Consider the following 115,343-nt stretch of genomic DNA (forward strand, 5'->3'; position numbering starts at 1 on the left):
AGGGCCTCGACAACAGCCTTCGCGATGAACGGCAGGAACGTGAGGTTCACGCCCTCGCTCGACTTGAAGCCTTCCTTCGCCGCCTTGCGTAGCGTCACGATCTTGGTCATGTCGACCTCGAAGACCTGCGTGAGCTGAGCGCTCTCCTGCAGGGACTCGCGGGTCTTCTTGGCCGTGATCTGGCGAATCCTGTTGATCTTCTGAGTGGTACCGACCAGCTGGGCCAGCTCCGGACGCGGTGCGACCGCGGACGAAGACGCCTGCGCCGCAGGTGCGGGCTCGGTGGACTTCTCGGCTGCCGGCGGGGTCTTCGCGGCCTCGGCGGCGGCGAGCACATCCTGCTTGCGGATGCGGCCACCGACACCGGTGCCCTTGATCGAGTTCAGGTCGACGTCGTTCTCGGTCGCGAGTTTGCGGACCAGCGGCGTCACGTATGGACTCGAGCCGCTGTCGCCACCGCTGGACGCAGGGGCCGGCTTCTCGGCGGGCTCGGACTTCGGTGCGGGTTCGGGCTTCTTCGCCTCGGGCTCGGGCTCGGGCTCTGGCTCGGGTTCCGGCTCGGGCTCCGGCTCGGCTTTCGCCTCGGGTTCCGGCTCAGGCTCGGGTGCGGACGGTTTGGCGTCGGCTGAACCGATGACCGCCAGACGTCCGCCGACCTCGACCACGTCGTCTTCCTGGGCGACGATCTCGAGCAGGGTGCCGGCCGCCGGCGATGGGATCTCGGTGTCGACCTTGTCGGTGGACACCTCGACGAGGGCCTCGTCGGCCTCGACCGAGTCGCCGACCTCTTTCAGCCAGCGCGTCACGGTGCCCTCTGTCACGGACTCACCCAGTTCGGGCATCGTGACGTCGGTGCCTTCGCTCGAACCCGATCCCGAAGCGGCGGGCTTGGCCGGCTCGGGTTCGGATTCAGGCTCTGGTTCGGGTTCCGCCTGTTGCTCGGCGGGCGCCTCGTCGGAACCGGCATCGCCGGAGTCGGAGTCGGAGTCGTCGGAGCTTCCGGCAGATTCGCCCTCTTCGCCGATCTGGGCCAGCTCGCCGCCGACCTCGACCACGTCGTCCTCTTGGGCGACGATCTTTGTCAGGACACCTGAGGCGGGGGCCGGGATCTCGGTGTCGACCTTGTCGGTCGACACCTCGAGCAACGGTTCATCGGCCTCGACCGTGTCACCCTCCTCCTTGAGCCACCTGGTGACTGTGCCCTCGGTGACGCTTTCACCCAGGGCGGGCATTTGGACGGAGAAGGCCATCGTTGTCGACTCCTCGATTTCGAGATCCGGTGTACGGTCTGCGGTCTGAGTCCGGGCCACCGGTGTTGGTGACGCGGCGTTGTGGCGGTACTTCCTGGTGGGCCGAACCGCCGGTCTAAACCCTACCTTTTGCTCTACCCTTCGGCAGCGATCTCCTCGAGCATGGCGAAGATGGTGCGTACGGGGACGCCTGTACCGCCTTTACCGGTATAGCCCCACGGGCCTCCGGTGTTGAACGCAGGTCCGGCGATGTCGATGTGGGCCCACTCGACTCCGTCGGCGACGAACTCGCGCAGGAACACGCCGGCCGAGAGCATTCCGCCCCAGCGGTGATTGGTGATGTTGGCCAGGTCGGCGACCCGGGAGTCGAGATCTGAACGCAATTCCTCGGGAAACGGCATCGCCCAACCGGATTCGCCCACCGAGCGGGAGGTCGTCGCGACACGGTCACGGAACTCCTCGGTGCCCATCACGCCGGGTGTGCGTGTCCCCAGGGCCACCATCTGCGCCCCTGTGAGTGTTGCGGTGTCGATGAGGTAGTCGGGGTTGTCCTCGCACGCGCGCACGATCGCGTCGGCGAGGATGAGCCGGCCCTCGGCATCGGTGTTGAGCACCTCGACGGTCTTGCCGCCGTACTGGGTGAGGACGTCGCCGGGACGTTGGGCGGTGCCGGACGGCATGTTCTCGGCCATCGGGACGGTGGCGATGACGTTGACGCCGACGTCGAGTTTGGCCGCGAGGATGGTGGTGGCCACGATCGCCGCAGCTCCGCCCATGTCGGAGGTCATGTGGTCCATGCCGGCTGCCGGCTTGATCGAGATGCCACCGGTGTCGAAGGTGATGCCCTTGCCCACGAGCGCAACGGTTTTCGCCTTGCGGCCCGCAGTGTGGGTGAGCCGCACCAGGCGCGGGGGCCGGGAGCTGCCCTGGCCGACCCCGATGATGCCGCCGTAGCCGTCCTTGGCCAGCGCTGCCTCGTCGAGGATCTCGACCTTGAGGCCGGCGGCGGACCCCAGGGCCTTGGCGCGTTGTGCGAACTCCTCGGGATAGAGATGGCTCGGCGGGGTGTTGACGAAGTCGCGGGCGGTTGCGACGGCGGTGGCGATGGCCTCGGCGCGCTCGAGATCTTTTTTGGTCTGCTTGTCCGCGGCGGGCACCAGGAGCTTGACCGCGGCGACCCCGGACTTCTCCGGCTCCTTCGACCGGAACTCGTCGAAGCGGTAGGCGCCGAGGAAAAAGCCCTGGGCGGCGGCGGTCAGGTCGATCGTGGACAGCGTGGTGAGCGCACTGGCCACCCCATCGAGGCTGCGGGCGGCAACACCTGCTTGCCGTCGAACGTGTTCGCTGTCATCGAGTTTGGCCGGGGCACCCAGGCCCACCGCGAGGACAGAGGAGACGCCGAGCCCGGGAGGTGCCGGGATCCGGCTGAGCTGGCCGGCCGCGCCGGTGGCCCCGACCGCAGACAGCGCGGAGTCCACTGCGCCTGCTTGCGCATCGTCGAGCAGTCCGTCGCCGATCACCAACGTGGGAGTGCCGTCGTCCTCGGCGGTCGTCAATCCGATGACCAGAACGTCGTCGCCCTTGCCGATCTGGGTAACCAGAGACAGTTCCGGACCCAGCCGACGGTTCGCGCTTGACTTGCTCACGTTTCACTCCCACTCGTAGCCGACATGCTTCCCGATTGTCGATCCTAGTTCGCCTCGCTCCCGGGCCCGCCGTGGGCGCGATAGCGTAACGCCATGAGCGAAGGTGAATTGCTGGCCGGGCCGATCGAGGAATCGCACCGCACGCTGGGCGCGAGTTTTGCGGCATTCGGCGGCTGGAACATGCCGGTGTCCTATGCGGGCACTGTTGCCGAGCACACTGCCGTGCGTGAGGCGGTCGGGATATTCGACGTCAGTCACCTCGGCAAGGCGTCCGTCACCGGACCGGGAGCCGCGGAGTTCGTCAACCGCACCCTCACCAACGATCTGAACAAGATCGCGCCGGGCAAGGCCCAATACACGTTGTGTACCAACGAAACCGGCGGCGTCATCGACGACCTGATCGTCTACTGGGTGTCCGACGACGAGGTGTTCATGGTGCCGAACGCCGCGAACACGGCTGCAGTGGTCGCGGCGCTCGCGGCCGTTGCCCCCGACGGGATCGAGGTCCGGAACCGTCATCGCGACTTCGGTGTCATCGCGGTTCAGGGTCCACGCTCGGCGCAGGTGCTCGCGGATCTGGGCGTGCCCACGGAGATGGACTACATGTCGTTCGCCGACGCCGAGTTGACGGTGGGAGACGCGAGGTATCCGGTGCGGGTGTGCCGGACCGGATACACCGGTGAACGAGGCTACGAGTTGCTGCCGTCGTGGGACAACAGCGCAGCGGTCTTCGATGGCCTCCTGTCCGCTGTTGTCGCGGCCGGCGGACAGCCGGCCGGATTGGGAGCTCGCGACACCCTCCGCACGGAGATGGGTTACCCCTTGCACGGACACGAGCTGTCGGTCGACATCAGTCCACTGCAGGCCCGCTGCAGTTGGGCTGTCGGATGGAAGAAGCCGGAGTTCTTCGGCCGCGACGCCCTGTTGGCCGAGAAGGAGGCGGGCCCGGTGCGGCGGCTGTGGGGTCTGCGAGCGACTGGGCGCGGCGTGCCCCGTGCCGACCTGCCCGTGTTGTCGGTGGCAGGCGGTGACCGGATCGGCGTGTGCACGTCGGGCACCTTCTCTCCGACGCTCAAGACCGGAATTGCCCTGGCGCTCATCGACAGTGCCGCCGGTGTCGCCAAAGGCGACACCGTGGTGATCGATGTCCGGGGGCGGGCTCTCGAGTGTGAGGTGGTGCTGCCGCCGTTCGTGACCGCGAACGCCGGCTGACCCCACCCGTTTCGCCTACGGACAGGCGCTGGTCGGGCCACGCGGAATCGGGGGTCGGAATCGGCTCGCGGGTGAGCGTTACCATTGCCTGATGACCTTGGAGTTCGTCCGGACCGAGCATCCCCAGCCGGTGTCCCAGTCGCGCCGTGCCGACATCCTGGAGGCCCCGGGATTCGGCAGGCATTTCACCGACCACATGGTGATCATCGACTACAGCGCGGACAAGGGCTGGCACGACGCGAGCATCGTCCCGTACGGCCCGATCGCCCTGGATCCGTCGGCGATGGTGCTGCACTACGCCCAAGAGATCTTCGAAGGTCTCAAGGCCTACCGGCAATCGGACGGGACGATCGCGTCGTTCCGGCCCGACGCCAACGCAGCGCGGATGCAGCGTTCGGCGCGTCGGCTGGCGATGCCTGAACTGAGCACCGAGGACTTCATGGCCTCGCTGCAGGCCCTGCTGGCCGCGGATCACGAGTGGGTGCCTGCAGCCGGAGGCGAGTCATCGCTCTATCTGCGCCCGTTCATGATCGCCACCGAGCCCGGTCTCGGCGTGCGGCCCGCGACCGAGTACCGGTACATGCTGATCGCGTCGCCTGCCGGTGCGTACTTCCCCCGCGGCGTTCATCCGGTGAGTGTCTGGTTGTCCACCGAGTACGTGCGGGCGGCGCCCGGCGGTACCGGCGCGGCCAAGTTCGGTGGCAATTACGCGGCGTCACTGCTCGCACAGGCACAGGCCGCCGAGCACGGATGCGACCAGGTGGTCTGGCTCGACGCCATCGAGCGTCGTCACATCGAAGAGATGGGTGGGATGAACCTGTTCTTCGTGTTCGGATCCGGTGCCGACGCCAAGCTCGTGACCCCGGAGCTGTCAGGATCCTTGTTGCCGGGAATCACCCGGGAATCGTTGCTGCAGTTGGCGACCGACGCCGGGTTCGACGTCAGTGAACGCAAGATCAGCGTCGAGGAGCTACGCAAAGGCGTGGCATCGGGCGAGATCACGGAGGTCTTCGCCTGTGGCACCGCCGCGGTGATCACCCCGGTCGGACACGTCAAGGGTGACGTCGACGATTACACGATCGCCGACGGCCAGCCGGGCAAGGTGACGATGGCCCTGCGCGACACCCTCACCGGCATACAGCGCGGGACGTTCGCCGACACGCACGGCTGGATGACCAAGCTCTACGGCTGAGGTCGGCGTCCGGCCTGTCAGCCGATCAACATCCCGCACAAGGCGATCAATGCGCTCAGCTCGACGAGAGCGCCGAGAACGTCGCCGTTCACGCCGTCGAACCGTCGGGAACAGTGTGCGGTGAAAGCCCAGGCGAAGGCCGCGGCCACCACGGCGGTGAACGCGCCGGGGATCGGCGGTACCGGCTCGATGGCGAACCCGGCGACCACAGCCCCCATCACCCAGAACGGGATGGTCAGCCGCTGCGTGCCCGCGGTCAACGCACCGAACTTGGATTTCTCGGTGGCGTGCAACGTGATCCGGCATCCGATCACCGGGGCCACGCGACTGAGGAAGACCACGAAGACGATGGCGGCCCAGTTTCCCTGTTCGATGAGGGCGCCGTATCCGGTTGCCTGTGCAGCCAGCACCACCACCAGCGTCGCCGCGCCGAACGGGCCGGTGCTGCCACTGTGCATCACCTCGTGAACCCGCTCGGGCGGACCGAAACAGCCGAGTCCGTCGGCAGTGTCCGCCAGCCCATCGAGGTGCATGCCCCGGGTCAGGACCGCCAACAACCCGACGATCAACAAACCGAGCATCAACGCTGGTAGGGCGGTGAACGACAGCCCGAAAGCGGCTGTGGCGGCGATGCCGCCGAGGACCGCACCGACCAGGGGAGTGGACCCGATCACCGCGCCGCCCAAGGCGCGGTCGAACGGGCCCGGTGGTTCTGCCACGGGCAGGATGGTCAACCAGGACAGCGCGGTCTGGGGACCGCGCAGCGCGCGGCGAAGGCTCATCGACCGGCGCGCGTGGGTTCCGGTGCGCCGGTGACCTGGGCTTCGGCGAAAGTGGCCATGGAGGCGAGTGTGGCCACCGCAGACTGCACCACCGGGAGGGCGGTCAAAGCGCCACTGCCTTCACCGAGGCGCATCGAGAGGTCGAGGAGCGGCTCGAGATCGAGCTGCTTGAGCGCGATGCTGTGAGCGGGCTCGGCGGATCGATGCCCGGCCAACCACCACTCGCGAGCGCCGGGCGCCATGTCGTTGGCGATCAGCGCAGCGGCTGTTACCACAAGACCATCGAGGATGACAGGAGTGCGGCGTAACGCAGCCTGGGCCAGGAAGCCCGCCATCGCGGTGATCTCCGCGCCTGCCACGGTGCGCAACAACTCGAGGGGAACCCTGCCGTGGGGGCGCGCACGACGCATCCCGTCGCGCACCGCCGCAGTCTTGCGGATCCAGCCGTTGTCGTCGATGCCCGTTCCACGGCCGACCACCACGACGGGCTCGTTGTCGGTCAGGAGACCGACGAGAATCGTTGCTGGCGTGGTGTTACCGATACCCATCTCGCCGGCGATCAGGAGGTCGGCGCCACTGTCGATCTCTTGGTCGGCGATGGCCCGCCCGGCGGCGAGGGCAGCGCGGGTCTGCTCGGTGGTCAGAGCGTCTTCGACAGTGAGGTCTCCCGAGCTGCGCCGCACCTTGAACCGGCTGATGGCTTCGGGGGTCTCGGCGTCGACCGCGAGATCCTCGACCCTGACCTTCGCACCGTGCAGTCTGGCCAGCACGTTCACCGCGGCTCCACCGGCGGTGAAGTTGGCGACCATCTGTGCCGTCACCTCGGGTGGGTACGCCGACACCCCGGCGCGTGCGACACCGTGGTCGCTGGCGAACACAACCACCGTCGGTTGCCCGAAAGTCGATGGGGGACAGACTCCTTGGCATGAAGCGACCCACACTGCGATCTCTTCGAGCCGGCCGAGTGAGCCGATGGGCTTGGTCAGTTCGCCCTGTCGTGCCCTGGCCGCAATGGCTGCGTCACGGTCGGGTGCGGCGATGAAGTCGAATTGCTCGGGGAGTTCGAACTCCGTCGCAGCGCCGAGGCCGGCGTGCTGCCCGGGATCGTCGGACCCCTCGGTCTGTGGAGTTGCCGGTGCCGCCTCGGCGTCTTCGCCTGTTGATGCCTCGACCGGGACGGGTGCCGCGATGACAGCGCCGGTGGCAGCCGGCTGCGGGCCGCCGATCTCGAGCACCTTGCCCGCGACGACCAGGACCGTCCGGTCACACGTGGCTGCCACGGCGTTGTTGAGAAGCCCCAGCTGATCCTGAAACAGCCGTCCCGCCGGCGTGGGCGCCACCAGGGACAGGCCCACCTCGGGACTGATGATGACCAGGTCCCCGGTGAAATCCTCTATCGCAGAGACGAATTCGGCAATCTTGTCGGAGAGGTCGAAGTTGTCGTCGTCCCAGCCGCCCACATCGTCGATCTGTCTGCTGACCCACCCACCGAGATCGTCGACAAGAGTCGCCATGTCCGGGTCTGACCGGAGTCGACCGGCGACGTCGGCGGACTCCACTGTCTGCCAACCGGCCGGCCGTCGTGACCGGTGGGCGGCGATGCGCTGTGACCACTGCGGGTCGCCCGTTGCCGGATCGGCCGCGGTGGCGATGTATCGGACGCCGGTTGCCGGGAGCAGTCCTTCGCCGAAAGCTGATTTACCTGAACGAATTCCACCAAGGATCAGAGTGCGCATCGTCGCTCAGACCGCGTCACCCGGCTTGACCCTCGGTTTTGGTGCCCGCATGAACCGCAGCTGCATCGCGCGGCTGAATCCGTACCAGCCGAGCTTGAATCCGCCGTCTTCGGTACTCGGGAACCGCTCGCGGACGCGATTGTTCAAGATCCGTCCCAGCAACACTCCGTCGATCACCAGGAAGATCACGAAGACGAGCATGAGCAAGGTGGCGTACACCGCGATGGCCGGCACGAACATGACGATGATCAGCAGGATGGCGAAGGGCATGAACATTCCGGCGAAGTTCCGGCGGGAGTCGACGATGTCGCGGGCGTAACGACGCACCTCGCCTTTGTCGCGCGGCATCAGATACCGCTCGTCGCCTTCCATCATCTTCTGACGCTGGTCGGCGCGCTGCTGACGGCGGGCGTCGGCCTGGTCCTTCTTCTCGGCCTTGGTCAGGGTGACGTTCGACCCCTTGAGTTCTTTCTTCCGTGCCCGTGCCTCGGCGCGGGTCAGCGGGGCCGGGCTGACCGGTCCGCGTCGCTTGCCCTGCGCATCACGCCGCTTGGGAGTCGGGCGACCTTTGCCCTCGGTGTACCTGCGACTGCCCGCAGTTTCTTCCACCGTTGTCTCACCGGCGGTCGTGTCGACGGTGTCGCCTTCGACGTCGTCCTTCTTCCAGGGCAATTTCACCCCGTCAGATTATCTCCCCGGCGGCGGTTCTGATCCCCGGGTGGTGCAGGACTCCCCGCCGCCGATCAGAACCGCCACCGGGGCAGCCGGCGTCTTCGCTGCGCTGCCGGAGCTGCTTGTCGTTCCTATACTCCCTCCATGAAGGCTTTGATCGCCCCGGACTCCTTCGGTGACACCCTCACAGCGGTCGCGGCCGCCGAGGCCATCGCGGCCGGGTGGAAGCTCGGACGTCCCGGCGACGAGTTGATATCGGTGCCCCAGTCCGACGGTGGACCAGGATTCGTCGATGTCCTGGCCAGCCGGTTCGGTGACCGCCGCAGCGAGACAGTCGCAGGTCCACTCGGAGCGTCGGTTCGTGCTGACTGGCTGCTGGATCGTCGCGGAGACCGTGCGACCGCCTACGTCGAATGTGCGCAGGCCTGCGGGCTGCACCAATTGGGAGGCGGCCCCACTCCGCGGACCGCGCTGTCCGCGGACACGTTCGGGGTCGGTCAGCTGGTGGCCGCCGCGGTGGCCGCAGGCGCCACCGAGATCGTTGTGGGGCTGGGTGGCAGCGCGAGTACCGATGGCGGTCGTGGTCTGATCGACGCGCTGGGCGGTCTCGACGGCGCCGCACATTTGCTGAGGTCGATCACGTTGGTGGCTGCCTCGGACGTCGAGAACCCGCTGCTGGGCCCAGGTGGCGCGGCACATGTGTTCGGGCCACAGAAGGGCGCCGACCCACAGACCGTCTCCTTGCTGGAAGAAGGCATGGCCGAATGGGCCACATCACTCAATGGTCTCACCGGCCGCGACATCACCGAGGATGCAGGCGCAGGTGCGGCCGGGGGACTGGGCGCCGCGCTGATCGCGCTCGGGGCCACGAGGGTGTCCGGGGCGACCGTGATCGCCGAGGCGACCGGACAACAGCAACTGATCGACGACGTGGACCTGGTGATCACCGGCGAGGGGCGGTGTGACGAACAAACCCTCAAGGGCAAGGTCGTCGCGGCGCTCACCACCGCCGCGCGTCGGCGAGGTATCCCGACAGTTGTGCTGGCAGGCCAGGTGACGCTCACGCCCGCACAGATCGCCGAGGCGGGCATCGCGAGGGCTGACTCGATCGTCGACATCGCAGGATCGGTCCAGCTCGCGATGGATGACGCCGACAACCAGCTGCGCCGACTCGCGCGGCACGTCGCCGAGGAGTGGTGACCGGCGCTTTCGCCCGCCCGCGTGACGCGGGAATAGGTGGGACAGGAGTACGGTTATAGGCGTTGGAAGTTCGCATCCGATACCTGGCAACTGTGCCGATCGCACGCCTACGCCCCGCACACTGAGGAGAATCCATGACCGCATCGAATGAGACCGCTGTGCAGACCGAGACCGAAGCGCCTGCCCACGGTGTGATTCTGACCGATGCCGCTGCCGCGAAGGCCAAGGCCCTGCGCGAGCAGGAAGGTCGCGAAGAGCTCATGCTGCGCATCGCGGTTCAGCCCGGTGGCTGCGCAGGCCTGCGCTACCAGCTCTACTTCGACGACCGCAATCTCGACGGCGACCTGGTTGTCGAGTTCGACGGCGTCGGACTGGCCGTCGACCGGATGAGCGCGCCGTACGTCATGGGCGCGAGCATCGACTTCGTCGACACCATCGAGAAGCAGGGCTTCACCATCGACAACCCGAACGCGACCGGCAGCTGCGCCTGCGGCGACTCGTTCAACTGACGCCCAGCCCCGACGGGGCTCTGGCTCTCGGCAACGGCCGCATCCGATCACTCGGATGCGGCCGTTGTCCTGTCTCGGCAGTTGTCATTACCGGCCGGGCCGGAGGCGCCCTCCCATACTTTCGACGGATTCGGGGTATGCCCTGCTTCGTCTGTGGGCGTATGTAGCGTTAGCCCCATCACCGGGTGAACAGAAAGGCTCGTTTTCGTGGCCATTGCCATTTGTGGATCGATCGCAACAGATCATTTGATGCGTTTTCAGGGGAAGTTCTCCGAGCAGCTGCTTTCCGAACATCTTGACCACATCTCTCTCAGCTTCCTGGTCGAGGAACTCATCATCCGGCGCGGCGGTGTCGCCGGGAACATCTCGTATGCGATGGGTGTCCTGGGTGGTTCGCCGTTGCTCGTGGGGTCGGTGGGCAGCGACTTCGACGACTACCGCAAGTTCCTGGAGGACAACGGTGTGGACACGCGCGGTGTCCGCGTCTCGGAGACAGCCCACACGGCACGCTTCATGTGCACCACCGACGATGAGATGGCCCAGTTGGCCAGTTTCTACGCCGGAGCGATGAGTGAATCCCGCCAGATCTCGCTTGCCCGGCTCGCCGAGGAGTTCGGCAAGCCCGAGCTGGTCCTGATCGGTGCCGATGATCCCGAGGGGATGATCGTGCACAGTCAGGAATGCCGTGAGCTGGGCATACCGTTTGCCGCCGACCCCTCGCAGCAACTCGCGCGACTCGACGGCGAACAGGTACGCGAACTCATCGACGGGGCCACCTACCTGTTCACCAACGAGTACGAGTGGGGCCTGCTACGTCAGAAGGCCGGGCTCAGTGATGCCCAGGTCGCCGAGATGGTCGGCCTGCGTGTCACCACGCTGGGCAGCGGTGGTGCCGAGATCGTCGAGGCCGACGGAACACGCACCCACGTGCCGGTGGTGCCCGAGACCGAGAAGGTCGATCCGACCGGTGTCGGCGACGGCTTCCGGGCCGGGTTCCTCGTGGGCAACGCAGCGGGTCTGAGTCATGAGCGCAGCGCTCAGCTCGGTTCGATGGTGGCCGTTCTGGTGCTGGAAACCATTGCGCCGCAAGACTGGACGTGGAACCGCGAGTCAGCGTTGGCACGCATTGCGGGCGCGTACGGAGACGAGGCCGCTGCCGAGATCGGAGCGGTCATCCCGGCGTGAGATGACCGCCCCGGCCTACGCCGAGGGCTAGAGCTTGACGGGGTAGCGGTGGTCTTCGATCTGGGGCGTGATGGTGCCCTCGACGAAGATCCCGTGCCACACCATGAAGATCAGCACCGTCCAGAGTCGTCGACTGTTGTCGACCACTCCGGCGCGGTGCTCCGTCAGCATCTGCCGCACCGCGTCTTTGTTGAAGATGTGCTCGGTCTGCGACTTGTCGACGGTCTGCTGAGCCCAGTCGTAGAGTTCGGTTCCGGCCAGCCAATGACGCAGCGGAACGGGGAAGCCCAGCTTCTTGCGGTGCAGGACGTGCGCCGGGACTATCTGCTCAAGGGCCTTCCGCAACGCGTACTTGGTGGTGCCGTGGGAGATCTTCTCGTCGAACGGCAGGGCCTCGGCGACCCGCATCACCTCGGGGTCGAGGAAGGGAACCCGCAACTCCAGCGAGTTCGCCATGGTGATCTTGTCGGCCTTCACCAGAATGTCGCCGCGGAGCCAGGTGAACAGGTCGAGATGCTGCATCCGCGCCACCGGGTCCCATCCCTGCGAGGTTGCGTAGATCGGAGCCGTGACGTCGGTGTGGGTCCAGTCCGGTCGGAAATCCTTCAGGACAGCGCGTAGCCGGGCGTCGTCGAAGCTGCGTGCGTTCCCGTAGTAACGCTCTTCGAGCGACATCGAGCCGCGGTGCAGCAGGCTCTTGCCGCGCGTGCCCTCGGGTATGCGGTCCGACAACCGGCCCGCTGCCACCCGCAGTCCTCGGGGTAGCCGCTCGAAAGGCTTGAGCGACAAGGGCTCTTTGTAGATCGTGTACCCGCCGAAGAGTTCGTCGGCTCCTTCTCCGGACAGGACCACCTTGACGTGCTTACGTGCTTCCTTCGCCACGAAATACAGCGGCACCAGAGCCGGGTCGGCGACGGGGTCGTCGAGGTACCACACGATCTCCGGGATCGCGGCGGCGAACTCGGCAGGTCCGACGACTTTGACAACGTGCCGAGCGCCGATGGCCGCGGCCGATTCGGCGGCCACGTCGACCTCGGAGTAGCCCTCGCGTTCGAACCCGGTTGTGAACGTGATCAGGTTCGGATTGTGTCTGATCGCCAGCGCAGCGATGGCCGTCGAGTCGATGCCTCCGGAGAGGAACGAACCCACCGTGACGTCGGCACGCATGTGTTTGGCGACCGAATCCTCGAGCGCTGCGGCGATCTCGTCGTATCGCTTCTGTTGGGTGTCTGGCGTGAACGGGCGAACTTTGAACTGGGGTGTGAAATACCTGCGCACCTGCGGTCGTTGTCCGGGCTTGATGGTCGCGTAGCTGCCTGACTCGAGGCGACGGATGCCTGCGTGCAGGGTTTCTGGTTCCGGTACGTACTGCAGCACCGTGTAGTGCTGGACTGCGCGGGGGTCGAGACCGTCCGCGACACCGATCCGGTCGAGGAGTTCCAGGAGGCTCTTCTTCTCGCTGCCGAAGACCGTTCCGCCCGAGCCCGTCGCGATGAAGAGCGGTTTGATGCCAAAAGGGTCGCGGGCGATGAACATCGACCGCTGTTCGGTGTCCCAGATCGCGAAGGCGAACATGCCACGCAGCCGGGCGACCGCGTCAGGACCCCAGTGATGGAAGGCGGCGACGATGGCCTCACCGTCACCCTGGGTGCGGAACTCTGCGCCCTCTTCCCGGCTCAGCTGCTCACGAAGCTCCAGGTAGTTGTAGATCTCGCCGTTGAAGACCAACGCGTACCGCTCCGGATTGTCCGCGGGACCCCAGCGCAGCGGCTGATGCGAGTGCTCGATGTCGATGAATGCAAGACGGTTGAACCCGAAGGCGACATCGGCGTCGTGCCACGTTCCACCCGGCTCGTCAGGCCCACGGTGGCGCATGCAGTGCGACGCCGCGGCCACCAATTCGGCAGACTCTCCCGCAGACGCGTCGCTGGACAACAGACCTAGCAGACCACACACGAAAAAGCCTCAATTCGTCCTCAGGACAGCACTTCGAACATGCCCGAGTATGCCGCAACAACGGCCACCCCCGCCCGCCCGGCCCATGCGCATCCTCGGCATTCCGGGCGTCGGTGACACGAACCCAAACCCCGATACGAATGTTGCGGGCGGTTGGTCTACGCTGCGTAGTACACGAGCTACCAATCGTGGGTGGCGGTGTGGCTGTTTGCAGTCTGGGCAGGGTAGGAAGGCGTGAAATTGGCACACGGTGGGCGACCTCCGGCATCGACTAAGCGTCAGCACCGCGGACGTCGAATCAAGCAGATCAGCGCGACCCTGTTCTTGGGTGTCGGCGCGATGATGCTGTCGAGCTGCAGCGCTGAAGAAGTGATGCGGTTCGGCTGGCCCGAGGGCATCACGCCCGAGGCCGAAAGCATGCGTCACCTATGGACCTGGTCGGTGATCGCTGCCCTCGTCATGGGAATCATCGTGTGGGCGCTGACCTTCTGGACCGTCACCTTCCACCGCAAGAAGCCCGGTGGCGACGAGTTCCCGCGTCAGACCGCTTACAACGTGCCGCTCGAGTTGACCTATACGGCCATCCCGTTCGTGATCATCGCGGTGCTCTTCTACTTCACGATCATCGTGCAGAACGATGTCGAGGCGAAGAAGTCCGATCCAGACGTGGTCGTGAACGTCACTGCCTTCCAGTGGAACTGGAAGTTCGGCTACCGCACGGTGCAGCTGGAAGACGGCTCCCGCTACGACGGCGCTCGCGAGAACCCGTACGAGAACCAGCGTGCCGAGCTGGAAGAGCACGCCGGCGAGAAGGCCGAGCAGGCCGGCCACAACGAGCAGAACGCAATTGACGCGGAGCGCAACAACATCCGCGACTACCTCATGTACGACAGGATCGAGACCACCGGTAACTCCGAAGAGATCCCGGTCCTGGTCCTGCCGACCGGCAAGCGCATCGAGTTCGAGATCGCTTCGAACGATGTTGTCCACTCGTTCTGGGTTCCCGAGTTCCTCTTCAAACGCGACGTGTTCCCCTTCCCGGAGGAGAACCACACCGACAACCGCTTCCAGGTCAGCTCGATCGACCGCGAAGGCGCCTTCGTCGGGCGTTGTGCCGAGATGTGCGGTACGTACCACTCGATGATGAACTTCGAGGTGCGTGCTGTCAGTCCCGAGGAGTTCGATCGCTACATCCAGTTCCGCGACTCGAACCCGAACGCCACCAACGCCCAGGCACTCGAATCGATCGGTGAGCCCGCCACAGCGCTGACCACCAAGCCTTTCGACACCCGCCGCGGCACCCAGACGGCCTCGAACTAGTACCCAGGAGCCACGAGATGAGAATTGAAGCGCGCCTCTTCGAGGTACTCACCGGGTTCTTCTTCCTGGTCGCCATCGCCTACGGGCTGGCCAGCGGGCTGTCCAGCAAGAACGTCGAGTGGGTCGGTGTCACCGGTCTGGTCATGACCGGCGGCCTGACCATGATCATCGGAACGTACTTCCGATTCGTCGCTCGCCGCGTGGACATCCGACCCGAGGACTACGAAGACGCCGAGGTGTCCGACGGTTCAGGCGAATTGGGATTCTTCAGTCCCGGCAGCTGGTGGCCCGTCGTCATCGCGCTCGGCGCTGCAGTGCTCGCCGTGGCCATGGCAACAAGCAACTTCTGGTTTGTCGGCTTCGCAGCCGCCTGCATCATCGGTGCAGTCGCCGGCCTGGTGTTCGAGTACCACACCGGGCAAGAAAAGCACTGACCAGCAGAACAACATCGAATCTTCTTTGCACTCAGCTCCTGGGATGTCCGTAGAGATACGGCACACCTGGGAGCTGAGTGCTATGCAGCGCCGCCACCTGCGCGAGCTCTTCGACCGCGCTTTCGATGGTGAGTTCGCAGACACCGACTACGACCACGCCCTCGGCGGCCTGCACGTCATGGTCGCGTCCGACGGCGGCGACGTGGTGGCCCATGCGGCCGTGGTGGCCAGATCCATGGTCGTCGACGCCGAACCGCTCCGCGTCGGTTATGTGGAAGCGGTCGCAGTCGACCCCACGCGACAACGACAGGGTCTCGGCCATCAGGTGATGGAAGCGTGCGAGCGAATAGTCCTCGGCGCCTACGACTTCGGTGCGCTCAGCGCCAGCGCGGCAGGCGAAGCCCTCTATCGCGCACGAGGCTGGCGCCCTTGGGTGGGCGAGCTCGGGGCGCTGACGCCGGACGGCCCGATCACGACGCCCGACGACCGTGGAGGGGTTCACGTCTTCGGGGAGATCGGACGGCCCGATGGTCGTCTGCTGTGCGACTGGCGCTCCGGCGACCTCTGGTGAGTCTGGCGGCCCTGTAGCGCCGCCGATGTACCCACACCTGCTCATGTTGTTCCCGTATGGGGAGTCCCGGTTCCAGATCGTCTCCTGACTGGACGCAATGGCTCCCGGTGGTTTCCAGTCCTCCCCGTCGTTGTCGGCCGCTCAGGACGCATCCTTCTGTCCACACCGATCGTGAGCTTGGCGGTGGGGTAGGGGAGAGGTGCGACCTCTTAGGCACCTGTCCATTCACAAAACTTGGGGCACAAAGAATCCGGGCCCAAAGAACCCGGGTCACAACAGGTGCAAGGCACAAAAAATCCGGGCCCCGATAGGGACCCGGATTCTTTGTGATGTTGCAGATCAGTCGGTGAACGGGCTTCCGCCACGAGCCTGAAGAGCGCGCAGCGCGTCCTTCTCGACGTGGTGGGCTTCGCTGTCGAGCTCGATCTGACGCTGTTGCTCCTCCGGTGGGTCAGCCACCAGGAGCGAACCGCTACCGGGTTGCCCGGCCGAGCCCAGCTTGTTCATCCGCTTGGGCAGCGCTGCACCCTCGTACGGCATCGGAAGCGGGTGACCGTGATCATCCAGAGGTCCGAGCGGCTGGTGCAGCTCGATGTACTCACCATGCGGGAGACGCTTGATGATTCCGGTCTCGATGCCGTGCTCGAGCACAAAGCGGTCACTGCGCTGCAGGGCCAGGGCCCAGCGATACGCGATGTAGTACGCGAGCGGCGGCACGATGATCAGGCCGATACGTCCCATCCACGTGGTCGCGTTGAGAGATATGTGGAACTTGTACGCGATGATGTCGTTCATGCACGACACGGTGAGCACGATGTAGAAGGCGAGTGCCATCGCACCGATACCTGTGCGCACCGGGGTGTCGCGAGGCCGCTGCAGCAGGTTGTGGTGAGCATCGTCGCCGGTGAGGCGCTTCTCTATCCAGGGATAGGCGAACATCACGGTGATGATGATCCCGATGACAACAACCACCCAGAAGATCGCTGGGATCGTGTACGCGTTTCCGAAGTAGACCTCCCACGCCGGCATCAGGCGGGCAAGTCCGTCGGTCCACATCATGTAGATGTCGGGCTGCGAACCGGCCGACACGTGTGCCGGGTTGTATGGCCCGAGGACCCACACCGGGTTGATCTGGAAGATGCCGGAGATGATCGCGAGGAAGCCGAAGGTGACCGCGAACAGTGCACCGGCCTTCGCCGCGAAGATCGGAAGGATGCGGACGCCGACAACGTTCTGTTCGGTGCGGCCGGGGCCGGGGAACTGAGTGTGCTTCTGGTACCAGACCAGTGCGAGGTGTGCACCGATCAGGGCCAGGATGATGCCTGGGAAAAGCAGCACGTGCAGTATGTAGAGCCGCGGAATGATGATGTCGCCCGGGAACTGACCGCCGAACAAGGCCCAGTGGATCCAGGTACCGACAAGCGGGATTCCGAGGACGATGCCCGACATGGCGGCGCGGACGCCGGTGCCCGAGAGCAGGTCGTCGGGGAGCGAGTATCCGAAGAAGCCCTCGAACATCGCCAGGAGCAGCAGCATGCAGCCGATGACCCAGTTGGCCTCGCGCGGCCGGCGGAACGCACCGGTGAAGAAGATGCGCGCCATGTGGATGATGATCGACGCAGCGAACAGCAGTGCTGCCCAGTGGTGGAGCTGTCGGACGAACAGACCGCCACGGACCTCGAACGAGATGTCGAGTGTGGTGGCGTACGCCTTGGTCATCATCACGCCGTTGAGCGGTTCGTAGGCGCCGTTGTAGACGACCTCGCTCATCGACGGATCGAAGAAGAACGTCAGGTACACACCCGAGATCAGCAGGATCACAAAGCTGTAGAGCGCGATCTCGCCGAGCAGGAAGGACCAGTGGGTGGGGAAGACCTTGTTGATCTGCCGACGGAGACCGGGCGCCAGGTGATACCGGCTGTCGACCTCTTCTGCGCGTTGCGCGAGTTTGCTCATGGTCTGTCCTTCCCCTGGCCGCGTTCCCAGAACGCCGGCCCGACGGGTTCGATGAAGTCGCCGGCCGCCACCAGATAACCCTGTTCATTCACAGTAATGGGCAACTGCGCGAGCGCGCGAGCAGCTGGACCGAAGATCGGCTTGGCGTACTCGAGGGCATCGAACTGAGACTGGTGACACGGGCAGAGGATTCGGTTGGTCTGCTGCTCGAAGAGCGATGCCGGGCAACCGAGGTGCGAGCAGACCTTCGTGTACGCGAAGTAGTCGCCGTAGTTGAAACTTTCCTGGTTCTTGCGCTTGATGGCCTTGGCCGCATCGTTGGGGCGCAGGCGGATCAACATCACGGGGTTGTCCACCGCACGCAGTCCTTCGAGGAGCTTGTGCCGAGATTCTTCCGTCTCTCCGACACCATCGGAGACCCGCCACGGGAAGACCGTCTCCATGCCGCCGGCATCGAGATCTTCCGGCCGGACGAGGACCACCTGGTGTGGGTTGCCGGTGTCGCGACGCAGGAAGACCGTCTCGTTGGGGGATTCGGGCGAGTTGTGGATCGGCGACCACCCGGTGTTCCAGAGCGGGGAGTCCTTGCCTTCGGCCCACGGGTTCTTGATGATTCCGCCGACCAGGGCGACGAGGCCGGTGACCGCGAAGGTTCCGAGTCCGAAAAGTCCGGCACCGATGATCATCTTGCGACGACCGATCGTGGACGACGTCACGGTGTTGCCGAGCATGGCGGCAGCGGTCTTCTTGTCGACCTCGGTGGAGCCACCGTCGTGGCGGTCCTGGACCGAGATCTCCTCGGGGATGAACTTCTTCGTGAACTGGATGGCGCCCACTCCGATGGAGAGGATCGACAATCCGAAGGTCACGCCCAGCAGGGGAGTGTTGAAGATGTACTGCCAGTAGTGGTCTCCACCGGGCATCACGAATTCCCAGTGGTTGAAGATGAAGATGATGAAGCAGGCCACTGCCGACAGACCGGCCAGCAGGAACCAGAGCGCGACCGACCGCTCCGCGCGTTTTTCCGCCTTGCTGCCGGGCTCGGGGAACCGTTCGCGACGGTGGATGATCTCCACACCGTCGAGATTGGTTCCGAGTTTGACCAGCTGGTCCTGGCTCATCCCATCGAGCTCGTCCTGGGTGGGGACAGATTTGTGCTGATCGCTCATGTGCGTGATCCCATCCACATCGCGGCGGCGACGATAGCCACTACGCCGACAGCCCACATCGCCATTCCCTCGGAGACCGGTCCGAAGCCGCCCAAGGCGTACCCGCCCGGTGCTTCCGGACGCGTCGCGTACTTGACGTAGCCGATGATGTCGCGCTTTTCCTCTTCGGTGAGCTGACGATCCGAGAACTTGGGCATGTTCTGCGGTCCGGTCAACATCGCCGTGTAGATCTGCTGCTCGTTGGCCGGGTCGAGGACCGGCGCGTACTTACCGGACGACAGTGCGCCACCGCGACCGGTGAAGTTGTGGCACGACGCGCAGTTCAGCCGGAACAACTCGCTACCGCGGCCGATGTTCTCGCCGCGCAACTGCTCCTGCTCGACAACCGGGTAACCGTCTTCGAAGATGACGTTTCCGTTGGCGTCCTTGGCGTACACGACCTGCGGGCCGCCGCCGACCGACTGGATGTAGGCGCCGAGCTGGTCGATCTGGGCCTGGGTGAACTTGGCCGGCTTGCGCTGGATCTGAGCCTCACCACGGACCGCGGGCATGCGCCCGGACGAGACCTGGAAGTACACCGACGCATCGCCGACGCCGACAAGCGACGGTCCGCGGTCGAGCACACCTTCGAGGTTGGCGCCGTGGCACGTGATGCAGGACGTCTCGTAGAGCTTGCGGCCATCCTGGATCAGCGCCGCACTCGACTCGCTGTCCGCCTTGGCGACCTGCGGGTCCGGGGTGATCGCGGTGGCAAGGCCTCCGGCGACCACAAGACCTGCGAGCAACAGCAGGATGCCGGACGCGCGACGTCGCAACTTGCGGCGTGCCTTGGCCTTTTTCGCGTCGATCCTGCCTGCGCCCTCGCTCAGGGCGCCCTCAACCGAATCCCCGGGTGAGGTGGGTGGGGGAGATGAACTCATCTGTGTCTCTCTGCTAAGCGGACTGACTCTGCCTGGGCTGAAGTGTGGTGCGCGTTACCGGATGAAGTAAATGGTCGCGAACAGGGCAATCCAGACGATGTCGACGAAGTGCCAGTAATAGGACACGACGATCGCGGCGGTTGCCTGAGCCGGGGTGAACTTGCTCAACCGCGTGCGGATCAGCAAGAAGACAAAGGCGACGAGACCGCCGATGACGTGAAGGCCGTGGAACCCGGTGGTGATGTAGAACACCGAGCCGTAGGCGCTCGACGACAACGTCGTGCCCTCGTGAACCAGGTGGTAGTACTCGTACGCCTGACCGGCGACGAAGATCGCGCCCATGATCAGGGTGATCGTGTACCACCGGCGAAGGCCGAAGACGTCGCCACGCTCGGCGGCGAAGACACCGAGCTGGCATGTCACCGACGACAGGATCAACACGGTGGTCACCGGGATCGCCAACGTCAGGTTGAGCTCGGTGGGCTCCATCGGCCAGTTGCCGTAGTTTCCGGCTCGCGCGACGAAATACATCGCGAACAATCCGGCAAAGAACATCAGCTCGCTCGAAAGCCACACAATCGTGCCGACGCTGACCATGTTGGGTCGGTTCAGCGAGTGCACGCGCTGGGTGATAGCTGATCCTGTGGGTGCTGCAGCGCTAGTCACCCCAGAAGTATGACGGTTCGTAGTAAGCGCTGACTACTTGGGTCCAGAATTTTTTTCGGCGGGTCGCACCGACCCAGGTAGACGGGTGCATATGCCCTGTTCCCGGCGTGTCCGAGAGCTGGAAATCACACACCTGGGAGGCTGGTGGGGTGCCTCGCGACGTGAACGGGAATCCGGTCGAAGTGTCCCGGTGGAAACGATGGTCCGGTCGACTCGCCGGTGGCCGAAAGCTCAACGGGGAGTTGTCTGCCGACGATCCGTCTCTTGTGGTGACAGCCGAGAGTTTCGACGACGCGGAGGCGGCGTCGTCGGTGCTGGCCGATTCCGGTTGGCGCGAGCACGAACAGTCGGTTCTGCGGCACCTGCTGGTGCTGCCCTCCGGGGTTGTCCAAAGGGCTCTGGAACTCGCGGCCCAGGACCATTACGGACCCGTTCCGGTTCCGCCGGGCATAGGTGTCGAGGCAGCCGGCGGCAACGAGGTGGTGGCACTGGCTCGCGTCCAGCTGATCGATGCCCTGCACGTGTCTCAGGAACGCTCACGGATGGCGGGTCTGGCCCAGCGACACGGCGGCTTTGTAGTGGGCTGGCAGGTGCTGCAACCGCCGACGAATCAGGTTGCGGGGGGTGGCTAGGCTGCCACTGTGACCCACTCGAACGTTCCGGCCCGTACGTGGCCGCAGATTCTCGGTGTTCTGGCCGATGGCCACGACCTGGATCCCGATGGTGCCGAGTGGGCGATGACCGAGATCATGACCGACAACGCGACCCCAGCGCAGATCGCCGCCTTCGGGGTGGCGATGAAACTCAAGGGGCCGACCCCCGGGGAATTGCTGGGACTGGCGACGGGGATGCTCGCGCACTCCAGCGTGGTGCCCACAACGGGCGATTGCGTCGACATCGTGGGGACCGGAGGCGACCGGTCGAACACGGTGAACATCTCGACGATGGCATCGGTGGTGGTGGCCGCAGCCGGTGTACCGGTGGTCAAGCACGGCAACCGCGCGGCGTCGTCGAAGAGCGGTGGCGCCGATGTCCTGGAGGCGCTGGGCGTCAAGATCGCGCTGACCGCCGATGGCGTCGCCACATGTGTCGGCCAGGCCGGCATCGCCTTCTGTTTCGCCCCCGTGTTTCATCCCGCATTGCGGTTCGCGGCGGCCCCTCGCAAGGAGATCGGCATACCGACGGTCTTCAATGTGCTTGGCCCGCTGACCAATCCGGCCCAGCCGACCAGTGGACTGGTGGGGTGCGCCTTTGCCGATCTCGCGCCGGTGCTCGCCCAGACATTCGCTGATCGGGGTCATTCAGTACTGGTCGTCCGCGGCGATGACGGCCTCGACGAACTGACCACGACAACGACATCAACCGTGTGGCAGGTCGTCGACGGCGCCGTGCACAAGCAGACGGTGGATCCCACATCCATCGGTCTGGCCCGCGTCGAACTGGAAGCACTTCGAGGCGGCGACGCGGACCACAACGCGCAGGTCGCGCGAGACCTGTTCGCGGGAGCGACCGGGCCGGTACGAGATGCCGTGGTGCTCAATGCGGCCGGCGCACTGGCTGCCTACCGCCGCGACCGCGGCGCCGACCTGCACGAACAGCTGCGCACGCAGATCGACGTGGCCGCCGAGGCAATCGACTCCGGCGCGGCCGCGACCCTGCTCGACAACTGGGTGCGCGTGAGCAACGCCCTCTGACGCACCCCTCCATGGGGGTTGTCCGGCGGGCTCCCCGGTGGGCCACCGAGCGGACTGCCAACCGGGGGTTCCTTCGCTACTCGCCGATGGAGAAGCCGGCGTCGACGTCGGCGCTGGAGTAGCTCTTGAAGGCGATGTGTGTGGCCGTGTGCTTCACACCCGGCAGCCGGCTGATCGCGGCGGTGACGACGTCGGCGATCTCCGCGTGGTCCCGAACTCGGATCTTCGCGATCAGGTCGACGTCACCGGCACACGAGTACACCTCGGTGACACCTGAGATGTCGGCCACAGCCTGAGCGGTCTCGGGGATCTGATGAACATCGGTCTGGATCAAGACGATGGCGGTAATCATTGACTCAGCCTAGGTCGCCCTCGAGTGTGATGGTGCGACGCGCCGTACCCACCTTGTCGCGCCAGTGGACGTGCCGGCCGCCACCGTGCCGCGGCAAGCTGAACCCGCTGGTGGCACAGACGATTCGAACACCTGGTCCGGTGAGCCACCGGTACACCAACGCGACTTCCTCGTGGGGCGCGCCGTACAGCGGCCCCGGTTCGGGGAGCACCGTCTCCGCAGCGGCCGCGAGCGCGGCGACCACGGGCATCGGCGGAACACCACGCGCGGCGACCCCGGCGCTTGCGAGGCGGCCGTGCCTGATCACCGCCAGGTCCCATCCGCCGCGTCCATCGGGTGCCGCGGCAACCATTTCCGAGATGCGGGCCAGCGCCGCCAGCCGCTGACACCGTTCCAGGTGGGCGATGAGGTGGTCGAGGCGATCGCGCAACCGCGCGGCGTTCTCGAAGAGCTCGGCTCGGGCGAGCGACTCGAGTTTGTCAAGAGCCAGCTGAACGGGGAGGTCGGATCGGCCGTTGAACAACTTGGCGACGGTTCGGGCCCGGGGGAGGTATGCCTCGGCGGCAAGTGGTTCGGTGGTGGCCGCGTGACAGCCACCGACCACGCGCCGCCCGCCCGGGCCCACCTCGCACACATGCAGTGCAGTGGCCCGTAGTGCGGTACGGCACGTGCGCAGGCCGCATGTGTCGGCGATGAGATCTGCGACGTCGTAGGCAGTGGCGCGGGAACGAAAGGGTCCGACCGAGGTCGCGGTTGGGGTCCGGCTGATCTTCAGGCGCGGGAACGCCTCCTCGGTGAGGCATATCCACCAGCCGAGATGCGGGAACTTCGAGCGGCGGTTGTAGGGCGGCGCGTAGGCACCGAGGAGGCGCAGTTCGCGTACCCCGGCCTCGATCCGATGGGCACACTGGACGTGGTCGACTCGCGTTGCCAGTTCGACCATCTCGCGTATCCGGGTGCGGTTCTCCGAACCGGTGAAATAACTGCGGACCCGCTTGCGCAGGTCGGTTGCGGTGCCGACGTACAAGACCTCGTCAGAGGGGCCGCGGAACATATAGACACCGGGTTCTGACGGCAGGTGGTCTGCCAGGCCCCTCTTGTTCCGCGTGGCGCGGGAGACCCCGGGTAGGAAGTTGCGTAGGTCGCCGAAGGTGTGGATGCCCAGATTGCCGACCCGTTCGAAGAGCCGGTGCATCACCTCGACGGTTGCGCGGGCGTCGTCGAGCGCCCGGTGGGTGGGGCGGGTCTGGACGGCGAAGAGGTCGGCGAGAGCCGAGAGTTTCACGGTCGGCGCTTCGTCCCTGGTCAGAACCCGACGGGCCAGCTTGACGGTGCACAGCACCCGGCGAAACGGCCACGGGTGGCCGAGCTCGGTGGCGGCGGCGCGCAGGAAGCCGGTGTCGAACCGGGCGTTGTGCGCCACGATCACCGAGTCGCGGGCGAATTCGAGGAAGGCCGGGAGTACCTGGTCGATCGTCGGCGCCTGGTAGACCATCGCTTCGGTGATGCCGGTGAGGCGAACGATGTGTGGGGGGATGCCGCGCTGAGGATCGACGAGTGTCGCGAAGTCGCCCAGCACCTCGCCGCCCCGGACCTTCACGGCGCCGATCTCGGTGATCCGGTCGCCCATCGGGCTGCCCCCGGTGGTCTCGAGGTCCACCACCACGAATGTGGTCTCCCGCAGGGGAACGTCGTCGGGGTGGTCCAGTACGGGATCGTCGAAACACAGCTGAGTCCCAGCAGCCTCACCAACAACACTCACACCGCGAACATTAGTTCGAACCACCGACATCGCCGCGGTGGCGCAGCGCGAGATGGCTTGTCAGACCGTGGAGTTAGCGTTCGGGCATCGGGGTCGAATCAGAGGGCTTCGGATGTCAGGGAGAACCCTGAGAACCCTGAGAAAAGGCCCCCTAAACCGAATGAGACGGAGATCACAATGCTCATAGACTGCAACACCTGCCCCGGCCGTCGGGTCGCCTGCGACGACTGCATGATGACCGTTTTCCTGGGTCCCGTAGGTGTCCCTAACAGCGCAAACGACGAAGTTCGCTGTGATGAATTCGTTATTGACCACCAGGCGCGCATCGATGACGCCATTGCGGTGTTCCATGCTGCGGGCATGATCGATAAGTCTGACCGTCACGGTCAGGACGTGGCAGTCAACGCAGGTAACAGGGTTTTTGTTCCCCGATCTGGCGGTCATCTGCGAGCTGGATGACCCGACACGCCGGTCGGTCTCCTGTCGGTCCCCTAGTGGACACGGACCATCACGGTTTCGTAACCTTTCTGAGACCTTGCGAAAGCGTCCACTCCAACCGGAGCGGATCGTAGGGTCGCCGCTCAATCACCGTCCTGGTGAACCGGGGAACCACTGATGCGAATGCGAGTTCACATCCGGGGTGAATCCCATCGAACCCTGAGGTCTTCAGACTTCTGGGTTCACCGGGTAGGGCCATCTTCCGGCCCGAATCCGACAGCTAACCCGGTAGGCGGATAGGGAAGAAACAGGAGACATCGCTTCGTGGCGAAACATCGTTTACAACAGCCGAACCGGGGCATCAAGAGCGCCCGGGGCGCACTGATCGCCGGATCGATCACTCTCGGCACCATGGGAATGGCCGCAGCGCCGGCCATGGCTGCTCCGATCACCGTTCCCGGTGTCGGAACCTTCGAGATCCCGGGTCTGGCCGAAAACCAGATTCCCAATGAGTTCAAGTCCCCCAGCATCCTGCCGCAGGCAGCGCAGCCGGTCCAGACCGCAGGTCAGATCGCCGCTGATGCCGCAGTGAGCAAGATCGGTTCGCCGTATGTCTACGGCGCAGCCGGCCCCAGCGCATTCGACTGCTCGGGTCTCGTCTACTGGTCGCACCAGCAGGCCGGTCAGACCATTCCCCGGGACAGCTACGGCCAGCTCGGCGGTGGCACCCACGTCGACGCCGCGAACATCCAGCCCGGCGACGTCGTGATCTACAACGGTGGCGGCCACGCGGGCATCTACGTCGGTGGCGGCCAGGTCGTCCACTCCTCGACCGAGGGCGTGCCAGTCGGTCGGATGGGTCTCAACGATCAGTCGATCGTCGACATCCGTCGCTACTGATCTACACAACTGAACACGACCATTGGGCGGGGCCGCACTCGAGCGGCACCCGCCCAATGGCTTCCGATCACCCGGTTGCGGACAGTCTGGCCGTCCGCGCTCGGTGGGGCGAAGGCCTGTGTAGCCTGGCCGGGTTGGTCAGTGCAGCGGGATCGGTCGAACAAGACGTACCGAATGGGCAGCTGATCTGTTCGGTACACACAGAGGTAGAAGGGCTCGGGTTGGCCCGCGTGAAGTGTTGAGGAGTTTCATCGTCGTGGTGCGGAAGCGTTATGCCGTCGTCATGCACACCGTGATCGCGGCTGTGGTGCTGGCGTTGGCGGTTGCACTGGGCGCAGGTGCGCCGGCCGGTGCCGAACCGGGCCCGAAGAGCCCCGATGACATGCTCACCGAATACACGCAGCTGGGCCGCGAGGCCGAGCAGGCCACCGAGGCCATTCACAACACCACGATCGAACTGAACAACCAGCGCGGCGCTGTCGCGGCGGCGAACGAGGCCGCCCAGGCTGCCGAACGCACCCTCGCCGAGCAGGAGAAGCAGGCCGAGAGCCTGCAAGGCGCAGTTGATGCACTGGTCAACGCCAGTTACCGGGGCGCACGGGTCAATCGTCTCTACGCGGTCCTCGTCAGTGACTCGCCGCAGTCCTTGCTCGACCAGATGTCCGGACTCGAGATGATCTCGCGCCAAACCGTCGCCGACGTCAAGACGTTCAAGGTCGCCAACGACCAGGCGCTGGAAGCGCAAAAGGTGGCGCAGGACGCGAAGACGAAGGCCGAGCAGGCAGTGGCGGCCGCCGAGAAGACCAGCGCAGACCTGCAGGCCAAGCAGAGTGAACGCATCTTCAAGGCCACCGAGATCAGGGCGATGTACGAGTCGTTGACCGGCAAGCAGCTCGCTGCACTGGCCGGCCCCAAGATCGAGTTCGATGCCTCCATGTTGCCCGCCGGGACGGCCCCCGAGGTCATCGCTGTTCGCGCGGCGCTCACCCGGATCGGCGATCCCTACGTGTGGGGCGCCACCGGGCCGGATCAGTTCGATTGCTCCGGATTGATGGTGTGGGCGTACAAACAAGCCGGTAAGACCCTGCCGCGGTCCAGTCAGGCGCAATTGGCGGGCGGCAGCCCGGTGGAGCGAGATGCTCTGCGACCCGGCGATCTGATCATCTATTACCCCGACGCCACCCACGTGGGCATGTACATCGGTAACGGCTACGTGGTGCACGCCTCGACATTCGGTGTCCCGGTCAAGGTCGCCCCGATCGACGGAGCCGGCCCGTACAACTCGGCCCGTCGATACTGAAGTCACCGGACCACCAGTGACTTCCGAGCGCGAATCCCCAGAGCGCGAGGACCTCGACGTCGCACAGGCAGCGGACGCCCCGTCCGACCGCCGGAATCCGCTGCGCCGGAAGTGGTTGTGGGTCTTGATCGCAGTGGTGCTCGTGGCCGTTGTCGGCATCGTCGCGACAGTGCTGGTGACGTCGCCGGACTCGGATACCGATTCACCTGCTGCGACTCCGTCCGCGCGTCCACAGAACCCGTATGAACAGTCCCGGTCGCTGGGGGTCACCCTCACCTTGCAGGCCTACACCGATGCCCTGCGCGAGGGGGATGCCGAGTCGGCTCTGGCTCAACTTGATGCCTCGGCGACCGCTGCCTTGCGTGAGCGGACGGGTGCATCGGCAGCGGGTCTGCCGGCTCTGCCGCTCAGTGCTTTCGAGTTCCGACTGTCGGCGAGCCGCGACTTCGAGCGTCTGGTTCCCGCCGAACTACAGGAGCGCCTCGACACGCAGGGGAGCAGCGACTCCTGGGTGGCGCCCGTGCAGTTGCGATACGCCTACGAGGGGATCGACTCGATCCCTGTTGTGCTCGACCTGCCGATGGTGATGGCCCAGTACCCGGAGGGCTGGAAGATGGTCGCCGATGCGGGGCCGCTGTTCGGGCAGCCCGCCCCAGCGGGACAGGTGTGGGAGTTCCCCTCACCGTCCGCGACGCCTGTCGCCACCGCGCCGGGGGAGTCCTTGGTGTTGACCAACGGGTCCGACACCGGCTTCACCGCGCGCCTGGAAGAACTGCTGCCGGCCGCCACCTGGGCCGTCACGCAGTTCTGGGGCGCCAAGTGGCCGCAGGGCGCGGGGATCGTCGCTGCTCCCACCGACGACGAGTTCCGATCGCTCACGGGTGCTGCGACCGCCGACGCGCAGGCTGCCGCGGCCGTCTCGATCTTCGCCGGAGTCGATCCCGCTGGACCGACCGCCCTGGGGCAACGTGTGGTCTTCAGTCCTCAAGCGACGCAACTGGATCCGAACGCACTCGCAGTCGTGCTCCGGCATGAGCTGTTCCACGTCGCCGCCCGCACCGTCACCGCTCAGGCGGCCCCGGTCTGGGTCACCGAAGGGGTGGCCGAATATGTCGGCCGCCGAGGGACGTACACCCGCCTTGCCGACGCCGCCCCGACCCTGGCCGGTCAGGTCGCAGCCGGTGAGCTACCGGCGGATCTTCCCAGCGACGCAAACTTCTCTCCGGGCAGTCCCGACGCGGCGTTGTCCTACCAGTCCGCGTGGTCTGTGGCGGCCTTCATCGCGGACAAGTTCGGTGACGACAAACTCAAACGTTTCTATGTGGCGCTGGCCGGGGCTGATCAGCCGACGGACCCTGAACTGGTGATCAAGTCCCAGGACACCGCCTCGAACATCGTTCTGGGGATCTCGCGCGAGGAACTCGTCGATCAGTGGCGTGGCTGGCTCACTGCGTCACCCTGATCGCCGCTACGGTGAGCCAATGCACCGTACGCTGTTGGTCACCAACGACTTTCCGCCCCGGCAGGGGGGAATCCAGTCGTACTTGCAGAACCTGGTCGAGCGGTTGCCCGCCGACGACGTGGTCGTCTATGCGCCGCGATGGCGCGAGGACAGCCACATCCGGTTCGACGCAGCGCAGGACTACGAGGTCGTCCGCCATCCCACGACGTTGATGTTGCCCACGCCTGCGGTTGCGCGGCGGGCAGCCGATCTGGTTCGGGCGCATCAGGTCGACACGGTCTGGTTCGGAGCGGCAGCCCCTCTGGCGGTGCTCGGCCCGGCCGTGCGACGCGCAGGCGCACAGCGTGTGATCGCCAGTACGCACGGCCACGAGGTCGGCTGGTCGATGCTTCCGGTAGCGCGGCAGGGTCTCGGCGTGATCGGCCGCGGCACGGACGTGATCACGTACGTGAGCAAGTACACGCGGGATCGTTTCAGTGCGGCATTCGGCCCCCGCGCGGCGCTCGAACACCTACCGCCGGGTGTGGACACCGAACGGTTCAAGCCGGATGACGTTGCCCGACAACGTCTTCGGCAATTACATGGACTCGGTGATGCGCCGACCATACTGTGTCTGTCCCGGCTGGTCCCACGCAAAGGGCAGGACATGTTGATCCGGGCGTTGCCCGAGGTCCGTGCAGAGATCCGTGACGCCACGCTGGTGATCGTCGGGGGCGGTCCCGATGCCGACCGGCTTCGGGAACTGGCACGCAAAGTCGATGTCGCCGAGCACGTTCTGTTCACCGGCTCGGTACCCGCCGACGAGCTTGCCGCGTACCACAACATCGCGGACGTCTTCGCGATGCCGGCGCGTACCAGAGGTCGGGGACTGGATGTGGAAGGTCTCGGCATCGTCTACCTGGAAGCCTCGGCGTCGGGGATCCCGGTGATCGCCGGTGAGTCGGGCGGCGCCCCGGAAACGGTGAAGCAGGGCGAAACGGGTCTGGTCGTGGACGGCCGGTCGATCAGAGAGATCACCGATGCCCTGACCGCTCTGTTGGGAGACCCGGACCTGTGCGCATCGATGGGCGCTGCGGGACGGGATTGGGTCCAGTCGCGGTGGCGATGGGAGCACATGGCCGGCCGGCTCCGGCAGCTGCTGTGACCGCCTGCCGCGCGGCGGACCGTCAAGGCAGGGTTGTGGTCGGACCGGCACGCCGATATGTGAAGCTAATGCGGTGACCAGTATCCAGGTTGCCGACCAAACCTTCATCGCGGCGCCGCCCGAGTCGGCGACCGCGGTGATCTCCGACCGCGCCAATTGGCGCCGATGGTGGCCTGATCTGCGGCTGACCGTGGTTCAGGACCGAAAAGAGCAAGGTGTGCGCTGGAAGGTGTCGGGCCCCGTCGAGGGGACGACCGAGCTGTGGCTCGAGCGGGTGCTCGACGGCTTCGTGCTGCACTATTTCCTGCACGCGGAGCCGACCGGAACGCTCCCGTCCGAGCCGAGGGCACGCGGGACCGAGCTGGCGCGGATGAACCACCGCGGTCGGGTGGCCGGTCGCGCCATGGCGTTCGAGGTGAAGGACCGACTCGAGCAATCCCGTCACGTCGGTGGACCGGCAGCCGGTGCACCGGCCGCGGGAGGTTCGCGATGACCGACCGCACCGAACAATCCATCGTGATCAACGCCGATGCAGCCGACATCATGGCGGTCATCGCAGATTTCGAGCAGTACCCGCGGTGGGTTTCGGCGGCGCGCAAGGTGGAGGTGACCGTCCCGGGCCCCGGAGGCCGCGCGAAGCAGGTTCGGTTCGTGCTCGATGCCGGCGTCCTCAAGGACACCTACGAATTAAGTTACGAATGGGCCGCCGATGGGCACTCTGTGAGCTGGGACCTGGTCAGCAGCGATCTGCAGACCGCGCAGCACGGTAGTTACCGGTTGGTGCAGCAGGCACCCGGGTCGACCAAGGTCACCTACGAACTGACCGTGGACCTGTCGATACCGATGATCGGCCAGCTCAAGCGGCGGGCTGAGAAGGCGATCACCGACGCAGCCCTGAAAGAACTGAAGAAGAGAGTCGAAGACTGATCGATCTAGCGCCCATCCACCTCGTTCTCGGGCCGGGTGGTGCCGGAACGTCGACGGTTGCCGCCGCCGGTGCCGTCGGCCTGCCGCAACACCACAGCGGGTCCGGACGACGCGGGAAGACGCTTCTGGTGTCACTCGGCCGTTTCCGTGCCGTCTCGGCGATCTTCGGTGTGTTCGCTTCGCCCGGCGAGCCTGTCCCGGCCTCGCAACAGGTGGACGTACTCGAACTGGACACATTGGCGATGGTTTCGCAGATGTGGGGTTCGGTGCGTTCTGCGCTGACCGCTGGGGAATTGACCGGTACGGGTGTGCCCGGGGCCGGCGCGGTGGTGTCCGGCCTCGACCCCGAGGAGATCCTCGGGATGCCCGGAGTCGAGTCGTTGCTGGCGCTGCGCCGGATTCGCGATGAGGCGGCGTCAGGTGAATGGGCGCAGGTGGTGATCGACATGTCCGGTGGTGTCGATCCCTTCGAGCTCATGCGGGTTCCGCAGATGGTGGCCGACATGATCGAGAGGTTGTGGCCGCGACACCGGCGACTGGCGGCCGCCGCGGACAACGCACGCATCGCCCGCGTCGTGGGGATGGTCGATGCGCTGGTGCGCGATTGCGCGGACGTCGACGAGCTGCTGTTCGACGCGTCCGGTGTTCACGTCCACGTGGTGGTCGGGCTCGATCGCGACGGTGCGGCCTCGCTGGACCGTACCCGAGCCGTCTTGCAGGTGATGGGGTTGCCGGTGTCGACCATCTTGGCCAATCGTGTTCTGCCCGAGGTGTTGTCGGTCGGCGCGCACACAGCGGACGCGCCCGGCAGTTCTTCGTGGCTCGTCCACCAGATCGCTGCCCAGTCGGCGGCGCTCGATCATCTGCGGGCGACCAAGGACGAGGCCGAAGTGGTGTGCGTGCCGTGGCTCTCCGCTCCGATCGATTCGGTCTTGTCGTTGCGTAAGCTCGGCGTCGATCTGTCCGGGGGACAGATGGCAGCGGTGGGTCCACGGGCCGCAAGGGTCGAACGCGAGTCCGGGTCCGGACTCGATTCGATCTATCGGATGACGTGGAAGCAGTCGCTTCCCGACCCGTCGGGACTACAGCTCGGCCGCAGCGGTGACGATCTGATGATCACGGTGAGCGGGGTGCGGCAGCGGATACGGTTGCCGTCGGTTCTGCGGCGGTGCGTCGTCCTGGGCGCGTTCTGGGACGCCGGCGACCTCACCGTACGCTTTCGGCCGGACCCCGATGTGTGGCCGCAGAACTGACAGATGAGTAAGAATGGCGGGCACCCCGAGAGTGTCCGATGGCGCAAGCAGTCGAACGAGAGAAGGCCGGCGTGAGCGACGAGCAGGGCAGGGCCGCAGGTGGGCCCGGCGGCGCCCGGTCAGGTGGCGAAGCCGAGGCCTGGCGCACCCTCGTCCTCGGTGTCCTCGAGCGAGTCGACCACTTCGCATCCGTGCTGCTCGACGAGAACGGGGCGGCGGCGAGACGGGCGGGCGGCGGCGCGACGGGGGATGGCGCCTCGTTTGTGGCCACCGACTTCGTCGGTCAGGCACGCTTGGCGTTCGACACGATCATCGACGAGGCCGGGGATCTGTTGTGGCAGCTGCTCAGTCAGCTGATCGCCATCCTCGAGGCGGTTCAGCAGGCGCTGGAGCAGGTCATCGGGGCGCGTCCGGAACCCGGGCCGCGGCGTCCGGCCGGCACGGGTGCCCGTGACGCCGGCTATCAGCCCATCACCGTGCTGTTCGAGCCGGTGGGGGACGTCCCGCGGGGTGATCCGTGAGTGCCCGTGAGTCCACGCCGAACCGTCAGGGTCAGCGCGGGGACATGGCGATCGGTATCGACATCGGAGGTACCAGCATCCGTGCCGCGATCGTCGACGAGCAGGGGCAGGTGCACGACACGGTACGGGCTCAGACCCCCACGACGGTGTCCGCGCTCGAGACCTGCCTCGACCGCACCGTCGCCGAACTGACCGCACGCTGGGACGTCATCGGGGTGGGTGTCGCCGTCGCCGGGTTCCTCACCAGCGATCGTCAGGTCATCCGCTTCTCGCCTCATCTGCCCTGGCGGGAGGCGCGTGTGGCCGAGGAGATGTCACGCAGGATCGGACTGCCGGTGGTTTGCGAACACGACGCCAACGCCGCCGCAGTCGCCGAGTATCACTTCGGCGCAGCCGCGCGAGGTCACAACACGCTGGTCATCGCGATCGGCACGGGCATCGGGGCGGGGTTGCTGCTCGATGGCGAGATCTACCGCGGCAGCTTCGGTGTCGCCCCTGAACTCGGCCATCTGCGGGTGATGCCCGACGGCCGGCCATGCTCGTGCGGCAAGTTCGGGTGTTGGGAAAGGTATTGCAGCGGAACGGCTCTGGTCGACACGGTGGTCGAGCTGATCGCCGACGGCGGGATGTGGAACAGCAAGCTCGCCCGCGACATCGCCGACGACCCCGGCTCGCTGACCGGACGGCGGATAGCGGCGGCGGCGCACGAAGGCGATGCACTGGCGCTGGCGGCGTTCGCCGAGTTCGCGCGATGGCTGGGTCTGGGGCTGGCGATGTGCTGTGACGTGTTCGACCCCGACCTCGTGGTCCTCGCCGGTGGTGTCGGTTCGTCCTCGGGCCTGTTCCTGGACGAGGCGCGCGAACACTACTCGGCGTTGCTCACCGGTGCCGGACACCGGAGGATGGCGCGAATCCGCGGGACCCAGCTGGGCGAGGCGGCCGGGATGATCGGCGCAGCCCAGATCGCGAGGACCGAGGCCAGGCGCTGACGCCACCGCAGTGGGGTGGGTAAGGTTTTGTGCGTATGTGGTGTCGGTGACAGTGGCGGTCGGAAGTGATTCGTCGGAGAGTGGGAAGACATGTGGTACTGGGTCTTCAAATACGTCCTGATGGGGCCGGCGCTGCGAGTGCTGGGGCGCCCCAAAGTCGAAGGGCTGGAGAACCTTCCGGCCAAAGGACCGGCGATCCTGGCGAGCAACCATCTTGCGGTGGTCGACAGTTTCTATCTCCCGCTGATGGTGCCGCGGCGGATGTACTTCCTCGCCAAGAGCGAGTACTTCACCGGAACGGGCGCCAAGGGCGCCTTCCAGCGGTGGTTCTTCAACGCGTCGAGTCAGATCCCCATCGACCGCACCGGTGCCGACGCCGCGGCCGGGGCCCTGACGGCCGCCAAACGCAAGCTCGACACCGGTGACCTGATGGCGATGTACCCGGAGGGGACCCGGTCGCCGGACGGGCGACTGTACAAGGGCAAGACCGGCCTCGCGCGGATCGCGATGGAATGCGGTGTCCCCGTGATCCCCGTGGCCATGATCGGCACCAGCGAACTCAACCCGCCCGGGACGACGATCCCGCGGTTCGGGCGCATCACCGTCAAGATCGGCAAGCCCCTCGACTTCAGTCGTTACGAGGGGATGGAGGGCAACCGTTTCATCGAGCGCGCCGTCACCGACGAGATCATGTACGAGTTGATGCACTTGAGCGGCCAGCAATACGTGGACGTGTACGCCGCCTCGCTCAAGGAGCAGGGTCAGCCGCCCGCCACCAACACATCGCCGGCCGCCTGAGCCGCCGGTGCGTTATTTCTACGACTGCGAGTTCATCGAGGACGGACGAACGATCGAACTGGTGTCGATCGGAGTCGTTGCCGAGGACGGACGTGAGTTCTACGCGGTGTCCACCGAGTTCGATCCCGACCGGGCCGGGCAGTGGGTGCGCGCACAGGTTCTGCCCAAGCTGCCGTCGCCGGCGTCCAAGGCATGGCGTAGCCGCGCGCGCATCCGCGACGACCTGCTGGAGTTCCTGACCGCCGGGGAAGGCCGCATCGAGCTGTGGGCCTGGGTGGGCGCCTACGACCACGTGGTGCTCTGCCAACTGTGGGGACCGATGACCGCCCTGCCGCGGTTGATGCCGAGGTACACCCGTGAACTGCGTCAACACTGGGAATTGAGCGGCCGCCCCGAATTGCCTCCGGTTCCGGACGACGCCCACGACGCGCTCGCCGACGCCCGGCACAACCTGAACAAGTGGCTGGCCATCGAGGCGTTCCGAGGTGAGGGGCAGCTCGATCACGCGGGGCATTAGGCTGGGCACGTGGTGAACTGGACCGTAGACGTTCCGATTGAAGAACTGCCCGAACTGCCGCCGCTGCCGGGAGACCTGGCAGAGCGATTTGCACAGGTGCTGGACAAGCCTGCGCTGCAGCAACCGAGCTGGCCTGAGGACAAGGCCCGCGCGATGCGCACGGTGCTCGAGAGTGTCCCGCCGATCTGCTTGCCGAACGAGGTCGAGCGCCTCAAGGCGCAGCTCGCCGAGGTCGCGCTGGGACGGGCGTTCCTGCTGCAGGGCGGCGACTGCGCCGAGACCTTCGCCGACAACACCGAGCCGCACATCAAGGGCAACATCCGCACCCTGCTGCAGATGGCAGTGGTGCTGACCTACGGCGCCAGCATGCCTGTGGTCAAGGTGGCCCGCATCGCCGGCCAGTACGCCAAGCCGCGCTCGTCCGATACCGATGCCCTGGGGCTGCCGTCCTACCGCGGCGACATGGTGAACGGCTTCGTCGCCGAACAGGCCGTCCGCGAGCACGATCCGTCTCGACTGGTCCGGGCATACGCCAACGCCAGTGCCGCGATGAACATGGTTCGAGCGCTCACCGGCGCAGGTCACGCCGACCTCCACCGCGTGCACGACTGGAACCGGGAGTTCGTGCGCACATCGCCGGCCGGAGCGCGTTACGAGGCGCTCGCCTCGGAGATCGATCGTGGGCTGCGTTTCATGGACGCCTGCGGGGTCCGCGACTCGAACCTGGAATCGGCAGACATCTACGCCTCACACGAGGCTCTCGTGCTCGACTACGAGCGTGCGATGCTTCGGCTCGCCGACGACCCGGAAGACCCCGACAGCGGCAAGAAGGTGCTCTACGACCTGTCCGCACACTTCTTGTGGATCGGCGACCGGACCCGCCAGCTCGACGGAGCGCACATCGCGTTCGCCGAGCTGATCTCCAACCCGATCGGTCTCAAGATCGGCCCGAGCACCACACCCGAGCTTGCCGCCGAGTACGTCGAGCGACTCGATCCGCACAACGTGCCAGGCCGTCTCACCCTGGTAGCCCGGATGGGCAACGGCAAGGTTCGTGACCTGCTGCCACCGATCGTCGCGGCGGTCGAGGCCACCGGGCACAAGGTGATCTGGCAGTGCGACCCGATGCACGGCAACACCCACGAGGCGAGTACCGGCTTCAAGACCCGCCACTTCGACCGCGTGGTCGACGAGGTGCAAGGTTTCTTCGAGGTCCACCACGCACTGGGAACCCATCCCGGCGGCGTGCACATCGAACTCACCGGGGAAGACGTCACCGAGTGTCTCGGTGGCGCGCAGGACATCTCGGACATGGATCTGGCCGGACGCTACGAGACCGCGTGTGATCCGCGGCTGAACACCCAGCAGTCACTCGAGCTGGCATTCCTCGTCGCAGAGATGCTCCGGGGATAACCGCTCGACGGGAGGGGGCGGTGCCTCAATCCTTGACGAGGCCACCGTCGACCACCAGGTTCTGACCGGTCACTGCCCGTGCCCACGGTGAGGCGAAGAACAGAACTGCGTCGGCGAACTCGGCGGGGGTGGTGACCCGTCGCAGGGGCGTGCTCTGGGCGATGAGATCGAACACCGCCTCGGGGGTGGCGGCACTGGCGTCGGTGGTGCGCAGCAGGCCACCGGACACCATGTTGACGGTGATCGACTCGGGTCCGAGATCGGCCGACAGGGTCCGAGTCAGCGCGAGCAGTGCAGCCTTGGCCGCGGTGTAGTCGTGGTAGGGCACAACCGGGTTCTGGACGAGGTTGGTCCCGATGGTGACGATGCGACCGAATCCCGCCTCGCGCATCCCGGGCAGAGCTGCCTGTGTGGTGTGCAGAGCGCCGGCGACACTGCCGCGTAGCTGGGCGTCGAACGCCTGCCATTCGATGGCGTCGACGGGCGGCCGAGCATCGCCGTTGAACGAGAAGTCGATCAGCGCATTGTTGATAACCGTGGTGACGGGAGCTCCGAAATGCGCACTAGCGGTTGCGAACATGTCCAGCACCGCGTTCCGATCGGTGACATCTGCCTGCACGGCCAGGCATCGGCCGGCCCCCAGTTCGTCGGCGAGCGCGTCGGCGGCCGCCTGGCTGCGGTGGAAGTTGATGGCCACCCGCGCGCCCTGGAGGGCGAACGCCCGGGTGATGGCGGCGCCGAGTCCACGGGCCCCGCCGGTCACCAGGACGATCTGCTCGGACAGTGGCCGGTGATCGGAATCATCCTCGGGCGCAACTGAATTCACGATGAACATCCCTCCGCCAGCATTACCTGGTCAGGTACAGCGGGTCTGATCTCAGCCGACGTGTTCGGCACCCCGTGTCACCGGCAATCACATCACACCGGGCCACTCGAAGGAGACCGGGCATGTTCGCCGTTCGGGCAACCTCAGGGGAACGAGGTGATCTGCACCGTACTGCCCTGCTTCACCCGGGTGCCGCCACCCGGATTCTGCCCGACCACGAGCGACACGCTCGAGCGCGTCAGGCCCCGGCTGTCCACGGAGAGGCCGGCCGCCTCGAGTTTGCTCTTCGCGGTCCCGACCGTGTCGCCGGTGACGTTCGGGACATCGACGCCGTCGGATACGAAGATGCGTACAACGGGGTCACGAGGGTCCACCCTTGCCCCGAAGGCGGGGCTGGCGGTGGTGATGGTGCCCGCCTTGGCGTCGCCGTCGGTGGACGTGCCGCCGTCTTGCGCGATCAGCCCCGCGTCTTGCAGGACCCGCCGCGCCTCGTCGGGGGTCTTGCCGGACAGGTCCGGCACCTTGATCGCGTCGGACACCACCAGCGTGACGGTGCTGCCCGGCTCCGCGAGTGTGCCCGCGCCGGGGTCGGTTCCGATCACCTTGCCGCCGTCGACATCCGGACTGAACTCCTTGCGGACGGTGCCGGCCTTGAGTTTCGCCGTCTTGAGCAGCGCGGTGGCATCGTCCTGATCGCGTCCTGCCACATCAGGCACCGAGATCGGTTCGGGGCCTCTGCTGGTGATGATCTGTACTTCGCTGCCGACCGCGACCGTGGTGCCCGAACTGGGACTGAGTGAGACCACCGATCCCTTCGGCGCAGTGGCGCTGTACTGCTGGCGTGCAACCACGGGTGTGAGAGTGCGGTCGCGCAGACGTTCCTCGACCACGGCCAGCGGATCACCCGAGGAGAGGTCCGGGACTTTGGGCTGTCCCACCGAATACGACAGATCGACGTCCGAGAATCTGCTGACCCGTGTGCCCGGCGCGGGCTCGACGGCCATCACCTGGTCGACCGGCAATTCGTTGTCGTACGTCGGGTTGTCCACCACGTCGAGTCCGGCGTCTTCGATGGCCTCGGTCGCTGCCACGCGGTCCATCCCGTTCAGTTCGGGAACGGTGGTGAAGCGACCCGACCCGAGCCACCACCCGGCGACGCCGAGCGTCGCGGCCAGCAGCACCACCACCAGCACCCAGATCAGCGCATTGCGGCGAGACTTGCGCCGGCGTTCCTCGAACTCGGCGGCATGCGACAGCAACATGGGTGAACCCGGCGGCGGGCCCTGGGCGTAGGCGGGTGGAGGTGTCGGGGGTTGAGGCGGTCCGTGCCCTTCGGGATGCCGGGTGTCCGGTGGAAGTGTCTGCACACGAGTCGGGTTACGGACGTCGGGTTGCGCGGCAGCCTTGGCCGGTAACGGGTCGGTGAGGTCGGGGTCGACGGCGGCTCCGGGACGGTGTTGCTGGCGGTCGCGGAACGCGACCATGGTCTCGCGTTCGGCGGAGCGGGTCGGTGCCGGGACGGTGAACGCGGGCAGTTGCAGATCGTCCGCGATCTCGGCGAGTACCTCGCGCATGTGATGTCCGTCGCGATAGCGATCTGCAGGGTTGCGTGCGGTCGCGGTGAGGACGAACTCATCGAACTCGCGGGGCACTCCCGGAATGAGGGAACCCGGCGGCGGGACGTCGTTGTGCAACCGCTGGTAGGCCAGGCCCAGGGCGGTATCACCAGTGAAAGGTGTTCGGCCGGTGAGCATCTCGAACACCAGGATGCCGGTTGAGTACACGTCGGAACGAGCATCGGCCGACGCGGTTTCCACTTGTTCGGGGGAGAGGTAGGCAGCGGTCCCGAGGATCACGCTGTTGGAGGTGATCCCGGCGGCAGCGATCGCCCGGACCAGCCCGAAGTCGACGACCTTCACCTCCCCGTCGTCGGAGATGAGGACGTTCTCGGGTTTGACGTCGCGGTGCACCAGCCCGGCACGATGCGCCGCGCCGAGTGCTCCCAGGACCGGTGCCGCGACCGCGGTGACCGCGTGGGGTGGCATCGGTCCGCGCTCACGCAGCAACTCCCGCAGGGTGCCGCCCTGGACGAGTTCCATCACCAGAAAGGCGTAGTCGCCGTCCGCGCCCTGGTCGTACACCGCGACCAGGCCGGGGTCCTTCAGCCGGGCAACCGACCGGGCCTCGAACTCGAGGCGGGCAAGGAACTGCGGGTCGGCCGAGAAACGCGGATCCATGACCTTGACCGCCACCGGACGATCGAGGCGCAGATCCATGCCCAGATACACACTCGACATCCCGCCGCGGGCGATCAGCGCATCGATCCGATAGCGACGCTCGATCAGGACGCCGAGCAACACGTCGGACGGGGCGTTCACCAACTTGGGCCTTTCTCGGCAGGGCGGGACACGAACAACGAGTCCACCCTAGCGAGGGAGTGTCGAGAAAAGATCACGGAACATGTGTGGCGCCCTCACCCGGACCGGTGATTCGACGCGTCGACCATCGCCTGGGTACCCTCGTCCCCGTGGGTTCCGTACCGCTTTCCGAAGACACGCTGCCTGCTGACGTCGAGGTGTTGTCGGTGTCGCAGGTCTCCTCCCGAATGGGATTCTCGAACAGCAAGATCCTCAACCTGATCACCGACCACCAGTTGCTCGGGGTTCGCCGTGACGGCCAGGTGGCGATCCCGGCCCTGTTCTTGGACGGCCCTGAGATCACCAAACATCTTCCGGGGCTCATCGATGTCCTCCTCGACGGCGGCTTCAGCCGCGACGAGGCCTTGCGGTGGCTGTTCACGCCTCACGATGACCTCGACATCACCCCGGCTCAGGCACTGCACGGACATCAGGCCCGTGAGATGGTGCGTCGCGCCCAGGCAGAAGCGTTCTGACCAGTCCCTCCTGATCGGGCCGGTTCGGTACCGGACTCAGGATCGAGTTGGCGTGCGCCTCCGGCTGCTCAAGGCACGGGCGACGTGACCGAGGCGGGCCGGTTTCGACACTCGAACGCGTTCGGTGAGTACCCGGTAGCCGCTGTGTTCCACCTCATCGAGAATCGCGCGGTACATGGTGAATGCTGCTCGGATGCCCGGCCGGCTCGACGGCGACAGCATCTCGATTCCCGGTTCGGCGCGCCGATATTCCGCACGGGTCACCGCGATCAGATGCGCCAGGGCACGGCGGAGTTCACCCGGTACCTGACCTGTGCGTCGGCACCGTCGCAGCATGGATTCGTCCACCCCGAAGACCGCGAGCTCATCGACAGGCAGATAGATGCGGTCGCGATCGAGGTCTTCGCCGGCGTCCCGGATGAAGTTGGTCAGCTGGAACGCGTCGCCGAGCGCTCGCGCGGGCGCGATGGCAACATCCCCGTCGACCACCGTGCCCAGGATCGGCAACATCTGTAATCCGATCACGCTTGCCGACCCGTACATGTAGTCGCGCAGTTCGGCCATCGTCCGATACCGCGCGACGTGGATTCCGCTGTCGGGGATGTCCATCCTCATCGAGCGCATGAACGCGTCGAAGTACCGGTGGTCGATGTCGAAAGTGGTGATGGTGTCCGCGACGGCCAGCACTTCGGGCCGGTGGGGGAGATGTCCCGGGTCGGACAGAGTCGCGTGGAGGTCGGCCTCGATCGCGTCGAGTGCGGACAGTCGGTGTTGCCCGGAGTCCGTGTCGACGATGTCGTCGACCATGCGCGCGAAACCGTACAGCGCATAGACGCCGGCACGTTGTCGCCGTGAGAGGAGTTGCGTACCAAGGTAGTAACTGCGGCCATGGGTGGCGGTGAGCTTGCGGCAGTGCTCGTAGGCGGGTTCGAGTCGCCCGTCACCGATCATGCGGGCGTTCCTGTGACGGGGGCCGGGGAGCGGCCACGGGTCACCCGGCGCAGGCGTAAGGGGTCCTCACGGATCAACGACCAACCCGCGAGTGCCGAGAGGGCAACGGCGACAACCACATCGGTCAGCTTGTACATGAAGATCTCGTCGTCCGGCCCGAACACCTGGAGGAGGAACACCGAATAGAACACGATTGCCACGACCGCCCATCGCTCGATGGTGAACGCGGCGGCCAGCACAAGTGCCCAGGTGTAATACCAGGGCAGCGTGGACGGCTCGAGTAACAGGACGGCGAGCATGGCCCACGCCATCCCGGTGACCGCGGCACGCTCACCTCGTCGGAACCACAACCAGAGACCCACCAGGGTCAGTGCCAGGACAACCGACCCCACCGCGCGCGTCACCTCGAGCACCGGCAACAGCGGCAGGGCTGTGAAAGGTGATGCGGCAAAAGCGATGATGTGCGCCACCGCGGTGGGAATGGTCAGCCAGTTGATGATCTTTGCCGCCCACGTCAGTCCCAGCAGCCAGCCGAACCCGTGGCCGACGAGCAACGTCAGCAACCCGAAGACGGCCACGGACACCCCGATGATCCAGGCGAGAACGCGAGCCACGTCCCTGGAGCGGACGTCACGCTCATCGCGGATGTGGGACAACCAGATCCACAACACGAAGGGGATGGCGACACCGGCGGTGATCTTGATCGACATGGCGAGGGCGAGAACGCCGACGCCGGCAACGTGTCTGCGTGTCACCACGAGCGTGACCCCGGCGATCAGCACGCCCATCATCAGCAGCTCAACGTGCGGTCCTCCCACCAGGTGCACCAGCACAAGAGGATTGAGCACGGCGAGCCAGAGCGCCAGAGCGGGGTCGGTGCCGAAATGCCTGGCCAGCTTCGGAAGTGCCCACAACGTCAAGAACAGCCCGGGCACCAGGACCAGCCGCATCACCAGCACACCCACCACGGGCTCGTCGCCGGTCACCCGGGTGACCGCGCCGGTGAGCGACATGAACGCGGGACCATAGGGAGCGGTGGTGGTCGCCCATACCTGGGCCATCGAGTCGAGCAGGGCCCCGGGCTGTACGGCAGGCCCATCGGCATACGGGTTGAATCCGTCGCGTAACAACGCCCCCTGGGCGAGATACGCGTACACATCCCGGCTGTAGAGCGGCACGGCGACCATCAGGGGCGCCGACCATGCGACGGCTGCCCAGCCGACCGTCCGAGCTGCGCCGTCGGTGGGGGTGGCGGCGCGGAGCGTTCGACCCACGCGCACCCAGGCGACCACCATCATCGCCACACCCAGCCAGAACGACATTCCCGCAAGTGTTTTCCCGTGTCCGAACGACAGCCACGACAATCCCAGATCCTGCAGTGAGGTCTGATTCCGCGGGATGTCGCCGACTCCGAAGCTCCCGATGGTGACGAGCAATGACCCGGCGAGACCGAGCAGGACGGATCCGCCGATCGCCGTCGCACCGAACTCACGCAGCCGACGAACGTTGTCGCCCATCGACGTGCGCGGACGTGCGGTGTCAGAGCGAGCCATTCAGGTCTGCCGCCGGGTCATGGCCGTGGCCAGGTCCGTCAATTCGGATTTGGCGGCCGGGGTCGCGTTGCTGGCGGCCAAAGTTGTCAGAGCCGAGTCGACGAGACGGTCGATCTGCTGCTCCACAACCTGCACTGCGCCACTGCTTTCGATGATCCCGGTGATCTCGGCCAAGTCCGCTGGACCCAGGTCGTGCCCGATTCCGTCCCGAAGCTTTTGTGCTGCAACCGGATCGTTGGTGTCCGCGAAATCGAGTGCGGCGGCCAGCAATGCGGTGCGCTTGCCCGCCAGGAGGTCGTCGCCTGCCGGCTTACCGGTCACCGACGGATCGCCGAACACCCCGAGCAGGTCGTCGCGAAGCTGGAACGCCACGCCGATGTCGGTGCCGAACGAGCGCAGTGCATCCACCAGGGCGTCATCGCCGCCACCGATCACGGCGCCGAGCTGCAGCGGCCGTTCCACTGTGTACGCCGCCGTCTTGAATCGCATCACCCGATGAGCGGCGGCAGGGGATTCGTCCCCCGACGCCTCGGTCCGGATGTCCAGCAGCTGCCCGGCCAGTACCTCTGTCCGCATCCCGGACCACACCGGTGTGACCCGGCCGAATATGTCGGGGGCGAATCCGGCGCCTGCGAGCAGATCATCCGCCCACGCGAGCGCGAGATCGCCGAGCAGGATGGCCGCACCTTCGCCGTAGTGGTCCGCCGAGCCGAGCCATCCGGCAGCCCGATGTCCTTCTTCGAACTGGCGGTGGATGGTCGGGTGACCCCGTCGGGTGTCGGAACGATCGATGATGTCGTCGTGGATCAGGGCGCAGGCCTGTACGAGCTCGAGGGCCGCGCACACGGTCAGCATCTCGTCGGGAAGTGTCCGGGACGGGCCGGCGGCGCGGTAGCCGGCCCAGGCAAAGGTGGGCCGGACCCGTTTACCGCCGCGCAGGACAAAAGCCTCCATCGCATCCACCGCGTCGGCGAAACCCGGGGAGATGGCAGTCACCGTGGCCCTGCGGTCTTCGAAGACCTGCCGCAACAACTCGGTGGTCGCCATCGGGACGTCGCGCAGGAACTCGATTGCCACGGCTTCACCTTAGCGGTGGCGCGATCGGTGTCGTGTTGTCGCGGGTTGACCACGTCTGTGGCACCTCATGGTCTCGACCACGGCGCCGACCGTATGCTTGTCAGGTGAGTTCGCAGCAATCCCACCCGTCGATCGTGCAGCGGCTGGCCGAGCCACATCCGGGGCCGGTGCCGTTTTCGGTCGAGTTCTACCCGCCCCGCGATGAGCAGGCCGAGGCGCGTCTGTGGCGTACGGTGCGGATCTTCGAACGAATGGGCCCCGCTTTTGTGTCCATGACCTACGGGGCGGGTGGGTCCACCCGCGATCGCACGCTGCGTATCACCGGTCAGCTCGCCCGGGAGACCACATTGCTGCCGGTGGCGCACCTGACCGCGGTCGGGCACAGCGTCGCCGAACTGCGCGCGATGATCGGTGGGTACGCGGACAAGGGCATCACCAACATCCTCGCGTTGCGCGGTGACCCCCCGGGCGATCCGCTCGGCGAGTGGGTCAAGCACCCCGAGGGCGTCGAGTACGCCGAACAACTGGTGCGGCTCGTGCAGGAACTCGGCGACTTCAACGTCGGTGTCGCATCCTTCCCGGAAGGCCATCACCGGGCGCCGGACCTCGACCACGACACCAAGTATCTGGTGTCGAAACTCCGCGCCGGAGCCCAGTATTCGATCACGCAGATGTTCTTCGACGTCGATGACTTCCTGCGATTGCGCGACCGGGTCACCGCCATGGACCCCGAACAGGGTGCCAAGCCGCTGATTCCCGGGATCATGCCGATCACGTCACTGGCGTCGGTGCGGCGGATGGTCGAGCTGTCGGGATCGGTGCTGCCCGAGGCCGTCGACCGGCGGCTCGCCGCGGCGGCGGGAGACGGTTCGGAGGAGAACCGCGAAGCTGTGCGGGCGGTCGGGATCGACCTGGCCACGGAGATGGCTCAGCGGTTGATCGATGAGGGCGTGCCGTGTCTGCACTTCTGCAGTCTCAACTTCGCCAAGGCCACCAGCGAGGTCCTCGAGCGCCTCGGTATGAACGTGATGGCTGCCTGACAGTCCGGCCAGCTCGCCCGTCGATCAGCGTGGCGTGAGACCGCGACCTTTCCAGTCGAGTGTGCCGCGCCGGCGCGCCCGCAGTGAGTCGCCCACCGCTGCAATGGCCAGAGCGGTGGACACCGGATGTGCGATGGCCGAGACGATATCGACCGGGCCGAGCGCTCCGGTTTCGGCATGTCGGGCGACCATTCGCGACGCAGACGCCGCGGCCAGCGACAGCAACGCACGGGACCGGCGTCGACCCCGGACCAGGTCCACCACCGGCAGTACGTAGACGACACCGGCGACCAAGGCGACGATGCTCGCGCCCGCAGGGCTTCCGAACTCGGTGCTCAGCCACCGCCGGTATCCGCCCCAGGTGTCTGCCGCACCGTCGTACATCCGGCACCAGACGACCCCACGACCGCTGCGGATCGCCGACGACATCCCGGCAGAGCGGTAACGGCGGGCCAACGCGAGATCCTCGGTGATGGTGGCGCGAACCGCGCTGTGGCCGCCGGCGCGGCGATAGTCATCCAGCGATGTCACCAGGAACTGCCCGTTCGCCACGGCCATCGACCGGGGTAGCAGACGCTCGGAGATGGCCAACGGCACCGAGCTGAGCCAGGACCAACTGAGCAGCGGTTGAACCAGGTACTCGAGCAGGGATCCGGCCTGCTGCGACGGCCACACGGTGAGCAGCCCGCCGCCCGACCTGGCCAGTGTGCCGATTGCGCGGTGTAGTGCGGCAGGGCCCAGACGCACGTCGGCATCCACGAACACCAGCGTTCCGTCGGTGATCTGGGCGGTCAGGAGATCCAGGGCATGGTTCTTGCCGGTCCATCCGGCCGGTGGCGGTTGCTGGTTGCGGACCACCGTGAAACGCGGATCATCGGCCGCAGCTGCGACGGCAACTTCCGCGGTGCCGTCGGTGGAATCGTCATCACAGATCAGCACGCGCAGGTCCGCGATCGCGTGCTGGACTTTCAGGTCGTCCACCAGGTCGGCGATCCGCTCGGCCTCGTCGCGTGCCGGCACGCACACCCACACCGCCCCGACCACCGGGTCGGCGTCGGCTGCGAGATCGGTGAACCGCCGGGTGTTCACCACTGTCAGAACAAGATTGACGATGGGCACCGCCGACGCGAGGTTGCCGATCAGCGGGATGATCCCTGTTTGTCGCGTGGTCTCCTGGCCGGGGCACCTGGACGGGGGGACTGGTCCCGGTTGACCCAGGCAAGGGCGACGACGAGGACGGTCACCGCCAGAGCGATGCCGGCCATCAGGCCGGTCCAACCGGTGAAGGCCGCCGTTCCGGGTTCGTCGTAGCGCGCTTCCGCGGTCATCGGGGAGGCCTTGCCGATCTCCGGCTTCCACGACACCGCGTCGTCGCCGTCCTGTTGTCCATTGGTGGCGCTGACCGGACCGGCGAACTGGACCGAGAACTCGACATAGTCGCGGCCGGGCGCCAGCCCCAGCAGGTCGGCGGTACCGCGGAACGTGACCGCGTCGCCGCGACGCTGCGCCTGCAGATCCATGGCAACGGCTGCGTCGGGATATGCGTCTTCGACGAGTTCACCCAGCTGGGTGAACTGGCCCAGAGTCGCCTCGGTGAATGTGGCGCGGGTGCCGATCAGTCCGTCGCGTTTGAACTCGGTCGCGCTGACCACGGTCTCCAGCGACTGGGGCACGTCGATCTGAGGGCCCTTCTCCTGGCCGACATCCTTCTCCGCGAGCACAAGAGCGCCCCACATGCGGTCGCCGAACTGGGCGGGGGAGTCCGAACACGCCGCCAGGAGTGGGGCCCCGACGAGGGCCATCAGCAGCATGACCAGCGTGAGGCCGCCGGTACGGCGACCACGGGGGCGGGTTTGGATCACAGGCACGCGATCATCTTTCCATCAGGCCGGTGCATCCGGGCACCGGTGCGCCATTTGCACTCACAGCGTGTCCCGCGAACGGTTTCGCGTCCGCCGCCACAGTGCCGCCCCGGCAGGCACACCGAGTACGCCCATCACGATCAATCCGTAGGGCACCGCAGGTGGCAGGTCCGGATCATCGAGGAACACCAGAAAGGCCAGGGCCGAACCGAGCCAGGTCCAGCAGAACCAGCCGACCGGGGTGATGGGGGCGGGCGGTGTGGTGTCGACGGGTTCGCGATCGAGTGTGGCGAGCAGTACAAACATCAGCGCCGCCACGCCCGCCCAACCCGCATAGTTGGTCAGTGGGATCTGGTCGACGCCGGGTAGCCCGCTGTCGCGGTCATCCCACGTCCACAGGCCGGCACTGACCATCTGAGGATCCAGATAGAGGTCCCAGCCGACCATCCCGACGGTCGCGAGCAGAATCCGCCACGCAGGGTTCGAGGTGACCAGCGAGCTGATCCACCACATGCAGTAGCCGCCGGCCGTCCAGGCCAGGCCGATGACAATCGGTACGTCGAGAACGGACGGGCCGATGCGCCCGGTTGCGTACTCGTACGCCCCGAACGGGAAAGACGTTGCGGTGCCGAGGATCTCGGCGGTCCAACCGACACCGGCGGTGGCCGCGAACACACCCAGGGTGCGCAGTGCCCCCAGACGGGCGGCCGAATGGGCGATCATGGCTGCCGCGGAGGCCAGCACCACCACCACGGTCGCGCGGTCGCGGCCGGCGCCCTCCACCAGGGGGTAGACGATCTGGGCGGCTATGGATGTGGCCAGCAATGCGGTGGACAGCCACAACAATGCGGTGCCCGGAGTCGACGCCCGCGTCGGGGTGTCGTCGCCGGAGGTCATCCCCATCGGCCGCGAGTGATCCTCGCGAGGGGCGACCGTCGATCGACGAGTACGGCAGATGCCGCGATCCTGCCGCTTGCGCCGCAGACGCCGCCGCCGGGGTGGGTCGAGGCGCCTGCAAGGAAGATTCCGGCCGCCCCAGGTACCCGGTGACGGGCCAATTCGGGATGGGGGCGCCAGATCATCATCTGGTCGAGCGACATCTCGACGTGCATGATGTTGCCGCCGGTCAGGCCGAGCTCGGACTCGAGATCTGCGGGTGTCTGGACGTGGACGTGCTCGATGGAGTCGGTGAAACCCGGTGCGTGCCGTTCCAATTCGGCGATGATCGCGTCGGAGGCCTCGCCGGCATGGTCGGTCCAGCTACGCCCACCCGACAACCGGTAGGGATGCCACTGTGCCCAGAGGCTGGTCATGTGGCGTCCCGGTGGTGCCAGCGTGGGGTCGATCGCGGAGTAACTCATCGCGATGAGGGCCGGGCGCGTGGGGAGATCGCCGGCAGCGGCGTCTGCGTACGCCCGCGCGAGATGCCCCCGGTCGGTGACCAGCAGGCCGAGTGCCGCGTGTACATCGGTGTCCGCAGGCAGGCCCGGGTAGGTCGGTACGTCCGTACCGCCGAGTCGCACGGCCATCCCGATACCGTTGCCGATCCGGATCTGCGATCGCCAGCGATCCAGTGCGGTGCGATCGAAACCGCCGGCCCGCAACAACTCCAGCGTGGTCAGTACGTGGCAGGCGCTCACCACGGATCTGGTGCGGTGCTCGCCGCCGTCGGCGCTGCGGACCAGCCAGCCGTCGCCGCGGGGCTCCAGAGCCGTTGCGGCAGCGGACAGGAACACCTGGCCGCCGTCGGAGTCGAGTTTGCGGAGTAGCGACTCGCTCAGCGCTCCGCTGCCACCGATGGCCCGGCCGGGCGGAATGGTGTGCATCGCAGCGCAGAAGCCGACCATCGGTGCACTTCCGGGCTCGTTCATCGGAGGCCCGGATTGTGCCCCGAACCAAGCCAGCGCGGCCTTGAGGTGCTCGGATTCGAACCAGTTGTCCAGCAACGCATTCCCGGACATCAGGAATTCCTGGGACAGGCCGATGCCGGCTGTTCCACCTCCGCCCGGTATCCGGCCGGTCAGTCCCCAGAAGGCCCGTCCCAGGGCCATCGGAGAAGGCGAGGAGGTGAACGCTGACATCATCGCGTCCGACCTGGGCCCCCACACGGCCACGAAGCGCCGGTAGGCATCGGCGTCAGCAGCTCCGCACGCCGCCTCGATCGACGCACACGTCCGGTCGAGACTCTGGTGGAAGACGATCGGCGGCCCGTCCTCGGTGCCAGGGGAGAACGCCCACGGGTCGCAGTCGACGTAGCGCAGTCCGTGGTCGGCCAAACCCAGCTCGTCGATGATCGGCGTGTGGCGGATCATCAGGTGTGCCGACGACCCGCGGTCGACCTTGTAGCCGGGGAATCGCTCCACGGTGGACACCGCACCGCCGGGCACACTGTCGCGTTCGAGCACCACGACCCGCTGTCCGGCCGCGGCCAGGTAGCACGCCGCTATCAGTCCGTTGTGGCCGGCGCCGATGACAACCGTGTCGATCATGCCGGCGGTCATCGGCCGAGGGGGAGCGATCGGCCGAGCACCGCGAACGGCCTGGGATCTCCCGAAAAGGTGAAGCGGCGCAACACGTCCACGAACCCGAGGCGCCGGTAGAGCCGCCACGCGCGGTTGTTCTCCTCGGTCACCTCCGGGGTGGACAGCAGAACCTGGGGTTCCGGCCGGTCGGACAGGAGTCGGGACAACATGGCTTCTCCCAGCTGCCGCCCTTGGGCAGACGGATGGACGTGCAATTCGGTCAGTTCGAAATAGTCGCCGGTGATCGCTTCGATCCGTTCTGGATTGCAACCGGCCCGGGCCAGCCCCGAACGTACCTGCTGGTTCCACCATTGGTCTCGTGCACCGCGGTAGCCGTATGCGATGCCGACAAGCCTGTCGCGGGCTCCGGCACGGTCGGGGGAGTCGACGGCAGCGACCGCTTTCCACCCGGGCCGGTGCACATGGTCTTCCCACAGCGGAGAACGCTGCATCTCGGTGCCGGGGGGATAGTTCATCGCTGTGACATACACCGTCAGGGCGTCGGGGAGCCACGTCCGAGCATCTTGGGCCGCGAGGTCCACGAGCCGGATGGCCACTGAAGTTTCCGCCTTCTTCGCTTGAGGGTTCACACCGTCGTAGGTATATTGAATATGTCGAACGGGTGTTCGAGGCTTCAACCTCCGCAAAGGCTACGCCGCATCGTTGCCCGCACGACGTGAGGACGGTCCGATGGTCGACGAGGGAAGCGTGGGCCATCGGACCGAACCCTCCACAGTTCACCTCCGGGAGAAGGGAGTAGAGCAGATGTCGCCGACAACCGCGCAGTACTCACGTGGCACAGCTCGCAACCGGACGTCCGAAGCCTCGAGGCTCGAGCCGTCGCAGATCATCGCGGCACGCGATCTCCTGGAGCGCGCCGAGGTACGGCTGCGCGAGTCCGACATCGTCACAGATCCCACTGACGAGTTCAGTGCCCTCTATCAAGCCGCTCTTCGAGGCGCCGGCGCCGCGCTCGCCGTGGCTGAACGGCCCACCCGTCGTCGCGGCTCACGCAGCGCCTGGTCCCGTCTGCCGCATGCCCTCCCGGAGATGACCGGTTGGGCAACCTACTTCGCGGGTCTGTCGCGGCTGCGTGCTGACGCCGAAGCCGGCATCCGGGCCGTCGATTCAGCCCAGATCGACGAGCTGCGCGTCCGTGTCGACGAGTTCCTCCACGTTGTCGAGAGGGAAATCGTGCGCCGCGAGCAAGGAAAGTCGTCAAAATTTCCAGCGGGAGCGGCTTGATGTCGCAAAATTCGGCCGTTCAGAGCCTTCTTCACCAACTCGTGCCAGGGAATGGTGGTCGAGAATCCCAACACCTCGTATCATTTCAGGTGAGCCCACCAAAGTGGACTCGGGCAACCGGAATCTGCCTCCCCGTGAGCCCTACCGAAACCATGTGCTGAAGGAGGGGCGGGTGCCACTCTCAGAGCACGAGCAGCGCATGCTCGAACAGATCGAAAACGCTCTGTACGCCGAAGACCCGAAGTTTGCTTCCAACGTACGGTCGCGTCGCTTCGGCGGTTCCACTGCTCGGCGTCGTCTACAGGCCTCTGTGTTGTTCCTCGTGGGCTTGTTCCTGCTGATCGGCGGAGTTGTCGTCGAGGTTCGACTCGGCGGCTTCCCCATCATCAGTCTGATCGGCTTCCTCGTGATGTTCGGTGCCGGACTGCTGGCCCTGTGGGGATCGCGTGCCGGATCAACTCCGACTCGCGATGCTGCGTCGGGACCCCAGTCGCCACGCGGTGGCTCGTCCGGACGTGAGCAACGGGGGAGGAAGTTCTCCGAGCGGATGGAAGAGCGTTTCAATCGTCGGTTCGAAGAGGAGTAGGCCGCAAGCCCCTCGACAGACCTCTCAAACCGCGTATCGCATCAGCGATACGCGGTTTTTGTTTGTCCAAAAGGGCTGAGCGCCCACTCTCCACCCCGTTCCCCACTTTCTCCCACCCCTGCTGATATCCCCTGCAGATGTGACTGGTGGGGCACTTGGGCCGCGCCCTGGAGCCGGTATTCCGGCCCTGACACGCCATGGCAGGTTTTACCCCCCACCGTCGATTTGGTTTTCACCTGCAGTTTTGGACGAGGAGTTGAGTCAGACGCGGTCTTTGGGGTGGAAAGTGGAGTGTTGTGGGGTACAGTGGTGATCGTTGGTGGGAGAGAACCGGACTTTCCCCACTGACCTCGGGCTGGAGGTGTCGACATGGCTGACGCTATGTTTCTCGGCACCTACACGCCCAAGCTCGATGACAAGGGGCGGCTCACGTTGCCCGCGAAGTTCCGAGACGTACTGGCAGGAGGCGTGATGATCACAAAAGGTCAAGACCGCAGCCTCGCCGTGTACCTGCGAGATGACTTCTACGAGTTGGCCAAACGAGTTCTGGCCGCCTCGAAGAACGATCCCGCTGCCCGGGCCTTCCAGCGGCAACTCAGTTCGGCGACCGATGAGCAGCGCCCCGACGGGCAGGGCCGGATAACCCTGTCGGTCGACCACCGCAGATATGCGGGGTTGGCCAAGGAATGTGTGGTGATCGGCAACATGAGCCACTTGGAGATCTGGGACGCGCAGACCTGGCGCGATTACCAGGACGAGCACGAGGAGAACTATTCGAGCGTTGGGTTCGACGCTCTGGACACGGTTCTGTAGGCCGGGACCAGAAGAGAACTCACGTGGGTGCATCGAGGCCTCTGCCCGATCCGACCCTGACGCACTTCCCCAGCGCCAGGTTCGCAGATCGGGCAGGGACCAGGATCCACCCGCCACTCGAGCTTCGGCTCTACGCGGAGTTCGGCATTCCATCGACGCCGCGGTGCCGGTCCTTCCGGTACCCACACCGCACGAAGGGCAGCAGTACCGTGGATCACGTCGAGGGCCGATTCGGGCATGTCCCGGTGATGGCGACGCGAATGGTCGAACTTCTCACTCCAGCACTCACCCGTCATCACGACGACGGCACAGGCGCGACCTATCTGGACGGCACCCTCGGAGCCGGCGGCCACACCGAACTTGTGGCCGAGTCCTTCCCCGGTGTCGCGATCATCGGGATCGATCGAGACGAGAATGCTCTCGAACTCGCCCGCGACAGACTGTCGGCGTTCGGTGACCGCATCACTTTCGTTCACGAGCGCTACGACGCCGTGGCCGAAGCGCTCCGGCAGGCGGGTGCCGAATCGTACGACGCGGGATTGTTCGATCTCGGTGTCTCCTCCATGCAGCTCGATCAACCCGAACGTGGGTTCGCGTACTCGGTTGATGCGCCCTTGGACATGCGGATGAACCCGGCCGACGAGCTCACCGCCGCCGATGTGCTCAACACGTATTCACACGGGGAGATCGCACGCATCCTCTCCGAATTCGGCGATGAGCGGTTCGCAGGCAAGATCGCCTCGGCCATCGTGCGCGAGCGGGAGACCGAGCCGTTCACGACAAGCGGCCGGCTCGTCGAACTGCTATACCGCGCCATCCCGGCCGCCACGCGCCGTACTGGTGGGCACCCCGCCAAGCGCACGTTCCAGGCACTGCGGATCGAGGTCAACAGTGAGTTGACGTCGCTGCGCAACGCCCTGCCTGCCGCCTTGGACAACTTGGCCGTCGGAGGCCGGCTGGCCATCATGTCCTACCAGTCACTCGAGGACAAGATCGTCAAACGTGAGTTCGTCACCAGGACCACATCGACGTCGCCGCGCGGGCTGCCCGTCGACTTGCCCGGCACCGCACCCGAATTCGAGCTCATCACCCGCGGAGCGGAACGCGCTTCGGACGCCGAGATCGAACAGAACCCGCGCTCGGCCTCGGTGCGTGTACGTGCAGTCGAACGAATTGCCAGGAGGAATCCGTGACCGTAGTCGATGATCAGCCCGGTGCCCGGAGTCGTCGTACGGCCGAGCCCGGTACCCGGCAGCGATCGGCGGCCGCTCAGAGGGCCCTCGAGCGTCGACGCAAACGCCTTGTGCGCGAGCCGAATGCACCCGTACGGTCGCGTGATCGCCGCGACGCCCTGCGGGCGACGGGTGAAAACGTTGCGGACGAACGAGATTCGAATGTCGTCGTCCGACTCGTCACATCACCGATCAAGGCCGCGCGGCGGATCCCCTTCGCGGTGGTGGTGGTCGGATTGCTGTTGGCAGGCCTGGCCCTCACTCTGTGGCTGTCGACAAAATCGGCTCAGGACTCGTATCAACTCGGTGTGGCCAGGGAGCAGAACGAGCAGCTGTCGGACCGTCTCAACGCACTCGTCAAGACCTACGAGTCAGGCGATTCCGCGCCCGAATTGTCAGACAAGGCAGGGCGTCTCGGGATGATCCCTGTGACAGACGTACCGCGCCTGGTCGTCGGTCCCGACGGCAGATCAACGGTTGTCGGTGACATCACACCGGCTGACGGACCAAAAGCGCCTTCGCTCAACGACACTCCGCGTTTGACCTCCTCGGCGAACTCGGATCCCTCGCCGACGTCACCTGCCCCGACACCGGGCCAGCAGGGTACCCCTGTTCAGCAAGGCACTCCGGTTCAGCAAGGTACTCCGGTCGAGCAGGGTGCCCCCGTGAACGGTACGTCTCCGGAGGAGTCGACCGGCGGACCGATACCGGCCCAGCCACAGACTCCGGCAAATCCGGCCACCACACCCGGATTCAGCAATGTTCTTCCCCCAACCGGCGGCGCGCCGGGCTCAAATTCAGGGCAAACCCGTTAGCGGAGCAGAGAATTGACAACCATGACGTGCTCCCGAGCGACGAACGCCACCGCCGACGGGCGTCGTGGCCCCGGATGCCCGCGATGACGCGCCCCACACGCGATCACGATCGGCGCGCCCGCCAGCGGGCCACCGGCCGAGACCGCGCCGGAGCGGCGCGGCGGCCCCGGGGTAGGCAAGGCAAGAGCGGAGCCGGTGCCCGCGAGGGCGACAATGTGGCGGCGGGACGGTCGGCGGCAACGCGGTCCGGCTTCCCGATCGGTGGTTCCCAGCATTCGAATCAACAGGCACTGCGGGCCGGACGCCAGTTCCTGGTGCGGCATCGACTCGCCAGCTTGGTGATCGTCCTGATCGTTGCGGTGGTCGCGATCAAGATGGTGATGCTTCAGGTCGTGGATGCCTCGGGTTTGTCCGCAGAGGCGGCGAGTCAGCGAGCGGTCACCGAGGTGCTCCCCGCCAAGCGCGGAGCGATCGAGGACCGCAACGGGAAGGCGATCGCCTACACCGATGACGCCCGCGCCCTGACCTTTCAACCTGTGAAGGTCCGTAAAGAGATCGAAGAGGCGAACAAGAAGAACCCGAGCCTGCCCGGTGTCGACGACCGCATCGACCAGATCGCGGCGGGCATCAGTGCCGAACTGGGCAGTGAGTACGACCAGGATTCGATCAAAGAGTTGTTGCGCAGCAACGAAACCTTTGTGTACCTCGCCCGGGCCATCAGCCCCGAGGCAGCAGGCAAGATCATCGACGAGTTCCCGGAGGTGGGGTCCGAGCGACAGGACGTGCGCCTCTACCCAGGTGGGTCACTGGCCGCGAACATCGTCGGCGACGTCGACTTCGACGGCAACGGTCTCATCGGGCTGGAGTCGTCCATGGATTCGATCCTCTCGGGCACCGACGGATCGCGAACCTACGACCGTGGGTCCGACGGCGCAGTGATCCCCGGCAGCTCGAGGAACCTGCATCCATCGGTCAACGGCGGCACCGTCGAACTCACCATCGACTCCGACATCCAGTGGTACGTCCAGAACGAGGTCGAGAAGGCCAAGAAGCTGTCGAAGGCCAAGAACGCGTCGGCGGTGGTGCTCGACGCCAAGACGGGCGAGGTCCTCGCGATGGCGAACGACGGCACCTTCAACCCCGCCAAGCCGCTCGACGAGCAGGACAGCGCGCAGCTGGGCGACCTGCCGATCACCTCGCCCTTCGAGCCGGGGTCGGTGAACAAGATCGTAACGGCGGCTGCCGCCATCGAATACGGGATCACCAACCCGACCGAGGTCCATCAGGTGCCGGGCAGTATCGACATGGCCGATGTCACGGTCAAAGACGCCTGGGCGCACGGTGTCGAGCCCTACACCACCACCGGAATCTTCGGTAAATCGTCGAACGTCGGAACACTCATGCTCGCCGATGAGGTGGGCGAAGACCGATTCGCCGACATGGTCAAGCGCTTCGGCCTCGGTCAGCGATCAGACGTCGGGCTCCCCGCCGAAAGTGCCGGCGTGGTGCCGGCGCGGTCCCAGTGGTCGGGAGGCACCTTCGCCAATCTGCCCATCGGACAAGGCCTCACGATGACCTTGCTGCAGATGACAGCGATGTACCAGGCGATCGCCAACGACGGCCTGCGCATTCCGCCCCGCATCATCAAGTCGATCGAGGGCACAGGCCAGGACGGCCAGCTGCCGGCGCCCGAGGGTGTGCAGGTGGTGAGCCCGCAGACGGCTCGGACGGTGCGGGACATGTTCCGCGCGACCATCCAGAACGACCCGATGGGCGTTCAGATGGGCACCGGCGCCAAAGCCGAGGTCCCGGGCTATCAGATCAGCGGCAAGACGGGTACCGCCCAGCAGGTCGACCCCGATTGCGGTTGCTACTCGCAGTCGAGCTACAACATCACGTTCGCCGGGATAGCCCCGGCCGACAACCCCCGGTACGTCATCGGGATCATGCTCGACGCCCCCACCCGCAGCAGTGACGGCACCGGCGGCCAGAGTGCTGCCCCGCTGTTCCAGAGCATCGCGTCCTGGATGCTGCAGCGCGAGCAGGTGCCGATGTCGGCGCAGCCGACACCGCCGCTGGTGCTGCGAGCCGAGTGACCCGTCGGCGGTATGTTGATCGAATGTCTTCTTCCGATGACTCGGTGCTGCGCCCTGCCGTGGTCGCCCCGACCGAAGTGTCGGTGCTGTCGGCGGCCTGCCACGCACGGATGGATCTGATCGGTTCGGTCGACGAACGAACGCAGGTCACCGGGGTCACCCTGCGTGCCCAGGATGTGCGTCGTGGAGATCTGTTCGCGGCGTTGCCCGGCAACCGTTTCCATGGTGCCCAGTTCGCCGCAGATGCACTGGCAGCCGGTGCCACAGCTGTGCTCACCGATCCGGCGGGCAGCGCGATCATACAGGGTCTCGACGGCCCGCTGGACTGTGTTGTGCTGGTACACCCCGATCCGCGGCAGGTTCTCGGCGACCTGAGTTCCCGGATTTATGGGCAACCGTCGCGGCGCCTGACCGTCATCGGGATCACCGGGACCTCTGGCAAGACCACCACGAGCTATCTGACAGAGGCAGCGTTGATGTCGTCCGGGCAGTCGGTAGGGCTGATCGGCACGGTCGAGACAAGGATCGCGGGCATCCGCCAGCCGAGCGCCCTGACGACCCCGGAAGCACCGGAACTGCAGGGCCTTCTCGCCGCGATGGTTGAGCAGGGGGTGAACTCGGTGGTGATGGAGGTGTCCAGCCACGCGCTGGCACTCGGCAGGGTCGACGGATGTGCCTTCGCCGTGGGCGCGTTCACCAACTTGTCGCAGGATCACCTGGACTTCCATCCGACGATGCGGGACTACTTCAACGCGAAATCTCTGCTTTTCCAGCCTGATTCACCGGTGCGCGCCCTGCGCTCGGTGGTGTGTGTCGACGACGAGTGGGGCAGGGAGATGGCCGGCGTGGCCGGACCTGACGCGATCACCCTGTCGACCACCGGCGTCGCGGCCGACTGGCAGGCGTCCGACTCGCAGGTCGCCGCCGACGGCAGCCAGAGCGTCACCGTCACCGGCCCATCCGGCGATACCTATTCCATGACGGTTCCGATGCCGGGGCGCTACAACGTCGCCAACGCGTTGACCGCGCTGGCGATCTGCGACCACATCGGCATCTCGGTCAGGACGGTGATCGATGCGATCGCCGGAGTGGCGGTGCCCGGGCGGGTGGAGAAGGTGGATCGCGGTCAGGCTTTCCTGGCCGTGGTGGACTACGCCCACAAGCCCGCGGCCCTCGAGGCGGTGATCGCCACCTTGCGGAGCCAGATCGACGGGCGACTGGCCGTTGTTGTCGGGGCGGGCGGTGACCGGGACACCGGGAAACGGCCGTTGATGGGCGCAGCTGCGGTTCGTGGCGCCGAACTCGTTGTCATCACAGACGACAATCCGCGTACCGAACGTCCCGGCGACATCCGTGCGCAGGTGCTGGCGGGGGGTCATGAAGTGGAAGAGGCCGAACGGCCGCCCGGCGCTGCGCCGGTGCGCGAAATAGGGGACCGGCGCGAGGCAATCCGCGCCGCGGTGGCCTGGGCCGAACCGGGCGACGTGGTTTTGATCGCTGGCAAAGGCCATGAGGCGGGGCAGGAGATCGATGGCGTCAAGTACCCGTTCGACGACCGGCAGGTGTTGGCCGAGGCCATCGACGACCTCGTCATCCGGTCGGATTCACCTCCGGGAGGTGGGTCATGACATCAGGTGCCTTTGACACCGCAAGCGTGCGGGCGGGATTGCGGCAGCTCGCCGATGCCGTACATGCGGCACCCGGTCGGCGCAGCTGGGCCGTGCTGGGCGAACTCGACAAACCTGCCGACTTCGACCCCGATGATCGACCCGGAATGACCTCCTGGGTTGTCGCCCACGACGAATTGGGACGGCTGGCCGTGCGTCTGGACATCGGTCAGATCATCTGTGTGGGGACCTCCCGGGCCATGCACGGACTGCATCAGGGTGCGGTCATGGAAGGATCGTGGGGCTCCGAAGCGGTCCTGGTGTCGGCTACGGAGCAGGCGCTGGAGATACTGGACGCGCAACTCGGCGAGCACGACGTGGTGCTGGTGATGGGTGGACGCGAGTTGGGGCTGGTCGAGGCGTTGGACGAGCATGTCCCGGCCGACAAACTCCTGATGCGACAAGGTCCGAATAACTGATGGCATTCGAACAGGTGAGGACTTATAGGTGAGGCAGATCCTGATTGCGGGTGTGATCTCGCTGGCTGTGGCGATTCTGCTCACGCCGGTGCTGATCAAGGTCTTCTCCAGGCAGGGGTTCGGCCAGGAGATCCGGGTCGAGGGCCCCAAGAGCCATCAGACCAAACGCGGTACGCCTTCGATGGGAGGCGTCGCCATCGTCGCGGCGCTGTGGGCGGGCTACTGGGGCGCTCATCTCGTCGGTCTCCTGACCGATGGGAGTGGACCGACAGCCTCGGGTGTCCTCGTGCTGTCGCTCGCGACGACCCTGGCCGTCGTAGGTTTCCTCGACGACTTCATCAAGATCCGTAAGCAACGCAACCTGGGCCTGAACAAGACTGCCAAGTCGGTCGGCCAGCTGATCGCGGCCCTGCTCTTCGGCATCCTGGCTCTGCAGTTCCGCAACGAAGCCGGCTACACGCCCGCCAGCACCCAGCTGTCGTATGTGCGTGACATCGACGCCATCACGATGAGCTCGGTGTTGTTTGTCGTCTTCTGCTGGCTGGTGGTGTCGGCGTGGTCGAACGCGGTGAACTTCACCGACGGTCTCGACGGCCTGGCCGCAGGATCGATGGCGATGGTCCTGGGCTCGTACGTGCTGATCACGTTCTGGCAGTACCGAAATGCCTGCGTGGGTGGACCCAAGACGGCCGAACCCGGCTGCTACACGGTCCGCGACCCTCTGGACCTGGCGTTGATCGCGGTCGCGGGCGGCGGCGCCTGCCTCGGCTTTCTCTGGTGGAACGCCGCTCCGGCCAAGATATTCATGGGCGACACCGGATCGCTCGCCCTCGGAGGCATGCTGGCCGGGCTGTCCATCACCACCAGCACCGAACTGCTGATGGTTGTGGTGGGCGCACTGTTCGTCGCCGAGATCATCTCGGTTGTCATCCAGATCGCAGTGTTCCGGACCACCGGTAGACGAGTGTTCCGAATGGCGCCGTTCCACCACCACTTCGAGCTGTCGGGGTGGGCGGAGACAACGGTCATCATCCGGTTCTGGTTGCTCACGGCCATCGCCTGTGCGCTGGGATTGTCGCTGTTCTACAGCGAGTTCCTGGCGGCCAGCGGAGGATGACCGTGCCCGTCTCCGGCACCGGCGCGCCGTGGGGACAACGTGTCCTGGTGGCAGGGGCCGGCATTGCCGGCGCTTCCGCGGTCCAGTTCCTGCTCGGCCAGGGCGCATCGGTGACGGTGTGCGACAACAACAGCAAGGCCACACGTCCACTCGTGGATCTGGGAGCCGCGGCATCCACGGTGGACGAGATCCTCGCGCGGAACGCGTGGGTTGACGACTTCGATCTTGTGGTCACCTCTCCGGGCTTTCGTCCCGACAATCCGATGCTGGTCGCCGCGGCGGATGCCGGTCTACCCGTGTGGGGTGAGGTCGAACTCGCCTGGCACGTCGATCGATCCGGCATCACCGGGCCACCGCGGCAGTGGCTCGTGGTGACCGGGACCAACGGGAAGACCACCACGACCGGGATGGTCGAAGCCATCATGACCGCTTCGGGTACGTCGGTGAGCGCGTGCGGCAACATCGGTCTGCCGGTGCTCGATGCCCTGATGGCCGAGCCGCGATCGGACGTACTGGCGGTCGAACTGTCGTCCTTCCAGCTGTACTGGGCGCCATCGGTGCAGCCGACCGCAGGTGCCGTGCTCAACATCGCCGAGGATCACCTCGACTGGCACGGCTCGATGTCGGCCTACATCAAGGCGAAGTCGGTGGCGTTGTCCGGGCCGATTGCCGTTGTGGGGCTCGATGACCCGGTCGCCGGCATCCTTGCCGCAACCTCCGAAGGTGCTCGGACCGTAGGGTTCCGGCTCGGCACCCCGCACCCCGGCGAACTCGGGGTCTCCAACGGACAACTGGTCGACCGGGTCGACTGGGACGAGAGCGGCGACAACTCTGTTGTCGCATTGATCGCCTTGGACAAGGTCCGGCCGACCGGGCCATCGGGACAGCTGAATGCTCTGGCTGCCGCAGCGCTGTGTCGGGCCATCGGTGTCGAACCGGAGGCCGTGGAAGCCGGACTCGAGTCGTTCACCGTCGGCGGTCATCGCAGCACGCCGGTTGCCGTCATAGACTCCACGACCTTCATCGACGATTCCAAGGCCACCAACCCTCACGCCGCGCTCGCGTCCATCAGGGGACATCGCCGTGTTGTGTGGCTCGCCGGAGGGCTCCTCAAAGGGGCATCGGTTGATGACCTCGTCGTCGCGGTTCGCGATCGGCTCGCCGGGGTGGTGATCATCGGAGCCGATCGCGACATCATTGCCGACGCAATGACACGACACGCCCCTCTGGTACCAACAGTCACAGTAGTAACAGGGGAAGATGGGGCGGTGAACACTGCTGACCCCACTGCCGTCATGGCCAGGGCGGTGCGCGCCGCCTGGGAGATGTGCGTTGCCGACCCGGACACACCAGACGCGGTCCTGCTGGCTCCCGCCGCGGCCTCACTCGACATGTTCGCCGGTTACGGGGTCCGTGGTGATGCCTTCGCCGCCAGCGCTCGCGCCCTGCCGGGTGCGCGTGTGTTGGGGGCATCCTGATGCCCCGCGGACTCGATCCCGAAGAACCCACAACAACCGGGCTGTCGCCCGACGATCAGGCCGCCGAAGACTCGGCGTTCGACGAGGCCGCCGATGCCGACGGCGCGGAGTCCGAATCAGCGACCGATGAGAAAGATTCTGCCGGAACGGATTCGGTAGCCGACGACAAGCCGGCGGCCGGTGCGTCGACCACCCGCAGGCGTCCCGAACGCAGGGTCATCACGTTCGCCGAAGGCATCGGCAACGTCGTCACGGCGATCTCCGGAGTCCTGAGCCGCCCGCTCGCCTCATTCCATCTCGTTGTCACGCTGACCGTGCTGTTGACCTCGTTCGGTCTGGTGATGGTGTTGTCGGCATCCTCGGTCGAGGGGTACTCGAAGACCGGATCGTCCTACGGGCTGTTCACCACGCAGCTGGTGTTCGCCGCGCTCGGTGTGGTGCTGTTCTACTTCGCCGTCCGGATGCCGATCAGGTTGATGCGCAGATTGGCTGCGCCCGCCATGATCGTCGCGACCATCATGCTCATGCTCGTTCTGGTGCCGGGCATCGGCAGTCTGGTCCAGGGTTCGCGGCGGTGGTTCACCGTCGGTGGCTTGTCGGTCCAACCGTCCGAACTCGCCAAAGTGGCCCTGTGTGTTTGGGGCGCTCATCTGCTGGCGTCGCGTCGGCGTGACAACGCAGCGCTTCGCGAATTGCTGGTCCCGCTGATTCCGGTCTCCTTCTTGGTCTGCGTGCTCATCATCCTCGAGCCGAACCTGAGTACCACCATCACCATCGCGGTCATCGTCGGTGCGCTGCTGTGGTTCGCCGGCCTGCCGGTGAAGGTGTTCTTGTCATTTGCCGCCACCGGTGTGGTCGCGGCCGGTGTCCTGGCGATGACCGCCGGGTACCGAAGTGAACGCGTGCAGAGCTTCCTCGGACACATCGACGACCCGCAGGGTGCGGGATATCAAGCGCGACAGGCAGGCTACGCCCTCGCCAATGGGGGTGTCTTCGGTGAAGGACTCGGCCAGAGTCGCGCCAAATGGAACTACCTCCCGAACGCCCACAACGACTTCATCTTCGCGATCATCGGTGAGGAGCTCGGACTCATCGGTGGCGTTGTTGTCCTGCTCCTGTTCGGACTTCTCGCGTACGTGGGTCTGCGCATCGCCACGCGCTCGGTGGACCCGTTCCTGCGGCTGCTGACCGCAACCATCACCGTGCTGGTCACTGCCCAGGCACTGATCAACATCGGCTACGTTGTCGGCCTCCTGCCGGTCACCGGTATCCAGCTGCCCCTGTTGTCGGCCGGTGGCACATCCACGTTCACCACGTTGGTGATGTTCGGCCTGCTCGCCAACGCCGCACGACACGAACCCGAGGCAGTTGCCGCGTTGGCTGCCGGGGGAGATGGCCGTTTCGGCCGCATGTTGCGGCTGCCCAATCCGGTCCCGTATTCACAGACCCGCGCCGAGGTGCTCCGCGAACGACTCGATCGTCGCCGGGGAAAGCAGGATTCACGCCCGGCCACCCGTGCCCGCAGGGCCGCGGTCGCCGAACCCGCTCGACGTCGGACTCGCGGTACGCAGCCGCCACGCAGTTACCCGCCACCACAGCGGACCAGGCGCGGGCGTGGGGTCCCGAGGCAGCAGGACTGGGGATATGGCGGTACCGCCAGCCCACCGCAGACACGGGCTCGGCCCCTGCGCAACAATGACCCCTATGCCCGACAGCGTCAGCAACAAGATTCTCGCCGTGGGAGCACCCCGGCACCGCGTTACCGGGATCCGGAACGGTGGCGGTGACCGGACCCGCATCTGCGGCGGTACCCGAAGTGAGTGAGTCGACCCGTCCGTTGTCGATCGTGGTCGCAGGCGGTGGGACCGCCGGTCACATCGAGCCGGCGATGGCTGTTGCCGATGCCGTGCGCGACCTGGATCCGAGTATCGAGGTCACAGCGCTCGGCACCGCCCGCGGTCTGGAGACGACTCTGGTCCCAGAGCGCGGCTACCGGCTCGAACTGATCCCGCCCGTCCCGTTGCCCCGCAAGCCCAACGCCGATCTGGCCAGGCTGCCGCTGCGGCTTCGCGCTTCGGTGGCGGCCACCCGTCGCGTTCTCGACGAGGTGAACGCCGATGTGGTGATCGGGTTCGGCGGATACGTGGCGCTGCCCGCCTATATCGCTGCCCGGATGCGACCGCGGTCGCGGCGCGTGCCGGTGGTCATCCACGAGGCCAATGCGAGTGCAGGCGTGGCCAACAAGGTCGGTGCTCGGCTGGCGCAGCGGGTGCTCGCCGCCGTGCCCGGCTCGGGTTTGGATGCGGAAGTCGTCGGCATACCGGTGCGGGCATCCATCTCGGATCTTGACCGCGCAGGTCTTCGCGCGCAGGCGCGTGAGTTCTTCGGGCTGGACCCCGATGCGCCGACCCTGCTGGTGTTCGGTGGATCGCAGGGTGCGCTGAGTTTGAACACCGCGGTGCGGGGCGCCGCTCAGGTGTTGGCGGACAACAAGATCGGTGTGTTGCACGCATACGGCAAGAAGAACACGCTCGAACCGTTCGAGGCCGAGTGTCCTTACGTGGCGCTGCCGTACATCTCGCGGATGGATCTGGCGTACGCCGCCGCAGACCTGGCGATCTGTCGATCGGGGGCGATGACTGTTGCCGAGGTGTCGGCGACCGGACTTCCCGCGGTCTACGTGCCCCTGCCACACGGCAATGGGGAGCAACGGTTGAACGCGGCACCGCTGGTGTCGGCCGGTGGCGGGATCCTGGTCGACGACGCCGACCTCACGCCTGACTACGTGGCCCGCACCATTCCACCCCTGCTGACCGATCCCGGCCGGCTGGCTGCGATGTCGAAGGCCGCGGCGGGCGCAGGGGCTCGGGGTGCGGCCCAGGCCGTGGCTCGGGCCGGCGTCGAGCTCGCCCAGGCGCATCGCGCCGGGGGGTCGGCATGAACGAGACCTCGACCACCGGTGTCGAACAGGCTCTGCCACCACAACTCTCACGTGTGCACATGGTCGGTATCGGCGGGGCCGGGATGTCCGGGTTGGCACGCATCCTGCTGGCGCGCGGGGGACAGGTGTCGGGTAGCGACGCCAAGGAGTCACGCGCTGTCATCGATCTCCGGACTCGCGGCGCCAAGATCCAGATCGGTCACGACCGCTCGGCACTCGAATTGCTCGAGGGTGGGCCCACCGTGGTCGTCACGACCTTTGCGGCGATACCGAAGACAAATCCCGAACTTGTCGCCGCGCGTGAACTGGATATCCCGGTGCTGCTTCGGCCGGCGGTGTTGGCGACGCTCATGGAAGGGCATCGCAACCTGCTCATCGCGGGCACCCACGGAAAGACGTCCACCACTTCGATGGCCGTTGTCGCCTTGCAGCACTGCGGCTTCGAGCCGTCGTTCGCCGTCGGAGGCGAGCTCAACGAGTCCGGCACCAACGCGTATCACGGCTCGGGCGACGTGTTCGTCGCCGAAGCCGACGAGAGCGACGGCTCGCTGCTCCAGTACAGCCCGGACGTCGCGGTCGTGACCAACGTGGAGTCCGACCATCTCGACTTCTTCGGGACCACCGAGGCCTACGTGCAGGTCTTCGATGACTTCGCTGACCGGATCAGCCCCGGTGGCGCTCTGATCGTGTGCCTGGACGATCCCGGCTCCGCTGCGCTGGCCGGCAGGGTGGCAGCGCGGATGGCCGAGCGTGGGGTGTCCGTGCTCGGATACGGCGAAGGTACCCAGGCGCACCTGGCCGACGGCGTGGGACTCACCGTCCAGTTGCTCGAATGGCAGAGCCGGGCCAGCGGTGGCATCGCCAAGGTGCGGTTCACCGATGTCGATGGCGATGTGCAGGAGCGGTCCATCATCCTGACCGTTCCCGGCAAACACATGGCGCTCAACGCGATTGCCGCGATGATCGCGGGTGTGTGCTTGGGGGCGCCGGTCTCGGGCGTCATCGAGGGTGTCGAGGGTTTTGCCGGAGTACACCGTCGTTTTCAGCTCCGTGGCCGAGTCGGACGCATACGCGTCTTCGATGACTACGCCCATCACCCCACCGAAGTACGCGCTGTGCTCACCGCGGCCCGGGACATGGTGGATGCAGACGGCGGTCGCGTGGTGGCGATATTCCAGCCGCACCTGTATTCGCGCACCGAGACCTTTGCCCGCGATTTCGCCGAGTCGCTGAGTCTGGCCGACCAGGTGATCGTGCTCGATGTCTACGGTGCTCGGGAGGAACCGATCCCGGGCATCTCGGGTCTGACCATCGCCGACCAGATCACCAAGCCCGTTGCCTTTCAGCCCGATGTCTCGGCGCTGCCCGGTCAGGTTGCCGACATGGCTGCTCCCGACGATGTGATCCTGACCATCGGCGCAGGCGATGTGACGATGCAGGCCGCCGAGATCGTGGAGGCTCTGCGTGATCGGGGGCATCACAGAGCTGATGGCGGGACGCCGAAAGGTGGCCGATGAGCGAGCGGCGCCGGCCCCGCCGGGGCAGTGGCAGACGCGGCGATCATCGAGATGCCAAGGGATCGGGCGGCGTTCCGGTCGACCCGAAGGGACAGTCACACCCTGCCGACCTGACCGAGCCCGATGACCTGACCGAGCCTGCCGACCTGACCGAGCCCGATGAGTCCGAACCCGATGACCTCACCGACCTCGTCGACGTGACGGTCGGTCGTGGAGTCGACAGCGAACCCGGTGACCCGGTCGACCCCGACGAGGCGGTGGACTCGGACCGATCCGGGGCGCTCGGGCGCAAGTCTCGCCGAGGGGCCAGAACATCACGTCGCACACGGGGTGTCAGTGGGCTGCGCCTATTGCTGCTCACAGTGGGGGCCATCGTGGTGGTGATCGCACTGACGGCGGTGGCCTACTTCTCTCCTCTGATGTCGGTGCGAACCATCGAGGTGACGGGTAATTCGATTGTGCAGTCTCCGGAGATCGTTGCCGCGGCAGCACTTTCGAAGGGCGAGCCGCTGATGCAGGTCGACACCGCAGCTGCGGCCCAGCGGGTGTCGATGATCCCGCGCGTGGCAACAGTGCGGGTCAAGCGCGAGTATCCGTCGACCATCACCGTCTCCGTGGTCGAACGTCAGCCGGTGGTCTTCACCGAGCGGGACGGCAAGCGTTACCTGATGGACAAGTTGGGCTTCGAGTTCGCGCAACAGGATCCACCACCGGGTCTGGCCGAACTGGTCACGCCGAATCCCGGTTCCGGAGATCCTTCGACCCGTGCGGCGCTCAGTGTGATGACCGGGGTCCCCGCCTATGTGGCCGATCAGGTCGCCCGCATCGAGGTCACCTCGCCGGTGAACATCGTGCTGCAGCTCAAGGATAATCGCACGGTGGTGTGGGGCGACGACGAACGCAACGGTGAAAAAGCGGAGACACTCCGGCACGTTCTGGAGCAGGAAGGCACCGAGTACAACGTGTCGAGCCCGCAGAATCCGACCTTCAAGTAGATTTCGAGCCCGATTTCTTCGGTTCTTGGCGACACGCCGCAGCGCTTGCTGGCTCCACAGTCCGATGGTGCCTAGCGTTTCCCCCAGCACGTGACTACTTGACATAACTCTAAGCCTGTGGTTTAGGTTGAGGGTTTTCGTCCCGGTGGGTGCGAGCAGCAGAGCCAGATGGTTCGGATCGAAACAAAAGGAAGGCGAGCGCTATGACGCCCCCGCACAACTACCTTGCCGTGATCAAGGTCGTCGGTATTGGCGGCGGCGGAGTCAATGCCGTCAACCGCATGATCGAACAAGGCCTCAAGGGGGTCGAGTTCATCGCGATAAACACCGACGCACAGGCCCTGCTGATGAGCGACGCCGACGTCAAACTCGACGTCGGCCGCGACTCCACGCGTGGCCTCGGCGCCGGCGCCGATCCCGAGGTGGGACGCCGCGCCGCCGAAGATGCCAAGGATGAGATCGAGGAACTGATCAAGGGCGCCGACATGGTGTTCGTGACCGCGGGTGAGGGTGGCGGCACCGGAACCGGTGGCGCTCCTGTCGTCGCGAGCATCGCACGCAAACTGGGTGCACTCACGGTCGGTGTCGTGACCCGTCCGTTCTCCTTCGAGGGAAAGCGTCGTGGTGGCCAGGCAGAGGTCGGTATCGCCGCGCTGCGTGAATCATGCGACACCCTCATCGTGATCCCGAACGATCGGCTGCTCCAGATGGGTGATGCCGCAGTCAGTTTGATGGATGCCTTCCGCAGCGCCGACGAGGTTCTCCTCAACGGTGTCCAGGGCATCACCGATCTGATCACCACGCCGGGTCTGATCAACGTCGACTTCGCCGACGTCAAGGGCGTCATGAGCAATGCGGGCAGTGCCCTGATGGGCATCGGTTCGGCGCGGGGAGAGTCGCGGGCGACCAAGGCCGCCGAGTCGGCGATCAACTCGCCGCTGCTCGAGGCCTCCATGGAAGGTGCTCACGGCGTGCTGATCTCGATCGCCGGCGGAAGCGATCTCGGCCTGTTCGAGATCAATGAGGCAGCGACGCTGGTGCAGGAAGCCGCACACATCGACGCGAACATCATCTTCGGCACGGTCATCGACGACAACCTCGGCGACGAGGTGCGGGTGACGGTGATCGCCGCCGGCTTCGACAGTGGTTCGCCCGCACGCAAACCGGTCGAATCTGCTGCGACTGCCGCCGCACGCACGAGTGGCTCGGTCGGGTCGGCTCGCGCCGGATCGGTGTCGAACGGTGGCAACACCACCGAACGGCATGACCCGCTGTTCGCGCAGGTGCCCGCCGGTGACCCCTTCGCCGACGACCGCTCGTCGCGCAATGGCTCGTCGCGTCCGGCTCACGGCCTCGACGAGGCCGACGACGAGGTGGATGTCCCACCGTTCATGAAGCGCTGAGCCCCGCAGTGGGGATACGGATCAGGCGGGTTGTCACCGCCCGGTTCGGTGGTGTCTCCACCGGTCCGTACGCGTCGTTTAACCTCGGCGATCATGTGGGCGACGATCCGGATGCGGTGCGCCGCAATCGACTTCGCCTCGCCGAGAAGATCGGCGTGGACCCGGCGCGCATGGTGTGGATGGAGCAGATCCACAGCCGCAACGTGACCCGGGTGGACGAGCCGGTGACGGGCGCAGTGCCTGCCACCGATGCGTTGATCACCACCACGCCCGACCTCGCGTTGGCCGTCCTCAGTGCTGATTGCGTACCGGTGATGCTCAGTGACGAGACGGCGGGTGTGATCGCCGCAGTGCATGCCGGCCGGGTCGGAGCGCGCATCGGGATCATCCCCCGCACGCTCGAGGCCATGGAGGAAGCCGGCGCCAAGGTCAGCCGCATCGGCGCATTCCTCGGCCCCGCCGCCAGCGGTCGTCAGTACGAGGTGCCCGCGCAGATGCAGGCCGATGTCGAAAAGCATCTGCCCGGCAGCGCCACCCGCACTGCCAAGGGGACACCCGGACTCGACTTGCGCGCCGGTATTCGCCGTCAACTCCTGTCCTCGGGCGTTTCTGCGGTTGCCGAGGACCCGCGATGCACCATCGAGGATTTGGCGCTGTTCAGTCATCGCCGTGACAATCCCACCGGCCGGCTGGCCTGCGTGATCTGGATGGACAGTGGAAGTGCCTGATCAAGACTCGGTGTCCCCAGCACGGGCATCGCAACTGGCGGCCAATCTGGCCAGTGTCCGCCGGCGCGTGGACGAGGCGTGTGTCGCGGCCGGTCGTGCTCCCGCCGATGTCGCACTGCTGCCGGTGACGAAGTTCTTCCCTGCGGCGGACGTGCTGGCGCTGATCGAGGCCGGAGCCACCGAGTTCGGCGAGTCGCGGGAACCCGAGGCCGGCCGGAAGGCCATAGACGTGCGAACCGCCACCGGCCGCACGGATCTGCGCTTCCACATGATCGGTCAACTGCAGCGCAACAAAGCCAAGTCTGTTGCGCGCTGGGCTGATCGAGTGCATTCGGTGGACAGCCTGAAGTTGGCGCAAACCCTCGACCGCGCCACCGGCGTCGCTCTCGACAATGGTGAACGCGCTGCCGCGCTGGAGGTGCTGATTCAGGTCGGCCTCGACGATGACGAAGCGAAAGGCCGTGGGGGAGTGGCGGAAAGCGACCTCGCCGGGCTGGCCGAGTCGATCGCCGAACTGCCCAACCTGGTGCTGTGCGGGCTGATGGTCATCGCACCGCTGCATGGTTCGGCGGACCGTTGGATGGCGGAGTCCGCGCGCATCCACCGTGATTTCGTGGCGCAGCACCCCGAGGCGCGAGAGCTGTCCGCCGGTATGTCGGGAGACCTGGAGATCGCAGTGCAACACGGATCAACCTGCGTGCGTGTCGGTACCGCGATCATGGGGGACAGGCCGCTAATCTCGCCATAACGGTTAGTCACATCAGTAACAGCGACAACATGACTAACAGTGGCAACAGGACTGCAGGAGTTGTCGAGTACCGGCCGCGGCTGAAAGAGGAATTGCGATGAGCACCATCCACAAGTTCAAGGCGTACTTCGGCATGGTCCCTCCCGGTGACTACGAAGACGACTACCTGGACGATCCCGCTCCGGCGCGGTCGCGCCGCTACGAGCGCGACTACCGCGACGAGCCCGACTTCCGCGAAGGCGATTACCGCGCCGAGTACCGCGACGACGTGGACGACCGCGAGTACCGCGAAGCCGACTTCCGTGACGGTGAGTACGAGCGCGTTCCCGAGTACGCCTACGCAGGCGCCCGTCGTCCGCAGTTCGAATCGATCGACCGTTACGCGTCTGCCCCCGCGCCGGCACGGATGACAGGTCGCCTCGAACCGCTCGCCACACGCACGGTCGGCACCCGGCCCTCCGCAGTCGGTGGCCCCTCCACCCGCGGCGCCCTCGCCATCGACCCGCGCGCAGAACTCGATCGGGTCTTCGAAGAAGGCAACCCCCTAGGCAAGATCACCACCCTGCGGCCCAGCAGCTACGCCGAGGCGCGCACGATCGGCGAGCGGTTCCGCGACGGCAGCCCCGTGATCATGGATCTCGTGGAGATGAGCAACGCCGACGCCAAGCGACTCGTCGACTTCGCCGCCGGTCTCGCGTTCGCGCTGCACGGCTCGTTCGACAAGGTGGCCACCAAGGTGTTCCTGCTGGCTCCCGCCGACATCGACGTCTCGCCCGAGGATCGCAAGAAGATCGCTGAAACCGGTTTCTACAACCACCAGTAGGTCGGCCGACAGGCCCGCCGGCCTGTCGTTTTCACATCCGGGACCGAAATCGGGCAGAGTTGTGGCGTGACGATCGCACGCGAGATTATTTACTACCTCCTTTTCATCTACTGGCTGCTTCTGCTCGGTCGGTTGGTGATCGAATTGGTGCGAACCTTCGCCCGGGAGTGGCGACCCACCGGAGCCTCGGTGGTGGTCATCGAAAGTGTCTTCACCACGACCGACCCTCCCATCAAGGCCCTTCGCCGAATCCTGCCGCCGATCCCGCTCGGACCCGTTCGCCTGGACCTCTCGCTGATGATCACAATGATCGTGGTTCTCATCGCGATGTCGTTGGTCGCCGGCTAGTCGGATTCGCCTGCGGGTCGTACCCCCGGATGGCAAGCGGGGGCATTAGTATCGAGTAGGTTGATAACGAACGGGTCACAAACTCGGGACGCGCCGTAGTAAATGGTGCGTTTTGACACCCGTTTGATTTCGACATAGCAACCAAAGGGTGCGACGAACGGTTCTAGTGTGACAGGATGGACGCCAGTTACAGGCTAGATGTCGATCGTGAATAATATGGCTGACCGATCCATGATCTGGGTCGCGTCGGAAGTGGCATTCATGGGCGGTGACTAGGCCAGCCAGCACCTCCAGACAAGTAGACCAATGTTCGACACAAGGTATAAGGGGACCGACCAATGCGGCTGACACCAGCTGATGTGCACAACGTCGCGTTCAGCAAACCGCCGATCGGTAAGCGCGGCTACAACGAGGACGAAGTCGATCAGTTCCTCGACTTCGTAGAAGCTGAACTGGCGCGTCTGATCGAAGAGAACTCCGACTTGAAGCAGCGCGTCGAGGAGCTGGAGGGCGAGGTGGATCAGGCCAAGAAGGCTGCCCCCGCGCAAGAGCCGGCGACACAGACCTTCGCCAAGCAGCCCCCGGCCCCCGAGCCGGTGGCGCAGCAGCAGCCGCAGCAGTCCTCCAACGAGGACCAGAGCATCCGGGCAGCCCGCGTGCTGGGCCTGGCGCAGGAGACCGCGGACCGTCTGACCAACAACGCGCGCAGCGAGTCCGAGGCCATGGTTGCCGACGCTCGCGCACGGGCCGATGCCCTCGTCGGCGACGCCCGCTCGAAGTCCGAGGCGATGCTGAGCGATGCCCGTCAGCGTTCCGAGGCGATTCTGGCCGACGCGCAGTCGCGCGCCGAGACCCAGACCCGGCAGGCGCAGGAGAAGGCCGACGCTCTGCAGGCCGACGCCGAGCGCAAGCACACCGAGATCATGGGCACGATCAACCAGCAGCGCTCGGTACTCGAGGGTCGAATCGAACAGCTCAAGACGTTCGAGCGTGAGTACCGCACGCGGCTCAAGACGTACCTCGAATCTCAGCTCGAAGAGTTGCAGCAGCGTGGAAGCGCCGCACCCGTGGACAACGCACGTGGTGGCGACGCTTTCTCGTCCGATCCCGGCAACGGTGGTTTCACCAACTCCGGCGGATTCAGCAAGCCGAACAACTGATTTTCGTCGGGGTCTGATCCGTGCTGGTGCTGGCGCTGGGCGCCACCCTGGTGGGGTTCGTCCTGCTGGTGGCGGCGCTGGTCAGCGGGATCCTCTGGCTCGCGGTCGCGTGCATCGTGGTGTGCGTGATCGGAGTCGGATTCCTGCTGGCAGACCTGATCGGGCTCGGCCGCCGGTCGAACTCTGATCAGGCCGACCACGACGTCCGGGAAGACTCGGGCGCGGGCGACCAGGCAGACCCCGGGTCCGCCGATCAGGTGCGAGACCCGAGCGGGCATCAGCAGGACTCGGATGCCCAGGGTCACTCTGAATCGCAGGGTCACCCGGAATCGCAGGGTCACCGGTACGACGATGACCCGCCCACCGAGGAAATACATCTCGACAAGCCGCGTTAGACTTGTCATCAGCGTTGATCCGGCCATCACCGGGGAGCTCTCGGAAGAACAGGACCGCCCTGGCGGTCCCCAGTAGAACCGGGCGGGTGAGGCCCGTCAACGCCTCGACGATTACCGGCGTATCGCCGGCAGATCGACCGAGTGGCGTCCACGGACGCAAGCGGGGTGGTACCGCGGCCGATGTTCATCGGTTCGTCCCCGTGCCAGGCAGCAAAGCCGACGCACGAGGAGACGGTAGTGACCACACAGGACCCGATATCAGCCCCATCGACGAGTGGCTCAGCAACTCGCGTGTACCCGCTGGTCGATCTCACCGGGGGAACCAAGGCCGGCGCGCCGTCTTTTCCCGAGGTCGAGAAGCGAGTGCTCGACTACTGGCAGGCCGATGACACGTTCCGGGCCTCGATCGACAACCGCGCCGACGCGCCTGAGTTCGTCTTCTACGACGGGCCTCCCTTTGCCAACGGGCTGCCGCACTACGGTCACCTCCTCACCGGCTACGTGAAAGACCTCGTTCCGCGTTTCCAGACCATGCGAGGCAAGAAGGTCGATCGCCGCTTCGGTTGGGACACCCACGGCCTGCCTGCCGAATTGGAGGCCGAACGCCAGCTCGGGATCACCGACAAGTCCCAGATCGAGACCATGGGCGTCGCGAAGTTCAACGACTATTGCCGCGCATCGGTGCTGCGCTACACCGACGAGTGGCGGGAGTACGTGACGCGCCAGGCCCGATGGGTCGACTTCGACAACGACTACAAGACCCTGGACATCGACTTCATGGAGTCGGTGATGTGGGCGTTCAAGGCGCTCCATGACAAGGGCCTGATCTACCAGGGTTACCGCGTGCTGCCGTACTCCTGGTACGAGCAGACTCCGTTGTCGAATCAGGAGAGCAAGCTCGACGACGCCTACAAGATGCGCCAGGATCCGGCTGTCACGGTGCGAATGACCCTGCGTCCCAGCGATACCGGTCCTGCCGCGCTCGACGGGGTGGAAGCCCTGATCTGGACCACCACACCGTGGACACTGCCGTCGAACCTGGCCATCGCCGTCAATCCGGAGTTCGAATACAGCCATGTTCGTGGGGGGGACGGGCAGCAGTACCTGCTCGCCACCGCGTTGCTCGGCAGCTACGCACGCGAGTTGGGTTCGGAGCCCGAGGTTCTGGGGACCTACCGGGGTGCCGAGCTGGAGAACGTGCACTACACCCCTCCGTTCGACTTCTTCGCGGGTCACGAGGGTGCGCACCGTGTTCTGCTGGGTGACTACGTCACCACCGACAGCGGTACCGGAATCGTCCACCTCGCACCGGCTTTCGGTGAAGAGGACATGGAGCTCGCGACCGCGTACGGCATCGAGGTGGTGCAACCACTGGATGCGGGCGGTCGATTCACGAGCCTGGTCGCCCCCTACGAGGGCCTTCAGGTCTTCGACGCGAACCCGGTGATCATCAAGGACCTCAAAGCCGCGGGCAAGATCCTGCGCCACGAGACGATCGAGCACTCCTATCCGCATTCATGGCGGTCGGGAAAGCCGTTGATCTACATGGCCGTGCCCTCGTGGTTCGTCGCGGTCACCACATTCCGCGACCGGATGGTGGAGCTCAACAAGCAGATCGAATGGTCGCCGGAGCACATCCGGGACGGCCAATTCGGTAAGTGGCTCGAAGGAGCCAAGGACTGGAACATCAGCCGCAACAGGTACTGGGGTGCGCCCATCCCCGTGTGGGTTTCCGACGATCCCGAGTATCCGCGGGTCGACGTGTACGGCAGTCTCGACGAGCTCGAGCGCGACTTCGGCGTGCGTCCCGACAACCTGCACCGCCCGTTCATCGACGAGCTCACCCGCGCCAATCCTGATGACCCGAGCGGTAAGTCGATGATGCGTCGGGTTCCGGAAGTGCTGGACTGCTGGTTCGAGTCCGGGTCGATGCCGTACGCACAGGTGCATTACCCGTTCGAGAACACCGATTGGTTCGAGGGAACGGACTCCGTACCGGGTCACAGTCCGGGTGACTTCATCGTCGAGTACAACGGGCAGACGCGCGGATGGTTCTACAACCTGCATGTCCTGTCGACCGCACTGTTCGACCGCCCGGCGTTCCGTACCGTTGCCGCCCACGGCATCGTGCTCGGCGACGACGGGCAGAAGATGTCGAAGTCGAAGCGCAACTACCCCGACGTGAACGAGGTGTTCGACCGTGACGGCAGCGATGCCATGCGGTGGTTCCTGATGGCGTCTCCGATCCTGCGCGGCGGCAACCTGGTGGTGACCGAGCGCGGGATCCGCGAGGGTGTTCGGCAGGCGTTGCTACCGCTGTGGAACGCCTACAGCTTCTTGCAGTTGTATGCAGACCGGCCTGCGCAGTGGAGTACCGGCTCGACCAACGTGCTCGATCGGTACATCCTGGCCAAGGCAGCCGCCACTCGCGATGTGATGACCGGGCAGATGGAGACCTATGACATCGCGGGGGCGTGCGACGAGTTCCGTCACTTCTGCGACGCGCTCACCAATTGGTATGTGCGCCGGTCGCGTTCGCGTTTCTGGGCGGGCCAGGACGATGCGCCCGAGGCCTTCGACACGTTGTACACCGTGCTCGAGGTGGCCTGCCGCCTGGCGGCGCCGCTCCTGCCGCTCGCCACGGAGGCGATCTGGCGGGGCCTGACCGGAGGTCGCTCGGTCCACCTCACCGATTGGCCGACCGACGACGAGTTGCCGGCCGATCCTGATCTGGTTGCGGCGATGGACGATGTGCAGGCCGTCTGCTCGGTGGCCTCGAGTCTGCGCAAGGCGAACAAGCTCCGGGTGCGCCTGCCGCTGCCGTCGCTGACGGTGGCATCTGCGGATGCCGAGCGGTTGAGGCCGTATTCCGATCTGATCGCCGACGAGATGAACGTGAAGTCGGTGCGTCTGACCGATGATGCGGACCAATACGGCCGGGTCGAGCTCGCGGTGAACGCCAGAGTTGCCGGACCCCGTCTGGGCAAGGACGTCCAGCGCGTCATCAAGGCGGTCAAGGCGGGCAACGTCACGATCGACGAGCGTGATGGTGTCGATGTGGTCAGCGCCGATGGCATCGAGCTGCTCGAAGGTGAGTACACGCGCAAACTCGTTGCAGTACAGCCGGAGTCGACCGCTGAGCTGCCTGCCGGGGCGGGTCTGGTGGTGTTGGACACGTCCGTCACCGAGGAACTCGAGGCCGAGGGCTGGGCCAAGGACCGCATCCGCGAGTTGCAAGAAGCGCGCCGCGCGGCAGGTCTGGACGTGTCCGACCGCATCCGCGTGACACTCGCGGTGCCCGACAACCACGTCGAGTGGGCGCAGCGGCACCGCGATCTGATCGCCGGGGAAGTTCTTGCGGTCGAGCTCGACCTGGTGGCCGGTCACGACGGGAACGCCGCCGGCGAGGGGGTGGCCTTGGGCGACGGTGTGCAAGCGACGCTGGTGAAGGCCACCACGGCCGGCTAACCAGCCGACGGCTGGTCGCGGCCGAGTCCGATCCGATCGAGTACGCCGCCGATCTGGAGGTCGAACAGGACCTCCAGATCGGTCGGCGGTTCGGAACCGAACTGGCCGAACACTTCCAGGCTCGTCAGCCCAACCGTGGTGGCCCACAGCAGGATCGCCGTATGAACGTGTTGATCGTCGATGTCGAGGTCGAACTCGTCCCTGATGGGCGCGAAGCCGGCACCTGGTAGGTCGCCGTAGCTCGGCTGATCTGCGATCCGTCCGGCAGATGCCGCCTGCTGCAACGTCGTCAGCAGTAGACCGACAACGCGCGTGCCCGGCTCGGTGGTCAATTCTGCGGGTGCCTGGTAGCCGGGCACAGGGCTGCCGTACAACAGCGCGTAGCGGGCCGGTTCGGCCACCGCCCATCGTCGGAAAGCTTGGCAACTGACCATCAGTCGTTCCCGGAATGCGTCTGGGGCGCCCGATTCGTGCGCTTCGACCACGTGATCTGCCAACTCGGTGTACGCATCCACCACCAGCAGCGTCAACAGCTGATCGCGGTTGGCGACGTACCGGTAGACGGCGGACGAGACCACGTCGAGGTCGCGTGCGATGGCACGCAGCGACAGCGCCGCAGCGCCATATCGGGCCAAATGATCGCGGCCGAGTTCGAGGATGCGTTCCTGGGTACGGGCGCGGGCCATCGCGCGCGGTGTCGACTCCGTCGCGGTCTTCTCTCGGTGGGGCGTTTGCGGGGGCACCCGCCCATCCTCACACAAAAGAGAGCAGTGCTCTTGCTTTTATGGCGACTGGGGCGCACACTCGGAGAAACAGAGAGCAGTGCTCTCATAAACTCGAGACACCCAGGAGCCACCATGACCGCCGCGACCCACTACAACAAGCCTGGTAAGTCCGTTGCCGTGTTCAACTCGGTTGTCGCCTGGATGGCCGACCGTGGGATCACTCTCGCCGGCGCCCGCACGCTCGAGGTCCGGGGTCGCAAGACCGGTGCGATCCAGCGCATCCCGGTCAACCCGTTGCGCCTGGGCGGTCGCACATTCCTGATCGGTGCTCGCGGAGAGACGCAGTGGGCGAGGAATGTGCGGGCGTCGGGAGAGTGCACGCTGCGCGGTGGCCGGACTTCGACGACCTACCGCGTCATCGAGTTGGCCCATGCGGACAAGCCGCCGGTGCTCCGCCCGTATCTGAAGCGTTGGGGCTGGGAAGTCGCGTCGTTGATGCCCGTCAAGATCTCCGCAGGCTCGAGCGATGACGAACTGGTCGCTGCGGGCCCGGCCATTCCTGTGTTCGAGCTGACGCCGGTGCACGTCCGCTGATCCGCTGAATGGGGCATACCATCACTGTGTGCGGGTGCAGGACGGGAACATCAGTTCCCGGTGGGTGATGCATATCGACATGGATGCGTTCTTCGCATCTGTCGAGCAGCTCACCCGTCCAACACTTCGAGGCCGCCCGGTGCTGGTCGGGGGACTGGGCGGCCGAGGAGTGGTCGCCGGCTGCAGTTATGAGGCGCGGGTTTTCGGTGCCCACTCGGCGATGCCGATGCACCAAGCGCGTCGACTGGTCGGTCCAGGCGCCGTGGTCCTCCCGCCCCGCGGGTCCGTCTACCGGGCGGTGAGCCTGCGGGTCTTCGGCCTGATTCGCGCCCAGGTTCCTGTCATCGAGATGTTGTCTTTCGATGAGGCTTTCGCCGAGCCGGTCGAACTGGCAGGCGCGCCGGCCGACGTTGCCGCCGCTTTTGCCGAGCGCCTCCGGGCACGTATTCGGGACGAGCTGGGCCTGGCCGCCTCGGTCGGCTTCGGGAGTGGCAAGCAGATCGCAAAGATCGCGTCGGGAATGGCAAAACCGGACGGTGTGGTGGTGGTGACCCCGGGGGAGCAGCGCGAGTTCCTCGCCCGGCTGCCGGTGCGCAAACTCTGGGGCATCGGACCGGTCGCCGGGGAACGACTGCAGCGCTTGGGAATCGACACCATCGGAGACCTCGCAAGGATGTCGACGCTGGAGGTGTCGTCGGTTCTCGGTGCCACCGTCGGGCCCGGGTTGCACCTCCTGGCTCAGGGGATAGATGACCGGCCGGTCGCAGAACGGGCGTCGGCCAAGCAGATCAGCGCCGAATCGACGTTCGCCGAGGACATCACCGACCTCGGGCATCTACGCGGTGCTGTCGAGCGGGCTGCGACGTCTGCGCATCGGAGACTGCTCGCCGACGGGCGGGGCTCTCGCACGGTGGTGGTCAAGCTGAAGAAGTCGGACATGTCGGTGCTGACCCGGTCGACCACACTTGCGGCTGCGACCACCGAGCTGCCCGTACTCGCTGCTGCCGCGCAGCGGCTGGCGTTGGATCCCCAGGAGATCGGGCCCATCCGCCTTGTCGGAGTTGGTTTTTCGGGACTGACGGCGGTGCAGCAGTTTGCGATGTTCCCCGAGCTCGACTCCACCTTCGAGGCCCCGGAGTCAAGCGCAGAATCGACATCGGAGGAGATGTACCACCCGGGAGGTCGCGACCCCAACGCCGACCGGCTGCGTTGGACCACCGGCAACGATGTGCACCATCGCGAGTTCGGGCACGGGTGGGTCCAGGGCAGCGGACACGGCCGGGTCACGGTTCGATTCGAAACACGTAGTCGCGGTCCGGGATTCGCCAAGACATTCTCGCTGGACGATCCGCAGTTGGAAGTGGCGGATCCGCTGCTCAGCCTGGATTGGCCGGAAGAGCATCTCCGGTTCGCGAACGAGGATGAGTAGCGGTCACTGCTCGGCGGCTGCATGCAGGTGGACAAACACGGCGTCGGTCACCAGGGTCTCGAGGTCTGTCTCGAACACGTCGAGGGCGCGAGTCGCGGTCAACACGGCGATTCCGTGTATCGACGCCCACAGCAACAAGGCTCGGCTGCTCGCCTGTTCGCGCCCGACAACGGCCGCGACCAGCCCTTCCACGGTGGTGAGCATGGGGATCGTCGTGGCGCGCAGGTTTTCGCCGCCACCTTCGAGCAGATCGTGGCGGAACAGGAGTTCGAACATCCCGGGTCGGCGTGCGGCGAAATCGACGTACGCGCGAGCCATCGCTGACAGTGTTGCATTCGGTGAAGTAGATGGCTTCGAAATTGATTCCGCCATAGCTGTTTTCAGATCGCCCAGGCCGACCGCTGCGATTGCCGCCAACAGGCTCTGGTGAGTGGGGAAATAGCGCCTCGGCGCACCGTGTGACACGCCCGCATATCGCGCAATCGATCTCAGTCCGACAGAGGCGAGACCCGCCGTGTCGACGAGTTCGATGCCTGCCTGCACCAAGAGCGCTCTTGTATCTGGAGGAGTCGCCATGTAGACAGTGTCTACCAGCGGCGTAGACATTGTCTACAGGAGGAGGGTCGTCGATCTATGTGGTACTGGCTTTTCAAATACGTCCTGATCGGGCCCTTCCTGCGGCTCGTCGCGCGTCCACGCGTTGTCGGGTTGTCGAACTTCCCTCCGACCGGACCTGTCGTCGTGGCGGCGAACCACTTGGCGGTGGTCGACTCTCTGATGATGGTTCTCGTGTTGCCACGCCGGGTCACCTTTGTCGCCAAGGAGGAGTACTTCACGGGCAGGGGTATTCGCGGCTGTGTGCAGCGGTGGTTCTTCTCGGCCACCGGGCAACTTTCCATTGACCGCCGAGGGGGTGTTGCGAGCGTTTCCGCACTTGATGAGGCTGTTGCCATCGTCGGTGCCGGCGGCGTGTGGGGCATCCACCCCGAGGGCTCGCGATCGAGAGATGGGCTGCTGCACCGAGGAAAGACCGGCGTGATGCGTGTCGCCTTGATGACGGGTGCGCCGGTTGTGCCATTGGCACTCAAGGGAACCGACCGCGTGAACCCTCCTGGCGCGCGGCTGTGGCGGCCCGGCAAGGTGCACGTCGTAGTCGGACAGCCCCTTGTCCTGGCGCGGTTTTCGGCTGATAGTCCAACGGATGTCCGTGAGGCCACGGACCATCTGATGGCAACCCTCTCGCGATTGTCGGGCCAGCAGTATGTCGACACCTACACGCAGCGCGCTGCGTAAACCTCTCTCTGCCAACGTCGTTAGTTCTCCTGCACCACAGGTTCACAACGAAAGTAATATCGAACATTTGTTCGATAATGTCGGGTTTTGTTGGTAGACTTGATGAAAGGGGTTCGAGGGCTGGGGGCTTGTCGATGAGTGATTCGGTGACGGTGGATCCACCGCCGGTTGCGGTGTTGGTGGCGAAGTACCGGCAGTTGCAGGATGTGTTGGCTGACATTGCTGCAACGTCAGCAGCTGATGTTGATGATGTGCAGGTTGCTGAGTTGGTGCGGGTGAACGAGAGAGTTGTTCGGGCACTGTCGTTTCAGGGTCTCAGGCGGTTGCAGGAGGTGAATGATCGGGGTTTGTTTCGTAAGGCTGGTCATTCGACGTTGCATCGGTTTGTGATGAGTGAACTGCGAGTGTCTCGTGGTGATGCTTCGTCGCGGTTGAAAGCGCTTGATGCTGCTGGTGTGTTGTTGTCGATGCAGGGTGAGGCGTTGCCACCGAAATGCCCTGCCGCAGCCGAAGCTTTGGCCGAGGGTGCGATTGGGTTGGCGCACATGGATGTGATGCTCAAAGTCCGCGACAAGATCCCGCACAAGTCGGCGCCGGAGGTGTATGACGTGGTCGATGCGTGGATGACCGACAATGCCCGCACCCTGGGCCCTACCGAACTTGAAGTGTGCGGGCGGGAAGTGTTGGCGCGGGTTGATCCGGACGGGTCGTTGACCGATGACGCTGACCGCAAACGCAACCGGGGTTTGTCGGACGGTCCCCAAGGGCTGGACATGATGGCCAAAATCAGTGGCAACCTCGACCCAGCAACGTTGGCGCTGTTTCGGACCGTGATGGATGTGTGGGCAGCACCCGGGATGAACAACCCGGATGACCCGAACTCACCCGTGGGTGCCGTCGACGACCCGAGCATGGATCCAGCGATCATCGAAGCCGCGGCCGGACGTGACACCCGTTCGCGTGCGCAACGTCAGCACGATGCGTTCAAGGCGATCTTGAAGACCATTCTCGAGTACAAGCTGTTGGGTACTTCGCATCGTGGCTTGCCGGTGCAGGTGATCATCACGATGACCAAGCAACAGCTTGATGAGGCCGCAGGCATCGCCCACACCGCCTCCGGGGTGGATATACCCGTGAAGGATGCGCTGGAGTTGGCGGCTCGGGCGGATTGGTCCTTGGCGGTGTTCGCCAACCACTCCGCGGACGTCCTCTATTTCGCGCGTGCCAAACGCACTGCCCAGCAAGGGCAGCGGATGGCGTTGTTCGCCAAAGACCGAGGGTGCACCAGTCCGGGTTGCCGTAATCCGATCTCCTGGACCGAGATCCATCACACCACCGCCTGGGCCGACGGCGGCCACACCGACATCGACGAGCTGGCCCCGGCGTGCATTCCGCATCACGCGATGATCGGGCCCGGCGAAGATCAATGGCAGACGGTGATGGTCACCGACGGCCCCGACGCCGGCCGGGTGGCGTGGATCCCACCGAAATACATCGACCCTGACCAACAACCCCGCATCAACCGGGCCCACCACACCGACCACACCATCGAGGCGGCCTGGCAGAAAATCATCGCCGAACGCCAACAGGCACTCAACGAACGTGAAGAACGTATGCAGCTCCAACACAACCGGGCCGAGTTGATGGCAAGCCAAGACAGCGACGACACGGGTGACTGCGACGACTCAACAAATTAATCCGATAAGTAGTCGGTCCAAGCGCACACAAGAGATCAGCGCACAGCTGCAGAGGTCGGACGTCTACTCGGCGGCGAAAAACGCCGCGACATCGGCATGCGCTGCGTCGCCGGCGAGCAACGCCTGCAAGGCAATCCGCGCCTGAGGCCCCCGCAACCACGGCGAGATGATCGCACCACGGGCGGCCAGATCAACAGCGCCACCGCCGCCGCCGTACGTCGCGACGATCTCTCCCAACGGAACCCTGGAACACACGACCACCACAACGCCGCGAGCGATGACGTCGGCCACCGCATCCACCACCCGCGGGTGCGTGTTACCGGAACCCGTGGCAACCAAAACGATTCCCGTCGCGCCCGCGTCCGCGCACCAGGCGATTATCGACGCGTCGACGCCGGGATACAACATCACGATGTCCACCCGCGTGCCGGCGATGGAAGTCGGCGTGAGCAGAGGCCGCGGGAGATCGGCGCGCACCGTGGCAAATGGTGCATCGGCGGCACTGTCGAACTTGGTGGTGCCACGAGCCGGTACCAGCGTGCCACCCATCGCGATGAGAACCCCGCGGTCGCGAGACAAGGGATCAACCGCCGCAGCGATGGCAGCAGACAGGTTCGCTGGACCATCGGCGTCAGGTAAATCCGCCGGACGCTGGGCCCCGGTCATGATCACCGGCCGGGGATCGGCGTGCATCAGATCGATGAGCATCGCCGTCTCCTCCATGGTGTCGGTGCCGTGGGTGAGCACCACGCCGGTCACCGATGGATCCTCGAGCTCGGCGACCACCGCCGACCGCACCGCGTCGAGATCCTCCGGCAACAGAGACGAGGAATCGAGGTGGAGCACCTCGCGGGTCCGAAGCTCGACACCCGCTTCGGTGTGGTCCGCCACCAGCTCTTCTGCGGCCAGCGCCGGACGCGCGCCATCGGCAAATCGGCGACTGGCGATGGTGCCACCAGTGGTGAGAATCGACACCAGAGGTTGTGTTCTGACCACGCCGCCAGCTTTGACGGCTTCACCGCTATGCGTCAACTCGACATGTTTTTGGCATAGTGGGGCAGGACCGACGGCCCAAGCGGCCGACCGACTAGTTCTCACTGCCTCCATCTCGGTGGTAGCGGTGACAATGAGTAAGGACGGATTTTGAAGCTTCGCAAGTTCGTGACCGCCGGCGTCGCACTATGCGCCTTTGTTTCCATCGCTGCCTGTTCAGACGACGGCGGTAGCGACGACCCCACCACCACCACGACGACCTCCACCACCACGGATGCCGGACCGAGCGGGTCCACCAGCCCCGACGGCCTCACCGACCCCAAGAAGCCACCGACGGCCGCAGCGCTCAACACCATGCTGGAAACCGCGCTCAATCCTGACATCCCGAATACGGACAAGACCGAACTCGTCGAGGGATCGGATGCGGATCCGGAGATCTTCGACAAGCTGATCGCGGGTATGAAGGCCAACCCCGACGTCACCTACGAGATCGTCGCGCCCGTGCGTCCCGCCGGAGCCAACCAGGCCAAGGCCAACGTGAAGATCAACTTCCCCGACCAGCCGCAGACGCAGGTCGAGGCGCTGATCGCGTATAACGAAGGACGTTGGAAGCTGTCGAAGACGACGGTGTGCCTGCTGCTCAGCGGAGCCAACGAGAAGAGCCCGATGTGCCCGGCAACTAGCTGACACCCACATCAGAACCAGAAGCGCCGCAGACGACGTGTCGTCTGCGGCGCTTTTTCGTGTGGACGTCAGTTGGCCGGCGACCACGCCGAATCGAAGCCGAGCAGCTGACTGAACGGTTGTGCTCCCTCGGCGCCGACCAGGGTCCGGCCACCAGAGATCTTCAGCTGGCCCGAAATGGGCACGCCCCTGGCCAGATCGATCACCACTGAACCGGCCCCGGTCATCGAGTAGGCGTCGATGGTCAACACCCCACCGTCGGGGAGCCGAAACGCTGAGTCGGTGGGCGACTCGTCGATGCTGTAGTCGATGGTCAGCCGCTCGCCCTCGCGGGCGGTGAGAGTTGCGGTGATCGTCTGACGCACTGTCGCCCCGGCGTTCACTGTCCGGACGGCCTGCCAGCGCGCCCCGACCCCGATCGGCTCGGTCGGCAGGGTCACAGAACGCTGCAGCGTCGCGACCAGCGCTTCTTCGACGGCCTGACGGGCACTGTCGTCGGCTTTCTCGGTCGGGAGTATCCGCAGCGAGATGGGCGCCACGCCGGGTCCGATGCTCATGCCCGCGCGCGAGCCGTTCTGGGCCTCGAGCGCCTGGTCCAGGGCAGTGTCGGGGGAACTTGCATCCCCGATCCGGAGATCGATGTCGGTTGCGTCCGTGCAGTTGACCCTGACCGTCATCGGAAGATCCACCGTGGTCGCGCCCGACTCGGCATCCTGCTGTCCGGTTGCAGAAGCAAACGTCGACGTGGTGACCAACTTCGCCGACTGCGCGGTCCCGCGATCGAATCCCGCGACCGGCACCGACCTCGGCTCGGCGCCGTTGGTCTCCACCGTGACCTTCGCCGGCGGCACAGCTAAGAGCGCCGCAGAACTGGAACCGGCCGTCGAATCGGTGGCGCACCCCGAAGGAGGCTGAGGCGGCGGTTCGTCATCGGAACCGCAACCGGCTAGCCCGATCGCCATAACCGTCACCGCAGAGATCACAACCGGCGTGCTGAGCAGACGGGACGAGAGGGGGCCGGAGGTGGCGCGGGCCAGAGCTGGATGGGACACGGCAGCCAGCGTATCGACCGGGTCGTGGATGATGGACAGGTGACAAGCGAGAAAGGGTCCAGACCGTCGAGCGAACCCCGGCCGTCGAACGAGCCCACGCCCTCCCCGGCGGACAACCCGGCCGACAGCACGTCGGGCAGCCCGGCCGACAGCACGTCGGGCAGCCCGGCCGACACGTCGGGCAACCCCACCCGTCCCAGGATGTGGTTGATCCTCTTGGTCGTGGCGGTCACCGTGCTGGCTGCCGACCTGATCACCAAGATCGTCGCGGTCGCCTTGATCGAACCCGGCGACCCGGTGGAGATCATCGGCGACACCGTCACCTTCAAGCTCGTCCGGAACAGCGGTGCCGCATTCTCGATGGCCACCGGCTATACGTGGATCCTCACGCTGATCGCGCTCGCCGTGGTCGCGGGGATCATCCGCTACAGCCATCGACTCGGCTCGATCTGGTGGGCCCTCGGTCTCGGTCTTGTGCTCGGCGGTGCTCTCGGTAACCTGATCGACCGCATCTTCCGGGCCCCAGGTCCGCTTCGCGGCCATGTGGTCGACTTCATGTCGGTGGGCTGGTGGCCCGTGTTCAACATCGCCGACTCCGCCGTGGTGTGTGGCGCGATCGGTCTGGTGGTGCTCACCCTGTTCGGATTCGAGTTCGACGGAACGCGTTCGGGTGGAGCAAAAGACGCCGACGACCCTGCCCGGGCCGACTCCGACACCACCAATACCGACTCCGACTCCGACTCCGACACCGCGACCGGCTCGGCGCAGAGCGACCGTCAGGCACCTGATGCGTGAATCACGGTCGATGCCGATCCCGGATGGGATCGACGGAATGCGCACCGACGCAGGCGTTGCCCGCATGCTCGGACTGTCGAGGACGGTGGCGGCTCAACTCGCCGACGATGGAGACATCAGCGTCGACGGCTCGCCGGTTGGTAAGTCCCACAAGCTGGTCGGCGGTCAATGGCTCGAGGTGCTGTTACCGGCACCGGCCCGCGTGCTCACCATCGAGGCCCAGCCGGTCGAGGGCATGGAGATCATCTACTCCGACGACGACATCGTGGTGGTCGACAAACCGGTCGGCGTCGCGGCACATGCGTCGGTGGGGTGGACCGGGCCTACGGTGATCGGCGGGCTGGCTGCCGCGGGTTTCCGGATCTCCACATCGGGGTCGCACGAACGGCAGGGCATCGTGCACCGTCTCGACGTCGGGACCTCCGGGGTGATGGTCGTCGCCACGTCGGAACGGGCTTACACACTGCTCAAGCGGGCTTTCAAGCAGCGAACTGTGGACAAGCGCTATCACGCTGTGGTGCAAGGTCATCCGGATCCACCCACCGGCACCATCGACGCCCCGATCGGCCGTAGTCGCGGCAATGACTGGAAGTTCACGGTCTCTGCGGCGGGCAAGCCCAGCATCACCCACTACGACACCATCGAGATGTTCCGCGCGGCAAGCCTTCTCGACGTCCATCTGGAAACGGGGAGGACGCACCAGATCAGAGTGCACTTCTCGGCTCTGCACCATCCGTGCTGCGGCGACCTCACCTACGGCGCCGATCCGGTACTCGCAAAACGGCTGGGGCTGGAGCGCCAATGGCTGCACGCCCGCGCACTGTCGTTCGCCCACCCCTCCGACGGTCGTCTCGTGGAGTTCACCAGCCCGTACCCCGACGACCTGCAGCATGCGCTTGATGAATTGCGTGCCGGCTAGCAGGTGAAGGTCGCAGCTCGCACCACCGTCGTGGCGGTCGCCGTCCTGGTGTTTGTTGTCGGTGGCCTTTATGTGGTCGGGCGGCTCAACCCTGCGCCGACCGCCCCCGTCACCACCGACATCTTGGGTCCGGAGAACGGCGAGCAGGTGTCGGAGTACATCGCTCGGGCGACGCGCTCGCTCGACGGGACGACCTCACCGGACTCGGCACGCTGGGCCCTGGTGTCGTTGTCGACGCCGGTGAGTGTGGGTGCAGCCCAGGATCTGGTTGGTTCCAGGGCGCGGGTCATGGTGTCGCAGAACATCTTCAACGTGCCGATCGATCGCGTGCAGACGCCCACCGTGGTGGTGCCGACCGGCAACACCAGCGAGTCGTTCGCCGCGTCGGTGCAGGTGGGCGCTCAGGCTGTGATGAGTAGGACACCCGGTACGCCGCGGGCCGAGCAGGTGAACGAGGTCGCGGCCCGACGGCTGCAGGCGAGCTGCTCATGCCTGATCGGAATCGTCGTGCGGGCAGATCTCGGGCAACTCCGATCGATCGCCGGCGAACCGGGTGTCCGCGCGGTCCAGGCACTGCCACCTGATGCGCTCGCAGGCTTGTTCACCGTCATTCCGCTGCTGCCCTCGGTCACCACGGTGGTCGGTCCGGGGCCCGACGATGGCGAGGTCCCGGCCGCCTAGGTCGTTATATGGTGTCTTCCGAAGACGGCCCTCCCGTGGACGGAGGCCGGTTAGGGGAGATCATGTTGCAGCCGGGGTCCTGGATTGCGGGGTACCGGGTGGAGCGCGCTCTCGGTAGTGGCGGGATGGGCGCCGTCTACCTGGCCAAACACCCCGAACTTCCCCGCAGCGATGCCATCAAGGTCCTCGGCGAGCAGGTCGGCGCCGACGAACAGTTCCGCAAGCGCTTCCTGCGCGAGGCCGAAGTCGCGGCCGGACTGGACCATCCCAACATCGTCACCATCTACAACCGCGGCCGCAACGACGGCATGCTGTGGATCGCGATGCAGTACGTTCCCGGCACCGACTGCGCGCAGGAACTGCATCGGGCACAGGAAAAGGCCGGTTCGGACGTCGGTCTGCCCCCTGAGCGCGTGGTGCGGATCGCCGGTGAGATCGCCAGAGGACTCGACTACGCGCATCGCAAGGGTTTGCTGCACAGGGACATCAAACCGGCCAACATCCTCCTCTCGGAGGTGGAGAGCGACGAGTACGGCGACGGGATCGAGCGCCGCTACTCGCTTCAGGATGACGAGCAGCGCGTGCTGCTGACGGATTTCGGTGTGGCAAAGGCGGCAAACGAAACCGAGTCGCTGACCGTGGTGGGCACCGTCCTCGCGACGCTGTCGTACGCCTCACCCGAACAACTCAAGGGACAGCCCGTCGATCCGCGCACCGACCAGTACTCGCTGGCCGCCACCGTCTTTCATCTGGTCGCAGGCCGAGTGCCCTTCCGTGGCGACAGCACGGCGGACGCGATCAGCGGTCATCTGAGCAAGCCGGTCCCCAAGCTCTCGGAACTGGTTCCGTCGGTCCCGCCTGCGGTGGACTCGGTGATCGCGAAGGCCATGGCCAAGGAAGCCGATGACCGATTCGCGAACTGCCGCCAGTTCACCGATGCATTGCAGTCCGCGTTGCGGCAGGCAAAGGGGCCCGTCGGATACCCGGCCCAGGCGGCACGCCGACCTATCAGCTCCACGCCACCGCCGATGCCCGTCGCGCGCCCGGACGCCGGAACGCCCCCGACCCACCAGCGGTTTCAGCCGACACCGCCCCCGCAGCATCTCGTCTCCCAGCAGTACGGCCAGGGGTTTCAGCACACCCCGGCCCCGACGGCTCACGGCAGGTCCGTGCACCCGCAGGCAGGCCAGGGCACTGCCGGACACAACACCGGTGAACCGTCGGGTTCCAATGCAGTGATGATCGCGCTGCTCGTGGGACTGGTGGTGGTGGCGATCGCGATACTGATCGCCATCCTGCTGGTGGCCTGAGTTGTCACATCAGCACCATGCGTCACCACTCCGGGAGGCGTCGGACGCGCCTGCCCGCCGGCGTCGGTACCCCCGCCTAGACTGAAGACCTTGCGTCACGGCCCCGTCTCCGGTGGCCGGCGCAGGCGCTCGAGAGTTCGAAATGAGAGGCGACGCGTGTCGGATTCGTTTGTGCATCTGCATAACCACACTGAGTACTCGATGCTTGACGGGGCGGCGAAGGTCAAACCGATGATCGCCGAGGCCACGAGGTTGGAGATGTCCGCGATCGGCATGACCGACCACGGAAACATGTTCGGCGGCAGCGAGTTCTACAACGTCGCCACCGACATGGGGGTCAAGCCCATCATCGGTATCGAGGCCTACATCGCGCCGGAGTCGCGCTTCAACACCAAGCGGGTGCTCTGGGGAAATCGAGAGCAGAAGGGCGACGACGTCTCGGGTTCGGGTGCCTACACCCACATGACGATGGTGGCCGAGAACGCCACCGGTCTGCGCAACCTGTTCAAGCTGTCGTCGCTGGCATCCATCGAAGGCCAGCTCGGCAAGTGGTCACGTATGGACGCCGAGCTGATCGCGGCTCACGCCGAGGGCATCATCGCAACCACCGGCTGCCCGTCCGGCGAGGTGCAGACGCGTCTGCGTCTCGGCCACGAGCGTGAGGCGCTCGAAGCCGCAGCCAAGTGGCAGGACATCTTCGGGAAAGAAAACTTCTTCCTCGAATTGATGGAACACGGCCTGGAGATCGAAGGCCGGGTCCGCGACGGGCTGCTGGAGATCGGCCGCAAGCTCGGGATCCCGCCCCTGGTCACCAACGACTGCCACTACGTCACCAAAGGCCACGCGGCGAGCCACGAAGCCCTGCTCTGTGTGCAGACGGGCAAGACCCTGTCCGATCCCACGCGCTTCAAGTTCGACGGCGACGGCTACTACCTCAAGTCGGCCGCCGAGATGCGCGAGTTGTGGGACAAAGAGGTGCCCGGCGCCTGCGACAACACGCTGCTCATCGGCGAGAGGGTGCAGAGCTACGCCGAGGTGTTCGAACACCGTGACCGGATGCCGGTGTTCCCGGTGCCCGAGGGCGAAACGCAGCAGACATGGTTGCGCAAAGAGGTGGCCCAAGGTCTCAAGACCCGGCGGTTCCCGGACCGCGACGTGCCGCAGGAATACCTCGAGCGAGCGAACTACGAGCTCGACGTCATCATCCAGATGGGTTTTCCCGCGTACTTCCTGGTGGTCGGGGACCTCATCAGGCACGCCAACGAGGTAGGCATCCGGGTGGGGCCCGGTCGTGGTTCGGCCGCCGGTTCGCTCGTGGCCTGGGCGTTGGGCATCACCAACATCGACCCGATCCCGTACGGGTTGCTCTTCGAGCGATTCCTCAACCCCGAGCGTGTGTCGATGCCCGATATCGACATCGACTTCGACGACCGCCGCCGCGGCGACATGGTGCGTTACGCCACGGAGAGGTGGGGCAGCGACAAGGTCGCGCAGGTCATCACGTTCGGAACCATCAAGACCAAAGCGGCGATCAAGGACTCCGCCCGCGTCCAGTTCGGTCAGCCCGGATACGCCATCGCCGACCGCATCACCAAGGCGCTGCCGCCGCCCATCATGGCCAAGGACATCTCGATCGCGGGCATCACCGATCCCACGCACGATCGGTACAAAGAGGCCAGCGAGGTCCGCCAGCTCATCGAGACCGATCCCGATGTCAAGAAGATCTACGACACCGCTCTGGGGCTCGAAGGACTGATCCGCAACGCCGGTGTGCACGCCTGCGCGGTGATCATGTCGTCCGAACCACTGACCGAGGCGATCCCGGTGTGGAAGCGCCCGCAGGACGGCGCCATCATCACCGGCTGGGACTACCCCTCGTGTGAGGCCATCGGCCTGTTGAAGATGGACTTCCTGGGGCTGCGCAACCTCACGGTCATCGGCGACGCGATCGACAACCTCAAGCTCAACCGCAACATGGATCTCGACCTGGATTCGTTGCCGCTGGATGATCCCAAGACCTACGAGTTGCTCGCCAGGGGAGACACCCTCGGCGTGTTCCAGCTCGACGGCGGGCCGATGCGTGAACTCCTCAAACGTATGCAGCCCACGGGATTCGGCGACATCGTTGCGGTGCTCGCGCTGTACCGCCCCGGCCCGATGGGCATGAACGCCCACAACGACTACGCCGACCGCAAGAACAACAGGCAGCCGGTCAGCCCCATCCATCCCGAGCTCGAAGACCCGCTCAAGGAGATCCTGGCCGACACCTACGGCCTGATCGTCTACCAAGAGCAGATCATGCAGATCGCCCAGAAGGTCGCCGGTTACTCGCTCGGACAGGCCGACCTGCTCCGTCGGGCCATGGGTAAGAAGAAGCTGTCCGAACTCGAGAAGGCGTACGCCGGTTTCCGCCAGGGAATGCTCGACAACGGATTCTCCGAAGCCGCGATCAAGGCACTGTGGGACACCATCCTCCCGTTCGCGGGATACGCCTTCAACAAGTCGCACGCGGCCGGCTACGGTCTGGTCTCGTTCTGGACCGCCTATCTCAAGGCCAATTACCCGGCCGAGTACATGGCCGGTCTGCTCACGTCGGTTGCCGACGACAAGGACAAGGCCGCGATCTACCTGGCCGACTGCCGGCGTCTCGGCATCACGGTGCTGCCACCCGACGTCAACCACTCTCAGCAGAACTTCGCGGCCGTCGGCGACGACATCCGCTTCGGACTCGCTGCGGTGCGCAATGTCGGAACAGGTGTGGTCGCTTCGATTCTCGCTGCGCGCGAGGAGAAGTCGAACTTCTCGAGCTTCTCGGACTACCTGGCCAAGATCAACGTCACGGCCTGCAACAAGAAGGTCACCGAGTCGCTGATCAAAGCAGGCGCGTTCGATTCACTCGGTCATGCCCGTAAAGGGTTGTTCCTGGTCCACGCCGATGCGGTCGACGCTGTCCTGGGTACCAAGAAGGCCGAGGCCGTCGGCCAATTCGACCTGTTCGGTGACGCGGGCGGTGACGGCGGTGCGATGACCGACGACGCCTTCGCCGTCAAGGTGCCCGACGAGGAGTGGGACACCAAGCACAAGCTCGCCCTGGAGCGAGAGATGCTGGGACTGTACGTGTCCGGGCATCCACTCAACGGGGTCGAGCACGTCATCTCTGCCCAGACCGACACCTCGATCAGCTCGCTGCTGGAGGGCAACGTCAAGGACGGGGCCCAGATCGTGATCGGCGGCATCATCTCTGCGGTGACCCGACGCGTCAACAAGAAGGGCGAGTCGTATGCGGTGGTCCAGATCGAGGACATGGTCGGTGGGGTCGAGGTCTACTTCTTCCCGCGCGCCTACCAGGCGTACGGCATGGACATCGCCTCGGATGCGGTGGTGCTGGTGAAGGCACGGGTCAATCTGCGCGACGACAGCATGATGATCTCCGCCAACGACCTCGCGGTTCCGGACCTGTCTCACGTGGGCGTCGGGAAGCCGATCTCCCTGACGATGCCCACCAGGCTGTGTACCGCGGACCGCGTCAGTGCGCTCAAGCAGGTACTGGTGCGCCATCCCGGCACCGCCGATGTGCACGTGCGCCTGATCAGTGGCGACAAGGCCACCACCCTCAAACTCGACGACCAACTGAGGGTCAACCCCACGTCGGCGCTGATGGGTGACCTCAAGGCGCTGTTGGGGCCCTCCTGCCTGGCCACCTGAGGTTGCTCGTACGGAATAGGCTCGGGCGACCCCGGGGTTGTAGCTGATCGAACCGAATGTCACTCCAGCGGAAAGAAGCAGAGCCGATGCCACTTCAGGGCGAGTACGAACCGAGTACCAGTGATTGGGCGCGCGAGCAGGCCGAGAAGTACGAGAACTCCGGCGGCACCGAGGGCACCGAGCTCAACGGTATGCCGGTGGTTGTCTTGACGTCGGTGGGACGCAAGTCAGGAAAGCTCCGTAAGTCGCCGCTGATGCGCGTGGAGAACGAGGGTAAGTACGCCGCTGTCGCCTCGCTCGGTGGCGCACCGAAGAACCCGGTTTGGTATTACAACGTGGTGGCCAACCCGCATGTCGAGCTGCGTGACGGCCCGGTGGTCAAGGACATGATCGCCCGCGAGGTCACCGGCGACGAGAAGGCCGAATGGTGGGAGCGTGCCGTGGCGGCATTCCCGCCCTACGCCGACTACCAGAAGAAGACCGACCGGGCGATCCCGGTGTTCGTGCTCGAACCCGCTGAGTAAATCGCTGGAAGTTCAGTGAGACCATAGGGACCGTGACCACACGACACACCGCTGATCCGACTCCGCACGCCACCGCTCCCGACCTCGACGCCGATGCGATCGAGGCGGCGGCGGAGCGAATCGGCAATGTGGTGGTGGCGACCCCACTGCAGCTCAGCGAGCGTCTGTCGGCGAACACGGGCGCACAGGTCTACCTCAAGCGTGAAGATCTGCAGTCGGTCCGTTCGTACAAGATCCGCGGTGCCTACAACGTGATGTCGCTTCTCACCGAGGCCGAGCGTGCAGCTGGTGTGGTGGCGGCGAGCGCGGGCAACCACGCCCAGGGCGTCGCCTACGCAGCGCGCACGATGCAGATCCACAGCCGGATCTACGTTCCCACCAACACGCCGAAGCAGAAGCGTGACCGTATCCGTTGGCACGGAGGCGATTTCGTGGAACTGATCGCGGTCGGGGACACCTACGATGCCGCGGCTGCGGCTGCTCAGGCCGATGTGCTGGAGACCGGTGCGACCTGGATCCACGCGTTCGACGACACTCGTACGGCCGCAGGTCAAGGCACCATCGCCAAGGAGATCGTCGAGCAACTCGGTGTCACCCCGGACCTGGTGGTGATTCCCGTCGGCGGTGGTGGGGCGCTCGCAGGCATGGTGACGTATCTGCGCGCACACAGCCCGGAGGTCCGTATCGTCGGCGTGGAACCCACCGGTGCGGTGTCGATGTCGGCCGCTCTTGTCGAGGGCGGCCCGGTCACCCTCACCGACATCGACCCTTTTGTCGATGGTGCGGCTGTCAAACGCATTGGCGCGCTGGGTCATCGGGTGATGGCGGCGGCCGGCGCAACGGTGGCCCAGCATCCCGATCTGCCACCGTCCGGCACCGTGCATCGAGGACACGAGCAACTGCCCGCCGGAGCCACACACATCACCCACGTCGACGAGGGTGCGATCTGTTCGGCGATGCTCGAGCTCTATCAGAACGAGGGCATCATCGCCGAGCCCGCAGGCGCACTCGCGGCGACCGTACTCGAGGATCTTCCGATCGAACCCGGCTGGAACGTGGTGTGCCTGCTCTCAGGCGGTAACAACGACGTGTCACGGTACGGCGAGATCATCGAACGTTCACTGGTCCACCGTGGCCTCAAGCACTACTTCCTGGTCGACTTCCCGCAGGAGCCCGGTGCCCTTCGCCGGTTCCTCGACGAAGTCCTCGGACCCGACGACGACGTCACACTGTTCGAGTACGTCAAACGGAACAACCGTGAGACCGGAGCCGCGCTCGTGGGTGTCGAGCTCGGGGCACCGGAAGGGCTCGGCCCGCTGCTCGCCCGGATGGACGCCTCGCGACTCAAATGCGAACGGCTCGAACCGGGTTCGCCGGCGTACCGCTACCTCACCTGACCACCGCTCGGGCGGTCAGATGAGGCCGCGTGAGGTCAGTCGCGTCGGATGATCAGCACACTGTGCCCGGCCAGGGTCGGTGACGTGACTTTCCTTCCCGGTTCGATCCCATCGGACGCGCCGTTCTCGAATGCGAGCAGAACGGTGCCCGAGAACGGTGGTTCCGCGGGCGCCTCGGTCAGGGTCACGATCGTCGACAGTGCTCCACGGTGCATGGCGAACCAGGTGTTGCTGTCGTCGAAATCGATTGCCACCGAGTCGAAGTCGTCGTCGGAGTACTCGAGCTGACTCTTGCGGAGCGTGATCAGGTCGCGATAGAACCCCAGCAACGCGGCGTGTGGCTGCTCGGCCAGTTCGTCCCAGTTCAGCTTCGACCGCGAGAAGGTCTCCGGGTCTTGGGGATCGGGCACGTCGGCCGCATCCCACCCGTGTTCGGCGAACTCGGCCTTACGGCCGTTCGCGGTTGCCTCACCGAGTTCTGGTTCGGGGTGGGAGGTGAAGAACTGGAACGGGGTGCTGGCTGCCCACTCCTCACCCATGAAGAGCATCGGCGTGAACGGTGAGGTGAGCACCAGCGCTGCCTTGACCGCCAGCTGGCCCGGGTTGAGGTAGTGCGAGGGCCGGTCGCCGATCGCACGGTTACCGATCTGGTCGTGATTGCAGGTGTAGACCACCAGCGACGTGGTGACCACCCGTTGATGGTTGATGGGCCTGCCGTGCCTGCGCCGCCGGAAGGACGAATAGGTGAGGGCGTGGAAGAAGCCTTCTCGCAGAACCTTCGACAGGCATTCGAGACTGCCGAAGTCGGCGTAGTAACCCTGTCGTTCCCCCGACACGGTGGTGTGGATCGCGTGGTGGCCGTCGTCGCTCCACTGGGCGGCCAGGCCATATCCGCCGTCATTGCGGGAGGTGATGAGTTTGGGATCGTTCAGGTCGCTCTCCGCGATCAGCGACAGCGGCCTGCCGACCCGGTGCGACAAAGCGTCGGTACGCATCTGCATTTCCTCGAGGAGGTGCAGCGCGGTGCGGTCGACCAGGGCGTGCACGGCGTCGAGCCGTAGTCCATCGACATGGAACACCTCGAGCCAGCGCAGCGCCGAACCCAGGATGAACTCGCGGACCTCGTCGGAGTCGGCTTCGTCCAGGTTCACCGACTGCCCCCACGAGGTGGCACCTTCGGTGAGATACGGGCCGTAGTTGGGAAGGTAATTGCCCGACGGACCGAGATGGTTGTACACCGCGTCGATGATCACGCCGAGCCCCCGCAGGTGGCAGGCATTGACGAAGCGCGCGAGGGCGTCAGGACCCCCGTAGGTCTCTTGCACCGCGTACCAGCCGACGCCGTCGTAGCCCCAGTTGTGGGTGCCGTTGAAGGTGTTGACCGGCATCAGCTCGACAAAATCCACGCCGATGTCCACCAGGTGGTCCAGTTTGGCGATCGCAGAATCGAGTGTGCCGTCGGGAGTGAACGTGCCGACGTGCAATTCATAGATGACTGCGCCTGCGACGGGCCGTCCTTGCCAGTCCGAATCAGACCAGATGTCCGGGTCGATCTCGTGCACCTGGGACAGTCCGTGGACGCCATCGGGCTGTCGCGGTGAGCGAGGGTCGGGGAGTGGGTCGGTGCTGTCGTCGATGAGATAGCCGTAGCGGGCGCCGGGCGACGCAGGTACAGGACTTTCCCACCAGCCATCCCCGGTCTCGCGCATCGAATGGATGTCGCCGTCGATCGTCACTCGCATCTGCTGCGCCGTCGGCGCCCATACCGGTAGAGAGGTCACCTCTAAACCGTAGGTGCTATCCATCCGCGCCGCCGTGGTGGTCGCCCGGCGCGTCCAGGATGTGGACCGCGCGGATCGACGCCGAAACGGCTTAAGTTAACGACAAATCACGGCAATGGTAGGCCTGCGAGAGCTTTTGGGCTAATGTGAGCACGCGCGCTTCCAGATCGTGGTGAACACGATCGTCGCTGCGTACGGCAGCGGTGCGACGAAAGAACATCGTGTCGGGTCGGAAACGTTGGTTCGTCGGCGATTTCGATTAGCTATATGGCACTATGAGCGAACTCATACGCAGGGTGTGCGTGTGACGGGGACCACTGAGGCAGGGTGTGAGTACACAAACCGCGGCGTCACGCAGCAGGCGAACAGCCTCGGCTCGTAGTGCAATGCTGCCCGCCAAACGCTGGTTCCGCGGCCACGTGATCGCATCTTTTGAGACCTTCGGGCGGCAGATGACGCTGTTCCTCGAGGTTTTCAAGGTGCTGTTCGTCGACATCGTCAAGCGGCGGTTCCCATTCGGTGAGTTCATCCGCCAATGCGCGTTCATGGCCAACACCTCTGTCATCCCCACTCTTCTGGTTGCCATCCCGGTCGGTGTGATCGTCTCCATCCAGGTCGGCAACATCGCCAACCAGATCGGCGCCACCTCGTTCTCGGGCGCGGCAACCGGTCTCGGCGTGATCAGGCAGGGTGCTCCGCTGGTCACATCTCTTCTGCTTGCCGGCGCGGTCGGGTCGGCCATTGCCGCCGACCTGGGCTCGCGCACCATCCGCGATGAGATCGACGCGATGCGGGTGATGGGAGTCAATCCCACCCAGCGGCTCATCTCGCCGCGCCTCCTGGCCACGATGGTCGTGAGTTTCTTGCTCTGCGGATTCGTGTGCTTCATCGGCTTTGTCACCGGTTACGTCTTCAACGTCTACTTCCAGGGGGGTACGCCGGGTAGTTACACCGGCACCTTCGCGTCCTTTGCATCCCCGGCAGACCTCGCGTTCGCCATCACCAAAGCAGTGATCTTCGGCGCGATCGTCGCGGTGGTTGCGTGCGACCGCGGGCTCACCACGAAAGGGGGACCCTCAGGTGTCGCCAACTCGGTCAACGCTGCGGTGGTCAATTCCGTGATCCTGTTGTTCACGGTCAACGTCATCCTCACCCAGATCTTTGCGGTGGTCGTCCCGGCCAGGGTGGTCTGATGGTCGCCTCCAAGTACACGCCGCCGGCCCTCAAGCCACTCGACTGGGGCAAGAAGGTCTATCAGTCACCCCGAGACACATTGGTGTTGATGGGACATCAGGTCACCTTCCTGGTCCGGTCGGTCGGTGCGGTCCCGATTGCCTTCAAGCACTACAGCAAAGAGATCTGGCGTCTGCTCTCCGACGTCACCTGGGGTAACGGCGCCATCGTGGTGGGCGGCGGAACGATCGGCGTGATCATCCTGCTCGGCATCATGGGTGGCGCAACCGTCGGTATCGAGGGCTATACAGCCCTCAACCTGCTGGGCATGTCGCCGGTCACCGGTGCCATCTCGGCATTCGCGACCACCCGCGAATTGGGACCCCTGCTGGCTGCGGTCGCCTTCACCGCGCAGTCCGGGTGCCGCTTCACCGCTCAGTTGGGGTCCATGCGGATCAGCGAGGAGATCGACGCACTCGAATCGATCGCGATCCGGCCGATGCCGTACCTCGTCACCACCCGCATGATCGCCGCCGTGATCGCCATCATCCCGCTGTACTCGGTGTCGCTGGCCGCGAATTACCTGGCCTGCCAGCTCATGTTCCAAGTGCAGAGCGGGCAGGGTCGCGGCGCATACCTGTCGTACTTCTATCAGTTCATCCTGTCCAAGGACATGGTGTTCTCGGTGATGAAGGTTGTGGTGTTCGTGCTGCTCACGACGTTCATCCAGTGCTACTACGGCTTTTTCGCATCGGGCGGACCAGAGGGTGTGGGGGTGGCAGCCGGCCATGCCATCCGGCTGTCGATCATCGTGCTGGTCTTCGCGAATCTTCTTTTGACACTTGTTTTCTGGGGCCTGTCGCCCGGCATCAGGATTTCGGGGTAATACATGTTCGTCGACACCACCGGACGCAATCCGTCTGTGACCCAGTACTTTCTGCGCGGCGTCGCTTTTGTCGTCGCGCTCGTGCTGATCCTTTTTGTCCTCATGCTCAGGTACCAGGGCACTTTCGAGGAAAAACTCGAGGTCACGGCGACTCTCGACGATGTCGGCGACGGTCTCACGAGTCAGGCGGACGTGCGGTACAACGGTGTCATCATCGGCAGCGTCACGTCGATCGAGACCGCGAACAACGACTTGTCCGACGTCCTCATCGAGGTGGCCCCCGAGCAGGCGCAGGGCGTACCCGCCAACGTGACGGCACGAACGGTGCCCAGCAACCTATTCGGCGTCAACTCGGTGGAACTCATCGCACCGGCTGATCCCAAGGGCCACCTGTCGAACGGGAGCAAGATCACCGCGGACGAGTCCAAGGAGACCATCGCCCTGCAGACCGTGCAGAACGATCTGCGCGAGCTCTTCGTCGCCGTCCCCCCGGAGGAGATCGGCCGCGTCCTCGGGACCATCGCCGACGCGCTGCGTGGCGGCGGAAACGTGTTCTCCGCCTTCGTCGGTACGCTCGACCAGTACTGGCAGCAGATCAATGCCCAATTCCCGGATGGCGCACCTCCCGGATTCGACAACTTCAACCGGGCCATGCAGGGGATCGAACAGTCGACACCTCAACTACTCGATGCCATGGGACGCGCGGTGATCCCGTCCATCACGATCATCGAACGTCAACGCGACCTCGCGAGTACGCTCACCGCGGCCCAGTCCATGATCGACCGCATCCAGGAGTTGTTCGCGCGCAACGGTGATTCGGGCATACAGATCGTGCAGAACCTGAACACGATGACCGGCGCGGTGGCCGTGGACTCAGAGGCGCTTCCGGGCGGCATCCGGGCTCTCAACCAGCTGGCCGGCAAGGTCCTGACCGTTTTCACCGGAACCAATGGAAAGCCGCAGTTGAACATCGGCGTCAGCCTCAGCCCGTTCTTGCAGTACAACCGCCAGAACTGCCCTGTGTACAACGGCGGCGAGTACGGCATCACCCGCGGACCGGGATGTACCGGACCCGGAACCGGCACCGGACCGACGAACTCCGGGCCCCTGGTGGTGCGTCCCGCCGGAGCCGAAGCCGAGACGAACACTGATGATTCCTCCCTTCCCAGGGCAGTCACAACAGGTACGGACAACGAGACACTGCGCGCCGCACTCGATCGCGAACCATCGGCAGCCGACACGCTGATGCTCGGCCCGCTGGTCCAGTCGGTGCGGGTACAGCAGAACACCGGCGGTGAGGGCTGATGGGATACCGCAAGCCTCTCATCGGGTTCAGCCTGTTCGCCGTATTGGCGTTGCTGCTCACCTACACGATCTGGTCGACGCTGGAACGGGCCGTGCCGGGTCAAACCAACGACTACACCGCTTATTTCAGCGATGCCTCGGGGCTGCACCCGGGCGACGACGTGCGGATGGCCGGCGTTCGGGTCGGCCGGGTCTCGGACATAGCCCTCGATCGCAACCGGGCCAAGGTGACGTTCGACCTGCAGACCGACCAGACCATCTTCTCCAACACCCAGGCATCGATCCGCTACCAGAACCTGATCGGACAGCGCTATCTGGGACTCGACCTCGTCGAAGGCGCAGAACAGAAGAAGCTCGAGCCGGGATCCACTCTCGAAGAACCGTCACAGGATTCGTTTGACGTCTCGGCGTTGCTCGCGGGCTTCCAGCCGGTGTTCGACACCCTCGAACCCGAGCAGGTCAACCAGCTCTCGGAGAGTCTTGTGCAGACCTTCCAGGGCAATCAGGTGTCGCTCAGCTACACGATTGAGCAGATCGGAAAGTTGGCCGCAGACTTCGGAAATCGGGATCAGGTCATCGGAGCCCTCATCACCAATCTGAGTGCGGTGATGGGCGACCTCAGCTCGCAGGGCGACCAGATGCAGGTACTGGTGAAGAACCTCGCCGGATTGATCGAGGGACTGAACGGCAACTCGACGTCGCTGGGTGCTTCGGTCGACAGCATCGGTGACGCGACGAGCCGCCTCGGTGGGCTGCTCGGCCGGATCCGTCCCGATGCCGAACAACTCGGGCAGAGCTTGCGGGACACAACCGGCCGCATGATCGGCATCGGCTCCAAACTCGACCAGCTGGCGATCGATCTGCCGCTGTTCCTGGTGCACTTTCCCATGGTGATGGGACAGGGCGCCTACTTGAACATCTACGCCTGCGAACTGGACGTATCGATCGGTGGTGTTCTCTTCCCGCCGGGATTGATCAGCCAGATCGGTGGCACCCAGCACTCGGTGGTGTGCCGATGAGCCCCGGGGAGGCAAACGCTGTGAAGCCGAACATGTTGCGCCGCAGCTGGTCCGAGCATCGCTATTTCTGGCTCGGAGCGATCGGGTCGGTTGTTCTGGTCCTGATCGTGGTGTCCACGTTCGCGATCTCGGAGTCGGGTATCGGCAAGCGGGAGTACACCGCCGACTTTTCCCAGGCCGGCGGTATCCGCCCCGGTGACAAGGTCCGGGTCGCCGGCATCGATGTGGGCGAGGTCTCGAAGACAACGTTGGCCGGCGATCATGTCGCGGTCGCCATGGAGGTCCAGAAGGACGTCGAGGTGATGTCCGACGGTTCCGCCGAGATCAAACTCTCGACGCTGCTCGGACAGCGTTACGTCGACATCAAGGTCGGTGAATCGACCGCTCGACTCAGCGGCTCGAGGATCGCCCGCACCCAGGTGCCGTATGACCTGCAGGAAACCATCGAGCGTGGGACACCGATTCTCGCGGGGGTGAACGCCGAAAGCCTCAGCGACAGCGTGGATGCCCTGAACAAACAGTTGGCCGGCGCGCCGGGCATCACCCGCACCACGTTGGATTCCTTGACCGAGATGTCCAGGGTGATCAGCAACCGCAGTGATCAGATCAACCTGCTCATCAAGGACACCAACTCCGTCACCGAGATCGTCAACAGCAGCCAGTATCAGCTGTCGGTGATCGTCGGTCAGGGCCAGCTGCTGGCTCAGAAGATCGCCACCCGACAGCAATTGGTGATCAAGATGCTCGATGGCGTCGCGGACCTGTCGAACCAGATGTCCGCCATGGGCGCGGAGAACAACAATCAGTTCGCGCCCCTGATCGCCAACCTCAACACGATTTCTGAGGGTATGGAAAAGAACCGGGACAACCTCCGTCACATGCTCGAGGTCCTGCCGCTCACCGTCCGGGCGATCGCCAACACCACCGGATCCGGTCCCTACGCAATGGGTTACCTGCCGTGGGGCATCTTCCCCGACAACTGGCTCTGCGCAGCAAGGGTGGTCGACGGATGTTGAGCACCAGGCAGGTCTCGCGCCGAGGCGCGAGCACGGTACGCCGATCTCTGGTGATGACGGCGCTGCTGATCACCACCGCACTCCTCGGCACCGGATGCACGCTGGTTCCCGCCGAATGGCGCCACGCAGCGGGCGAGTCGATCAAGCTGACCGCCTACTTCGACAGTGTGGCAGGGCTTTACAACGACAACGACGTGGATGTGTTGGGCATGCCCGTGGGTCGGATCCTGTCGATCACGCCTCAGGGTGACCGGGTCAAAGTGGAGTTCACCGTCGACAAGTCGATACCCATCCCGGCAGACGCCACCGCCGCGATCATCAACACCTCGTTGGTGACCACCCGTCACATCGAGTTGTCGCCCACCTACACCGAAGGCGCGAAGCTCGAAGACGGTGACACCGTGGCCAATGCAAAGAGCCCGGTGGAGATCGGGGAGCTCTTCGACACCGTGGACAACCTCGTGGAGGAGTTCAAAGCAGACCCGGATGGCAGTGGACCGCTCGGCGACATGCTGACGATCTCGTCGGGAATCTTCGGCGGCAACGGCGAGCGGATGGCCGTTGCGCTCGAAGAACTCAACAAGGTCGCGCAGGTCGGCGTCGACAACGGAGATGCACTCGTCGAGATGATCAAGAAGATCTCGATTCTCACCACGGCCCTGGTGGACAACTACCCGAAGATGACGGCGTTCTCGTCGGCCATCACCCAGGTCTCGCAGATGCTGGGCGACCAGTCGCCGGGTCTGCAGGCAACCATGCAGGCGTTGAACCAGACATTGAACAACACCGCCACCTTCCTCGAAGGGAACGTCAATGTCGTCGACAGCTCGATGGGCCGGTTGGCTGCACTGATCAGCAATCTCAGTGACTACTCGCGTCAACTGGTCGACACGATCGATGTCGCGCCGTTGGCTTTCGACAATCTGGCCAACTCGGTGTCCGTAGAGCAGAGAGCGTGGCGCGCCCAGTTGCTGATCGACAAGTCGTTGCTCGACACCGAACTGCTTTCGACCTTCTGTGAAGCCATCAACTTGCAGGAAAACGGCTGCCGGACCGGCAAATTGAAGGATTTCGGCCCCGATCTGGGTGTGTTCTCGGCGCTGGTGGAGATGACAAAATGACACGCAGACGTTCGGTGATGCAGGCTCGGGGGGCAGTGGTGGCGGGGCTGGCGGCAACGATGTTGCTGTCCGGTTGCGGCTCCATCCCCGGCCTGACGATCGACCAGATCCCGCTGCCGGCGCCGGGAGGGGTCGGTGACGGCTACGAGATCAAGGGTTCGTTCGGCAACGCGCTGAACCTGCCGTCGCAGGCCAAGGTGAAACTCAACGGCAACGACATCGGGCTGGTGGAATCGATTTCGGCGAACAACTACGCGGCCGACGTCACGATGAAGATCCGCAAGGACATCAAACTGCCGGTGGGCACCGGGGCCGAACTCCGGCAGGGCACACCTCTCGGTGACGTGTTCGTCGCGTTGAAGCCCCCGGAAGGTGATGACACCCAAGGGACGATGGCGCCCGGCGACGAGCTGACAGGCGAGACGTCCGAGGCCGCAACGGTGGAGGATCTGCTGGTCACCGCGACCGCATTTGTCGACGGTGGCTCCATCAAGAACCTGACCGAGATCATCAACGAGTTGTCGGACGCGCTCGGCGGCAAGGCGCCCGAGCTGACGGGCCTGATCGAGGGCATGACCACAGGCATCAGCCGCCTCGCCCAGAACACCGTCGAGTTCGACACTGCGCTCGAATCGTTCAACGGGCTCGCCGAGGACCTGTCGAACGGGCGGGAACAGCTGGTCGCCTCCATCAACACGGTCGGTCCTGCACTGGACGTCGTCAACGGTCAGATCCCGGCACTGGTCACCACGCTCGACAAGACCAGCACCGTCACCGACGCGCTGAACGATTTCCTCGACACCCAGACAGAGAACGCGGTGGAGATGACCAACAACCTGCTGGTGGACATCGATGCCCTGGGCGAAGCCGTCGGAGAACTCGGTCCGTTGGCCGACAAGCTACGTGTCCTGACCCCGAAGTGGGTTGATGCCACCCCCGGCACGGCGGCCACGGTGAGCGCCAGGCTCTGGTATCTGTCACCAGGATTCGGGTTCGACTCGGGTAGCCGGCTACCGGAGATGGAAGATTTCAATCAGGGTGTCAACAGTTTGAACCAGACGCTCACCCGAGTCCTCGCCCGGCTCACCGGTACTCGCGGATGTTGTGGGTGAGGGGACGATGATGACATTCCTCCGTAATCACCGGATCCTGCTGTCCAACCTCGCCTTGATCCTGGTGATGCTGATCGGGTTCGGCTACCTCACACTGGGCGTCCTCCGCTGGCGTCCGTTCGACGACAGTTACACGCTCACAGTCGAATTCGCGAACTCTGGTGGTGTGCAGGAGACATCCGAGGTCACGCTCCGGGGCTCGCGGATCGGTGAGGTGGACACCGTCCGGGTCACCCCGGCGTCCGTCGAGGTCAAGGTGACGATCGACAGCAAATATCAGATCAACACCGATTCCGAGGTCAAGGCTCTCGGACTCTCCGCGGTCGGTGAGCAGTACGTCGACTTCCAGCCACCCACCTCGGACGGCCCGTACTTCTCGAACGGCGACAAGATCTCGTCGGTCCAGACCTCGTCGACGGTTGCGTTCCCGAAATTGCTCGAGTCGACGGTCGGAGTGGTCAAACAGATCGATCCGGTCAAGCTGAAAACCACGATCGACGAACTCGACATCGCACTCGACGCCGGTGGCAAGAACCAGCTCCGCGCCTTGTTCAACAGCGGCGGCGTGATCTTTGCCGACCTCTACCGTGTGCTGCCGGAGACGGTGACGTTGATCCAGAACACCGGCACCATCCTGGAGACCACAGCCGACGTTCAGCCTGATCTCGGCAGGCTCACCGGCGGGATGAGCGGATTGATCGACGCCCTCGTGGCCTCGGATGAGGAACTGCGTACGTTCCTCGGTAGCGGACCGGCCCGGCTGACCACTCTGGCGGGCTCGCTCAATCAATTGCAGGATCCGCTGACCGATGTGCTCAAACAATTCCTCGACATCGCCCAGCAAGGTGCGCTCCGTGCTCCGGCGATGGTGAACCTGCTCCCGTCGATTCGTGACGGTGCCACCACGGCGCAGGCGATGTTCCACGACGGCGCGTGGTGGGCCTTCGGCTCGATCTATCCGCGGCCGTACTGCGAATATCCGACGATGCCGCAGCGGCCGACCCAGATCCTGGAGAGCTCGGTTCCGGTGAATATGTACTGTGTCACCGAAGATCCGACTCAGCAGATCAGGGGAGCCGCGAACGCACCACGGCCGCCGGGGGACGACACCGCCGGGCCACCGCCCAACATGGACCCCAACGCGCGCACCGCTCCGCTGGGCTGACAGCCGACCGCTTCACGGTCCCGGCAGATGCCGTCACCGTTCTCGAGACCTGTTGTGAGGTAGAAACGCCGTTATGGCAGACAAAGATGTACCAACGCCCGTCGGCGACGGCGATGACGCCGACAAGTCGTCGGCGAAGAAGGTTCCATCGGGCAAATCCCGGCGGGCGAAGCCCGCTGTCGCCGAGTCCACCCCCGCATTATCGGGATCGGCCACGTCGTCGTCCGCGAAGAGTTCTGCCACCTCCTCCGCGTCGACCGGAGCGGACACCAAGCAGGCCAAACAGATAACCATCAGTGTCTCGGCAATCGGCAAGGTGGCAGCCGGAGCATTGCTGATCGGCCTGATCGCGGTGACGGTGTTCTTCGGGATGAAGTGGAAGTCCGACCAGGACAAGATCACGGCGGCCGAAGATGCCAAGCGGGCCTCCGACTACTTTGTGACCCAGTTGCTCAACTCCATGAACACCACCACCGCAGGCGAATACGTCGACACGATGTCACCGCTCACCACCGGTCAGTTCAGGGACAACCTGCTCAAGGAGCGGGAGAAGACCCAAGCCGACATCACTCAGATGCAATTGAAGATCACGCCGTCGATCTGGTCGTCGGGTGTGGTGTCCGCCGAAGCGGATTCGGCGACCACACTGATCATCGCCGAGATCACCGGAACCAGCAGCGTTGCCACCACACCGGTGACCAACGTCGGCATGTTCCGTCTGACGTTGGAGAAGCACGACGGAAAATGGCTGGTGTCCCAGATGGATCCGGGCCCGTCCAGCTCAGGTGCCGGATCGGCGGATTCAGCACCGACAAATCCGAATGCGCCCGCGGACCCGAACGCGCCCGCCGTGCCGAATGCACCGGTGGAGCCGGCGCCACCAGCCCCCGCGCCGGCCGGCTGATCGTCAACCGTCAGGGTCGAGGGTCAGAGGCTGATCCGCTCGCCGGTCTCGGGATGGAACAGGTGCACCTTTCCGCTGTTCTGCCGCAGCCGGACCGCTTCGCCCAACTTCGCGGGTGACCGCTGGCCCGATCGTGCCACCAGTGTCAGCGGTCCGCCCTCGAGACTCCTGACATGCGGGTCTTCGAGCGTGGCGTACACGTACGTCTCGCTGCCCAGTTCTTCCATGAGCGCCACCGTCACACCGAGTCCGTCGCCGCCGTCGCCGAGCGAGAGTTCCTCGGGTCGAATGCCCACGGTGACCTCCTGCAGACCGGACTTCTCGATCAAGGTGGTCGAGTCCGCGTCGAGGTCGATCCTGGACCCGGCGACGGTCACTGCACCGTCGCGTACCGGCGCGGTGAACAGGTTCATCGCGGGCGACCCGATGAAGCCGGCGACAAAAGCGTTCTTCGGTCGGTCGTAGAGCTCGGTCGGTGTGCTGAATTGCTGCAGCACACCGTTTTTGAGGACCGCAACGCGGTCACCCATGGTCATTGCCTCCACCTGGTCGTGGGTGACGTAGACGGTGGTGGTGCCGAGACGCCGCTGCAAGGCAGCGATCTGGGTGCGGGTCTGCACGCGCAACTTCGCATCGAGGTTCGACAGTGGTTCGTCCATGCAGAACACCTGCGGTTCGCGGACGATGGCCCGGCCCATCGCCACCCGCTGGCGCTGGCCGCCGGACAACTTGCCCGGCTTGCGGTCGAGGTAGTCGGTGAGGTCGAGGACCTTGGCAGCCTCGGCGACCTTGCGCTTGCGCTCCTCGAGCCCCACGCCGCGCATCTTCAGGGCAAAGCCCATGTTCTCGCCGACCGTCTTGTTCGGGTAGAGCGCATAGTTCTGGAAAACCATGGCGATGTCACGGTCTTTGGGGGCGACGCCGACCATGTTGTTGCCGCCGATTTTGATTGCCCCACTGTCGATCTCCTCGAGACCGGCGAGCATGCGCAGGGCGGTGGACTTACCTGAACCCGAGGGGCCGACGAGTACAACGAACTCGCCGTCTTCGATGTCGAGGTTGAGTGAGTCGACGGCCAGCGAATCGGCGCCCGGGTAGACGCAGCAGGCGTTTTCGTAGCTGATGGTTGCCATTGTGTGCTCCTGTTTATTTGATGGCCCGGGCGGAGCCCGAATGATGTGCTCCGCCGAAGCTCATTTGATGGCTCCGAAGGAGAGGCCGCGGACGAGTTTGTTCTGAGCGATCCAGCCGCAGATGACCACCGGCAGAGCGGCTATCACCGAGGCGGCGGACAGCTGGGCCCAGAAGAGCCCCTGCCCGGACATGAACCCGGTGAGGGCCACTGGCATCGTCTGGGCGTTGACGGCCGTCATGTTCACCGCGAAGAAGAACTCGTTCCACGAGAAGATGACGCAGATCAATGCGGTGGCAGCGATTCCTGGGGAGATCAGCGGAAGAATCACCTCACGAACCGAGGTCCAGAGACTGGCGCCGTCGATCTCGGCGGCCTCCAGCAGTTCACTGGGTACCTCGAGGAAAAACGATCGCATCATCCACACCGCGATCGGCAGGTTCATCGACGTGTACAGGACGATGAGTGTCCAGACGTTGTCGAGCATCCCGATCTGGCCCACGATGACGTACAGGGGGATGATGACGGCTACCACGGGCAGCATCTTGGTGCTGATGAAGAAGAACAGGGCATCGCTTGTCTTCTTCACCGGACGCAGCGAGAGTGCAAACGCGGCCGGAATGCCCAGCAACAGAACGATGATCGTCGACACCGTCGTCACGAACAGTGAGTTCAGCAGTGCGGTCCCGACGCCCGCATCGAAGACCGCCTTGAATTGGTCGAGCGTCGGGGTGAAGAAGAACGTCGGGGGATTGGTCGCCGCATCGCTCTCCTGCTTGAACGCGGTAAGCACCATCCAGGCGACCGGGAAGAAGAACCCGATGGCGATGATCCAGGTGAAGGCGGTCAGCAGGCTTCCGCCACGGTTGCGCCGCTTCTTGATGTCCTTGATGTCGGTATGTGCTTGTGCCGGTGTGTTGTTCACTGCGGTGGACATCAGGCTGCCTCCTCTTTTCCGCTGAAACTCTTGAAGATCAGGCGAAGGGCGAGGCTCGACAAGATGATGGTCGCGACCACTGTGACCACGCCCATCGCGGCCGCCTGTCCGACATCGAAACCGAGGAACGCACGTTGGTAGATGTAGAAGGGAAGATTCGAACTGGCGACACCCGGACCTCCCGAGGTCATCATGTACACCGCGTCGAAGGTGTTGACCAGGTAGATGGCTCCGAGGACAGATCCCAGTTCGATGAACCTGCGCAGGTGAGGCAGCGTCAGCTCCCGGAACAGCCGAAAGCTGGTGGCGCCGTCGACGCGGGCGGCCTCCTGGATGTCCTTCGGCATCGACTGCAGACCGGCCAGGATCAGCAACATCATGAAAGGTGTCCACTGCCAGACCAGTTCGGCCATCACGCTGGCGAGCGGGAACTCGCTGAGCCAGTCGACGTCACCGAGGCCGAATGGGCTCAGCGCCCAGTTGACCAGGCCGTTGGTGGGGGAGAGCAGGCTCGTCTTCCACAGCAGGGCGGCGGCCACCGGGGTGACCAGGAACGGGGTGATCAGCAATGTACGGACAATGCTGCGCCCGATGAACTTGCGGTCGAGGAGGATGGCGAAGAACAGGCCGAGCAGAACCGAGATGACAACGGTCCCGACGATGAGGATGACGGTGTTCAGTGCCACCGTCCGGAACTGGCTGTCGGTGAACACATCGACATAGTTGTTGAGCCAGTTGAACTCCCGAGACCCGGGACGCACCAGATTCCATGACTGGGTGGAGTAGTACAGCGTCACGATGAAGGGGATCTGCGTGACGATGATCATGAATATCAACGCCGGTAGCAGCGGCCCCCGTCGTCGCCATCCTTCGGCGCGCGAGATCCTGTCCCGTTTGGACGTTATCGGCGGCGGCGCGGAACCCGGATCGGGCTCGGTGCCTCGCTCTGCGAGTGCGGTGGCCATGTCCTCACTGCTCCTTCTTGTAGGACTCGCCGACTACCTCGGCGTACTTCTGGGACTGTTCGAGCGCTTCGTCGACAGAGATCTGTCCGGCGATCGCCGCGCTGATCTGCTGGCTCACCCGGGTGCCGAAGTCTTGGAACTCGGGGATGGCGATGAACTGGATTCCGGTGTAGGGCACCGGGTCCACTGTCGGTTTGTTCTGATCGGCGGCCTGCATCGATTTGAGGGTCGGCTCGGCGAAGGCGCCCGAGATCTCCTTGTACGCCGGCAGCTCATAGGTGGAGAGTCGGCTGCCGGGCGGGACGCTGGCCGCGCCGAGTTGCTCGGCCACCATCTTGATGTAGTCCTTGCTGGTCATCCATTCGATGAATTTCCAGGCGTCGTCCTTCTTCTTGCTGCTCTCGGGGATACCGAGCGACCAGGCGTACAGCCAGCCGTTGCCGCCCTTGGCCATGCTGGGAGCCATGGCGTACCCGACATTGCCCGCGATATTGCTGTCGTCCGGGCTCTCGAGCACTGAGACCGCGGAGGTCGCGTCGTACCACATCGCAACCTGGCCCTGCGACATCAAGTTGGCGCATTCCTGGAAACCTGTTGAGGCAGCGCCGGGTTCGCCATATTGGCGGACAGTGTCGACATAGAACTCGACTGCTTCTTTGACCTGGGGACTGTCGAGCTGAGCATTCCAGTCCTCGTCGAACCAACGTCCACCGAAGGCGTTGATCACGGTGTCCAGCGGTGCCAGGGTCTCACCCCATCCCGGCTTGCCGCGCAGGCAGATTCCCGACACGTCGCCCTTGTTGAGTGTCTTGGCGGCTTCCTGCACCTCAGGCCAGGTCGGCTCCGCGGGCATGTTGATTCCCGCGTCGGCGAGCATCTGCTTGTTGTACATGAGGAACGAGGACTCACCGTAGAACGGTGCCGAGTACATGTTGCCCTCGTAGGACAGTGCCTCGCGGAGGGTCGGGATGAAATCGTCCTGGTCGTACCCGGGGCTGGAGACCATGTACGGGGTGAGGTTGACGAGCCAGCCGTTCTCGGCCCAGGTCGCCGTCTCGTAGTTGCTGATCATCACCACGTCGAACTCGCCGCCGCCGGTTGCCACCGAGGCGGTGATCTTGGCGCGTGCCTCGTTCTCGGACAACGTGACGAACTTGAGCTTGACGCCGGGGTTCTCCTTCTCGAACTGGGGAGACAATGCGATCGCATCTTGCATCTGAGAGTTGGAGACCAACGCGATGGTGACTGCCTCACCGCCGCCGTCCGTGAAAGATCCGGCGCCGCTGCAGGCGGAGGCCGTCAGCGCAACGGTTCCCGCGAGGGCAAGGGGCGCAAGGGCTCTGCGCCATCTCGCCCGTGTTCTCGGCTTCGTCGAGTCAGTCATCATTGACCTTTCTCTTGCGTGATGAGCCAGTGCGCGGTGCCCAGATCGGTGATCAGTGTGGTGGCGAGGCCACCTCGGAGGGCACCCAGGATCGACTCGCGGCGGTGGGTTCCACCGGAGATGAGCATGGTGGTGGGGCAGGAACGGACGGCCTCGAGTGGAACGGAGACCGTGCGGTCGACGAGCGACGATTCGACCGTGACCCCGTCCTTGTCGTAGAACCGCCCGCCGATCTCGCCGACCGCCCCGAGTCCGGTCAATTCGTCGAGGATGGCGGCGTCGATGTACGCCCCTTCGAAAAGGGTGGTGGACGTGGTGACCGACCCGACGCCGAACACCATCACATCGGCTTCTTCGGCGGCTTTGAACGACTGCGACAGGATGGAGTCCCGCTGCATCGCCCTCACGGTGTCGGGATCGGCATAGAGCGGGGCAACAAGTCGAAGTGGTTGTGCGCCCAGGCGTTCGGCGAATCGGGACAGTGCGTGATCAACCCCGGTGTGGTACTCGACAGACGTCATGGAGCCGTCCATCTGCACCACCCGCCGGCAGCTGGCCGAGCGGGGCGTGATCGAGTCGGCCACGGCGACCGTTTCCGGTCCCCATGTGAAGCCGAGTGTGCTGTTCGGCTCGAGTCTCCGGATGAGAACCGACGCTCCCGCCCGTCCGAGCGCGGAGTCTCCGGTCTGCGTCCCATCGGCGAGCTGATCGATGATGAGCGCCTCTTTGAGTCCGAACACCGTCTCGAGTTCGCGCTCCTCGTCGGTGTGGATGGAGCCGGCCAGATGCGGGGGTGCGTCGATGACCACACGCACAAGACCCTGGGCGCGTGCCCTGGCGATGAGCCGGCCGGCGGTGGGGCGGGAGAGGCCCAACCGCGCGGCGACCTCCGCCTGGGTGAGCCCTTCGAGGTGATACATCGTGGCCGCACGAACAAGTAGGCGCAGGTCTTGCCCGGTGTCGGCGGTGGGCTCCAGCGGTGACGCGTTCACGCGTCCTCCTCATCGAGGTGTGAGTGAGCAAATGCTCACTGGTGGTGCATATGCTCAGTAAGCTAACATCCACAATGTGACCCACGCAACACCCACAAAGGACCGGCGAATGACTCCAGCCACCATGACCGCGAGTGTCCTGACCGCACCCGGCAGTCTGACCATCGAACGGCGAGAGGTCCCGTCGCCCGATCCCGGGGACGTATTGGTGCAGGTGAGCGCGGTAGGGGTGTGCGGATCCGACGCCCACTACTACCGACATGGACGGATTGGTGACTTCGTCGTGTCGGCGCCGTTGGTGTTGGGACATGAAGCCGCCGGGCGGATCGTGGCGGTCGGCAGCGGGGTGCCGGAGTCGCGGATCGGGGAGCGGGTGTCCATCGAACCCCAACGACCTGACCCCGACGACGAGCCGACGCGACGCGGACAGTACAACCTGTCTCCGCACATGCGGTTCTACGCAACACCACCGGTGGACGGTGCACTCGCCGAGTTCGTGACCATCGGGTCGGCCTTTGCCCACCCTGTGCCCGACTCGGTGAGCGATGAGGCGGCAGCGTTGTTCGAACCTCTGTCGGTGGCGATCGCTGCTTGCCGCAAGGCAGAGGTCGGGGTCGGTGACGGCGTGTTGATCACCGGTGCGGGCCCGGTCGGTCTGCTCTGTGTCCAGGTGGCGCGGGCGGCGGGAGCCACCCGCATCGTGGTGACCGACGTGAACCGCACGCGACTCACGGTCGCGGCCGGATTCGGGGCAACGGACGTTCTCACCCCGGATGAGCTGGACACGACGATCGGCGTCGACTCCTTCATCGACGCATCGGGCGCGGAATCGGCGATCTCATCCGGCATCGCCGCCGTCCGACCCGGTGGCCGCGTGGTCCTGGTGGGCATGAGTGCGAACTCGACGATGGCGTTTCCCATCTCGCTTGTCCAGAATCGGGAACTCGTTGTAACAGGGGTGTTCCGGTACGCCAACACCTGGCCGATCGCGCGCGAGCTGGTCACCTCGGGCAAAGTGGATCTCGACTCGATGGTCACCGGTCGCTTCGGTTTGTCCGAGGTGGCCGAAGCCCTGGATGCCGATCGGCAGCCGGGGAGTATCAAAGCTGTTGTCTACCCGGGCAGGCTCGGTGGATCGGCAGGGGAGGGGGCATCGTGAAACTGGACAACGCAAGTCTGGCCGATCTTGTGACGGTGCCGAAACCCGGGTACAACCGGGCCCAACTGGGCTGCGGCATCGTGCATTTCGGCGTCGGCGGATTTCATCGTGCTCATCAGGCCATGTACGTCGACGCGTTGCTCACCTCGGATCCGGCCTCGCGGGATTGGGCGATCTGCGGCGTAGGAGTGCTACCAGGTGATGTGCACATGCGAGATGCGCTGGTACCGCAAGATGGGCTCTACACGTTGACCCTCAAGCATCCCGACGGGACGATGCAGACCTCGGTTGTCGGCTCCATCGCCGAGTATTTGTTCGCACCCGACGACCCGACGGCGGTGATCGACAAGCTCGCCGACCCGGCCACCCGCATCGTGTCGCTCACCATCACCGAGGGCGGGTACAACTTCTCCTCTGCGACAGGGGAATTCGATCTGACCAACCCGGCGATCCAGGCCGATCTACAGCCGGGTGCTGTTCCTTCGACAACGTTCGGCATCGTCGTCGAGGCCCTCGGTCGTCGTCGCGACGCCGGGCACCCCTCGTTCACGGTGATGTCGTGCGACAACATCGAGGGCAACGGGGACATCGCACGCAAGACCTTCACGGCCTTTGCGTGCAGCAAGGACCCCGGTCTGGCCGAGTGGATCAGCGACAACACAGCTTTCCCGAATTCGATGGTCGACAGGATCACCCCGGCCACGCCGCCCGACCTCGGTGATGAGGTGCAGGCGCGCACCGGCATCGCGGACCGGTGGCCAGTGGTGGCCGAACCTTTCACCCAGTGGGTTCTCGAGGACTCGTTCTCGGCCGGCCGGCCTCGGCTCGAGTCGGTCGGTGTGCAGGTGGTCTCCGACGTGGGCCCGTACGAGCTGATGAAGCTCCGGCTGCTCAACGCGGGCCATCAGACCCTGTGTTACTTCGGCCATCTGATGGGCTACCGGCTTGTGCACGACGCAGCGCAGGATCCGTTGATCCGTCGTCTCCTGCTGGGCTACATGAACAACGAGGCTCGGCACACGCTGTTGCCGCTTCCCGGTGTGGATGTGGATGCGTACATCGAGACGTTGATCGAGCGGTTCTCCAACCCGGCCATCGCCGACACCATCGCGCGCCTCTGCCAATACTCGTCAGACCGGATACCGAAGTGGTTGTTGCCCGTCATCCGTCAGCAGCTCGAGGCCGGTGGTGACGTGGTGTTGGCTGCGGCGGTGGTGGCCAGCTGGACCCGCTACGCAGAAGGGGTGGACGAATCAGGTGAGCCGATCGATGTGGTCGACCCGCTCGCGGATTCATTGGTCCCCCTCGCGGTCCGGAGCCGCAACGAACCGTTGGCGTTTGTGCAGAATCGTGAGCTGTTCGGTGACCTCGCCGACGAGAACCGATTTGTGCGCCCCTACCTGTGGACGTTGGAGTCGTTGCGCCGCAATGGCGCTCGGGAAACGTTGAAGCAACTGCTGGTGGAGAACAACAACCCCCGAGGAGCCTGACGGGCCGCCTGGAGTTACTCGGCTGCCGCGTCGTCGTCGTGACTGACGATGTTGATGACGTTGCCGTCGGGCGCCCGGACGAAGAATCTGCGCACGCCCCACGGTTCCGTGGTCAACGGGTGGACGATCTCGAACCCACGTCGTTGCGCTTCGGCATAGGCCTCTTCCACCTGGTCGCCCACGTGTACCGAGATCACCGAATCGACAGGCGAGGTCGCATCCTCGGTGACGAGCTGAATCGCCGCCCGGCCGTCTGCGGACTGGTAGTTGGCCACCCAGCCCAGGTTGAAAGCCTCGATATCGAGGCCGAGGTAGTCAGAGTAGAAGTCGCGCGCAACGGTGATGTCGGGCACCGACATATTCGCTGTGACACCGGTGGGTTTCATGGGCACTCCTTCGCCTGTGTTGTGGTGACAGTGTGGGGCGAACGGCCTGGGAGGGCAAGGGTCCCCAGTCTTGACTTCAAGTCGCGTTGAGGTCCTATCGTTGGCCCGGTGACGAACACGCAGCCATGGCCTGCTGACGATCCGCCCGAGCAAGGGCTCGGACTCATGCGATTGACGGAGGCAAGTACCGATCCTGATCGTGATCCGACGGCGGTGGTGCATGCCGCACTGGACCTCGGAGTGACCCTGCTGGACACCGCCGAGATGTACCGCAACGAAGAACTGGTCGGGCGTACCATCGCCGGACGCCGCGAAGAGGCCATCCTGTGCTCGAAGTTCGGTGTCAGATGGGGTGATTCGGGTCGATTCGATGACTGGAGTGTGCACGCCGACGCCGCGACGGTGGTCTCTTCGTGCGAGGGCAGCCTGCGCCGCCTGGGTGTAGAGGTCATCGATCTCTACTACTTGCACCACCGCAGTGAGCACACCCCGATCGAGGAGACGGTCTCGGCCATGGCGGGGCTGATCGACGCGGGCAAGATCCGCTCGATCGGCCTGTCGAACGTCACCGTCGAAGACGTTCGCCGAGCGCACGCGGTCCATCCGGTCCACGCCGTGCAGGAGGCGTGGTCGCTCTCGACACCCGTGCCCGGGTCGATGTCGGAAGCATTGGCAGAGTTGGGTATTGCGCTGGTCGCGCATTCACCGACCGGCCACGGCGCCCTGCGTGCCGAAGATTCCTCACCTCTCGGTGTGGCGCTGGCCGACGTCGCCCGACACCGCGGGGTGTCGCCGGGGCAGGTGGCCCTGGCCTGGGTGCACTGTCAGGGCCGGAGACGAGATGAGGTCGTCGTACCGCTACCGGGGACCACCAGTGTGCGCCATCTGCACGACAACGTGGCCGCCACCGGCATCGAGCTCGATGACAGCGAACTCGATCGGCTCACCGAAGCGGCAGCGCCGACATCAGTCGCGTAACAGGTTGCCGAGGGCACCATGCCCTCGGCGCATACCCACGGGGACGATGTTGGTGTTGGTGTTGGTGTCGAGGTAGTTGCCGTCGCCCGGTCAGTTGCGGCCGACGGTCAGTCCCGATGCCTCGTGGTACTGCTCGACAACATGAGGCGTCGGATCGGCCTCGTAGATACGTTCGTCGGCGGCCGACCAGCGAGGTGGTTCGGACGTGGGGTCCAGCGACCAGGCGGCCTGACGAGCGGCACCGAGCGCGACGTATTCGCCCGGTTCCGGGACCACGACGGGGCGGGCGAAGATCGCCGGGGCCAACTCCCGGATGGCCGCAGAGCGTGCGCCGCCACCGACGAGGATGATCCGGTTGATCTCGATGCCTTGGTCGCGGATCCGGTCGGCGCAGTACTGGAGGGAACACAGCAAACCTTCGACGCCCGCCCGGGCGATGTTCGCGCTGTTCAGGTTTCGCCCGGTCATGCCGTGCAAGGCTCCGCGCGTGCGCGGCAGGTTGGGGGAGCGTTCCCCCTCGAAGTACGGCACCAGGGACAGCCCCTCGGCGCCCGCAGGCGCAGACAGGGCAAGGTCGGACAACGTGTCGAAGTCGACGTCGAGCATCTTGGCCACGGCCGCCAGCACGGGGGCCCCGTTGAGAGTGCACACCAGCGGCAATTGCCGGCCCGTGGCGTCGGCGAAACCGGCAACCAGTCCGGCATAGTCGGTCGGTGCACTGTCACTGACCGCGCTGACAACCCCGGAGGTGCCGAGTGACACGATGCAGTCGCCGGGGACGGCGCCGAGCGCCAGCGCCGCTGCTGCGTTGTCGCCGGCGCCCGCACCGATGCCCGCGCCCGACCGCATGGCGCCACCGTTCTGTGCCGGGCCGACGATCCGGGGCACCATCGGTGCCCGGCCTCTCATCGCCAAGTCCAGCAACCGAGGCTGGTACTCATCGGCCGCTGCGCTGAAATAGCCTGTGCCACTGGCGTCGCTGCGATCGGTCCACAGGTCGGCCAGATCGGTACTGCCGGTGAGGCGCCAGCTGAGCCAGTCGTGGGGGAGACACACCGCAGCGGTGCGATCGGCGTTGGCGGGTTCGTTGTCGGCAAGCCAGCGCAGCTTGGTGGCGGTGATCGACGCGACCGGGACCACCCCAACTTCGTCCACCCACTGCTGCGGCCCGCCGAGGTCTGCGATCAGTTCGTCGGCGGCGGGACCGGACCGGGTGTCGTTCCACAGCAGCGCCTCTCGCACCACCTCACCGGATTCATCCAGGCACACCATGCCGTGTTGCTGCGCTCCGACGGACACCGCTGCGACGTCGTCGAGTCCCCCGGCAGCTTCGATCGCCGACCCGAGGGCCTGCCACCATTGATCCGGGTGTACCTCGGTGCCCGTCGGGTGTGGCGCGCTACCCGAGCGCACGACGCGGCCGTCGGCTACGTCGCACACCACCACCTTGCTGGATTGGGTCGACGAATCGATTCCTGCGACCAACATGGTGTCCAACTCCTCAGTGCGCGCTCGCGTTGGTGAAGCCCGCAACCAGGACGCTGGTCACTCCCTCACACGCTCAAAAATGCCGACCGGCGTGGCCAGTCCTGACAGCGTCACATTACCGTCGACGTCAGTCCCGGTGATCTGCTCCCGCCACGTACCGGCGGGGAGATCGAGATGGGTCTGGGCCCATTGCTCGGCGTCGAGGCCGACGGTCCAGCGAGCTGCCGCGACGATCACTTCGATCACCCCGGTCGTCGAAGTGCGGCCGAAGGCCACCAGATGATCGGCGGCCGGACCGGTGCCCGACAGCGGCTCGTACCCACCTTGGACGAACACCTCCGGCCGGCGCCGGCGAAGGGTCAAGGCCGCCCGCACCACACGGGTCTTCGGGTGGCCGCCATCGCGGGTGTAGTCGACCGCCCGGCGATTGTCCGGGTCCACGAGGGAATCGTCGAACCACTCGGTGCCCTGATAGACGTCCGGGATTCCGGGCAGCAACGACGCCAGTGCCTTCTGCGCCAAAGCGTCGGATTCGATGTGAGGCAGCATCTCCTGTACGAGCTGGGTGTACTCGGGCGCACACGGGCC

At 65.3% G+C, this 115,343-nt stretch carries 105 protein-coding genes and 2 riboswitches (2 of these 107 running past the window's edge); of the genes, 70 read left to right on the forward strand and 35 right to left on the reverse strand.

The genetic code is table 11. From position 1 onward, the window contains the following. Both sucB and KXR83_RS15365 read right to left on the reverse strand, forming a co-directional pair. A protein-coding gene (gene sucB / locus KXR83_RS15360; RefSeq protein ID WP_437425552.1) for a 2-oxoglutarate dehydrogenase, E2 component, dihydrolipoamide succinyltransferase crosses the window boundary here: on the reverse strand, positions 1-1,250 show its 5' portion. 505 nt of this gene lie to the left of the window's left edge; 1,250 of the gene's 1,755 nt are visible here — the first part of the coding sequence; its start codon is at positions 1,248-1,250; its stop codon lies beyond the left edge, outside the window. 134 nt (positions 1,251-1,384) lie between these two features. Then, positions 1,385-2,896 carry a leucyl aminopeptidase gene (locus KXR83_RS15365; RefSeq protein WP_437425553.1) on the reverse strand — a complete coding sequence of 504 codons (1,512 nt, stop codon included), beginning with the start codon at positions 2,894-2,896 and terminating at the stop codon, positions 1,385-1,387. A gap of 93 nt (positions 2,897-2,989) precedes the next feature. On the opposite strand from KXR83_RS15365, the gene gcvT reads away from it, so the two are divergent. Beyond that, on the forward strand, positions 2,990-4,108 hold the full coding sequence (gcvT, locus tag KXR83_RS15370; protein WP_437425554.1) for a glycine cleavage system aminomethyltransferase GcvT: 1,119 nt from the start codon (positions 2,990-2,992) through the stop codon (positions 4,106-4,108). Between the two features lie 91 nt (positions 4,109-4,199). Then, a complete protein-coding gene (locus KXR83_RS15375; protein WP_099384299.1) occupies positions 4,200-5,300 on the forward strand; it encodes a branched-chain amino acid aminotransferase in 1,101 nt (366 codons plus the stop codon). 17 nt (positions 5,301-5,317) lie between these two features. Here the strand turns inward: KXR83_RS15375 and KXR83_RS15380 are convergent, their stop codons facing one another. From KXR83_RS15380 to KXR83_RS15390, 3 genes are read right to left on the reverse strand one after another with little or no spacing between them, the layout of a single operon-like run. After that, positions 5,318-6,082: an adenosylcobinamide-GDP ribazoletransferase gene (locus KXR83_RS15380; protein ID WP_437425555.1), complete on the reverse strand. Its 765-nt coding sequence runs from the start codon at positions 6,080-6,082 to the stop codon at positions 5,318-5,320. Next, on the reverse strand, positions 6,079-7,818 hold the full coding sequence (cobT, locus tag KXR83_RS15385) for a nicotinate-nucleotide--dimethylbenzimidazole phosphoribosyltransferase (protein ID WP_437425556.1): 1,740 nt from the start codon (positions 7,816-7,818) through the stop codon (positions 6,079-6,081). The genes KXR83_RS15380 and cobT overlap by 4 nt, the downstream gene beginning before the upstream one ends. 6 nt (positions 7,819-7,824) lie before the next feature. After that, complete coding sequence (locus KXR83_RS15390) at positions 7,825-8,496, reverse strand: DUF3043 domain-containing protein (protein WP_030171520.1); 672 nt, start codon at positions 8,494-8,496, stop codon at positions 7,825-7,827. Positions 8,497-8,634: 138 nt separating this feature from the next. On the opposite strand from KXR83_RS15390, the gene KXR83_RS15395 reads away from it, so the two are divergent. The 3 genes from KXR83_RS15395 (at position 8,635) to KXR83_RS15405 (ending at position 11,384) form a co-directional block, all read left to right on the forward strand. Further along, the gene (locus KXR83_RS15395) at positions 8,635-9,690 is read left to right on the forward strand and encodes a glycerate kinase family protein (RefSeq protein ID WP_437425557.1); all 1,056 of its coding nucleotides are present in this window, start codon (positions 8,635-8,637) and stop codon (positions 9,688-9,690) included. 134 nt (positions 9,691-9,824) lie between these two features. Continuing rightward, entirely contained in the window at positions 9,825-10,199 is a 375-nt protein-coding gene (locus KXR83_RS15400; RefSeq protein WP_023953775.1) for a HesB/IscA family protein, read from the forward strand. Positions 10,200-10,406: 207 nt separating this feature from the next. Then, on the forward strand, positions 10,407-11,384 hold the full coding sequence (locus KXR83_RS15405; protein WP_211339022.1) for a carbohydrate kinase family protein: 978 nt from the start codon (positions 10,407-10,409) through the stop codon (positions 11,382-11,384). Positions 11,385-11,411: 27 nt separating this feature from the next. On the opposite strand, the gene asnB is transcribed toward KXR83_RS15405, so the two are convergent. Next, positions 11,412-13,340: an asparagine synthase (glutamine-hydrolyzing) gene (gene asnB, locus KXR83_RS15410; protein ID WP_437425558.1), complete on the reverse strand. Its 1,929-nt coding sequence runs from the start codon at positions 13,338-13,340 to the stop codon at positions 11,412-11,414. A 297-nt stretch (positions 13,341-13,637) separates the two neighbouring features. On the opposite strand from asnB, the gene ctaC reads away from it, so the two are divergent. From ctaC to KXR83_RS15425, 3 genes are read left to right on the forward strand one after another with little or no spacing between them, the layout of a single operon-like run. Then, positions 13,638-14,660: an aa3-type cytochrome oxidase subunit II gene (gene ctaC / locus KXR83_RS15415; RefSeq protein ID WP_437425848.1), complete on the forward strand. Its 1,023-nt coding sequence runs from the start codon at positions 13,638-13,640 to the stop codon at positions 14,658-14,660. Positions 14,661-14,677: 17 nt separating this feature from the next. After that, positions 14,678-15,094: a cytochrome c oxidase subunit 4 gene (locus KXR83_RS15420; protein WP_023953767.1), complete on the forward strand. Its 417-nt coding sequence runs from the start codon at positions 14,678-14,680 to the stop codon at positions 15,092-15,094. 43 nt (positions 15,095-15,137) lie between these two features. Continuing rightward, positions 15,138-15,665 carry a GNAT family N-acetyltransferase gene (locus KXR83_RS15425; RefSeq protein WP_437425559.1) on the forward strand — a complete coding sequence of 176 codons (528 nt, stop codon included), beginning with the start codon at positions 15,138-15,140 and terminating at the stop codon, positions 15,663-15,665. Between the two features lie 339 nt (positions 15,666-16,004). Here KXR83_RS15425 and qcrB read toward each other — a convergent pair whose 3' ends face one another. The 4 genes from qcrB to ctaE are packed head-to-tail and all read right to left on the reverse strand — an operon-like array spanning position 16,005 to position 20,376. Beyond that, complete coding sequence (gene qcrB, locus KXR83_RS15430; protein ID WP_437425560.1) at positions 16,005-17,621, reverse strand: cytochrome bc1 complex cytochrome b subunit; 1,617 nt, start codon at positions 17,619-17,621, stop codon at positions 16,005-16,007. Further along, a complete protein-coding gene (qcrA, locus tag KXR83_RS15435; RefSeq protein ID WP_437425561.1) occupies positions 17,618-18,790 on the reverse strand; it encodes a cytochrome bc1 complex Rieske iron-sulfur subunit in 1,173 nt (390 codons plus the stop codon). The genes qcrB and qcrA overlap by 4 nt, the downstream gene beginning before the upstream one ends. Continuing rightward, positions 18,787-19,710, reverse strand: coding sequence for a cytochrome bc1 complex diheme cytochrome c subunit (gene qcrC / locus KXR83_RS15440; RefSeq protein WP_437425562.1), 924 nt, complete (start codon positions 19,708-19,710; stop codon positions 18,787-18,789). The genes qcrA and qcrC overlap by 4 nt, the downstream gene beginning before the upstream one ends. Positions 19,711-19,764: 54 nt before the next feature. Beyond that, positions 19,765-20,376 carry an aa3-type cytochrome oxidase subunit III gene (gene ctaE, locus KXR83_RS15445; protein ID WP_081729571.1) on the reverse strand — a complete coding sequence of 204 codons (612 nt, stop codon included), beginning with the start codon at positions 20,374-20,376 and terminating at the stop codon, positions 19,765-19,767. A 149-nt stretch (positions 20,377-20,525) separates the two neighbouring features. On the opposite strand from ctaE, the gene KXR83_RS15450 reads away from it, so the two are divergent. Next, positions 20,526-21,008, forward strand: a complete 483-nt coding sequence (locus tag KXR83_RS15450; RefSeq protein WP_437425563.1) for a hypothetical protein — start codon at positions 20,526-20,528, stop codon at positions 21,006-21,008. 9 nt (positions 21,009-21,017) lie between these two features. Then, on the forward strand, positions 21,018-22,070 hold the full coding sequence (gene trpD, locus KXR83_RS15455) for an anthranilate phosphoribosyltransferase (protein ID WP_437425564.1): 1,053 nt from the start codon (positions 21,018-21,020) through the stop codon (positions 22,068-22,070). Positions 22,071-22,146: 76 nt separating this feature from the next. On the opposite strand, the gene KXR83_RS15460 is transcribed toward trpD, so the two are convergent. Together KXR83_RS15460 and KXR83_RS15465 are read right to left on the reverse strand one after the other, a co-directional pair. After that, complete coding sequence (locus KXR83_RS15460) at positions 22,147-22,422, reverse strand: Lrp/AsnC family transcriptional regulator (RefSeq protein ID WP_023953755.1); 276 nt, start codon at positions 22,420-22,422, stop codon at positions 22,147-22,149. Positions 22,423-22,426: 4 nt separating this feature from the next. Beyond that, positions 22,427-24,214, reverse strand: coding sequence for a DEDD exonuclease domain-containing protein (locus KXR83_RS15465; protein WP_437425565.1), 1,788 nt, complete (start codon positions 24,212-24,214; stop codon positions 22,427-22,429). A 538-nt stretch (positions 24,215-24,752) separates the two neighbouring features. Continuing rightward, a riboswitch (cyclic di-AMP (ydaO/yuaA leader) is annotated at positions 24,753-24,932 on the forward strand. A gap of 14 nt (positions 24,933-24,946) precedes the next feature. Between KXR83_RS15465 and KXR83_RS15470 the strand changes: the two genes are divergently transcribed. The 12 genes from KXR83_RS15470 to KXR83_RS15525 all read left to right on the forward strand — a co-directional run bounded on the left by KXR83_RS15470 (position 24,947) and on the right by KXR83_RS15525 (position 35,846). After that, complete coding sequence (locus KXR83_RS15470; RefSeq protein ID WP_437425566.1) at positions 24,947-25,522, forward strand: C40 family peptidase; 576 nt, start codon at positions 24,947-24,949, stop codon at positions 25,520-25,522. Positions 25,523-25,778: 256 nt separating this feature from the next. Continuing rightward, positions 25,779-26,822 carry an NlpC/P60 family protein gene (locus KXR83_RS15475; protein ID WP_437425567.1) on the forward strand — a complete coding sequence of 348 codons (1,044 nt, stop codon included), beginning with the start codon at positions 25,779-25,781 and terminating at the stop codon, positions 26,820-26,822. A 16-nt stretch (positions 26,823-26,838) separates the two neighbouring features. Next, positions 26,839-28,284 carry a hypothetical protein gene (locus tag KXR83_RS15480; protein ID WP_437425568.1) on the forward strand — a complete coding sequence of 482 codons (1,446 nt, stop codon included), beginning with the start codon at positions 26,839-26,841 and terminating at the stop codon, positions 28,282-28,284. Positions 28,285-28,303: 19 nt separating this feature from the next. After that, a complete protein-coding gene (locus tag KXR83_RS15485) occupies positions 28,304-29,428 on the forward strand; it encodes a glycosyltransferase family 4 protein (RefSeq protein ID WP_437425569.1) in 1,125 nt (374 codons plus the stop codon). Positions 29,429-29,501: 73 nt separating this feature from the next. Then, a complete protein-coding gene (locus KXR83_RS15490) occupies positions 29,502-29,921 on the forward strand; it encodes an SRPBCC family protein (RefSeq protein WP_437425570.1) in 420 nt (139 codons plus the stop codon). Continuing rightward, on the forward strand, positions 29,918-30,355 hold the full coding sequence (locus KXR83_RS15495; protein WP_023953741.1) for an SRPBCC family protein: 438 nt from the start codon (positions 29,918-29,920) through the stop codon (positions 30,353-30,355). Before KXR83_RS15490 ends, KXR83_RS15495 begins: the two co-directional genes overlap by 4 nt. Positions 30,356-30,369: 14 nt before the next feature. After that, on the forward strand, positions 30,370-31,608 hold the full coding sequence (locus KXR83_RS15500; RefSeq protein WP_437425849.1) for an ArsA family ATPase: 1,239 nt from the start codon (positions 30,370-30,372) through the stop codon (positions 31,606-31,608). 38 nt (positions 31,609-31,646) lie between these two features. Further along, complete coding sequence (locus KXR83_RS15505; RefSeq protein ID WP_437425571.1) at positions 31,647-32,129, forward strand: hypothetical protein; 483 nt, start codon at positions 31,647-31,649, stop codon at positions 32,127-32,129. A gap of 44 nt (positions 32,130-32,173) precedes the next feature. Further along, a complete protein-coding gene (locus tag KXR83_RS15510) occupies positions 32,174-33,118 on the forward strand; it encodes an ROK family protein (protein WP_030171484.1) in 945 nt (314 codons plus the stop codon). 90 nt (positions 33,119-33,208) lie between these two features. Next, positions 33,209-33,916: a lysophospholipid acyltransferase family protein gene (locus tag KXR83_RS15515; RefSeq protein WP_062799543.1), complete on the forward strand. Its 708-nt coding sequence runs from the start codon at positions 33,209-33,211 to the stop codon at positions 33,914-33,916. Between the two features lie 7 nt (positions 33,917-33,923). Further along, positions 33,924-34,433: a polyadenylate-specific 3'-exoribonuclease AS gene (locus KXR83_RS15520; protein ID WP_437425572.1), complete on the forward strand. Its 510-nt coding sequence runs from the start codon at positions 33,924-33,926 to the stop codon at positions 34,431-34,433. Between the two features lie 9 nt (positions 34,434-34,442). Then, positions 34,443-35,846, forward strand: a complete 1,404-nt coding sequence (locus KXR83_RS15525) for a class II 3-deoxy-7-phosphoheptulonate synthase (protein WP_437425573.1) — start codon at positions 34,443-34,445, stop codon at positions 35,844-35,846. A gap of 25 nt (positions 35,847-35,871) precedes the next feature. Here the strand turns inward: KXR83_RS15525 and KXR83_RS15530 are convergent, their stop codons facing one another. Both KXR83_RS15530 and pknB read right to left on the reverse strand, forming a co-directional pair. Next, the gene (locus KXR83_RS15530) at positions 35,872-36,672 is read right to left on the reverse strand and encodes a 3-oxoacyl-ACP reductase (protein ID WP_437425574.1); all 801 of its coding nucleotides are present in this window, start codon (positions 36,670-36,672) and stop codon (positions 35,872-35,874) included. Next, positions 36,664-36,757: riboswitch (TPP riboswitch) on the reverse strand. Its footprint overlaps the gene before it by 9 nt. A gap of 58 nt (positions 36,758-36,815) precedes the next feature. Then, positions 36,816-39,050: a Stk1 family PASTA domain-containing Ser/Thr kinase gene (pknB, locus tag KXR83_RS15535; protein WP_437425575.1), complete on the reverse strand. Its 2,235-nt coding sequence runs from the start codon at positions 39,048-39,050 to the stop codon at positions 36,816-36,818. A gap of 149 nt (positions 39,051-39,199) precedes the next feature. On the opposite strand from pknB, the gene KXR83_RS15540 reads away from it, so the two are divergent. Continuing rightward, positions 39,200-39,565: an Rv2175c family DNA-binding protein gene (locus KXR83_RS15540; protein WP_437425576.1), complete on the forward strand. Its 366-nt coding sequence runs from the start codon at positions 39,200-39,202 to the stop codon at positions 39,563-39,565. 36 nt (positions 39,566-39,601) lie between these two features. On the opposite strand, the gene KXR83_RS15545 is transcribed toward KXR83_RS15540, so the two are convergent. From KXR83_RS15545 to KXR83_RS15555, 3 genes are read right to left on the reverse strand one after another with little or no spacing between them, the layout of a single operon-like run. After that, positions 39,602-40,516, reverse strand: a complete 915-nt coding sequence (locus KXR83_RS15545) for a phytoene/squalene synthase family protein (RefSeq protein WP_437425577.1) — start codon at positions 40,514-40,516, stop codon at positions 39,602-39,604. Continuing rightward, positions 40,513-42,033, reverse strand: a complete 1,521-nt coding sequence (locus KXR83_RS15550; RefSeq protein WP_437425850.1) for an alpha-(1->6)-mannopyranosyltransferase A — start codon at positions 42,031-42,033, stop codon at positions 40,513-40,515. The genes KXR83_RS15545 and KXR83_RS15550 overlap by 4 nt, the downstream gene beginning before the upstream one ends. A gap of 36 nt (positions 42,034-42,069) precedes the next feature. After that, complete coding sequence (locus KXR83_RS15555; protein ID WP_437425578.1) at positions 42,070-43,146, reverse strand: polyprenyl synthetase family protein; 1,077 nt, start codon at positions 43,144-43,146, stop codon at positions 42,070-42,072. A gap of 104 nt (positions 43,147-43,250) precedes the next feature. Here KXR83_RS15555 and KXR83_RS15560 point away from each other — a divergent pair, with 104 nt between their 5' ends. Then, positions 43,251-44,186, forward strand: a complete 936-nt coding sequence (locus KXR83_RS15560) for a methylenetetrahydrofolate reductase (RefSeq protein WP_023953714.1) — start codon at positions 43,251-43,253, stop codon at positions 44,184-44,186. Between the two features lie 24 nt (positions 44,187-44,210). Here KXR83_RS15560 and KXR83_RS15565 read toward each other — a convergent pair whose 3' ends face one another. From KXR83_RS15565 to KXR83_RS15585, 5 genes are read right to left on the reverse strand one after another with little or no spacing between them, the layout of a single operon-like run. Next, positions 44,211-45,305 carry a glycosyltransferase gene (locus tag KXR83_RS15565; protein WP_437425579.1) on the reverse strand — a complete coding sequence of 365 codons (1,095 nt, stop codon included), beginning with the start codon at positions 45,303-45,305 and terminating at the stop codon, positions 44,211-44,213. 20 nt (positions 45,306-45,325) lie between these two features. Further along, complete coding sequence (locus KXR83_RS15570; RefSeq protein WP_158599261.1) at positions 45,326-46,054, reverse strand: LppM family (lipo)protein; 729 nt, start codon at positions 46,052-46,054, stop codon at positions 45,326-45,328. A gap of 54 nt (positions 46,055-46,108) precedes the next feature. After that, positions 46,109-46,951 carry a carotenoid biosynthesis protein gene (locus tag KXR83_RS15575; protein WP_437425580.1) on the reverse strand — a complete coding sequence of 281 codons (843 nt, stop codon included), beginning with the start codon at positions 46,949-46,951 and terminating at the stop codon, positions 46,109-46,111. Further along, positions 46,942-48,549: a phytoene desaturase family protein gene (locus KXR83_RS15580; RefSeq protein WP_437425581.1), complete on the reverse strand. Its 1,608-nt coding sequence runs from the start codon at positions 48,547-48,549 to the stop codon at positions 46,942-46,944. Before KXR83_RS15580 ends, KXR83_RS15575 begins: the two co-directional genes overlap by 10 nt. After that, positions 48,546-49,127 (reverse strand): GNAT family N-acetyltransferase, encoded by a 582-nt coding sequence (locus KXR83_RS15585; RefSeq protein ID WP_437425582.1) that lies wholly within the window; start codon positions 49,125-49,127, stop codon positions 48,546-48,548. The genes KXR83_RS15580 and KXR83_RS15585 overlap by 4 nt, the downstream gene beginning before the upstream one ends. A gap of 133 nt (positions 49,128-49,260) precedes the next feature. On the opposite strand from KXR83_RS15585, the gene KXR83_RS15590 reads away from it, so the two are divergent. The 22 genes from KXR83_RS15590 to ileS all read left to right on the forward strand — a co-directional run bounded on the left by KXR83_RS15590 (position 49,261) and on the right by ileS (position 74,564). Then, on the forward strand, positions 49,261-49,815 hold the full coding sequence (locus KXR83_RS15590; protein ID WP_437425583.1) for an SAV_6107 family HEPN domain-containing protein: 555 nt from the start codon (positions 49,261-49,263) through the stop codon (positions 49,813-49,815). A gap of 172 nt (positions 49,816-49,987) precedes the next feature. Further along, the gene (locus tag KXR83_RS15595; RefSeq protein ID WP_099384669.1) at positions 49,988-50,401 is read left to right on the forward strand and encodes a DUF3040 domain-containing protein; all 414 of its coding nucleotides are present in this window, start codon (positions 49,988-49,990) and stop codon (positions 50,399-50,401) included. A 381-nt stretch (positions 50,402-50,782) separates the two neighbouring features. After that, on the forward strand, positions 50,783-51,214 hold the full coding sequence (gene mraZ / locus KXR83_RS15600) for a division/cell wall cluster transcriptional repressor MraZ (protein ID WP_023953698.1): 432 nt from the start codon (positions 50,783-50,785) through the stop codon (positions 51,212-51,214). Positions 51,215-51,462: 248 nt separating this feature from the next. Then, a complete protein-coding gene (rsmH, locus tag KXR83_RS15605; RefSeq protein ID WP_437425851.1) occupies positions 51,463-52,407 on the forward strand; it encodes a 16S rRNA (cytosine(1402)-N(4))-methyltransferase RsmH in 945 nt (314 codons plus the stop codon). Further along, positions 52,404-53,261: a hypothetical protein gene (locus KXR83_RS15610; protein WP_437425584.1), complete on the forward strand. Its 858-nt coding sequence runs from the start codon at positions 52,404-52,406 to the stop codon at positions 53,259-53,261. Before rsmH ends, KXR83_RS15610 begins: the two co-directional genes overlap by 4 nt. A gap of 83 nt (positions 53,262-53,344) precedes the next feature. Next, a complete protein-coding gene (locus KXR83_RS15615; RefSeq protein WP_437425585.1) occupies positions 53,345-55,357 on the forward strand; it encodes a peptidoglycan D,D-transpeptidase FtsI family protein in 2,013 nt (670 codons plus the stop codon). Positions 55,358-55,380: 23 nt separating this feature from the next. Continuing rightward, the gene (locus tag KXR83_RS15620) at positions 55,381-56,985 is read left to right on the forward strand and encodes a UDP-N-acetylmuramoyl-L-alanyl-D-glutamate--2,6-diaminopimelate ligase (RefSeq protein ID WP_437425586.1); all 1,605 of its coding nucleotides are present in this window, start codon (positions 55,381-55,383) and stop codon (positions 56,983-56,985) included. After that, positions 56,982-57,443, forward strand: a complete 462-nt coding sequence (locus KXR83_RS15625) for a UDP-N-acetylmuramoyl-tripeptide--D-alanyl-D-alanine ligase (RefSeq protein WP_437425587.1) — start codon at positions 56,982-56,984, stop codon at positions 57,441-57,443. Before KXR83_RS15620 ends, KXR83_RS15625 begins: the two co-directional genes overlap by 4 nt. A gap of 28 nt (positions 57,444-57,471) precedes the next feature. After that, entirely contained in the window at positions 57,472-58,560 is a 1,089-nt protein-coding gene (mraY, locus tag KXR83_RS15630; RefSeq protein WP_437425588.1) for a phospho-N-acetylmuramoyl-pentapeptide-transferase, read from the forward strand. After that, positions 58,557-60,038, forward strand: coding sequence for a UDP-N-acetylmuramoyl-L-alanine--D-glutamate ligase (gene murD / locus KXR83_RS15635; protein WP_437425589.1), 1,482 nt, complete (start codon positions 58,557-58,559; stop codon positions 60,036-60,038). The genes mraY and murD overlap by 4 nt, the downstream gene beginning before the upstream one ends. Continuing rightward, entirely contained in the window at positions 60,038-61,825 is a 1,788-nt protein-coding gene (gene ftsW, locus KXR83_RS15640) for a putative lipid II flippase FtsW (RefSeq protein ID WP_437425590.1), read from the forward strand. Before murD ends, ftsW begins: the two co-directional genes overlap by 1 nt. Next, on the forward strand, positions 61,822-62,979 hold the full coding sequence (gene murG / locus KXR83_RS15645) for an undecaprenyldiphospho-muramoylpentapeptide beta-N-acetylglucosaminyltransferase (RefSeq protein ID WP_437425591.1): 1,158 nt from the start codon (positions 61,822-61,824) through the stop codon (positions 62,977-62,979). The genes ftsW and murG overlap by 4 nt, the downstream gene beginning before the upstream one ends. After that, positions 62,976-64,496 (forward strand): UDP-N-acetylmuramate--L-alanine ligase, encoded by a 1,521-nt coding sequence (gene murC, locus KXR83_RS15650; RefSeq protein ID WP_437425592.1) that lies wholly within the window; start codon positions 62,976-62,978, stop codon positions 64,494-64,496. Before murG ends, murC begins: the two co-directional genes overlap by 4 nt. Next, the gene (locus tag KXR83_RS15655) at positions 64,493-65,491 is read left to right on the forward strand and encodes a cell division protein FtsQ/DivIB (protein WP_437425593.1); all 999 of its coding nucleotides are present in this window, start codon (positions 64,493-64,495) and stop codon (positions 65,489-65,491) included. The genes murC and KXR83_RS15655 overlap by 4 nt, the downstream gene beginning before the upstream one ends. A gap of 203 nt (positions 65,492-65,694) precedes the next feature. Continuing rightward, on the forward strand, positions 65,695-66,894 hold the full coding sequence (gene ftsZ / locus KXR83_RS15660) for a cell division protein FtsZ (RefSeq protein ID WP_437425594.1): 1,200 nt from the start codon (positions 65,695-65,697) through the stop codon (positions 66,892-66,894). 14 nt (positions 66,895-66,908) lie between these two features. Continuing rightward, positions 66,909-67,622, forward strand: a complete 714-nt coding sequence (gene pgeF / locus KXR83_RS15665) for a peptidoglycan editing factor PgeF (protein WP_437425852.1) — start codon at positions 66,909-66,911, stop codon at positions 67,620-67,622. Then, positions 67,615-68,370 (forward strand): YggS family pyridoxal phosphate-dependent enzyme, encoded by a 756-nt coding sequence (locus tag KXR83_RS15670; RefSeq protein WP_437425595.1) that lies wholly within the window; start codon positions 67,615-67,617, stop codon positions 68,368-68,370. Before pgeF ends, KXR83_RS15670 begins: the two co-directional genes overlap by 8 nt. Before the next feature lie 97 nt (positions 68,371-68,467). Continuing rightward, positions 68,468-69,193, forward strand: coding sequence for a cell division protein SepF (locus KXR83_RS15675; protein WP_437425596.1), 726 nt, complete (start codon positions 68,468-68,470; stop codon positions 69,191-69,193). Between the two features lie 66 nt (positions 69,194-69,259). After that, positions 69,260-69,541, forward strand: a complete 282-nt coding sequence (locus KXR83_RS15680; RefSeq protein ID WP_437425597.1) for a YggT family protein — start codon at positions 69,260-69,262, stop codon at positions 69,539-69,541. Between the two features lie 338 nt (positions 69,542-69,879). Continuing rightward, entirely contained in the window at positions 69,880-70,701 is an 822-nt protein-coding gene (gene wag31 / locus KXR83_RS15685) for a DivIVA-like cell division protein Wag31 (RefSeq protein WP_030171394.1), read from the forward strand. 20 nt (positions 70,702-70,721) lie between these two features. After that, on the forward strand, positions 70,722-71,096 hold the full coding sequence (locus KXR83_RS15690; RefSeq protein WP_437425598.1) for a hypothetical protein: 375 nt from the start codon (positions 70,722-70,724) through the stop codon (positions 71,094-71,096). Positions 71,097-71,276: 180 nt separating this feature from the next. Further along, the gene (gene ileS, locus KXR83_RS15695; protein ID WP_437425599.1) at positions 71,277-74,564 is read left to right on the forward strand and encodes an isoleucine--tRNA ligase; all 3,288 of its coding nucleotides are present in this window, start codon (positions 71,277-71,279) and stop codon (positions 74,562-74,564) included. Here ileS and KXR83_RS15700 read toward each other — a convergent pair. Then, a complete protein-coding gene (locus KXR83_RS15700) occupies positions 74,561-75,307 on the reverse strand; it encodes a TetR/AcrR family transcriptional regulator (protein WP_437425600.1) in 747 nt (248 codons plus the stop codon). The genes ileS and KXR83_RS15700 overlap by 4 nt on opposite strands. Positions 75,308-75,421: 114 nt before the next feature. Between KXR83_RS15700 and KXR83_RS15705 the strand changes: the two genes are divergently transcribed. Beyond that, positions 75,422-75,883: a nitroreductase/quinone reductase family protein gene (locus tag KXR83_RS15705; RefSeq protein ID WP_437425601.1), complete on the forward strand. Its 462-nt coding sequence runs from the start codon at positions 75,422-75,424 to the stop codon at positions 75,881-75,883. A gap of 67 nt (positions 75,884-75,950) precedes the next feature. After that, positions 75,951-77,312, forward strand: coding sequence for a DNA polymerase IV (locus KXR83_RS15710; protein WP_437425853.1), 1,362 nt, complete (start codon positions 75,951-75,953; stop codon positions 77,310-77,312). 3 nt (positions 77,313-77,315) lie between these two features. On the opposite strand, the gene KXR83_RS15715 is transcribed toward KXR83_RS15710, so the two are convergent. After that, the gene (locus KXR83_RS15715; RefSeq protein ID WP_437425602.1) at positions 77,316-77,888 is read right to left on the reverse strand and encodes a TetR/AcrR family transcriptional regulator; all 573 of its coding nucleotides are present in this window, start codon (positions 77,886-77,888) and stop codon (positions 77,316-77,318) included. Positions 77,889-77,945: 57 nt separating this feature from the next. On the opposite strand from KXR83_RS15715, the gene KXR83_RS15720 reads away from it, so the two are divergent. Next, on the forward strand, positions 77,946-78,605 hold the full coding sequence (locus tag KXR83_RS15720) for a lysophospholipid acyltransferase family protein (RefSeq protein ID WP_437425603.1): 660 nt from the start codon (positions 77,946-77,948) through the stop codon (positions 78,603-78,605). Between the two features lie 134 nt (positions 78,606-78,739). Beyond that, complete coding sequence (locus KXR83_RS15725; RefSeq protein ID WP_437425604.1) at positions 78,740-80,302, forward strand: DUF222 domain-containing protein; 1,563 nt, start codon at positions 78,740-78,742, stop codon at positions 80,300-80,302. Between the two features lie 63 nt (positions 80,303-80,365). Here the strand turns inward: KXR83_RS15725 and KXR83_RS15730 are convergent, their stop codons facing one another. Beyond that, on the reverse strand, positions 80,366-81,298 hold the full coding sequence (locus KXR83_RS15730) for an asparaginase (protein ID WP_437425605.1): 933 nt from the start codon (positions 81,296-81,298) through the stop codon (positions 80,366-80,368). Between the two features lie 147 nt (positions 81,299-81,445). Here KXR83_RS15730 and KXR83_RS15735 point away from each other — a divergent pair, with 147 nt between their 5' ends. After that, positions 81,446-81,982: a hypothetical protein gene (locus tag KXR83_RS15735; protein ID WP_437425606.1), complete on the forward strand. Its 537-nt coding sequence runs from the start codon at positions 81,446-81,448 to the stop codon at positions 81,980-81,982. Between the two features lie 65 nt (positions 81,983-82,047). Here the strand turns inward: KXR83_RS15735 and KXR83_RS15740 are convergent, their stop codons facing one another. Beyond that, on the reverse strand, positions 82,048-83,031 hold the full coding sequence (locus KXR83_RS15740; protein WP_437425607.1) for a hypothetical protein: 984 nt from the start codon (positions 83,029-83,031) through the stop codon (positions 82,048-82,050). A 39-nt stretch (positions 83,032-83,070) separates the two neighbouring features. On the opposite strand from KXR83_RS15740, the gene lspA reads away from it, so the two are divergent. The 7 genes from lspA (at position 83,071) to ilvA (ending at position 92,362) form a co-directional block, all read left to right on the forward strand. Beyond that, entirely contained in the window at positions 83,071-83,826 is a 756-nt protein-coding gene (gene lspA / locus KXR83_RS15745) for a signal peptidase II (RefSeq protein WP_437425608.1), read from the forward strand. Continuing rightward, positions 83,819-84,745 (forward strand): RluA family pseudouridine synthase, encoded by a 927-nt coding sequence (locus tag KXR83_RS15750; protein ID WP_030172828.1) that lies wholly within the window; start codon positions 83,819-83,821, stop codon positions 84,743-84,745. Before lspA ends, KXR83_RS15750 begins: the two co-directional genes overlap by 8 nt. 3 nt (positions 84,746-84,748) lie before the next feature. Then, positions 84,749-85,426, forward strand: coding sequence for a hypothetical protein (locus KXR83_RS15755; RefSeq protein WP_437425609.1), 678 nt, complete (start codon positions 84,749-84,751; stop codon positions 85,424-85,426). 8 nt (positions 85,427-85,434) lie between these two features. Further along, positions 85,435-86,736 carry a protein kinase domain-containing protein gene (locus KXR83_RS15760; RefSeq protein WP_437425610.1) on the forward strand — a complete coding sequence of 434 codons (1,302 nt, stop codon included), beginning with the start codon at positions 85,435-85,437 and terminating at the stop codon, positions 86,734-86,736. A 156-nt stretch (positions 86,737-86,892) separates the two neighbouring features. Next, entirely contained in the window at positions 86,893-90,441 is a 3,549-nt protein-coding gene (dnaE, locus tag KXR83_RS15765) for a DNA polymerase III subunit alpha (RefSeq protein WP_437425611.1), read from the forward strand. 86 nt (positions 90,442-90,527) lie between these two features. Continuing rightward, positions 90,528-90,965: a nitroreductase family deazaflavin-dependent oxidoreductase gene (locus KXR83_RS15770; RefSeq protein ID WP_437425612.1), complete on the forward strand. Its 438-nt coding sequence runs from the start codon at positions 90,528-90,530 to the stop codon at positions 90,963-90,965. Between the two features lie 23 nt (positions 90,966-90,988). Then, entirely contained in the window at positions 90,989-92,362 is a 1,374-nt protein-coding gene (gene ilvA / locus KXR83_RS15775; RefSeq protein ID WP_437425854.1) for a threonine ammonia-lyase IlvA, read from the forward strand. Between the two features lie 35 nt (positions 92,363-92,397). On the opposite strand, the gene treZ is transcribed toward ilvA, so the two are convergent. Then, positions 92,398-94,143: a malto-oligosyltrehalose trehalohydrolase gene (treZ, locus tag KXR83_RS15780; protein WP_437425613.1), complete on the reverse strand. Its 1,746-nt coding sequence runs from the start codon at positions 94,141-94,143 to the stop codon at positions 92,398-92,400. Positions 94,144-94,529: 386 nt separating this feature from the next. On the opposite strand from treZ, the gene KXR83_RS15785 reads away from it, so the two are divergent. The 9 genes from KXR83_RS15785 (at position 94,530) to KXR83_RS15825 (ending at position 103,844) form a co-directional block, all read left to right on the forward strand. Beyond that, a complete protein-coding gene (locus tag KXR83_RS15785) occupies positions 94,530-95,336 on the forward strand; it encodes an MlaE family ABC transporter permease (protein WP_437425855.1) in 807 nt (268 codons plus the stop codon). Continuing rightward, on the forward strand, positions 95,336-96,202 hold the full coding sequence (locus KXR83_RS15790; protein ID WP_437425614.1) for an ABC transporter permease: 867 nt from the start codon (positions 95,336-95,338) through the stop codon (positions 96,200-96,202). The genes KXR83_RS15785 and KXR83_RS15790 overlap by 1 nt, the downstream gene beginning before the upstream one ends. A gap of 3 nt (positions 96,203-96,205) precedes the next feature. Continuing rightward, complete coding sequence (locus tag KXR83_RS15795; RefSeq protein ID WP_437425615.1) at positions 96,206-97,507, forward strand: MlaD family protein; 1,302 nt, start codon at positions 96,206-96,208, stop codon at positions 97,505-97,507. Beyond that, positions 97,507-98,526, forward strand: coding sequence for an MCE family protein (locus KXR83_RS15800; protein ID WP_437425616.1), 1,020 nt, complete (start codon positions 97,507-97,509; stop codon positions 98,524-98,526). Before KXR83_RS15795 ends, KXR83_RS15800 begins: the two co-directional genes overlap by 1 nt. Further along, positions 98,523-99,542: an MCE family protein gene (locus tag KXR83_RS15805; RefSeq protein ID WP_437425617.1), complete on the forward strand. Its 1,020-nt coding sequence runs from the start codon at positions 98,523-98,525 to the stop codon at positions 99,540-99,542. Before KXR83_RS15800 ends, KXR83_RS15805 begins: the two co-directional genes overlap by 4 nt. Further along, entirely contained in the window at positions 99,536-100,663 is a 1,128-nt protein-coding gene (locus tag KXR83_RS15810) for an MCE family protein (RefSeq protein WP_437425618.1), read from the forward strand. The genes KXR83_RS15805 and KXR83_RS15810 overlap by 7 nt, the downstream gene beginning before the upstream one ends. Beyond that, positions 100,660-101,775 carry an MlaD family protein gene (locus KXR83_RS15815; RefSeq protein WP_023961033.1) on the forward strand — a complete coding sequence of 372 codons (1,116 nt, stop codon included), beginning with the start codon at positions 100,660-100,662 and terminating at the stop codon, positions 101,773-101,775. Before KXR83_RS15810 ends, KXR83_RS15815 begins: the two co-directional genes overlap by 4 nt. Positions 101,776-101,785: 10 nt before the next feature. After that, positions 101,786-102,940: an MCE family protein gene (locus KXR83_RS15820; RefSeq protein WP_371850309.1), complete on the forward strand. Its 1,155-nt coding sequence runs from the start codon at positions 101,786-101,788 to the stop codon at positions 102,938-102,940. Positions 102,941-103,013: 73 nt separating this feature from the next. Further along, positions 103,014-103,844 (forward strand): hypothetical protein, encoded by an 831-nt coding sequence (locus KXR83_RS15825; RefSeq protein WP_437425619.1) that lies wholly within the window; start codon positions 103,014-103,016, stop codon positions 103,842-103,844. 23 nt (positions 103,845-103,867) lie between these two features. On the opposite strand, the gene KXR83_RS15830 is transcribed toward KXR83_RS15825, so the two are convergent. The 5 genes from KXR83_RS15830 to KXR83_RS15850 are packed head-to-tail and all read right to left on the reverse strand — an operon-like array spanning position 103,868 to position 109,254. Then, entirely contained in the window at positions 103,868-104,977 is a 1,110-nt protein-coding gene (locus tag KXR83_RS15830) for an ABC transporter ATP-binding protein (protein ID WP_437425620.1), read from the reverse strand. Positions 104,978-105,037: 60 nt separating this feature from the next. Beyond that, the gene (locus KXR83_RS15835) at positions 105,038-105,913 is read right to left on the reverse strand and encodes a carbohydrate ABC transporter permease (RefSeq protein ID WP_023961030.1); all 876 of its coding nucleotides are present in this window, start codon (positions 105,911-105,913) and stop codon (positions 105,038-105,040) included. Further along, the gene (locus tag KXR83_RS15840) at positions 105,913-106,878 is read right to left on the reverse strand and encodes a carbohydrate ABC transporter permease (RefSeq protein WP_023961028.1); all 966 of its coding nucleotides are present in this window, start codon (positions 106,876-106,878) and stop codon (positions 105,913-105,915) included. Before KXR83_RS15840 ends, KXR83_RS15835 begins: the two co-directional genes overlap by 1 nt. A gap of 4 nt (positions 106,879-106,882) precedes the next feature. After that, positions 106,883-108,262 (reverse strand): ABC transporter substrate-binding protein, encoded by a 1,380-nt coding sequence (locus KXR83_RS15845; RefSeq protein WP_437425621.1) that lies wholly within the window; start codon positions 108,260-108,262, stop codon positions 106,883-106,885. Continuing rightward, complete coding sequence (locus KXR83_RS15850; protein WP_437425622.1) at positions 108,262-109,254, reverse strand: sugar-binding transcriptional regulator; 993 nt, start codon at positions 109,252-109,254, stop codon at positions 108,262-108,264. The genes KXR83_RS15845 and KXR83_RS15850 overlap by 1 nt, the downstream gene beginning before the upstream one ends. Before the next feature lie 109 nt (positions 109,255-109,363). Between KXR83_RS15850 and KXR83_RS15855 the strand changes: the two genes are divergently transcribed. Together KXR83_RS15855 and KXR83_RS15860 are read left to right on the forward strand one after the other, a co-directional pair. Further along, the gene (locus KXR83_RS15855; RefSeq protein ID WP_437425623.1) at positions 109,364-110,413 is read left to right on the forward strand and encodes an NAD(P)-dependent alcohol dehydrogenase; all 1,050 of its coding nucleotides are present in this window, start codon (positions 109,364-109,366) and stop codon (positions 110,411-110,413) included. Next, positions 110,410-111,903, forward strand: coding sequence for a mannitol dehydrogenase family protein (locus tag KXR83_RS15860; protein WP_437425624.1), 1,494 nt, complete (start codon positions 110,410-110,412; stop codon positions 111,901-111,903). Before KXR83_RS15855 ends, KXR83_RS15860 begins: the two co-directional genes overlap by 4 nt. Before the next feature lie 14 nt (positions 111,904-111,917). Here KXR83_RS15860 and KXR83_RS15865 read toward each other — a convergent pair whose 3' ends face one another. Continuing rightward, positions 111,918-112,289 carry a VOC family protein gene (locus KXR83_RS15865; RefSeq protein WP_437425625.1) on the reverse strand — a complete coding sequence of 124 codons (372 nt, stop codon included), beginning with the start codon at positions 112,287-112,289 and terminating at the stop codon, positions 111,918-111,920. A 108-nt stretch (positions 112,290-112,397) separates the two neighbouring features. Here KXR83_RS15865 and KXR83_RS15870 point away from each other — a divergent pair, with 108 nt between their 5' ends. Beyond that, positions 112,398-113,267 carry an aldo/keto reductase gene (locus KXR83_RS15870; protein ID WP_437425626.1) on the forward strand — a complete coding sequence of 290 codons (870 nt, stop codon included), beginning with the start codon at positions 112,398-112,400 and terminating at the stop codon, positions 113,265-113,267. A 90-nt stretch (positions 113,268-113,357) separates the two neighbouring features. On the opposite strand, the gene xylB is transcribed toward KXR83_RS15870, so the two are convergent. Together xylB and treY are read right to left on the reverse strand one after the other, a co-directional pair. Beyond that, the gene (xylB, locus tag KXR83_RS15875) at positions 113,358-114,755 is read right to left on the reverse strand and encodes a xylulokinase (protein WP_437425627.1); all 1,398 of its coding nucleotides are present in this window, start codon (positions 114,753-114,755) and stop codon (positions 113,358-113,360) included. A 57-nt stretch (positions 114,756-114,812) separates the two neighbouring features. Further along, positions 114,813-115,343, reverse strand: the 3' end of a protein-coding gene (gene treY / locus KXR83_RS15880; RefSeq protein ID WP_437425628.1) for a malto-oligosyltrehalose synthase. 1,788 nt of this gene lie beyond the right edge of the window; 531 of the gene's 2,319 nt are visible here — the last part of the coding sequence; its start codon lies beyond the right edge, outside the window; the stop codon is at positions 114,813-114,815.

Origin of the sequence: Williamsia muralis (genome assembly GCF_051487485.1) — a bacterium.
GTDB classification, from domain to species: Bacteria; Actinomycetota; Actinomycetes; order Mycobacteriales; family Mycobacteriaceae; genus Williamsia; species Williamsia muralis_B.

What these genes read in the sequence shown, in the direction of transcription:
- KXR83_RS15420 (WP_023953767.1), top strand. Translation starts at nt 14,678, where the DNA reads ATGAGAATTGAAGCGCGCCTCTTCGAGGTACTCACCGGGTTCTTCTTC.
- KXR83_RS15505 (WP_437425571.1), top strand. Translation starts at nt 31,647, where the DNA reads ATGGCGCAAGCAGTCGAACGAGAGAAGGCCGGCGTGAGCGACGAGCAG.
- KXR83_RS15795 (WP_437425615.1), top strand. Translation starts at nt 96,206, where the DNA reads ATGTTCGTCGACACCACCGGACGCAATCCGTCTGTGACCCAGTACTTT.
- KXR83_RS15655 (WP_437425593.1), top strand. Translation starts at nt 64,493, where the DNA reads ATGAGCGAGCGGCGCCGGCCCCGCCGGGGCAGTGGCAGACGCGGCGAT.
- KXR83_RS15805 (WP_437425617.1), top strand. Translation starts at nt 98,523, where the DNA reads ATGAGCCCCGGGGAGGCAAACGCTGTGAAGCCGAACATGTTGCGCCGC.
- KXR83_RS15815 (WP_023961033.1), top strand. Translation starts at nt 100,660, where the DNA reads ATGACACGCAGACGTTCGGTGATGCAGGCTCGGGGGGCAGTGGTGGCG.
- KXR83_RS15550 (WP_437425850.1), bottom strand. Translation starts at nt 42,033, where the DNA reads ATGGGCGACAACGTTCGTCGGCTGCGTGAGTTCGGTGCGACGGCGATC.
- gcvT (WP_437425554.1), top strand. Translation starts at nt 2,990, where the DNA reads ATGAGCGAAGGTGAATTGCTGGCCGGGCCGATCGAGGAATCGCACCGC.
- xylB (WP_437425627.1), bottom strand. Translation starts at nt 114,755, where the DNA reads ATGTTGGTCGCAGGAATCGATTCGTCGACCCAATCCAGCAAGGTGGTG.
- KXR83_RS15515 (WP_062799543.1), top strand. Translation starts at nt 33,209, where the DNA reads ATGTGGTACTGGGTCTTCAAATACGTCCTGATGGGGCCGGCGCTGCGA.
- KXR83_RS15620 (WP_437425586.1), top strand. Translation starts at nt 55,381, where the DNA reads ATGTCTTCTTCCGATGACTCGGTGCTGCGCCCTGCCGTGGTCGCCCCG.
- KXR83_RS15830 (WP_437425620.1), bottom strand. Translation starts at nt 104,977, where the DNA reads ATGGCAACCATCAGCTACGAAAACGCCTGCTGCGTCTACCCGGGCGCC.
- KXR83_RS15810 (WP_437425618.1), top strand. Translation starts at nt 99,536, where the DNA reads ATGTTGAGCACCAGGCAGGTCTCGCGCCGAGGCGCGAGCACGGTACGC.
- qcrB (WP_437425560.1), bottom strand. Translation starts at nt 17,621, where the DNA reads ATGAGCAAACTCGCGCAACGCGCAGAAGAGGTCGACAGCCGGTATCAC.
- KXR83_RS15845 (WP_437425621.1), bottom strand. Translation starts at nt 108,262, where the DNA reads ATGACTGACTCGACGAAGCCGAGAACACGGGCGAGATGGCGCAGAGCC.
- qcrA (WP_437425561.1), bottom strand. Translation starts at nt 18,790, where the DNA reads ATGAGCGATCAGCACAAATCTGTCCCCACCCAGGACGAGCTCGATGGG.
- qcrC (WP_437425562.1), bottom strand. Translation starts at nt 19,710, where the DNA reads ATGAGTTCATCTCCCCCACCCACCTCACCCGGGGATTCGGTTGAGGGC.
- KXR83_RS15725 (WP_437425604.1), top strand. Translation starts at nt 78,740, where the DNA reads ATGAGTGATTCGGTGACGGTGGATCCACCGCCGGTTGCGGTGTTGGTG.
- KXR83_RS15465 (WP_437425565.1), bottom strand. Translation starts at nt 24,214, where the DNA reads ATGTCGGTGGTTCGAACTAATGTTCGCGGTGTGAGTGTTGTTGGTGAG.
- rsmH (WP_437425851.1), top strand. Translation starts at nt 51,463, where the DNA reads ATGGCGACGCGAATGGTCGAACTTCTCACTCCAGCACTCACCCGTCAT.
- KXR83_RS15485 (WP_437425569.1), top strand. Translation starts at nt 28,304, where the DNA reads ATGCACCGTACGCTGTTGGTCACCAACGACTTTCCGCCCCGGCAGGGG.
- ileS (WP_437425599.1), top strand. Translation starts at nt 71,277, where the DNA reads ATGTTCATCGGTTCGTCCCCGTGCCAGGCAGCAAAGCCGACGCACGAG.
- KXR83_RS15395 (WP_437425557.1), top strand. Translation starts at nt 8,635, where the DNA reads ATGAAGGCTTTGATCGCCCCGGACTCCTTCGGTGACACCCTCACAGCG.
- murD (WP_437425589.1), top strand. Translation starts at nt 58,557, where the DNA reads ATGACCGTGCCCGTCTCCGGCACCGGCGCGCCGTGGGGACAACGTGTC.
- KXR83_RS15495 (WP_023953741.1), top strand. Translation starts at nt 29,918, where the DNA reads ATGACCGACCGCACCGAACAATCCATCGTGATCAACGCCGATGCAGCC.
- ftsZ (WP_437425594.1), top strand. Translation starts at nt 65,695, where the DNA reads ATGACGCCCCCGCACAACTACCTTGCCGTGATCAAGGTCGTCGGTATT.
- KXR83_RS15375 (WP_099384299.1), top strand. Translation starts at nt 4,200, where the DNA reads ATGACCTTGGAGTTCGTCCGGACCGAGCATCCCCAGCCGGTGTCCCAG.
- KXR83_RS15675 (WP_437425596.1), top strand. Translation starts at nt 68,468, where the DNA reads ATGAGCACCATCCACAAGTTCAAGGCGTACTTCGGCATGGTCCCTCCC.
- KXR83_RS15545 (WP_437425577.1), bottom strand. Translation starts at nt 40,516, where the DNA reads ATGATCGGTGACGGGCGACTCGAACCCGCCTACGAGCACTGCCGCAAG.
- KXR83_RS15710 (WP_437425853.1), top strand. Translation starts at nt 75,951, where the DNA reads ATGCATATCGACATGGATGCGTTCTTCGCATCTGTCGAGCAGCTCACC.
- ftsW (WP_437425590.1), top strand. Translation starts at nt 60,038, where the DNA reads ATGCCCCGCGGACTCGATCCCGAAGAACCCACAACAACCGGGCTGTCG.
- KXR83_RS15835 (WP_023961030.1), bottom strand. Translation starts at nt 105,913, where the DNA reads ATGTCCACCGCAGTGAACAACACACCGGCACAAGCACATACCGACATC.
- mraZ (WP_023953698.1), top strand. Translation starts at nt 50,783, where the DNA reads ATGTTTCTCGGCACCTACACGCCCAAGCTCGATGACAAGGGGCGGCTC.
- KXR83_RS15460 (WP_023953755.1), bottom strand. Translation starts at nt 22,422, where the DNA reads ATGATTACCGCCATCGTCTTGATCCAGACCGATGTTCATCAGATCCCC.
- cobT (WP_437425556.1), bottom strand. Translation starts at nt 7,818, where the DNA reads ATGCGCACTCTGATCCTTGGTGGAATTCGTTCAGGTAAATCAGCTTTC.
- KXR83_RS15575 (WP_437425580.1), bottom strand. Translation starts at nt 46,951, where the DNA reads ATGGGGATGACCTCCGGCGACGACACCCCGACGCGGGCGTCGACTCCG.
- KXR83_RS15715 (WP_437425602.1), bottom strand. Translation starts at nt 77,888, where the DNA reads ATGGCGACTCCTCCAGATACAAGAGCGCTCTTGGTGCAGGCAGGCATC.
- KXR83_RS15705 (WP_437425601.1), top strand. Translation starts at nt 75,422, where the DNA reads ATGACCGCCGCGACCCACTACAACAAGCCTGGTAAGTCCGTTGCCGTG.
- KXR83_RS15510 (WP_030171484.1), top strand. Translation starts at nt 32,174, where the DNA reads ATGGCGATCGGTATCGACATCGGAGGTACCAGCATCCGTGCCGCGATC.
- KXR83_RS15760 (WP_437425610.1), top strand. Translation starts at nt 85,435, where the DNA reads ATGGTGTCTTCCGAAGACGGCCCTCCCGTGGACGGAGGCCGGTTAGGG.
- KXR83_RS15770 (WP_437425612.1), top strand. Translation starts at nt 90,528, where the DNA reads ATGCCACTTCAGGGCGAGTACGAACCGAGTACCAGTGATTGGGCGCGC.
- KXR83_RS15785 (WP_437425855.1), top strand. Translation starts at nt 94,530, where the DNA reads ATGCTGCCCGCCAAACGCTGGTTCCGCGGCCACGTGATCGCATCTTTT.
- KXR83_RS15380 (WP_437425555.1), bottom strand. Translation starts at nt 6,082, where the DNA reads ATGAGCCTTCGCCGCGCGCTGCGCGGTCCCCAGACCGCGCTGTCCTGG.
- KXR83_RS15855 (WP_437425623.1), top strand. Translation starts at nt 109,364, where the DNA reads ATGACTCCAGCCACCATGACCGCGAGTGTCCTGACCGCACCCGGCAGT.
- KXR83_RS15625 (WP_437425587.1), top strand. Translation starts at nt 56,982, where the DNA reads ATGACATCAGGTGCCTTTGACACCGCAAGCGTGCGGGCGGGATTGCGG.
- KXR83_RS15840 (WP_023961028.1), bottom strand. Translation starts at nt 106,878, where the DNA reads ATGGCCACCGCACTCGCAGAGCGAGGCACCGAGCCCGATCCGGGTTCC.
- KXR83_RS15820 (WP_371850309.1), top strand. Translation starts at nt 101,786, where the DNA reads ATGACATTCCTCCGTAATCACCGGATCCTGCTGTCCAACCTCGCCTTG.
- KXR83_RS15425 (WP_437425559.1), top strand. Translation starts at nt 15,138, where the DNA reads ATGTCCGTAGAGATACGGCACACCTGGGAGCTGAGTGCTATGCAGCGC.
- KXR83_RS15790 (WP_437425614.1), top strand. Translation starts at nt 95,336, where the DNA reads ATGGTCGCCTCCAAGTACACGCCGCCGGCCCTCAAGCCACTCGACTGG.
- KXR83_RS15590 (WP_437425583.1), top strand. Translation starts at nt 49,261, where the DNA reads ATGGTCGACGAGGGAAGCGTGGGCCATCGGACCGAACCCTCCACAGTT.
- KXR83_RS15865 (WP_437425625.1), bottom strand. Translation starts at nt 112,289, where the DNA reads ATGAAACCCACCGGTGTCACAGCGAATATGTCGGTGCCCGACATCACC.
- KXR83_RS15580 (WP_437425581.1), bottom strand. Translation starts at nt 48,549, where the DNA reads ATGACCGCCGGCATGATCGACACGGTTGTCATCGGCGCCGGCCACAAC.
- KXR83_RS15825 (WP_437425619.1), top strand. Translation starts at nt 103,014, where the DNA reads ATGGCAGACAAAGATGTACCAACGCCCGTCGGCGACGGCGATGACGCC.
- KXR83_RS15750 (WP_030172828.1), top strand. Translation starts at nt 83,819, where the DNA reads ATGCGTGAATCACGGTCGATGCCGATCCCGGATGGGATCGACGGAATG.
- KXR83_RS15800 (WP_437425616.1), top strand. Translation starts at nt 97,507, where the DNA reads ATGGGATACCGCAAGCCTCTCATCGGGTTCAGCCTGTTCGCCGTATTG.
- KXR83_RS15720 (WP_437425603.1), top strand. Translation starts at nt 77,946, where the DNA reads ATGTGGTACTGGCTTTTCAAATACGTCCTGATCGGGCCCTTCCTGCGG.
- murC (WP_437425592.1), top strand. Translation starts at nt 62,976, where the DNA reads ATGAACGAGACCTCGACCACCGGTGTCGAACAGGCTCTGCCACCACAA.
- wag31 (WP_030171394.1), top strand. Translation starts at nt 69,880, where the DNA reads ATGCGGCTGACACCAGCTGATGTGCACAACGTCGCGTTCAGCAAACCG.
- KXR83_RS15615 (WP_437425585.1), top strand. Translation starts at nt 53,345, where the DNA reads ATGACGCGCCCCACACGCGATCACGATCGGCGCGCCCGCCAGCGGGCC.
- KXR83_RS15400 (WP_023953775.1), top strand. Translation starts at nt 9,825, where the DNA reads ATGACCGCATCGAATGAGACCGCTGTGCAGACCGAGACCGAAGCGCCT.